The sequence below is a fragment of the Sphaerisporangium sp. NPDC051011 genome (assembly GCF_040653595.1).
Taxonomy (GTDB): domain Bacteria; phylum Actinomycetota; class Actinomycetes; order Streptosporangiales; family Streptosporangiaceae; genus Sphaerisporangium.
Genome location: NZ_JBFAGG010000013.1, coordinates 151,111 through 266,453 on the forward strand (window position 1 = coordinate 151,111; position 115,343 = coordinate 266,453).

Annotated in this window: 97 protein-coding genes and 4 tRNA genes (1 of these 101 running past the window's edge); 72 read left to right on the plus strand and 29 right to left on the minus strand. The window is 71.6% G+C overall.

Annotated elements, in window-relative coordinates; all coding sequences use genetic code 11:
* The first annotated feature begins 174 nt into the window (after positions 1–174).
* Positions 175–810, plus strand: coding sequence for a hypothetical protein (locus tag AB0H21_RS28375; RefSeq protein ID WP_358522369.1), 636 nt, complete (start codon positions 175–177; stop codon positions 808–810).
* 12 nt (positions 811–822) lie between these two features.
* Here AB0H21_RS28375 and AB0H21_RS28380 read toward each other — a convergent pair whose 3' ends face one another.
* Positions 823–1,383: a hypothetical protein gene (locus AB0H21_RS28380; protein ID WP_358522372.1), complete on the minus strand. Its 561-nt coding sequence runs from the start codon at positions 1,381–1,383 to the stop codon at positions 823–825.
* A 163-nt stretch (positions 1,384–1,546) separates the two neighbouring features.
* Between AB0H21_RS28380 and AB0H21_RS28385 the strand changes: the two genes are divergently transcribed.
* The 4 genes from AB0H21_RS28385 to AB0H21_RS28400 all read left to right on the plus strand — a co-directional run bounded on the left by AB0H21_RS28385 (position 1,547) and on the right by AB0H21_RS28400 (position 8,842).
* Positions 1,547–3,205 (plus strand): FAD-dependent oxidoreductase, encoded by a 1,659-nt coding sequence (locus AB0H21_RS28385; protein ID WP_358522373.1) that lies wholly within the window; start codon positions 1,547–1,549, stop codon positions 3,203–3,205.
* Positions 3,202–4,659, plus strand: coding sequence for an ATP-binding protein (locus tag AB0H21_RS28390; RefSeq protein WP_358522375.1), 1,458 nt, complete (start codon positions 3,202–3,204; stop codon positions 4,657–4,659). The genes AB0H21_RS28385 and AB0H21_RS28390 overlap by 4 nt, the downstream gene beginning before the upstream one ends.
* Before the next feature lie 105 nt (positions 4,660–4,764).
* Positions 4,765–6,789, plus strand: coding sequence for a family 20 glycosylhydrolase (locus tag AB0H21_RS28395; protein ID WP_358522377.1), 2,025 nt, complete (start codon positions 4,765–4,767; stop codon positions 6,787–6,789).
* A 304-nt stretch (positions 6,790–7,093) separates the two neighbouring features.
* Positions 7,094–8,842, plus strand: coding sequence for a serine/threonine-protein kinase (locus AB0H21_RS28400; RefSeq protein WP_358522379.1), 1,749 nt, complete (start codon positions 7,094–7,096; stop codon positions 8,840–8,842).
* A 395-nt stretch (positions 8,843–9,237) separates the two neighbouring features.
* Here AB0H21_RS28400 and AB0H21_RS28405 read toward each other — a convergent pair.
* The 3 genes from AB0H21_RS28405 to AB0H21_RS28415 form a co-directional block, all read right to left on the minus strand.
* A tRNA-Val gene (locus tag AB0H21_RS28405) sits at positions 9,238–9,312 on the minus strand.
* Positions 9,313–9,323: 11 nt separating this feature from the next.
* A tRNA-Cys gene (locus AB0H21_RS28410) sits at positions 9,324–9,394 on the minus strand.
* A 30-nt stretch (positions 9,395–9,424) separates the two neighbouring features.
* Positions 9,425–9,497, minus strand: a tRNA-Gly gene (locus AB0H21_RS28415).
* A gap of 180 nt (positions 9,498–9,677) precedes the next feature.
* Here AB0H21_RS28415 and AB0H21_RS28420 point away from each other — a divergent pair.
* The 4 genes from AB0H21_RS28420 (at position 9,678) to AB0H21_RS28435 (ending at position 14,141) form a co-directional block, all read left to right on the plus strand.
* On the plus strand, positions 9,678–10,400 hold the full coding sequence (locus AB0H21_RS28420) for a helix-turn-helix transcriptional regulator (RefSeq protein ID WP_358522382.1): 723 nt from the start codon (positions 9,678–9,680) through the stop codon (positions 10,398–10,400).
* 15 nt (positions 10,401–10,415) lie between these two features.
* Positions 10,416–12,011, plus strand: a complete 1,596-nt coding sequence (gene hutH / locus AB0H21_RS28425; protein ID WP_358522384.1) for a histidine ammonia-lyase — start codon at positions 10,416–10,418, stop codon at positions 12,009–12,011.
* A gap of 162 nt (positions 12,012–12,173) precedes the next feature.
* Positions 12,174–13,160 carry a chorismate-binding protein gene (locus AB0H21_RS28430; RefSeq protein WP_358522387.1) on the plus strand — a complete coding sequence of 329 codons (987 nt, stop codon included), beginning with the start codon at positions 12,174–12,176 and terminating at the stop codon, positions 13,158–13,160.
* A 150-nt stretch (positions 13,161–13,310) separates the two neighbouring features.
* A complete protein-coding gene (locus AB0H21_RS28435; RefSeq protein ID WP_358522390.1) occupies positions 13,311–14,141 on the plus strand; it encodes an aminotransferase class IV in 831 nt (276 codons plus the stop codon).
* A 16-nt stretch (positions 14,142–14,157) separates the two neighbouring features.
* Here AB0H21_RS28435 and AB0H21_RS28440 read toward each other — a convergent pair whose 3' ends face one another.
* Positions 14,158–15,576 carry a hypothetical protein gene (locus AB0H21_RS28440; protein ID WP_358522392.1) on the minus strand — a complete coding sequence of 473 codons (1,419 nt, stop codon included), beginning with the start codon at positions 15,574–15,576 and terminating at the stop codon, positions 14,158–14,160.
* 95 nt (positions 15,577–15,671) lie between these two features.
* Here AB0H21_RS28440 and AB0H21_RS28445 point away from each other — a divergent pair, with 95 nt between their 5' ends.
* Positions 15,672–16,310: a DUF305 domain-containing protein gene (locus AB0H21_RS28445; protein WP_358522395.1), complete on the plus strand. Its 639-nt coding sequence runs from the start codon at positions 15,672–15,674 to the stop codon at positions 16,308–16,310.
* A gap of 41 nt (positions 16,311–16,351) precedes the next feature.
* On the opposite strand, the gene AB0H21_RS28450 is transcribed toward AB0H21_RS28445, so the two are convergent.
* Positions 16,352–16,765, minus strand: coding sequence for an SsgA family sporulation/cell division regulator (locus AB0H21_RS28450; RefSeq protein ID WP_114032276.1), 414 nt, complete (start codon positions 16,763–16,765; stop codon positions 16,352–16,354).
* Positions 16,766–17,213: 448 nt separating this feature from the next.
* On the opposite strand from AB0H21_RS28450, the gene AB0H21_RS28455 reads away from it, so the two are divergent.
* The 11 genes from AB0H21_RS28455 to AB0H21_RS28505 all read left to right on the plus strand — a co-directional run bounded on the left by AB0H21_RS28455 (position 17,214) and on the right by AB0H21_RS28505 (position 28,759).
* Positions 17,214–17,285: transfer RNA gene (locus AB0H21_RS28455), tRNA-Val, on the plus strand.
* A 345-nt stretch (positions 17,286–17,630) separates the two neighbouring features.
* Entirely contained in the window at positions 17,631–18,470 is an 840-nt protein-coding gene (locus tag AB0H21_RS28460; RefSeq protein WP_358522399.1) for a GAF domain-containing protein, read from the plus strand.
* Between the two features lie 296 nt (positions 18,471–18,766).
* Positions 18,767–19,561, plus strand: coding sequence for a nucleotidyltransferase domain-containing protein (locus AB0H21_RS28465; RefSeq protein WP_358522401.1), 795 nt, complete (start codon positions 18,767–18,769; stop codon positions 19,559–19,561).
* A gap of 279 nt (positions 19,562–19,840) precedes the next feature.
* Positions 19,841–20,746: a helix-turn-helix transcriptional regulator gene (locus AB0H21_RS28470; protein ID WP_358522403.1), complete on the plus strand. Its 906-nt coding sequence runs from the start codon at positions 19,841–19,843 to the stop codon at positions 20,744–20,746.
* A 444-nt stretch (positions 20,747–21,190) separates the two neighbouring features.
* Positions 21,191–22,342 (plus strand): family 16 glycoside hydrolase, encoded by a 1,152-nt coding sequence (locus tag AB0H21_RS28475; protein ID WP_358522405.1) that lies wholly within the window; start codon positions 21,191–21,193, stop codon positions 22,340–22,342.
* 114 nt (positions 22,343–22,456) lie between these two features.
* Positions 22,457–25,363 (plus strand): ricin-type beta-trefoil lectin domain protein, encoded by a 2,907-nt coding sequence (locus tag AB0H21_RS28480; protein WP_358522406.1) that lies wholly within the window; start codon positions 22,457–22,459, stop codon positions 25,361–25,363.
* Positions 25,364–25,566: 203 nt separating this feature from the next.
* On the plus strand, positions 25,567–26,076 hold the full coding sequence (locus AB0H21_RS28485; protein ID WP_358522409.1) for an SPW repeat protein: 510 nt from the start codon (positions 25,567–25,569) through the stop codon (positions 26,074–26,076).
* 102 nt (positions 26,077–26,178) lie between these two features.
* Positions 26,179–26,355, plus strand: coding sequence for a hypothetical protein (locus tag AB0H21_RS28490; RefSeq protein WP_358522412.1), 177 nt, complete (start codon positions 26,179–26,181; stop codon positions 26,353–26,355).
* 147 nt (positions 26,356–26,502) lie between these two features.
* Positions 26,503–26,928 (plus strand): phage holin family protein, encoded by a 426-nt coding sequence (locus AB0H21_RS28495; RefSeq protein WP_358522415.1) that lies wholly within the window; start codon positions 26,503–26,505, stop codon positions 26,926–26,928.
* Positions 26,925–27,554, plus strand: a complete 630-nt coding sequence (locus tag AB0H21_RS28500) for a DUF3618 domain-containing protein (RefSeq protein WP_358522417.1) — start codon at positions 26,925–26,927, stop codon at positions 27,552–27,554. Before AB0H21_RS28495 ends, AB0H21_RS28500 begins: the two co-directional genes overlap by 4 nt.
* 230 nt (positions 27,555–27,784) lie before the next feature.
* Positions 27,785–28,759 (plus strand): alpha/beta hydrolase, encoded by a 975-nt coding sequence (locus tag AB0H21_RS28505; protein WP_358522420.1) that lies wholly within the window; start codon positions 27,785–27,787, stop codon positions 28,757–28,759.
* Positions 28,760–28,801: 42 nt separating this feature from the next.
* On the opposite strand, the gene AB0H21_RS28510 is transcribed toward AB0H21_RS28505, so the two are convergent.
* Positions 28,802–29,665, minus strand: a complete 864-nt coding sequence (locus AB0H21_RS28510; RefSeq protein WP_358522422.1) for an NAD(+)/NADH kinase — start codon at positions 29,663–29,665, stop codon at positions 28,802–28,804.
* A gap of 453 nt (positions 29,666–30,118) precedes the next feature.
* Here AB0H21_RS28510 and AB0H21_RS28515 point away from each other — a divergent pair, with 453 nt between their 5' ends.
* From AB0H21_RS28515 to AB0H21_RS28535, 5 genes are all read left to right on the plus strand, one after another.
* Positions 30,119–30,451, plus strand: coding sequence for an Lsr2 family protein (locus AB0H21_RS28515; protein ID WP_358522425.1), 333 nt, complete (start codon positions 30,119–30,121; stop codon positions 30,449–30,451).
* Positions 30,452–31,445: 994 nt separating this feature from the next.
* Positions 31,446–31,916, plus strand: a complete 471-nt coding sequence (locus tag AB0H21_RS28520) for a hypothetical protein (RefSeq protein WP_358522427.1) — start codon at positions 31,446–31,448, stop codon at positions 31,914–31,916.
* The gene (locus tag AB0H21_RS28525) at positions 31,913–33,088 is read left to right on the plus strand and encodes a zinc-dependent alcohol dehydrogenase (RefSeq protein ID WP_358522429.1); all 1,176 of its coding nucleotides are present in this window, start codon (positions 31,913–31,915) and stop codon (positions 33,086–33,088) included. Before AB0H21_RS28520 ends, AB0H21_RS28525 begins: the two co-directional genes overlap by 4 nt.
* Before the next feature lie 178 nt (positions 33,089–33,266).
* Complete coding sequence (locus tag AB0H21_RS28530) at positions 33,267–33,929, plus strand: CBS domain-containing protein (RefSeq protein ID WP_358522612.1); 663 nt, start codon at positions 33,267–33,269, stop codon at positions 33,927–33,929.
* Between the two features lie 28 nt (positions 33,930–33,957).
* Positions 33,958–34,824: a universal stress protein gene (locus tag AB0H21_RS28535; RefSeq protein ID WP_358522431.1), complete on the plus strand. Its 867-nt coding sequence runs from the start codon at positions 33,958–33,960 to the stop codon at positions 34,822–34,824.
* Between the two features lie 65 nt (positions 34,825–34,889).
* Here the strand turns inward: AB0H21_RS28535 and AB0H21_RS28540 are convergent, their stop codons facing one another.
* From AB0H21_RS28540 to AB0H21_RS28560, 5 genes are all read right to left on the minus strand, one after another.
* On the minus strand, positions 34,890–36,599 hold the full coding sequence (locus AB0H21_RS28540) for a GAF domain-containing sensor histidine kinase (protein ID WP_358522434.1): 1,710 nt from the start codon (positions 36,597–36,599) through the stop codon (positions 34,890–34,892).
* A 133-nt stretch (positions 36,600–36,732) separates the two neighbouring features.
* The gene (locus AB0H21_RS28545) at positions 36,733–37,383 is read right to left on the minus strand and encodes a response regulator transcription factor (protein WP_358522436.1); all 651 of its coding nucleotides are present in this window, start codon (positions 37,381–37,383) and stop codon (positions 36,733–36,735) included.
* Between the two features lie 78 nt (positions 37,384–37,461).
* Positions 37,462–37,884, minus strand: coding sequence for an Hsp20/alpha crystallin family protein (locus AB0H21_RS28550; RefSeq protein WP_358522438.1), 423 nt, complete (start codon positions 37,882–37,884; stop codon positions 37,462–37,464).
* 138 nt (positions 37,885–38,022) lie between these two features.
* Entirely contained in the window at positions 38,023–38,289 is a 267-nt protein-coding gene (locus AB0H21_RS28555; protein ID WP_358522441.1) for a DUF1876 domain-containing protein, read from the minus strand.
* A gap of 28 nt (positions 38,290–38,317) precedes the next feature.
* Entirely contained in the window at positions 38,318–39,949 is a 1,632-nt protein-coding gene (locus AB0H21_RS28560) for a bis-aminopropyl spermidine synthase family protein (RefSeq protein WP_358522444.1), read from the minus strand.
* A 139-nt stretch (positions 39,950–40,088) separates the two neighbouring features.
* Between AB0H21_RS28560 and AB0H21_RS28565 the strand changes: the two genes are divergently transcribed.
* The 3 genes from AB0H21_RS28565 to AB0H21_RS28575 all read left to right on the plus strand — a co-directional run bounded on the left by AB0H21_RS28565 (position 40,089) and on the right by AB0H21_RS28575 (position 43,618).
* The gene (locus AB0H21_RS28565; RefSeq protein WP_358522447.1) at positions 40,089–40,712 is read left to right on the plus strand and encodes a glycoside hydrolase family 25 protein; all 624 of its coding nucleotides are present in this window, start codon (positions 40,089–40,091) and stop codon (positions 40,710–40,712) included.
* A gap of 151 nt (positions 40,713–40,863) precedes the next feature.
* Positions 40,864–42,831 carry a threonine--tRNA ligase gene (gene thrS / locus AB0H21_RS28570; RefSeq protein WP_358522450.1) on the plus strand — a complete coding sequence of 656 codons (1,968 nt, stop codon included), beginning with the start codon at positions 40,864–40,866 and terminating at the stop codon, positions 42,829–42,831.
* Positions 42,832–43,060: 229 nt separating this feature from the next.
* Positions 43,061–43,618 carry an HIT domain-containing protein gene (locus tag AB0H21_RS28575; RefSeq protein ID WP_358522453.1) on the plus strand — a complete coding sequence of 186 codons (558 nt, stop codon included), beginning with the start codon at positions 43,061–43,063 and terminating at the stop codon, positions 43,616–43,618.
* Positions 43,619–43,869: 251 nt separating this feature from the next.
* Here the strand turns inward: AB0H21_RS28575 and AB0H21_RS28580 are convergent, their stop codons facing one another.
* The 3 genes from AB0H21_RS28580 to AB0H21_RS28590 all read right to left on the minus strand — a co-directional run bounded on the left by AB0H21_RS28580 (position 43,870) and on the right by AB0H21_RS28590 (position 50,561).
* Positions 43,870–46,020: a hypothetical protein gene (locus AB0H21_RS28580; RefSeq protein WP_358522454.1), complete on the minus strand. Its 2,151-nt coding sequence runs from the start codon at positions 46,018–46,020 to the stop codon at positions 43,870–43,872.
* Between the two features lie 273 nt (positions 46,021–46,293).
* On the minus strand, positions 46,294–47,886 hold the full coding sequence (locus tag AB0H21_RS28585; RefSeq protein ID WP_358522457.1) for a family 10 glycosylhydrolase: 1,593 nt from the start codon (positions 47,884–47,886) through the stop codon (positions 46,294–46,296).
* A 515-nt stretch (positions 47,887–48,401) separates the two neighbouring features.
* On the minus strand, positions 48,402–50,561 hold the full coding sequence (locus AB0H21_RS28590) for an elongation factor G-like protein EF-G2 (protein ID WP_358522460.1): 2,160 nt from the start codon (positions 50,559–50,561) through the stop codon (positions 48,402–48,404).
* Between the two features lie 309 nt (positions 50,562–50,870).
* Here AB0H21_RS28590 and pgsA point away from each other — a divergent pair, with 309 nt between their 5' ends.
* From pgsA to AB0H21_RS28680, 18 genes are all read left to right on the plus strand, one after another.
* Positions 50,871–51,470, plus strand: a complete 600-nt coding sequence (pgsA, locus tag AB0H21_RS28595; RefSeq protein WP_358522615.1) for a phosphatidylinositol phosphate synthase — start codon at positions 50,871–50,873, stop codon at positions 51,468–51,470.
* Positions 51,471–51,530: 60 nt separating this feature from the next.
* Positions 51,531–52,433, plus strand: a complete 903-nt coding sequence (locus tag AB0H21_RS28600; RefSeq protein WP_358522463.1) for a phosphatidylinositol mannoside acyltransferase — start codon at positions 51,531–51,533, stop codon at positions 52,431–52,433.
* Positions 52,434–52,440: 7 nt separating this feature from the next.
* A complete protein-coding gene (locus AB0H21_RS28605; protein WP_358522465.1) occupies positions 52,441–53,586 on the plus strand; it encodes a glycosyltransferase family 4 protein in 1,146 nt (381 codons plus the stop codon).
* A gap of 5 nt (positions 53,587–53,591) precedes the next feature.
* Positions 53,592–54,128, plus strand: a complete 537-nt coding sequence (locus tag AB0H21_RS28610) for a hypothetical protein (RefSeq protein ID WP_358522467.1) — start codon at positions 53,592–53,594, stop codon at positions 54,126–54,128.
* A gap of 180 nt (positions 54,129–54,308) precedes the next feature.
* The gene (locus AB0H21_RS28615; RefSeq protein ID WP_358522470.1) at positions 54,309–55,322 is read left to right on the plus strand and encodes a DUF3048 domain-containing protein; all 1,014 of its coding nucleotides are present in this window, start codon (positions 54,309–54,311) and stop codon (positions 55,320–55,322) included.
* 128 nt (positions 55,323–55,450) lie between these two features.
* Positions 55,451–56,365 (plus strand): pyridoxal 5'-phosphate synthase lyase subunit PdxS, encoded by a 915-nt coding sequence (pdxS, locus tag AB0H21_RS28620; RefSeq protein ID WP_358522473.1) that lies wholly within the window; start codon positions 55,451–55,453, stop codon positions 56,363–56,365.
* Positions 56,366–56,484: 119 nt separating this feature from the next.
* On the plus strand, positions 56,485–57,984 hold the full coding sequence (locus AB0H21_RS28625; protein WP_358522475.1) for an alkaline phosphatase D family protein: 1,500 nt from the start codon (positions 56,485–56,487) through the stop codon (positions 57,982–57,984).
* 234 nt (positions 57,985–58,218) lie between these two features.
* Positions 58,219–58,827 (plus strand): pyridoxal 5'-phosphate synthase glutaminase subunit PdxT, encoded by a 609-nt coding sequence (gene pdxT / locus AB0H21_RS28630; RefSeq protein WP_358522478.1) that lies wholly within the window; start codon positions 58,219–58,221, stop codon positions 58,825–58,827.
* Positions 58,828–58,830: 3 nt separating this feature from the next.
* Positions 58,831–59,580, plus strand: coding sequence for a YebC/PmpR family DNA-binding transcriptional regulator (locus tag AB0H21_RS28635; protein ID WP_358522481.1), 750 nt, complete (start codon positions 58,831–58,833; stop codon positions 59,578–59,580).
* A gap of 509 nt (positions 59,581–60,089) precedes the next feature.
* The gene (locus AB0H21_RS28640; RefSeq protein WP_358522484.1) at positions 60,090–60,422 is read left to right on the plus strand and encodes a sterol carrier protein domain-containing protein; all 333 of its coding nucleotides are present in this window, start codon (positions 60,090–60,092) and stop codon (positions 60,420–60,422) included.
* Between the two features lie 115 nt (positions 60,423–60,537).
* Positions 60,538–61,071 carry a crossover junction endodeoxyribonuclease RuvC gene (gene ruvC, locus AB0H21_RS28645; protein WP_358522617.1) on the plus strand — a complete coding sequence of 178 codons (534 nt, stop codon included), beginning with the start codon at positions 60,538–60,540 and terminating at the stop codon, positions 61,069–61,071.
* Positions 61,068–61,688 carry a Holliday junction branch migration protein RuvA gene (gene ruvA / locus AB0H21_RS28650; RefSeq protein WP_358522486.1) on the plus strand — a complete coding sequence of 207 codons (621 nt, stop codon included), beginning with the start codon at positions 61,068–61,070 and terminating at the stop codon, positions 61,686–61,688. Before ruvC ends, ruvA begins: the two co-directional genes overlap by 4 nt.
* A 9-nt stretch (positions 61,689–61,697) precedes the next feature.
* Entirely contained in the window at positions 61,698–62,747 is a 1,050-nt protein-coding gene (gene ruvB, locus AB0H21_RS28655) for a Holliday junction branch migration DNA helicase RuvB (protein ID WP_358522488.1), read from the plus strand.
* A 385-nt stretch (positions 62,748–63,132) separates the two neighbouring features.
* Positions 63,133–63,501 (plus strand): preprotein translocase subunit YajC, encoded by a 369-nt coding sequence (yajC, locus tag AB0H21_RS28660; RefSeq protein ID WP_358522491.1) that lies wholly within the window; start codon positions 63,133–63,135, stop codon positions 63,499–63,501.
* A gap of 83 nt (positions 63,502–63,584) precedes the next feature.
* Positions 63,585–65,360 carry a protein translocase subunit SecD gene (secD, locus tag AB0H21_RS28665; protein WP_358522494.1) on the plus strand — a complete coding sequence of 592 codons (1,776 nt, stop codon included), beginning with the start codon at positions 63,585–63,587 and terminating at the stop codon, positions 65,358–65,360.
* Complete coding sequence (gene secF / locus AB0H21_RS28670; RefSeq protein WP_358522497.1) at positions 65,360–66,442, plus strand: protein translocase subunit SecF; 1,083 nt, start codon at positions 65,360–65,362, stop codon at positions 66,440–66,442. The genes secD and secF overlap by 1 nt, the downstream gene beginning before the upstream one ends.
* 91 nt (positions 66,443–66,533) lie before the next feature.
* On the plus strand, positions 66,534–67,052 hold the full coding sequence (locus AB0H21_RS28675) for an adenine phosphoribosyltransferase (protein WP_358522499.1): 519 nt from the start codon (positions 66,534–66,536) through the stop codon (positions 67,050–67,052).
* 236 nt (positions 67,053–67,288) lie between these two features.
* Positions 67,289–69,478, plus strand: a complete 2,190-nt coding sequence (locus tag AB0H21_RS28680) for a bifunctional (p)ppGpp synthetase/guanosine-3',5'-bis(diphosphate) 3'-pyrophosphohydrolase (RefSeq protein WP_358522502.1) — start codon at positions 67,289–67,291, stop codon at positions 69,476–69,478.
* 187 nt (positions 69,479–69,665) lie between these two features.
* Here AB0H21_RS28680 and AB0H21_RS28685 read toward each other — a convergent pair whose 3' ends face one another.
* Positions 69,666–70,895 carry a DUF349 domain-containing protein gene (locus AB0H21_RS28685; protein ID WP_358522504.1) on the minus strand — a complete coding sequence of 410 codons (1,230 nt, stop codon included), beginning with the start codon at positions 70,893–70,895 and terminating at the stop codon, positions 69,666–69,668.
* A 58-nt stretch (positions 70,896–70,953) separates the two neighbouring features.
* On the minus strand, positions 70,954–71,817 hold the full coding sequence (locus tag AB0H21_RS28690; protein ID WP_358522507.1) for a peptidylprolyl isomerase: 864 nt from the start codon (positions 71,815–71,817) through the stop codon (positions 70,954–70,956).
* Positions 71,818–72,008: 191 nt separating this feature from the next.
* Here AB0H21_RS28690 and AB0H21_RS28695 point away from each other — a divergent pair, with 191 nt between their 5' ends.
* The 3 genes from AB0H21_RS28695 to aspS are packed head-to-tail and all read left to right on the plus strand — an operon-like array spanning position 72,009 to position 75,706.
* On the plus strand, positions 72,009–72,692 hold the full coding sequence (locus AB0H21_RS28695) for an MBL fold metallo-hydrolase (protein WP_358522510.1): 684 nt from the start codon (positions 72,009–72,011) through the stop codon (positions 72,690–72,692).
* Complete coding sequence (gene hisS, locus AB0H21_RS28700) at positions 72,693–73,952, plus strand: histidine--tRNA ligase (protein WP_358522513.1); 1,260 nt, start codon at positions 72,693–72,695, stop codon at positions 73,950–73,952. It begins immediately after the preceding gene.
* The gene (aspS, locus tag AB0H21_RS28705) at positions 73,949–75,706 is read left to right on the plus strand and encodes an aspartate--tRNA ligase (protein ID WP_358522516.1); all 1,758 of its coding nucleotides are present in this window, start codon (positions 73,949–73,951) and stop codon (positions 75,704–75,706) included. Before hisS ends, aspS begins: the two co-directional genes overlap by 4 nt.
* 122 nt (positions 75,707–75,828) lie before the next feature.
* On the opposite strand, the gene AB0H21_RS28710 is transcribed toward aspS, so the two are convergent.
* Positions 75,829–76,749 carry a peptidylprolyl isomerase gene (locus AB0H21_RS28710; protein WP_358522518.1) on the minus strand — a complete coding sequence of 307 codons (921 nt, stop codon included), beginning with the start codon at positions 76,747–76,749 and terminating at the stop codon, positions 75,829–75,831.
* 307 nt (positions 76,750–77,056) lie between these two features.
* On the opposite strand from AB0H21_RS28710, the gene AB0H21_RS28715 reads away from it, so the two are divergent.
* The 10 genes from AB0H21_RS28715 (at position 77,057) to AB0H21_RS28760 (ending at position 87,078) form a co-directional block, all read left to right on the plus strand.
* Positions 77,057–77,518 carry a DUF2231 domain-containing protein gene (locus AB0H21_RS28715; RefSeq protein WP_358522520.1) on the plus strand — a complete coding sequence of 154 codons (462 nt, stop codon included), beginning with the start codon at positions 77,057–77,059 and terminating at the stop codon, positions 77,516–77,518.
* A gap of 51 nt (positions 77,519–77,569) precedes the next feature.
* A complete protein-coding gene (locus tag AB0H21_RS28720) occupies positions 77,570–78,118 on the plus strand; it encodes a hypothetical protein (protein WP_358522523.1) in 549 nt (182 codons plus the stop codon).
* 9 nt (positions 78,119–78,127) lie between these two features.
* The gene (locus AB0H21_RS28725) at positions 78,128–79,444 is read left to right on the plus strand and encodes a replication-associated recombination protein A (RefSeq protein ID WP_358522525.1); all 1,317 of its coding nucleotides are present in this window, start codon (positions 78,128–78,130) and stop codon (positions 79,442–79,444) included.
* Positions 79,445–79,605: 161 nt separating this feature from the next.
* Positions 79,606–79,995, plus strand: coding sequence for a DUF948 domain-containing protein (locus tag AB0H21_RS28730; protein ID WP_358522527.1), 390 nt, complete (start codon positions 79,606–79,608; stop codon positions 79,993–79,995).
* The gene (locus AB0H21_RS28735) at positions 79,992–80,240 is read left to right on the plus strand and encodes a hypothetical protein (RefSeq protein ID WP_358522528.1); all 249 of its coding nucleotides are present in this window, start codon (positions 79,992–79,994) and stop codon (positions 80,238–80,240) included. Before AB0H21_RS28730 ends, AB0H21_RS28735 begins: the two co-directional genes overlap by 4 nt.
* Before the next feature lies 1 nt (position 80,241).
* The gene (gene alaS / locus AB0H21_RS28740) at positions 80,242–82,914 is read left to right on the plus strand and encodes an alanine--tRNA ligase (RefSeq protein ID WP_358522529.1); all 2,673 of its coding nucleotides are present in this window, start codon (positions 80,242–80,244) and stop codon (positions 82,912–82,914) included.
* Between the two features lie 103 nt (positions 82,915–83,017).
* Positions 83,018–83,515 (plus strand): Holliday junction resolvase RuvX, encoded by a 498-nt coding sequence (gene ruvX / locus AB0H21_RS28745; protein WP_358522531.1) that lies wholly within the window; start codon positions 83,018–83,020, stop codon positions 83,513–83,515.
* Complete coding sequence (gene mltG / locus AB0H21_RS28750; RefSeq protein ID WP_358522532.1) at positions 83,512–84,918, plus strand: endolytic transglycosylase MltG; 1,407 nt, start codon at positions 83,512–83,514, stop codon at positions 84,916–84,918. Before ruvX ends, mltG (AB0H21_RS28750) begins: the two co-directional genes overlap by 4 nt.
* A gap of 157 nt (positions 84,919–85,075) precedes the next feature.
* Positions 85,076–86,242 carry an endolytic transglycosylase MltG gene (gene mltG / locus AB0H21_RS28755; protein WP_358522534.1) on the plus strand — a complete coding sequence of 389 codons (1,167 nt, stop codon included), beginning with the start codon at positions 85,076–85,078 and terminating at the stop codon, positions 86,240–86,242.
* A complete protein-coding gene (locus AB0H21_RS28760) occupies positions 86,242–87,078 on the plus strand; it encodes a shikimate dehydrogenase (protein ID WP_358522536.1) in 837 nt (278 codons plus the stop codon). The genes mltG (AB0H21_RS28755) and AB0H21_RS28760 overlap by 1 nt, the downstream gene beginning before the upstream one ends.
* Here AB0H21_RS28760 and AB0H21_RS28765 read toward each other — a convergent pair.
* Genes AB0H21_RS28765 through AB0H21_RS28775 form a run of 3 tightly spaced genes read right to left on the minus strand, consistent with a single transcriptional unit; the run spans position 87,053 to position 87,721 of the window.
* Positions 87,053–87,199, minus strand: a complete 147-nt coding sequence (locus AB0H21_RS28765; protein ID WP_358522538.1) for a hypothetical protein — start codon at positions 87,197–87,199, stop codon at positions 87,053–87,055. The two genes, AB0H21_RS28760 and AB0H21_RS28765, sit on opposite strands and share 26 nt — an antisense overlap.
* Positions 87,196–87,468 (minus strand): PIN domain-containing protein, encoded by a 273-nt coding sequence (locus AB0H21_RS28770; protein ID WP_358522541.1) that lies wholly within the window; start codon positions 87,466–87,468, stop codon positions 87,196–87,198. Before AB0H21_RS28770 ends, AB0H21_RS28765 begins: the two co-directional genes overlap by 4 nt.
* Positions 87,469–87,472: 4 nt before the next feature.
* Positions 87,473–87,721 (minus strand): type II toxin-antitoxin system Phd/YefM family antitoxin, encoded by a 249-nt coding sequence (locus AB0H21_RS28775; RefSeq protein WP_358522543.1) that lies wholly within the window; start codon positions 87,719–87,721, stop codon positions 87,473–87,475.
* A gap of 375 nt (positions 87,722–88,096) precedes the next feature.
* On the opposite strand from AB0H21_RS28775, the gene infC reads away from it, so the two are divergent.
* From infC to AB0H21_RS28810, 7 genes are all read left to right on the plus strand, one after another.
* Positions 88,097–88,720, plus strand: a complete 624-nt coding sequence (gene infC, locus AB0H21_RS28780; protein WP_358522618.1) for a translation initiation factor IF-3 — start codon at positions 88,097–88,099, stop codon at positions 88,718–88,720.
* Positions 88,721–88,859: 139 nt separating this feature from the next.
* Positions 88,860–89,054, plus strand: coding sequence for a 50S ribosomal protein L35 (gene rpmI, locus AB0H21_RS28785; RefSeq protein ID WP_114032205.1), 195 nt, complete (start codon positions 88,860–88,862; stop codon positions 89,052–89,054).
* 24 nt (positions 89,055–89,078) lie between these two features.
* The gene (gene rplT / locus AB0H21_RS28790) at positions 89,079–89,462 is read left to right on the plus strand and encodes a 50S ribosomal protein L20 (RefSeq protein ID WP_358522546.1); all 384 of its coding nucleotides are present in this window, start codon (positions 89,079–89,081) and stop codon (positions 89,460–89,462) included.
* A 117-nt stretch (positions 89,463–89,579) separates the two neighbouring features.
* Positions 89,580–90,392: an RNA methyltransferase gene (locus tag AB0H21_RS28795; RefSeq protein WP_358522620.1), complete on the plus strand. Its 813-nt coding sequence runs from the start codon at positions 89,580–89,582 to the stop codon at positions 90,390–90,392.
* A gap of 162 nt (positions 90,393–90,554) precedes the next feature.
* Positions 90,555–91,637 (plus strand): ATP-binding protein, encoded by a 1,083-nt coding sequence (locus AB0H21_RS28800; RefSeq protein WP_358522549.1) that lies wholly within the window; start codon positions 90,555–90,557, stop codon positions 91,635–91,637.
* Positions 91,638–91,879: 242 nt separating this feature from the next.
* A complete protein-coding gene (gene pheS / locus AB0H21_RS28805) occupies positions 91,880–92,920 on the plus strand; it encodes a phenylalanine--tRNA ligase subunit alpha (RefSeq protein WP_358522622.1) in 1,041 nt (346 codons plus the stop codon).
* Positions 92,920–95,463, plus strand: coding sequence for a phenylalanine--tRNA ligase subunit beta (locus AB0H21_RS28810; protein WP_358522551.1), 2,544 nt, complete (start codon positions 92,920–92,922; stop codon positions 95,461–95,463). Before pheS ends, AB0H21_RS28810 begins: the two co-directional genes overlap by 1 nt.
* Positions 95,464–95,525: 62 nt before the next feature.
* Here the strand turns inward: AB0H21_RS28810 and AB0H21_RS28815 are convergent, their stop codons facing one another.
* The 5 genes from AB0H21_RS28815 to AB0H21_RS28835 all read right to left on the minus strand — a co-directional run bounded on the left by AB0H21_RS28815 (position 95,526) and on the right by AB0H21_RS28835 (position 105,009).
* Complete coding sequence (locus AB0H21_RS28815) at positions 95,526–98,732, minus strand: penicillin acylase family protein (protein WP_358522553.1); 3,207 nt, start codon at positions 98,730–98,732, stop codon at positions 95,526–95,528.
* A gap of 145 nt (positions 98,733–98,877) precedes the next feature.
* Positions 98,878–100,647 (minus strand): hypothetical protein, encoded by a 1,770-nt coding sequence (locus AB0H21_RS28820; RefSeq protein WP_358522556.1) that lies wholly within the window; start codon positions 100,645–100,647, stop codon positions 98,878–98,880.
* Positions 100,648–100,672: 25 nt separating this feature from the next.
* Positions 100,673–102,538 carry a hypothetical protein gene (locus AB0H21_RS28825; protein ID WP_358522558.1) on the minus strand — a complete coding sequence of 622 codons (1,866 nt, stop codon included), beginning with the start codon at positions 102,536–102,538 and terminating at the stop codon, positions 100,673–100,675.
* Positions 102,535–103,551 carry a hypothetical protein gene (locus tag AB0H21_RS28830; protein ID WP_358522561.1) on the minus strand — a complete coding sequence of 339 codons (1,017 nt, stop codon included), beginning with the start codon at positions 103,549–103,551 and terminating at the stop codon, positions 102,535–102,537. Before AB0H21_RS28830 ends, AB0H21_RS28825 begins: the two co-directional genes overlap by 4 nt.
* Positions 103,552–103,599: 48 nt before the next feature.
* Positions 103,600–105,009, minus strand: a complete 1,410-nt coding sequence (locus AB0H21_RS28835) for a hypothetical protein (protein ID WP_358522564.1) — start codon at positions 105,007–105,009, stop codon at positions 103,600–103,602.
* Between the two features lie 245 nt (positions 105,010–105,254).
* On the opposite strand from AB0H21_RS28835, the gene AB0H21_RS28840 reads away from it, so the two are divergent.
* Positions 105,255–106,640, plus strand: coding sequence for a DUF4407 domain-containing protein (locus AB0H21_RS28840; RefSeq protein WP_358522565.1), 1,386 nt, complete (start codon positions 105,255–105,257; stop codon positions 106,638–106,640).
* 9 nt (positions 106,641–106,649) lie between these two features.
* The gene (locus AB0H21_RS28845) at positions 106,650–108,218 is read left to right on the plus strand and encodes a protein kinase (RefSeq protein WP_358522568.1); all 1,569 of its coding nucleotides are present in this window, start codon (positions 106,650–106,652) and stop codon (positions 108,216–108,218) included.
* Positions 108,219–108,418: 200 nt separating this feature from the next.
* Here the strand turns inward: AB0H21_RS28845 and AB0H21_RS28850 are convergent, their stop codons facing one another.
* The 3 genes from AB0H21_RS28850 to AB0H21_RS28860 form a co-directional block, all read right to left on the minus strand.
* Positions 108,419–109,024 (minus strand): Uma2 family endonuclease, encoded by a 606-nt coding sequence (locus AB0H21_RS28850; RefSeq protein WP_358522571.1) that lies wholly within the window; start codon positions 109,022–109,024, stop codon positions 108,419–108,421.
* Between the two features lie 45 nt (positions 109,025–109,069).
* Positions 109,070–110,380 (minus strand): MFS transporter, encoded by a 1,311-nt coding sequence (locus tag AB0H21_RS28855; protein WP_358522573.1) that lies wholly within the window; start codon positions 110,378–110,380, stop codon positions 109,070–109,072.
* 124 nt (positions 110,381–110,504) lie between these two features.
* A complete protein-coding gene (locus AB0H21_RS28860; RefSeq protein WP_358522576.1) occupies positions 110,505–112,178 on the minus strand; it encodes an AMP-binding protein in 1,674 nt (557 codons plus the stop codon).
* 193 nt (positions 112,179–112,371) lie between these two features.
* On the opposite strand from AB0H21_RS28860, the gene argC reads away from it, so the two are divergent.
* The 3 genes in view from argC to argB are tightly spaced (at most 46 nt apart) and all read left to right on the plus strand, a layout consistent with a single transcriptional unit that may run on beyond the window.
* Positions 112,372–113,394 (plus strand): N-acetyl-gamma-glutamyl-phosphate reductase, encoded by a 1,023-nt coding sequence (argC, locus tag AB0H21_RS28865; RefSeq protein ID WP_358522579.1) that lies wholly within the window; start codon positions 112,372–112,374, stop codon positions 113,392–113,394.
* Positions 113,395–113,440: 46 nt separating this feature from the next.
* Positions 113,441–114,592 (plus strand): bifunctional glutamate N-acetyltransferase/amino-acid acetyltransferase ArgJ, encoded by a 1,152-nt coding sequence (argJ, locus tag AB0H21_RS28870; protein ID WP_358522581.1) that lies wholly within the window; start codon positions 113,441–113,443, stop codon positions 114,590–114,592.
* Positions 114,589–115,343, plus strand: the 5' portion of a protein-coding gene (argB, locus tag AB0H21_RS28875) for an acetylglutamate kinase (RefSeq protein WP_358522583.1). The gene runs 181 nt beyond the window's last position; the window shows 755 of its 936 coding nt (coding positions 1–755); its start codon is at positions 114,589–114,591; its stop codon lies off the right edge, out of view. The genes argJ and argB overlap by 4 nt, the downstream gene beginning before the upstream one ends.

The following is a 115,343-nucleotide window of genomic DNA, read 5'->3' on the forward strand; positions in this document are numbered from 1 at the left end:
GTCCGGGGCGCCCCTTAGGCGATGTTCTTCCGTCGTCACTCGGAAGGGCTCGTTCCTCACCCTTCCTCCCTCCTCCTCCAGAACACCGCCGCGCCCCGAACAGTGCTTTTGGCGTGGCCATAGGTTCAGATGTGGCACTGTGCGTACGTCCGGAAGATCTCTCCAGGGAGTGTCATGGGTGGGGCGCGCGTGCCGGGTGCCGGCGAGGGGGTCGTGGAGGGCACCGGGGTCACCGACCGGGTCGCCCGGTGGGTGACCGAGGTCTTCGCGCCGCAGGTGCTGGTGATCGGGCTGCCGCCGGTGGTGGGCCTGGTCTCCGACGGGTGGGCCGGGTTCCGCTGGGGGCTGGTGGCGTCGCTGCTGTGCGGAGGCGTCCCCGCCCTGGTCATCGCCCTCGGGGTGCGCGCCGGGCGGCTGGACTCGCGGCACATCGTCGACCGTTCCCGAAGGACGGTCCCGCTGATGGTGGCGGTCGTCGCGGTGCTGGCCGCGCTCGTCCTGCTGGCCGGTCTCGGCGCGCCGCGGCTGCTGGTGGCCACGGTGGGCGCGATGCTCGCGGGCCTGGCGGTGACCGTGCCGGTGACGCTGCTGTGGAAGATCTCCTTCCACGCCGCCGTGTCCGCGGGGACGGTGCTGGTGCTGTCGCGCGTCCTGCCCGCGACGCCCACGCTGACCGTCGGGCTGCTGGTCGTCGCGGTGGTGTGCTGGGCGCGCGTCCGGCTGGCGCACCACACCTTCGCGCAGGTCGCGGCGGGGGCCGTGACGGGGGCGGTCTCCTCGTGGGCCGTTCTCGCCCTCAGCGGCGTGTGAGGCGCGGCCGCCTCAGGCCGAAGCCCGCTGCCACAGCGGGTCGCGGTACAGCACCACGGACGGGCCGCGCAGCATCTCGTCGGGGGCCGACAGCATCACCAGCTCCCCGGCGGCCTCCATCTCGCGCAGCACGTCCCGGACGCGCGGGCCCACGGGGAGGCGGCCGCGCGGCAGGGCGAGGCTCTCGCGGACGGCGTCGGCGACCTGCGACAGCCGGAACGGGCCGGCGTGGTCGCCGATCACGCCGCGGACCAGCTCCGTGGTGATCACCTCCCGCGCCTCGCCGTGCGCGACCTCCCAGACGAGCTGGACGTCGCGGCGTCCGGTGGCGGCGCACGCGGCGCAGCGCTGGACGAACCCGGGCACGATCTCCTGGTCGGCCGATCCGAGGCAGACCGAGCACTGGCCGGTCTCCATGGCGTGCAGCTCGGCGGCGACCCGGCCGGGCAGCGGTGTCTCGCAGGCGCACCGGTAGGTGCGGAACGCGCCGTCGTGGACGAGCGCGACATCGTCGGCGTCGTCGGGGATGACGTCCCACTGAACGGTGATCGTGTGCGTCGTCTGTGTAGCCATCGCCGGTGACTCTACTCACTCGGCTCCCGGAAAGCCCCCGAAACCAGGCCAGTTCCGACATCTGTGATATTCGCGGGAGGGTCGGGCACAGGGGTGCGCATGATCGGCGCGAGGCCCTCGGGACCGGGCCATCTTTACTCCACGACATGGTTTCATTGGATCCATGGCGAACCCGGCGATTTTGACCGTCGACGACGATCCGGCCGTCTCGCGGTCGGTGGCCAGGGACATCCGGCGACGATACGGTGATCGTTACCGAGTGGTGCGCGCCGATTCCGGCCAGGCCGCCCTCGATGCCCTGCGCGAGCTCAAGCTGCGCGGCGAGCAGGTCGCCGTCATGCTGGCGGACTACCGAATGCCCCAGATGACCGGCATCCAGTTCCTCGAGTCCGCGATGGACATCTTCCCGCGCGCCCGCCGCGTGCTGCTCACGGCGTACGCCGACACCGAGGCGGCCATCGACGCGATCAACATCGTCGACCTGGACCACTACCTGCTGAAGCCGTGGAACCCGCCGGAGGAGAAGCTCTATCCGGTCGTCGACGCGCTGCTGGACGCATGGGCGGCGGCGCCCGACGAGGCGATCAACGACATCCGCGTCGTCGGCCACCGCTGGTCGGCCCCGTCGTACAAGGTCCGCGACTTCCTAGCCCGCAACCTCGTCCCCTACCGCTGGCTGCTGGCCGACGAGGCCGAGGGCGGGCGCCTGCTCGCCGCGGCGGGCCTAGGCGTGGACGATGTGCCGCTGGTGGTCACCCCGGACGGCTCGTCCCTGGTCAAGCCGACCGAGGCCGGCCTGGCAGCGCACGTCGGGCTGACGACCAAGCCCGCAGAGGACTTCTACGACCTGGTGGTCGTGGGCGCGGGCCCGGCGGGGCTCGGCGCGGCGGTGTACGGCGCGTCCGAGGGACTGCGCACCGTCCTGCTGGAACAGCGCGCCACCGGAGGCCAGGCCGGGCAGAGCAGCCGCATCGAGAACTACCTCGGTTTCCCCGACGGCGTGTCGGGCGCGCAGCTCACCGACCGCGCCCGGCGCCAGGCCCTGCGCTTCGGCGCCGAGATCCTCACCACGCGCGAGGTCGTCGGCCTGGAGTCGGGCGGCAGCACGCGACTGCTGCGCTTCGGCGATGGTGGCGCCATCGCCACCCACACCGTCGTGCTGGCCACCGGCGTCTCCTACCGCATGCTGGAGGCCCCCGGCCTCGCCGAGCTGACCGGCCGGGGCGTCTTCTACGGGTCGGCGGCGACCGAGGCCCCCGCCTGCGCCGGCGAGGAGGTCTACATCGTCGGAGGCGCCAACTCCGCCGGCCAGGCCGCCATGCACTTCTCGCGGTACGCCCGGAAGGTCCACATTCTCATCCGCGCCGGGGACCTGCGGCGCTCGATGTCGCAGTACCTGATCGACCAGATCGAGGGCAGGCCGAACATCGAGGTCCACCCGCACACGACGGTGGTCGGGGGCGAGGGCGACGGCCACCTGCAGCGGCTTTCGCTGTGCGACCCGCGCTCCGGGCACGTCAAGGACGTGAACACCTCCTGGCTGTTCATCTTCATCGGGGCCGAGCCGCGCACGGACTGGCTGGACAAATCCATCCAGCGGGACGATCGTGGCTTCGTGCTCACCGGCTCGGACCTGCTCGCCGACGGCCGCCGGCCGCCGGGCTGGTCGCTGCCGCGCGATCCGTACCACCTGGAATGCAGTATGCCGGGCGTGTTCGCCGCCGGCGACGTGCGCGCCACCTCGGTCAAGCGCGTCGCCTCGGCCGTAGGCGAGGGCGCGATGGCCGTATCGCTGATCCACCGTTATCTGGAGACGCAATGACCGAGCCGGGCGAGACCGCCGGGCGCGGAGACGCGGACGGTGATCGCCTCACCGCCGGCGAGCTGCGCACCCTGTTCCTGTTCGAATCCCTGACCGATTCCCAGCTCGCCGTGTTCGTCGAGCACGGCCGCGTGGAACGCCACAGGGGCGGTGAGATGGTCTGCCAGGAGGGCGAGCCCGCCACCTGCTTCTACGTCCTGCTGAGCGGCACCGTGGCCCTCACGCGGCGCGTCCGGGGCGACGAGGTCGAGATCAACCGCACCGACCAGCGCGGCGTGTACGCCGGGGCGATGCAGACCTACCTCGCCGACCAGGTGAAACAGACCTACACCGCCACGCTGCGCGCGATCAGCGACATCGAGCTGTTCGCGCTACCGGCGAGCGTGCTCGCCCGGGCGATGCGCGAATGGTTCCCGATGGCGACGCACATGCTGGAGGGCATGTTCGTCGGCATGCGCGTCAACCAGACCATCGTCGGCGAGCGCGAGCGGCTGCTGGCTCTGGGCTCGCTGTCGGCGGGGCTGACCCACGAGCTGAACAACCCGGCGGCGGCGGCCGTCCGGGCCACGGCCGTGCTGCGCGAGCGGGTCGCGGGCATGCGCCACAAGCTGGCGCTGATCGCCGACGCCAGGGTGGACGGCTCGCGGCTGCACAACCTGGTCGAGCTGCAGGAGGACGCGGTCAAGCGGGCGGCGAACGCGGTGCCGCTGTCGGCGCTCGCCACCGCCGACGCCGAGGACGCGCTGTGCGACTGGCTGGACGACCACGACATCACAGGCGGCTGGGAGCTGGCCTCGACGCTCGTCTCCGGCGGAATCGATGCGACGTGGCTGGACCGCATCAGCGGCGCGGTCGGCGGCGAGAACCTGGAGCCCGCGATCCGCTGGCTGACCTACACGATCGAGACCGAGCTGCTGATGGGCGAGATCGAGGACGCGGTGAGCCGCGTGTCCTCGCTGGTCCAGGCCGCCAAGCAGTACTCCCAGCTCGACCGCACCCCCTACCAGACCGTCGAGGTGCACGAGCTGCTCGACGCCACGCTGACCATGATGCAGGCGAAGATCCCCTCCGGGGTGCGGACCGTCAAGGAGTACGACCGCACCGTGCCGGCGATCCCCGCGTACGCCGCCGAGCTGAACCAGGTGTGGACGAACCTCATCGACAACGCCTTCGCGGCGATGAACGGCCGCGGCGGCGTGCTCACCGTCCGCACCGGGCACGAGGCCGACCGCGTCTTCGTCGAGATCGCCGACACCGGGCCGGGCATCCCCGCCGAGATCCGGCCGCGCATCTTCGAGCCGTTCTTCACCACGAAGCCGGTGGGCGAGGGCACGGGCCTCGGGCTGGACATCTCCTACCGGATCATCGTGAACAAGCACCACGGCGACATCCGGGTGGACTCGGTGCCGGGCGACACCCGCTTCCGGGTGCTGCTCCCGATCGCGGCGGAATGACCTCGCGCGCACCCGATCCAGGTGGCGTCCTGTGGCTTGACGGACGTTCTCGCTGAAAGTAAGGCTTATTAATAAATAAGCCGCTTTCGCCTGCGAGGGACGCCTATGAGCCTCTCCTTACCGTCCGGCACGCCCCGCACGACCCGCCTACGTCCCCTGGCCCGCCGTGCGCTCGCACGGCTCGCCGCGGTCCTGCTCCTGGCCGGCGGCACCGGGCTGGTGACGGTCACCGCGGCCCCTCCGGCCTCGGCCGCGTCGATCGCCGACGTCATCCCGGCCCCTGCGTCGGCCCAGCCGTCCGCCGGCGTCACCTACATCCTCCCGTCGGGTGCGGGCATCTTCACCCAGACGGGCTCGGCCGCGGCCGCGGACGTCGGCGCCTACCTCGCCGCGCTCCTGCGACGCTCGACCGGGTACGCGCTGCCGCTCGCCCAGGCGTCCTCGCCCTCCCCGGGCATCTCGCTGCTGCTGACCGGCGCCGACCCCGCCGTGGGCGCGCAGGGCTACCAGCTCGACGTGAACGCCACGTCGGTGACCATCCGCGCGCAGACGGCCAACGGGCTGTTCAACGGCGTGCAGACGCTGCGCCAGCTCCTGCCGGCCGACGTCGAGAGCACGACGGTGCGCCCCGGCCCCTGGGTCGTGCCGGGCGGGCGCGTCGTCGACCACCCGCGGTTCGCCTACCGGGGCGCCATGCTCGACGTCGCGCGCCACTTCCACCCGGTCGCGACCGTCAAGCAGTACATCGACAGGATCGCCCTCTACAAGGTCAACCATCTGCACCTGCACCTCTCGGACGACCAGGGCTGGCGCATCGCGATCGACACCTGGCCGCGCCTGGCGACCTACGGGGGCGGCACGCAGGTCGGCGGCGGCGCGGGCGGCTACTACACCAAGGCCCAATACCAGGACATCGTGGCCTACGCCGCGCAGCGGTACGTCACCATCGTCCCGGAGATCGACATGCCGGGCCACACCAACGCCGCGCTCGCGTCGTACGCCGAGTTGAACTGCGACGGCGTCGCCCCGCCGCTCTACACCGGGACCGACGTCGGCTTCAGCTCGCTGTGCACGACCAAGGAGAACACCTACACCTTCGTCGCGAACGTGCTCGCCGAGCTGGCCGCGATCACGCCCGGCCCCTACCTGCACATCGGCGGCGACGAGGCGAGCTCAACCCCGGCCGCGCAGTACGCCGCGTTCATGAACCGCGTGCAGCCCCTGGTGACGGGGACGGGCAAGACGGTCATAGGGTGGCACCAGATAGGGACGTCGGCGGTGAACCACTCGCCGGGGCGCGTCGTGCAGTACTGGGGGACGACCACCTCCGACTCGGCGGTGACCACGGCCGTCTCGCGCGGCGCCAAGGTCGTCATGTCCCCGGCCGACAAGGCCTACCTCGACATGAAGTACAACTCCTCCACTCCGCTCGGGCTGGACTGGGCGGGCTACATCGAGGTGCGGACGGCGTACGAGTGGAACCCGGGCGCCTACCTGAGCGGCGTGCCCGAGTCGGCCGTGCTCGGCGTCGAGGCGCCGCTGTGGACCGAGACGATCGTCACCGAGGACCACATCGAGTACATGGCGTTCCCCCGGCTGCCCGCCATCGCCGAGCTGGGCTGGTCGCCGTGGTCCACGCACGACTGGAACGCCTTCCGCGTCCGCCTGGGCGCGCAGGCGCCGCGCTGGACGGCCATGGGTATCGGCTTCTACCGGTCCGCCCAGGTCCCGTGGAGCAACGGTACGGCGGCAAGGTACGAGGCGGAGAACGCCACGATCTCGCGGGGCGTCGTCGAGTCCAACCACGCGGGCTACTCGGGCGCCGGGTTCGTCAACTACGACAACGCCAGTGGAGCGTACGTCCAGTGGACCGTCACCGCGGCGGCTGCGGGCCCGGTGACGCTGCGCGTGCGGTACGCCAACGGCACCACCGTCAACCGGCCGATGACCGTCACGGTCAACGGCGCCACCGTGGCCGCCGGGATGGCCTTCCCGGGGACGGGCGCGTGGACCACCTGGCAGACCGGGACGCTCACCGCGAACCTCTCCGCCGGGACCAACACCATCCGGGCCACCGCGACCACCGCGAACGGCGGGCCGAACGTCGACTACCTGGAGGTGCAGCCCTAGGCGCCGGCCGGGCCCGAGCTCAAGCGCAAGGCCCGGCCGCCGTGACGATGATCTTGAGGTTGATCGACGCGCCGAGCCCTGGTTGCAGGATCACACCAAATCGCCGCGATGCGGGGATTCCGGATGCTCAGGTCCGGTCCGGCCGCCAGAATGGCGCTGCCGAATCGCACCTGGGAGAGATGTTGACGATCGCCGTCCGGCCGCCGCGGACCACGGCCGTGCCCGAACACCCGACGAACGCGCGCCCCGGCCCGTGCGGCGCCGGTCAGCCGAGCCCGTCCCACGCGCGGACCGGGGCCCGCCGGTGACCCTGCTCGCGGGCCGCTACCGGCTCATCTCGGCGATCGGGCAGGGTGGCATGGGGACGGTCTGGCGCGCCGCCGACGAGCTCCTGCGCCAGGAGGTCGCGATCAAGGAAGTGCTGCTGCCGCCGGAGCTCGACGCGGACGCCCGGGCGGAGCTGCGCGAACGCACCCTGAGGGAGGCCCGGGCCGCCGCCCGGCTGCGGTCGCACCCCTCGATCGTCACCGTGCACGACGTGGTCCTGGAGGGCGGCCAGCCCTGGATCGTCATGGAACTGGTCCGGGGCAGGTCGCTCGACAAGATCGTGCGCGCGGACGGGCCGCTGCCGCCTCACCGGGTGGCCGCCATCGGGCTCGCCGTCCTGGACGCGCTGGGCGCCGCCCACGCGGCCGGCATCCTGCACCGGGACGTCAAGCCGGGCAACGTGCTGCTCACCGACGACGGCAGGGTGCTGCTCACCGACTTCGGCATCGCCACGGTCGCCGGTGACCCGGCCCTCACCCAGACCGGGCTGCTGAACGGCTCACCCGGGTACATGGCCCCCGAACGGCTGCGCGGCGAGGCCGACGGGCCGCCCGCCGACCTGTGGTCCCTCGGCGCCACCCTCTACACCGCAGTCGAGGGCGCGCCCGCGTTCCGGCGCGACAACGCCAACGCGATCATGGCGGCCGTGCTCATGCACGAGCCGAACCCGATGCGCCTGGCCGGGCCGCTCGCTCCCGTCCTCGCCGCGATCCTGGACAAGGACCCCGTCCGGCGCTGCCCGGCGAGCTGGGTGGCGTCACGGCTCCACGCCATCGCCGGCGGCGGCCCGATGCCGGCGGTCCCGGGAACGCCGGTCGAGCCAGGCGGCCGCATGGGCTTCGGGGGAGCGCCCGGCGTCGCCGGCGGGCCCGCCTTCGGCGACGCGGCCGGACACGCCGCCGGACCGGGCGGCGTGTCCGGCTACGGCGTCACAGGTCCGGGTGGCGTGGGCGGCTTCGGCGGTGTGACCGGTCCGGGTGGCGTCGGCGTGACCGGCCCCGGCGGGCCGGCGGATCGGACCGGGCCCGTCAGGCGGGCGGCCGTCACGGGACCCACCGGACCCACCGTGCCCGGCAGGCGGTCCTCCCGCGGCCGGGCGCCGATGGTCATCGGCACAGCGCTGGCGGTGACCGTCCCGGTCGTGGCGGGCGTCCTGATGTGGCGCGCCGGCGTCATCCCTCCGTCCGGATCCACCCCCGGCGTCACCTCGTCCGTGGCGGCGACCGGCACGGGCCGCCCCTCGGTGACGCCTGACCGCACCGGCGGGGCAGCGCCGACGGGCCTGCTCGCCGCCAACCCCGAGGCATGCTCGCTGCTCACCGCGGCGCAGGCGCGCATCCTGCTCGGCGGCCCGGCCGAGGAGCGTTTCATGACCAAGGACGCGTGCATGTGGGACCGGAAGGACGGCACCTTCCTGGAGATCCAGAAGACCCGGTTCCAGAACGCGGACATGGCGTACACCGCGTTCGACATGAGCCGGTCCAACATGAAGGACGAGCCCAGGCGGTATCCGGGAACGAAGGTCCGCGAGGGCCCCGCCGTGGGCGACGCGGCCTACGGCTGGACCCGGCGGATGGACCCCACCAGCCCGAACTACCAGACTCAGGTCCTGTTCCAGACGGCCAACGTGATGGTCCTCGTCTACCACTCCGGCCACAAGCCCGGCTTCGCGACGGCCGACCGCATGGCGAGACTGGTCAACGCCGCCCTGCTCGCCGCCCGCTGACCGAGCCCGCACCGGCCCGCGTCACCCGCCGAAGCGCGCGAACGCGGCCGGCCTAGCCGGGGGCGTCCGGTTTCGGGACGGAAACGTGTATGTGGCGCCGTCGCGGGCCGGGTTCGGGGGGATCGCGGTCGCCCAGGGGCGTGAGCGCTCACGGTCCGGTGGCGGCCTCAGGCTCCGAACAGCCTTCTCGGCTGAACGGTCCGGATCGCCGGACTCCGGAGTAACGCGGGCGGGTCGTGGAGCGTGCCACGTCATACGCTTTTGTCGAGGTGTATCCGCCGCGGGCGGGCCGACCCGGCCGACGTTCCCGCGCACGCCCCGCCGCCCGCAGGCCTCGGGCGCCCCGCGGAGCTGTGACCATGAAAAATCCCCAGGTCGGCGACCTGGGGATTCGGTGGTGGGCGATACTGGGATTGAACCAGTGGCCTCTACCGTGTCAAGGTAGCGCTCTCCCACTGAGCTAATCGCCCCGGTAAAACAGAGGTGGAGACGGGATTTGAACCCGTGTACGCGGCTTTGCAGGCCGCTGCCTCGCCTCTCGGCCACTCCACCGGGCAAGCCCCCTCCGTGGAGACCTCTCCGAGCGGACGACGGGATTCGAACCCGCGACCCTCACCTTGGCAAGGTGATGCTCTACCAGCTGAGCCACGTCCGCGTGATCGGCCGGTGAACGCCCGGCCTCACGCAGAGAACTCTAGCGAATCCCGGCCAACTCCCCAAACCGAGATCGCCCCTCGCGTCTCGGCGCCCGTGAAGACCGGGTGACGCGGGGCGGGGAGTCCGGGCCGGGGACGCTTCGATCTGGGGCGAAGTGTGGGTGGGTTAGCGTCGAGACATGGTGGCACAACGGGTGGCGTGCGACGCCGACATCGCCTCGGTGGCCTCGCTGATCGCCGAGCCGGCGCGGGCCGCCGTGCTGACCGCGCTGCTGGACGGGCGCGCGTTGGCGGCGGGGGAGCTGGCGGACCTGGCCGGGGTGAGCCCGTCCACCGTGAGCGCCCACCTGGCGCGGCTGCTGGACGGCGGGCTGGTCACCGTGGTCAGCCAGGGGCGGCACCGCTACTACCGGCTGGCCGGGCCCGAGGTGGCCGAGGTCCTGGAGGTGCTGGCGCGGGTCAGCCCGCGCCCGGCCGTGCGGTCGCTGCGCCAGTCCAGGCAGGCGCGGCTGCTGGGTGAGGCGCGCACCTGCTACGACCACCTCGCCGGCCGTGCGGGCGTCGAACTGCTGGGCGCGATGCTGGCCGCGGGGCACCTGACCGGCGACGACGCCTTCGAGGTGACCGAGGCGGGGGAGGCCGCGCTGGCCGGGCTGGGGGCCGACCTCGCGGCGGCGCGCCGGTCCCGGCGGCGGTTCGCCCCCGCGTGCCTGGACTGGACCGAACGTCGCCCCCACCTGGCGGGCGCGCTCGGCGCCGAGATCACCCGCGCGCTGCTGGAGCGCGACTGGTACCGGCGCGGGCCCACCAGGCGTGTGCTCCAGCTCACCGACCTGGGCAGGAAGGGCCTGGCGGCGATGTTCCCCTGTAAGGGGCTAACATGCAATACGCCAGTTACCTAGCAAGAGAGTGACACCATGCGCGACAACGAGGTCGTGAACTCCGGGGAGCATCGCGAGGGCGGGGCCCGGGCCACCGCCGTCATCGAGATCGGCCCGAGCCCGCTGGGCTTCGCCGATGTCGTCCGGGTGGCCCGGCACGGCGCCGCCGTCCGCCTCACCGACGAGGCGGTGACGGCCATGGCCAAGGCCCGTGCCCACGTGGACGAGCTGGCCGCGAGCCCCACCCCCGCCTACGGCGTGTCCACCGGCTTCGGCGCGCTCGCCACCCGGCACATCGACCCGGACCTGCGCGCCCAGCTGCAGCGCTCGCTGATCCGCTCGCACGCCGCCGGGTCGGGCCCCGAGGTCGAGGCCGAGGTCGTCCGCGCGATGATGCTCCTTCGCCTGCACACGCTGGCCACCGGCCACACCGGCGTGCGTCCCGAGACCGCCGCGCTGCTAGCGGGCCTGCTGAACGCCGCGATCACGCCGGTCGTCCACGAGTACGGGAGCCTCGGCTGCTCGGGCGACCTCGCGCCGCTGTCCCACGTCGCGCTCGCCCTGATGGGGGAGGGCGACGTACGGGACGGCGAGGGCGTGCTCAGGCCCGCGCGGGAGGCGATGGGGCGGGCGGGCCTGGAGCCGGTCGAACTTGCGGCCAAGGAGGGGCTCGCCCTGATCAACGGCACCGACGGCATGCTCGGCATGCTCGTGCTCGCCCTGGACGACCTCGGCAGGCTGTTCCGGGCCGCGGACGTCGGCGCGGCCATGTCCGTGGAGGCACTGCTCGGGACGGACCGCGTCTTCGCCGCCGACCTGCAGGCCCTGCGTCCCCACCCGGGTCAGGCCGACTCGGCGGCCAACCTCCGGGCGCTGCTCGGCGATTCCGGCATCATGGCCTCCCACCGGGACGAGTCGTGCACCCGCGTGCAGGACGCCTACTCGCTGCGCTGCGCGCCGCAGGTCGCCGGGGCCGCCCGCGACACCGCCGCGCACGCCGCCGTGGTCGCGGGCCGTGAGCTGGCCTCGGCCATCGACAACCCCGTCGTGCTCGGCGACGGCCGGGTGGAGTCGAACGGCAACTTCCACGGCGCGCCGGTCGGCTACGTGCTGGACTTCCTGGCGATCGCCCTGGCCGACCTCGCCTCCATGTCCGAGCGCAGGACCGACCGCATGCTGGACGTCGCCCGCAGCCACGGCCTGCCCGCCTTCCTGGCCGGCGACCCGGGCGTCGACTCCGGGCACATGATCGCCCAGTACACCCAGGCGGCGATCGTCTCGGAGCTCAAGCGCCTGGCGGTCCCGGCCAGCGTGGACTCGATCCCGAGTTCGGCGATGCAGGAGGACCACGTCTCCATGGGCTGGTCGGCCGCGCGCAAGCTGCGCCGCTCGATCGACGGGCTCACGCGCGTGCTGGCCATCGAGATCCTCACCGCCGCGCGGGCCATCGACCTGCGCGCGCCGCTCCGGCCCGCCCCCGCGACGGGCGCGGTGGTCGCCGTGCTGCGCCGGGAGGTCCCTGGCCCCGGACCGGACCGGTTCCTGGCCCCCGAGATCGAGGCCGCGGTCCGCATGGTCGGCGACGGCGCGCTGGTCGCCGCCGCCGAGTCCGTCACGGGCCCGCTCGCCTGACCGAGGCCGCCCCCCGGGGGTGATCGCCGCGACGGCGGTCAACCTCCGGGGGATCGCCGCGACGACCTCTCGATCACCAGGCCGGGGCGGAACAGGCGCGGCACCTCCACCGTGGTGCTGGACGGGGGCGGGCGAGTGGCCGGACCGCGAGACAATGGATATGTGTACTTCGCCCATGTCGGAGGCCGGCTCGCGACCGGGCTCCGGGATGTGACCACCGATCTCGCAGCGCTGGACGCCACCGGCTGGTGGGCCGTCGTGGTGACCTACGAGGGGAAGGTCACCTGCGCCCGCTTCGACGAGGTGCGCCCGGCCCCGCTGCCCCGCCCGGCCGGCCCCTGGCCCGCCACCCTGCGGTGGACCGGCTCGCTCGACCGGCGGGCCTATGAGGACGGCGTCCGGCGGATCCGCGACTACATCGAGCAGGGCGAGGTCTACCAGGCCAACCTGTGCCGCGTCGTGACCGCCGAGCTGCCCCTGGACTCCGACCCGCTCGTGCTGGCCGCCCGGCTCGCGCGCGGCAACCCCGCGCCGTACGCCGCGACCGTCGTGGTGCCTGGGACGACCGTCGTGTCGGCCTCGCCCGAGCTGTACCTCTCGCGGTCGGGGGACGTCGTCGAGTCCCGGCCGATCAAGGGGACGGGTGTGACCGCCGGCGACCTGCTGGAGAAGGATCACGCCGAGAACGTCATGATCGTCGACCTGGTGCGCAACGACCTCGGCCAAGTGGCCGAGGTGGGGTCGGTCACGGTGCCGTCCCTGTGCGCGGTCGAGGAGCATCCCGGCCTGGTCCACCTGGTCTCCACCGTCCGCGCCCGGCTGGCGCCGGGGCAGGGGTGGGCCGAGCTGTTCGCCGCGACGTTCCCGCCCGGTTCGGTGACCGGCGCGCCGAAGTCCTCGGCCGTGCGTATCATCAATGAACTCGAACCAGAGCCCCGGGGGCCGTACTGTGGGGCAGTGGGCTGGGTCGACGCCGACCGGCGCGAGGCCGCGCTGGCCGTCGGCATCCGCACCTTCTGGATCGAGCGTGACCTCATCCGTTTCGGCACCGGAGCCGGCATCACCTGGGGCTCCGATCCGGAGCGCGAGTGGCGCGAGACCGAGCTGAAGGCGTCCCGGCTCATCGCGCTCGCCTCCGGGCAGGCCTGAGGGCCGTCCCCGGCCCGCGCGGATCCGCACGCACGGTATCCCTCGCCGCACGCGCCCGCCGTCCCGCGGCGGGCGACCGCGGAGGAGGCCACCTTGAACCGGGTAGACCTGGCAATACCCGGCAATATTTCGTAAGAACGGAGAACTGGGATGAACGTACCGGTCTGGGTCAACGGCGAACTGCTGGATCCCGCACAGGCCAGCGTTTCCGTCTTCGACCACGGCCTGATGGTCGGCGACGGCGTCTTCGAGACGATCAAGTGCGTGAACGGCGCGTCGTTCGCGCTCACCCGGCACCTGGACCGCCTCGCGCTCTCGGCCGAGCGCCTCGGCCTGCCCGCCCCCGACCTCTCGGCCATCGCCGAGGGCGTGCGCTCCTGCCTCGCCGCGGCGCCCCCGTGGCCGCTCGGGCGCATCCGCATCACCTACACCAGCGGAAACGGCCCCCTCGGCTCCGACCGCGGCAACCAGGGCACGACCGCGATCGTGATCGTCGCGGCACAGCCCCCGTTCCCGGAGACCGCGAGCGTCACCGTCGTCCCCTGGCCCCGCAACGAGCGCGGCGCCCTCGCCGGCGTGAAGAGCACGTCCTACGGCGACAACGCCAAGGCGCTCGCCTACGCCAAGGTGCACGGCGGCGAGGAGGCGATCTTCGCCAACCTCGCGGGCGACCTGTGCGAGGGCACGGGCAGCAACATCTTCATCGTCCGGGACGGCCACCTCCTCACCCCCACGCTCGCCTCGGGCTGCCTGGCGGGCGTGACGCGCGCGCTGGTGCTCGAATGGCACGGCGGCGAGGAGGCCGACGTCCCCGTCTCCGCGCTGTACGAGGCCGAGGAGGCCTTCCTGACCTCCACGACCCGCGACATCCAGCCGATCCGCCTGGTGGACGACACGGTCCTGCCGGTCGCGCCCGGCCCGGTCACCGCCAAGGCGATGCGCGTCTTCGCCGAGCGCTCCGCGGCCGACGTCGATCCCTGATCACTCCGGGCCGTGATCACTCCGGGTACGACACCTGGGTCTGGGCGTTGAGCTCGTTCACCTTGACCGTCTTCGCCGGATCGGTGAGCGGGTCGTCGATCGCGATGACGTCCAGGCCCTTGGTGATGTCGCTGGAGTAGATGTAGCCGTTGTAGTAGTACGCCGACCACGACCCGCCCAGCTTGGGCTCCCCGTCGGCGGAGTCGAGCGGGCCCCGGTCGACGAAGGCGATCTCCTTGGGGTGGTCCGGGTCGGTGAAGTCGACCACCGAGACCCCGCCCTGGTACCACGCCTGCACGAGGATGGTCTTGCCGGGCACGGGCAGCAGCGAGCCGTTGTGCGCGACGCAGTTCTCCGCCGCGGTCTGATGCCGCGGGATCTTGAAGTACCCCCGGCGCTGAAGCGTGTGGTCGGGCCTGATGTCGTACACCGCGTCCGCGCCCCGCAGCGGCCCGGTCTTGGCGTCGCAGGTGGGGGCGACCCCGCCGCCGAGCTCGTCGGAGAAGATCACACGGCTCGCGTCGTTGCTGAACGTCGCCGAGTGCCAGATGGAGAAGTTCTCGGTGTCGGTGACCTGCTGGAGCACCTTCGGGTGGGCGCGGTCGGAGATGTCCATCAGGATGCCGTTGCCGAGGCAGGCCCCCGCGGCCAGGTCCTTCTCCGGGTACACCGTGATGTCGTGGCAGCCGCTCGTGGCGCCGGGCTGGGACTCGTCGTCGCCGTCGTGGAACAGCACCGGCTGGGCCACCACCCGCGCCTGGGCCGGGTCGGCCACCGGCACCTCGACGACCCCGATGGAGTCGTGCGGCGGCTTGCAGTGCGGGGCCGAGGGGTCGGGCCCGAACGAGGAGATGTAGAGGTACACCTTCGAGGCGTCCTTGCCCGGCACGAGGGTGTGCGTGTGCGAGCCGCAGTCGGTCGCCAGCGACTTGACGTAGCGGGGGTGGGACTTGTCGGAGATGTCGAAGATCCGGATGCCCTCCCAGCCCGTGAACGGGTCACCGTGGTCGCTCTCGCAGGTGTTGTCGCTCCTCGGCTCGTCGATGGAGAGGAAGAGCAGGTTCCCGGTCACCGAGATGTCGTTCTGGCCGCCGGGGCACACCACCCGCGTCACGACCTTCGGCTTGGCCGGGTCGCTGATGTCGTGGATCGTGAAGCCCTCGTAGTTTCCGGTGAACACGTAGTTCCCCTGGAAGGCCAGGTCGGTGCCCCACGCGTGCTCGCCGTCGAAGGGCGCCGAGAGCGGGACGTTCGCCACGAGCCGGGCGTTGGCGCTGTGCTGGACGCCGCCACTCGTGAGGGGAGCCGAGGATGTGGGCGAGCCGCTGGACGTGGCCGCAGGGGTGGCGGAGGGCTCCGGGTCGCCGGCGCATCCTCCGAGGATCATGACCGTCCCCAGTGCGGCGGCGGTCGCCCCGATTCGCCACGTGCCCACTATGCCCCCCGTTGTCGGATCGAATGCTGGGAATCTGCACCAGTATGGAAGCTATGTCGAACCGGGCGGGTGTGTGGGGGGTTTTCGTAACGGTTGTGCTGGCATCCGGCGTGGCCGGCTGCACCACCGCGACCGGGACGGCCGAGGGCGGGCGCGCGCCCGTCGTCGCGGGCGGTGGCGCCCCCGTGATCGTCCCGGGCGCCCCCGGGGAGTCCGGGCGGACGGCCACGCCCGGCGAGCGCGTCGGACGGCCGGAGCGGCGCGCGTCCGCCGCCGACGTGCTCTTCGCCGAGCGGATGATCCCGCACCACCGGCAGGCGCTGGAGATGGCCGGTCTGGCTCCCGAGCGCTCCTCGGACGCGCGGGTCAGGAGCCTGTGCGCGCGGATCTCGGCCGGGCAGCGCCCGGAGATCGACGTGATGGCGCGATGGCTGCGCGCGCTCGGCCGCGATGTCCCCGCCGATCACCCCGGCCACGGGGACGGCACGACGCCGGCCGGGCAGGCGGGGTACGGCATGGCGAGCCTGGAGGAGATGAACCGGCTGCGCTCCTCGCGCGGGGAGGCCTTCGACGCGCTGCTGCTACGGCTCATGATCAGGCACCACGAGGGGGCGGTCACGATGGCGGGGGAGGAGCTGGCGGGCGGCACGGATCAGATCATGCGGGCGATGGCCGCGGACATGGCGTCCGGGCAGCGCGTGGAGATCGGCAGGATGCGCGCGCTCCTGAGGTGAGGCCGGGGGAGGAACTCCGCGAGCCGGGGGCGGTCCGGGGGTCAGGAACTCCACAGCATGTTCGACAGCTCTTCGTCCAGGTCCATGAAGTCGGTCTCCCGGCCGGCGGAGACCAGCTCATAGGTGCGGTGCAGGAACTCGGTCAGCGGGTGGAGCGGCACCTCGAACAGAGCCTGCCCGAAGGGCGAGGTGAGACTGATGTTCAGGGTGCGTTCACCGTCGGCTCGCGCGGGCCACACCTGGACGTCACCGTCTCCGACGCGTCTCACGATGCCCACGGTCAGCAGTTCGCGGGCGAAGATCCACTCGACCGGTTCGTCGTTCCCCACGTGGAAGGCCATCCGGATGGCGTACGGGTCATCGGCCGTGTAGCTGAGGCCGGCGAGCAGGGGGACGGTCGTACGGTCGGGGACCACAAGTCGAAGGCCCAGCTCGGCAGAGACGGTGGCATTCATCGTCAGCCAGCCCTTTCGTCGGTGGGTCCCCTGCGCGGGGCTCGGGTTGCGGTGCTCTGAAGGACTTCATCCGGAGCCATGTCTGCGGAACGAAGGCACTGCAGGAGAGATTCCGCTCCTGAGGCCTTCTGTAACGCACATCACAGCGCGACATTTATGCCGCTACCTGGTCAAACATCGCTTAGAGGCGCCTGTTTGCAAGGGTTTTGCGTGTCGTTCCGGCCGTCCTACGGGGCATCTACGGGTGTCTCGGGGTAAAGATCATAAGTGGTGCGATTCGGATGAGTATGGGGCATGACGATGCTATGACAACAGGGCGCCACGCCGCCGGACTCCGGCGAACCTTTCGTGATCGGTTTCGTCCGCCGGTTCGCCAGCGTGCCGCGGAGTGAGGTATGGTTTTCCGCGTCAGGCCGACCAAGTCAGCACGGGAAGCCCGGCGCGGAAGGGGCGATTAGCTCAGCGGGAGAGCGCTTCGTTCACACCGAAGAGGTCACTGGTTCGATCCCAGTATCGCCCACCCAGGCCGCAGGCCGCTTCTGATTCGTCAGAAGCGGCCTTCTTGATCTTCTGAGCGACCAAGCCCCGCCACCGGCCCTCGGGTGAGCCGGGCGGTGGCGTGTTACGCTGGCGCCCGGGTGGCGTCCTGACCGGCGAGCGCCGGCGCGCCAGGCCGCGTGACGCCCAAGACGCCTGGTAAGACGGCGAGACCGTACCGGGCGGGTGCGGGTGATGTGGTGTGTCCCTATCCTGACAGTGGGGTGTACATCGCAGCGCTCACAATGTGAAAGTCGGGGGAGTGAGCCCGATGGCAGATGGCTGGAACGATGGGGGAGGACTCGCGGGCACGCTGATGGAGCGGTTCTTGGACGGCAAGCCCGCGGGGCAGCGCGTACGCGCGTCGGTCCTGGACTCCTGGCGGCGGTGCCAGGCGGTTGGGCTCAGCCCCGACACCGTCCAGCCGCGCCTGCTTGAGGACCTGGACTTCGAATGCGGCCTGGTGCGCGCGGCCCGGCCGGTGTTCCAGCAGTTGCAGACCACCATCGCGGGCACCGCGGCGTGCGTGTTCCTGGGCGATGCCAAGGGCGTGATTTTCCTGCGTACCGTGGGGGACCCGGGCTTGCGCAGGGCGTTGGACGCGGTCGGTGCCGCGCCCGGTTCCAGTTATGCCGAGGCCGATGTGGGCACCACCGCTTTCAGCTCGGCGCTGGTGGAACGGCGTCCCTGCCAGATCGTGGGTGGTGAGCACTTCGCTGAGGCGCTGCGGTGGATCACCGGCATGGCCGCGCCGGTACGTGATCCGCTCAGCGGGCGCGTGTCCGGGGTGGTCGGTATCACCTGCCCGAACGAGCGGGCGAACGCGGAGTTGATGGCCTTTGCCCAGCGCTCGGCCACCGCCGTCGAGCGGCGTCTGCTCGACATGGCCACCGACCGCGAGCGCGCCCTGCTTGAGGCGTTCGTGCGGGAACGGGGAGTCAAGGTGGCACACCCCGTCCCGGGTTCGGAGCTGCGGGATCTGTCTCCGCGCGATCGGCTCGCTCTGCAGGAGGCCGCGCTGAATCTGGTCGCGCAAGGCCGGGCGGCGGTGGTGGAGGTCGGCCTTTCCGACGGCCGTGCCGCCACGCTCGTGGCCCAGCCGGTCACCGGCGGTTCCCCACGAGAGGCTCCCGGCATCGCCGTGCTGGCCTGGTTCTCCAACCTCTAGGAGACTGGCCTTGTGCGCAGCGGCACCGCACGTTCGAGATCACCGCGGTCGGCGCCGCGGCACCGCGCGAACACGCCACCAAGCCAGCGGGCCCTGATCGTAGGCCGCCTCCGATTCGTCGGAAGCGGCCTTTTCGATCTTCACGGGCGGCGGCCGGGAGGCGTCATGGCGCGGTACGGCGACGGCGCGGTTCCGGAAATGAATTGCTCGTGGATCCACCGGTTGGCCAGGATTGATCCCATGTCGAGCCGATCGCGTCCCTCGCGTCGTGCCCGGCCGACCATGGGGGAGAGATCGTGAGCTGGACCAAGCACTCCACGCCCGAGTTCCGCGCCATCGCCGACGAGCTGACGATCCTGCGCTGCCAGGTCGGCTCCGGCGTGCACGGGACCAACATCGCGGGCACCGACGACCGCGACGAGATGGGCATCTGCCTGGAGCCGCCCGAGTACGTCATGGGTCTGAACCGGTTCGACCAGTACGTGTACCGCACCCAGCCCGAGGGGGTGCGCTCGGGCCCCGGCGATCTGGACCTGATCATCTACTCCTTACGCAAGTGGATGCGGCTCGCCGTCACCGGCAACCCGACGGTGCTGCTGCCGCTGTTCGTCCCGCCCGAGGAGATCGTCACCATGACGCGCATCGGCGAGGACCTGCGCGCCAACGCGGACATGGTCCTGTCCCGGCAGGCGGGCCACCGGTTCCTCGGCTACCTGCGTGCGCAGCGCGACCACATGGTCGAGCGCCCGAACGGGACACGCACCAACCGTCCCGAGCTGATCGCCCTGTACGGGTTCGACGTGAAGTACGCCGGGCACATGGTGCGGCTCGGGCTGCAGGGGGTGGAGCTGCTGGAGACCGGCGGCGTCACCCTGCCCATGCCGGAGCCGTGGCGCACGTGGATCGTCGAACTGCGCCAGGGCGGGCACACCAAGGACGAGGCCCTGGCCGTCGCCGCCGAGCTGGAGTCCCGCCTTGAACGCCTGATCACCACCTCGCCGCTCCCGGAGCACCCCGACATGACGCGCGTGAACGCGTGGCTGGTCAAGGCCCACACCGAACGCTGGGCCGGCGAACGTCCGCACCCCTGACCGGGGCCGCGACTGCCGGTGAACGCGGCCCGCTCCCGCGTCTTCCGGGCCGTTTGACAGATATCGTCATGTCCTGTGCCGGTCGTGAGTTGACAGTGCCCGGCGCAGGGAAGACGATCCAACTTCGGGCCGCCGTCCGTTCTTCTCGTGGGCGCGGCGCGGTTTCGTGGGCACGTCACGTCTGCGAAAGATCGGTACTGGGTGTGCCGGCAGCGTGAGACGCTGGTGGTGTGGGGCGCGGTGAGGGTGGTCGGTGGTTTCTGTGACTGAGGGGGAGTTTTGAGCCGTTTCCCGGCTGACGACGACTTGGAGGACGACCAGGGACTCGACCACCGCCAGGCCGGTCCCACGGTCCTGCGCATGCTCGTGGGCGCCGAGCTGCGCCGCTTGCGCGAGGCCGGGGGCTTCAGCCGGGCCGAGGCCGGGTACCGCATCCGCGCATCCGACACCAAGATCAGCCGCCTGGAGCTCGGCCGTACCGGCTTCAAGGCCCGCGACGTCCAGGACCTGCTGACGTTGTACGGAGTGACCGGCGACGCCGAGCGCGAGACCCTGCTCACGATGGCACGGCAGGCCAGCGTCCCCGGCTGGTGGCACGCCTACAACGACCTGACGCCCCCCTCGTTCGAGTCCTACATCGGCCTGGAGCAGGGCGCCGCGCTGATCCGCAGCTGGGATCCGCTGTGCGTTCCCGAGCTCCTGCAGACCGAGGACTACGCCCGCGCGCTGATCGGCGCGCTGCACCCGGGCGTCTCGAAGGACGAGATCGAGCGCCGTGTCCGCCTCAGGATGGAGCGCGCGCGCATCCTGGTGGAGCCGGGCACCGTGAGGCTGTGGACGGTCCTGGACGAGTCGGCGCTGCGGCGCCGGGTCGGCGGCGAGGCCATCATGCGCGCCCAGATGGAATACCTGCTCGAGGCGGGCCGGCGCGCCAACGTCACGATCCAGGTGCTGCCGTTCAGCCGCGGCGAGCACGGCGCGATGGGCGGCCCGATGGCGATCATGCGCACGTCGGCGACCAAGCTCAGCGACGTCGTGTGCCTTCCGCAGCTCGTGGGCGTCATCTTCCCGGACAAGCAGGCCGACATCGACCGCTACTACGCAGTGATGAACGCGCTCGTGGTCGACGCCGAGTCGGCCTCCGCGACGGCCGCGATGATCCGCAGAATGCTGGACGAGTACTGAGGCGGTCTTTCCGGCGGCGGTCATTCCCGGCGGAGGCGCCAGGCCGTCGACCGGGCCCGGTGGCGTGCCGGGCCGCACCTCCGAGGCTTGCGGTCCGTGCGGGGCCGCACCGGGCGGCGGCGCTCCGGTGAGCTCGCCATTCCCGCCTCCTGATACCCGGATTGATCGGATGACCTGTTCGGGCGCGCCGCGAAGACCGGTGATCCGCGGCTCCGGCGCGCGACCGGGGGACGCGACGCCCTCCGGACGTCCGCCGTTTCCTCCCGCCCTGGTAGAGGGCAGGGACCGGGGCCACTCACCGCCTTGACGCTTCAGTTGTCACGTGTCAAAGTTTCGTCCACAGCGGCGAAAGTTAGGTCCCATCAGCTCCGACTTTTAGCGGACAGGTGCGGCGGCGCGCTCCTATCCCCTCGAATCCCTCGATCCCCTCCCAAAGGATCCGTGATGGACGAGCACGCGCGCTTTCCCGACCGCACCCCCGCCTCGCCCCGCACGGCCCTGCGCCGTGCCCGCGCGGCCCTCGCACGCTCCGCCGTCCTGCTGCGGCGCGCCGTGACCGTGGTGGCCGTGGCGGCGACCCTCGCGACACCCCTGACGGCGGCCACGGCGCAGGCCGCGCCCGCCGCCAAGGAAGGCCTGGCGGCCGAGCCCGGGTACACCTCCCTGTTCGACGGCACCCAGGCCGGCCTCAGCCGATGGCGCCAGGCCGGCCCCGGCGGCTTCACCATCGTGGACGGCACGCTGAAGTCCTTCGGTGGCATGGGCCTGCTGTGGTATCCGGTGAGCACGTTCGCGAACTACTCGCTCAAGCTCGACTGGATGATGCCCGGCGATGACAACGGGGGAGTGTTCATCGGCTTCTCCGACCCGCAGGGCGACCCGTGGAAGCCGGTCAACGAGGGCCACGAGATCCAGATCGACGCCACCGACGCCGACCCCAGCCGTACCACCGGCAGCGTCTACAGCTTCAAGGCCCCCGACGCCGCGCTGCGCGCCCAGGCGCTGCGCCCGCCGGGCCAGTGGAACACCTACGAGATCAGGCTGCACGGCCGGCACGTCGAGGTCATCCTCAACGACGTCAAGATCAACGACTACATGAGCACGCGGAACATCGCCAACGGCTACATCGGCGTGCAGAACGACGGCGACGGCATGGACATCAACTACCGCGACATCCGCATCAAGACCGACGCCCCCGCCCTCGTCGACTACGCGCGCGACCGCCCGGTCACCGTATCCAGCGTCGAGCCCGGATCCCAGCACGTCGGCCCGCGTGCCGTCGACGGCGACCTCGCGACCCGGTGGGGCAGCGCGTACTCCGACCCGCAGTGGATCCAGGTGGACCTCGGCCAGACGCGGACCATCAGGCTGGTCCGCCTGAACTGGGAGGTCGCCTACGCGCGGGCGTACCAGATCCAGGTCGCGCCCGGCTGCGGCGCCGCGTGGACCACGGTGTACTCCACCGTGAACGGTGACGGCGGCATCGACGACATTCCGCTCGGCGACGTGAGCGGCCGCTGCGTGCGGGTCTACGGCACCCAGCGCGCCACCCAGTGGGGGTACTCCCTCTGGGACCTGAACATCCTCGGTCTCTGACCCGGGCCCCCACACCACATCGGCCCGCGCCCGCACCCGGCGGCGCGGGCCGCTCTCCCCGGTACGGAGTCCCCGTGCCGAGCTCTCCCGTCCTCCCACCCCCCAGGAGATTTCGTGTCAGTTTTCGCGCGCTTACGCACGGTCGTCGGCGCAGTGATCCTCGCCCTCGCCGCGACGGCCCTGCAAGGGGCCACGGCCGCCTCCGCCTCCCCGTCCGCCGTGACCCCCCTCGCCGCAGCAGCGGTCACCGTCAGGCAGGCCGCGCTCGCGCCCCCGCCGACCAGCGGGTTCGAGAAGGTCAAGCTGGACGGCGGGCTGTCCATGGGCGAGCCGATCGAGCTGTCGGTCCTGCCCGACGGCAAGGTGCTCTACATCAACCGGGGCACCAGCTCCGGCGGCGGCCAGGTCCGCCTGTACAACCCCGCCACCAAGGCCACGACCGTCGCGCTGACCCTCCAGCTCGACGCGCGGTTCGAGGACGGGCTCATCGGCATCACCCTGCACCCGCGGTTCGCCTCCAACCACTGGGTGTACCTCTTCTACTCACCCAAGGTGACGCCGCTGGTGAACCGCATCTCCCGGTTCACCTTCAACACCTCCACCAATGTGCTCGACCCCGCCAGCGAGGACATGATCATCGAGTGGCCGACCGAGCGTGACATGTGCTGCCACTCTGCGGGCTCGATGACCTGGGATTCCAGCGAGAACCTGTACTTCGCGGTGGGCGACAACACCAACTCCGGCGGCGACTCTGCCGGCATGGCGCCGATCGACGAGCGCACGAGCCGCAACCCGCAGTACGACGCCCAGCGCACCTCCGGCAACACCAACGACCTCCGCGGGAAGATCAACCGGATTCACCCCGAGGACAACGGCACCTACACGATCCCCACCGGCAACCTGTTCCCGCAGGGCACCGCCCAGACCCGGCCCGAGATCTACATCATGGGCACGCGCAACCCGTACCGCGTGTGGGTGGACAAGAAGGCGAACAACACCCTGTACTGGGGCGAGGTCGGCCCGGACGCCGGGGCCACGATCCCGAACCGCGGCCCGGCGGCCTACGACGAGTTCAACCGCGCCACCGGCCCCGGCAACTACGGCTGGCCCTACTGCGGTGGGCCGAACGTCGCCTACAACGACTGGGACTTCGCCGCCAACGCCCCCCGCGGCTGGTTCCCCTGCGGCGGCACCACCGGCCCGGTCAACAACTCCCCGCGCAACACCGGACTCCAGCAGCTCCCGCCGACCAAGCCCGCGCTGGTGTGGGAGCAGCACGGCGGCAGCAGGGAATGGCCCGCGCTGGACAGCCCCGGCGGCTGCGGCTCGCCCAACCACACCGAGGTCTACCACTACGACCCGGCGCTGAACTCCGACGTCAAGTGGCCGCAGTACTACGACGACAAGTGGCTCATCTCCGAGTACTGCCGTAACTGGATCAAGGAGGTCCAGTTCGACAACGGCAACCCCTCCACGGGCACGCCGACCGTCATCGAGCCGGTCCTGTCGGGCATGAGCTTCGTCCACCCGATCGACATGGAGTTCGGGCCGGACGGATCGCTGTACCTGCTGGAGTACGGCAGCGGCTACTTCTCGGGCGCCGCGGACGCCGGCCTCTACAAGATCAACTACGTCCAGGGTGGGCGCTCGCCGATCGCCGTCGCGACCGCCGACAAGGACAACGGCCTCGCCCCGCTGACCGTCGCGTTCTCCAGCGCCGGCAGCTCCGACCCCGACGGCAACCCGCTGACCTACGCCTGGGACTTCGACGACAACGGCACCACCGACTCGACCGCGGCCAACGCGAGCTACACGTACACGACCAACGGCGACAAGCGGGCCCGCCTCACCGTCAACGACGGGACCGGCCGGTCCGGAACGGTGCTCGTCCCGATCGTCGTGGGCAACAACCGGCCGACGGTGACGCTCAACGGCCTGCCCAACGGCGGCATGTTCGGCTGGGGCGACGACCTGATCGCGACGGCCGGCGCCACCGACCCGCAGGACGGCACCGTCCCCTGTGCCAGTGTGATCGTCCGGGCGGCCCTCGGCCACCAGGAGCACGCGCATGAGATGGGACAGGGGACCGGCTGCGGCTCCACCTTCAACACCGGCCCCATCCACGCGGGGCTGGACGCGGTGCAGTTCTTCGTCCTGCGGTCCTCCTACACCGACAAGGGGGCGGCCGGCACGGTCCCGCTCACCGGGGAGAAGGAGATCACGCTCTGGCCCAAGCAGTGGCAGGCCGAGCACTTCGTTCAGCTCAACGGCCCCAAGTTGGTCGACCAGGCCGCGGCCGAGGGCGGAAAGCGCCTCGGCGACATCCAGAACGGCGAGTGGGTCAGGCACCACGGGGTCAGCCTGAAGGGCATCACCGGGGTGAAGGCGCGCGTCAGCTCCGCCGGCGCCGGCGGCACGCTGTCCTTCCGCTTCGACTCGCCCACCGGCCCGGAGGTCGCGCGCGTCGCCGTGGCCGGGACGGGCGGCTGGGACAACTACACCGAGGTCACCGCACCGGTCAACAAGCCGGACGACAACACCCACGACCTCTACCTGGTGTTCAGCGGCAGCGGCACCGGCGCGCTGTACGACGTCGACAGTTACACCTTCACCGGTGCCGGCGCGGGTACGCCTCCCGCGGCCCGCACCGGCGAGATCCGCGGTCTCGGCAAGTGCGTCGACATCAACGCCAGTTCGACCGCCGACGGCACCAAGGTGCAGATCTACGACTGCAACGGCTCGGCCGCGCAGCGCTGGACCATCGGCACCGACGGCACGATCCGCGGCCTCGGCAAGTGCATGGACGTCAAGGCCAGCGGGACGGCCAACGGCACGCTCGTGCAGCTGTACACCTGCAACGGATCGGGCGCCCAGCAGTGGTCGGCGCAGGGCAACGGGGCGCTGCGCAACCCGCAGTCCGGGCGCTGCCTGGACATCCCGGCGTCCAACACCACCAACGGGCGGCAACTGCAGATCTACGACTGCAACGGAACAGGCGCGCAGACCTGGACCCTGCCGTGATCTGAACGCTTGAGGGACGGGGCCCGGGCACGCGTCGAGCGCGCCCCGGGCCCCGGTCATTTCTTCTGGTTTTCGTCCGGTCAAACCAGATGATCGGCCATCATCAGCCGAAATATTTGCTCAGCCCTCCGTGACCTGCGATTTCCACAGGGGTATGGCCACATTGATCCGTTCCGCGAAGGAAGTCGGAAGGCGGTGAGGTCATGACTAGACCGACCGGCCTGGAGGCGCATCCCGATATCGTCGCGATGCGAGCCAAGTACGAAAGGGCGGGGTCGAGCGCGGTCGCGCAGGTGATCGAAGGGCTGACCCTGCTCGCGGGGCTCTATCTCGCGATATCGCCATGGGTGGTGGGCTTCAACACGAGCCTGCCCCGGCTCTCGGTGAACAACCTGATCACCGGGCTGGTGGTGGCCGCCCTCGCCCTGGGGTTCGCGTCCGCGTACGGTCGTACGTACGGGCTGACCTGGATGCTGCCCATCCTGGGCATCTGGACGATCATCACCCCGTGGGTCATGCGGTCGGCGACGACCGGATCCATCTGGAACAACGTCGTCACCGGAGCCGTCATCCTGCTCCTGGGACTCGGCGCCATGGCCGTGGGGAACCGCAAGATGCCCGGCACCGGTGCGCACATGCCCGGCGGCATGACCGGGGGAATGCCCGGCGGAAGGACCGGGGGAATGCCCGGCGGCAGGACCCACCAGGTGTGAGCCGGCGCGATCCGGGTGTGGCGGCGCGTCCGCCACACCCGTGGCACGGGGCCCGCGCGTGAGCGGCCCGTTTGCCGCCCGGCTCACGGGTATGGGGTCCTCGTGACCGCCGAACCGCGCGAGAGCGGCCCCGCCGAGCCGGGGATCCGGCGCAGGCGCCGGGGCCGCGGCTTCAGCCATGAGCGGCCCGGCGGGCGCCCGGTGCTCGACCGCCGGGCCGTCCGTATCAGGGCGCCGGTGATCCCGCCCGCCCTGACGGACGCGCCGGCCCCCGCGTGATCAGCGCCGGGGCCGCACGATCGAGAGGCGCTCACCGAGCTCGGCGCCGACGCCGGCTACGGACGGCCGGCCACCCGCGGCGGCGTGGAGCGGGCGCTCATCGCGCTATCGCGCCGTACCCCGCCGAGCACAGAAAGGGAAAACGCCATGACCGACCTGAAGGAAGCCCGGCCCGTCACCAACCCGTACGCCTCACTGTCGACCGCCGAGCTGATCAAGCACCTGTCCGAGGACGTGTCCCGGCTCGTGCGCGACGAGATCAGGCTGGCGTCGCTGGAGCTGAGCCGTAAGGGCAGGCGCGCCGGCCTCGGCGCCGGGCTGTTCGGCGGCGCCGGGGTGATGGCGCTGTACGGCGGCGGCGCGCTGGTCGCCACGGCGATCCTGGCGCTCGCGCTCGTGCTCCCCGGATGGCTCGCCGCCCTCATCGTCGGGGTCGCGCTGCTGATCGTGACCGGCGTGATGGCGCTGGTCGGCAAGCAGCAGATGAGCAGGGCCACGCCGCCCCTCCCCGAGGAGGCCATCAGAAGCCTGAAGGCCGACGTCGACGTCCTGAAGGAGAGTACGCACCGATGACAGAGAGAGACCCGATCGGGACCCCGTTCCGTCCCACGGCCGGAGAGGTCGGCCTGCACCGGCAGGAACCCGGCACGGCCAACATCGCCTCCATGGGGCAGTCGCTGAACGTCCCGCAGGTGCACGTGCCGCCGAAGCCGTACGTCAAGCCCGTGGTCAGCCACGGCCGGGGCGACCCCCTCGCCGGGCTGTCGCAGTCGTCGCTCGGGCCCCGCCGGGAGGCGCCGCCCGAGTACGTCGAGCACGAGCCCGTCCACCATCCGCAGGTCTACTGGTCGGAGGAGGACCGGCTGCGGGACGAGATCTACCGCACCCGGGAGGAACTCGGCCTCACCGTCGAGGCCCTCGCGCAGAAGGTGGACGTCAGGGCGCGGGCGCGGCGGACGATGGCCGTGACGAAGGAGAAGGCGTCCGGTATGGCGGGACGGGTCCGCGGCGCCACCGCGGACCGGGCCGGCACGGTCATGTCCGGACCGGTGCGGAGCGCGGCCTGCCGCGTCTCCGACGAGGCAAGGCGTCGTCCCGCCGTGCTGATCGCCCTCGGCGCGGCCACCATGATCGGCGCGGCCTGGGCGAACTGGACGGCGCGGCGCCCGCGCGCCCGTATGAGACGCCGCCATCGGTGAGCTCGGCGGCGGCGCCGGGGGTGCGGAACCCCCGGCGCCGCGTCATGGAACCGCCCGGGAAGCTGAAGAAGAGGGAAACGGCAGGTCATCGACGGCATGTCGCCGTTGGCGGCGCTCCCTGACGGGCAAGGTCCGGATGTACCGCACGTCACGGTGACGGCGTCCCGGGGCCGCGCCGCCGTTCCACCCTGTTCCCACGCTTGTTCCCACGTTTCTATGAGGTGAATGACATGCCGCTTCACCCCAACATCGACCCCGAACTCGCCGAGGGCCTGGAACGCGCGTTCCTGCCGCCGGTCGACCTCGCCCGGATGTCGCCGGCGGACCTGCCGGGCGTGCGCGGCCGGATGCGCGAGGCCTTCACCGCCATGCCGCCCGCCGCCGTGCCGGGCGTCGAGACCGAGGACCGCATGATCCCGGGACCGGACGGCGACCCCGACCTGCGGGTGCGCGTCCACCGCCCCGCCGGGCGCGGTGGGCCGCTGCCCGTCCTGTACTGGATGCACGGCGGCGGCATGGTGCTCGGCCTGGTCGAGATGGACGACGCCATCCTGGCGCGCTACGTCCGCGACGTCGGCTGCGTGGTGGTGTCGGTCGAGTACCGGCTGGCCCCCGAGCACCCGCATCCGGCGCCCGTCGAGGACTGCTACGCCGGCCTGGTGTGGACGGCGAAGAACGCGGGCGAGCTCGGCGTCGACCCCGACCGCGTCGCCGTCGGAGGTTCCAGCGCCGGGGGCGGCCTGGCGGCGGGCACCGTGCTGCTCGCCCGCGACCGGGGAGGGCCGGCGGTGTCCTTCCAGTTCCTGCTCTCGCCCATGCTCGACGACCGCAACGACACCCCCTCCAGCCGGGAGTTCGAGGAGGCCGTCATGTGGAGCCGCGGGGAGAACATCTTCGGGTGGACGGCGCTGCTGGGCGAGGCCGTCGGGACCGCCGCCGTGCCGGCGTACGCCGCGCCCGCCCGCGCCGCCGACCTGTCGGGGCTGCCGCCGAGCTACATCGACGTCGGCGAGCTGGAGGTCTTCCGCGACGAGTGCGCCGACTACGCGCAGAGGCTGCTGCGGGCGGGCGTCTCGACCGAGTTCCACATCTTCCCCGGCGCCTTCCACGGCTTCGACGCCATACTGCCCGACGCCGGGGTCAGCGTGCGCGCGGTCGAGGGACGGGTGGCCGCGCTGCGCCGGGCGCTGGCCGGTCTGGTCTGAGGCGGTCTGGTCTGAGGCGGCGGGGTCTGAGCCGGCCGCCGCTCACTCGACCTCGGCGCTGCCGCTGACCCGCAGCTTGCGCCGCGCGCGCTCGTAGAACGTGGTCGTGCCGAGCCGCACGACGTGACCGGCGGCGCGCACGGCGCCGACGGTCACGCGGTCGCCCGCCGTGAGGCGCCCCTGCACGGCGCCGTCGACCTCGACCGCGAGCTCACCGCTCGTCGGCAGCAGGTCCAGCACGACGTGCTCGTCGGCAGAGAGCACGAGCGCCCGGTTGAACGTGGAGTGGGCCGCCGACGGCACGACCAGGAAGCCCTCGACCAGCGGGGACACGATCGGCCCCCCGGCCGAGAAGTTGTAGGCGGTCGACCCGGTGGACGTCGCCACGATCACCGCGTCGGAGGCGTAGCGGACGAACGGGTGGCCCTCGACCGAGATGGACACGGCCGCCAGGCGGTCGCCGGGGATGCGCACCAGGGCGATGTCGTTGAACGCCGTGACCGCAATGCCGCCGGGCAGGGTCGCACGTACGGCCATGCGCGGCTCGACGGTGAACTCGTGGTTGTCGATCGCCGACAACGCCGGGGGCAGGTCCTCGACGTCGATCTCGGCGAGAAAGCCCAGCCTGCCGAGGTTGACGCCGAGCACGGGGGTGGAGTGCCCGGTCAGCAGGCGCATGGTGCGCAGCATCGTGCCGTCGCCACCCAGGCTCACCAGCAGGTCGGCGCGGTCGACGAGCGTGTGGGCGTCGACGGCCCGCGCGCTGCAGTCGATGCGGCCGACCTCGTCCGGCAGGCCGAGCACCGTGACGTCCCTGGCGCGCGCCCACTCGACGATGGTGTCGATGGCCTCTTTGGAGTCGCGCTGAGGGTGGAGCACCAGCCCGACGGTCTTGACCATGCCCATGAGGCCACTGTACGGGGACCGGTGCGTGGCAGGGGCCGCTGACGGAGGGGTCGCTCGCTTACGATGGAGGGCGCGCATGGGCTTTCGCGAGCAGACACCACAGATGGGCGGTCCGGGCCCGGGCGCTGTCCGGAAGCGGTCACTTTCTGAGGGGCGAACACCCTTTGCGGCCCATGGCTCTTAACGCCAGAACGCTCATGTGGGCCCAATCCGTGTAGTCGGGGATGCCCCGGCGCGCCCGCGGGCGTCGTCCGGGCACGAATTTTCGGGGGCCGGAGGCGGCCGGCGGCCCGGTCATGCGCTGGTAGGCGCTCTGATAATGGGGCCGGGGTCTGAAACGGCTAAGTTACGTCAAGGGTCGGCCAATGCATCGTCCTGTTCTCTGAGTGGGATGCGGGGGAAACCGGGTATATTCTTGAGGTGTCAAACTAAGCCCTGTGAAAGGAGTGGGAGATGGCCACACAGATCCAGACGCTACTCATCGACGACCTGGAAGGCGGCGAAGCAAAAGAGACCGTGTCCTTCGCGATTGACGGCACCAGCTACGAGATCGACCTGAACGACAAAAACGCCAGGAATCTCCGCGAGGCCCTTACGCCTTTCGTCTCCAGCGCCCGCCGGGCCGAGGGCGCGCCCGCCCGGGGCCGCAAGCGCGGCGCCGCCCAGCGCCCCTCTCGCGACAAAAGCTCCGAGATCCGGGCTTGGGCCAAGGCGCATGGGCTGAACGTCAGCGAGCGGGGCCGGATCGCCTCGCACATCGTGGCCCAGTACGAAGCGGCACAGTGAATGATTAACCCCGCACACCGTCATTAGCCATCCGGCGAGCATGTGATCCTCCACCGGGTACATGTCTCGCGGACCGTCTTTGCGCGGCAGTGCTCACACCGGGCGATGGCCGCCGAGGCAACGAGGCGGCCGAGCGCGGCTCTCGCTCTCCGCCGGCCCGACCACCCCTCTGGCCTGCGGAGTCGCGATGCTCCGGGGGCGGGCGCCCCGGGCCGATCTTCCGCCATGTAGTGCTGACTTCACCGAATTGTCGTGATGAGCACTTTTCCTTACCAGGCCGGTGTGTTACCACGCCGGCCGCCGATCTCCGTGTAGTTCCCGGAAAACATGAGCGGGCGTCGCGCATCGCCGCGGCTCGCCGTTTCCCTCGCATAACGCCCGCCGCGCCGGCGATCACATGTTCACGAGAGTTCCGTGCACCGGGCGCGGCGTATGCGGGGAGCTCCGCCCAGAAATCATGGAGACGTAGCGGTACTTGACGGGCGGGCGGAAGTACGCCAGTATCGGGCGCCCGCCTCGTGCGTACTCGCCATGGCCGGTGCGGCGGTGGCCGAGTTCGGCCGAAGGGTCTCCCGGCCGCCGGATCCGCAATCTAATGGCCGTCCGAGGCGCCGATTGTCCGGTTCATTTCGCTGGACCGTAACAATCATGCCCTCAGGGGCCGGCTCGCGTGACCGGCGCCGGTCATTCGCCGGGGCGGGGTGTCCGCGCCAATCCTGGACGTTAGGTGTGAGAACGATAAGACAATGCCCTGAGGGAGCGTTTTGGGCTGTTCCGGCTCTCCTCCACCGCGAATCCCGCGCGACCCGTTTGTGACCTTGTGCACGCGGTGTATGGCGGTATGTCGTACCTTTCTCACTCCTATAAGCGATAGGAGATGGCCGCTCCCGGTCAAGCGGTCGTCAACTCCTCCTCAAGTGCCTCTGGGGTGACGTAGCGACGGATCGGGGTGGGTAGCGATCCGAGCAGTTGTCCCATCAAGGGGGGGAGGGGCATGAATCGTGCTGTTTTGGGGGCGATGGCCGTCGGCGGTATCGGAGTGGGCGTCACCCGATGGCTCACCTCGCGCCGCACCAAGGCCCGGGCCGTCCGCGAGGCGGGCCGGTGGATGATGGTGACGATCAATCGTGGCCCGGACGAGGTCGTGCAGGACGGCATCCTGCCCGAGCCCTTGGCGCGGCTCGGCGACACCATCGAGGTGCAGGTGCGCGAGGCGCCGGGCGGCCGCGGGACCGAACTCGGTGCCAGACCGCTGAGGCCGGTGCCCGCCGGGGTCGGCGAGGTCCTGGCCCGCCTGGAGGGCGAGGACCCGCGCCAGGCCGTGCGCCGAGCCCTGCGCCAGGCGAAGTGCCTGATCGAGACGGGGGAGGTGCTGCGCCCTGACGAGTGGCCCGAGCGCCTCACGCCCACCGGCCGGATCGTGGATCTCGCCGCGCAGCGCGCCGGTGGGGAGGGGCGGCTGTGAAGGCGCTGTGCTGGCAGGGCGTGAACGAGCTCTCCGTCGAGCGCGTCCCCGACCCGCGCATCCTCAACGCCCAGGACGCGATCGTCAAAGTCCTGCTGACCACCACCTGCGGATCCGACCTGCACCTACTGGGCGGCTACATCCCGTCCATGCGCGCCGGCGACGTGATCGGCCACGAGTTCATCGGCCAGATCGTCGAGGTCGGCTCGGATGTCCGCCGCCACAAGGTGGGCGACCGCGTGGTCGTGTGCTCGGTCATCGGCTGCGGACGGTGCTGGCACTGCGAGCACGACATGTGGTCGCTGTGCGAGAACAGCAACGTCGAGCCCGCCCTCACCGAGATGATGTGGGGCAGCGACCCCGCCGGCGTCTTCGGCTACTCCCACGCCCTCGGCGGGTACCGGGGCAGCCACGCCGAGTACGTCCGCGTCCCGTTCGTGGACTACGGCGCGTTCTCGGTGCCAGACGGCGTGGACGACATGAACGCCCTGTTCGCCTCGGACGCCGCCCCCACCGGGTGGATGGGCGCCGATCTCGGCGGGGTGCGTCCCGGCGACGTGGTGGCGGTGTGGGGGTGCGGCGGGGTCGGCCAGATGGCGGCGCGGGCCGCGATCCTGCTCGGTGCGGACCGCGTGATCGCCATCGACCGGTACCCCGAGCGCCTGGCGATGGCCGAACGCCACGTCGGGGCCGAGACCATCGACTACACCCGCACCGACGTCATCGCCGAACTCAAGGAACGCACCGGCGGGCGCGGCCCGGACGTCTGCATCGAGGCCGTCGGCCTGGAGGCCGAGACCGGGGGGCCGCGGACGATGTACGACATGGCCAGGCAGCGGCTCGGCCTGGAGCTCGACCGTCCGTTCGCGGTGCGGGAGGCCGTCTACGCCTGCCGCAAGGGCGGGTCGGTGTTCATCCTCGGCGTCTTCGCCGGGCTCGTCGACAGGTTCCCGCTCGGCGCGATCATGAACAAGGGGCTCACCGTCCGAGGCGCGCAGCAGCACGGGCAGCGCTACATCCCGAGGCTGCTCGACCTGATCGACAAGGGGGAGCTGCGCACGGCCCACCTCGCCACGCACACGATGACGCTGGACGAGGCGCCGAAGGGCTACGACCTGTTCAGGAACAAGAAGGACGGCTGCGTGCGGGCGGTCTTCCGTCCCTGGGCGTAGAGGGCGGCCGCCGGGCGCGTGTCGTGTCCGGCGGGGCCCGGCCGAGCCGTCCTGCGCTGAGCACGCCTCCTGCGGCCGAGCCGAAGGTCCCCGCGGCCAGGGACCTTCGGCGCTGACGGCGCCCACGTCCCCGGCGAGATGCTCGAAACAGGGGCGAGCCGGGGAGGCGGTGACGGTCATGCGCGTCGAGGACGTCATGGGCAGGGTGGCGATCGCCGTCCGGCCGGAGACGTCGTTCGCCGATCTCGTCGCGACCATGCGCCGCTTCAAGGTGGGCGCCGTCGCGGTGATCGACGCGGACCGCCGGCCGGTGGGGATGGTCTCGGCCCACGACCTGCTGCTCAAGGAGATCGAGGAGCCCGGCCACCGCCGGGTGTTCGAGGGCCGCGCGCGCCGCGCGGAGCGGGCCAAGGCCGCCGGCGGCACGGCGGGCCAGCTCATGACCACGCCTCCGATCACCGTCACCGCGCGGACGACGGTCAGGGAGGCCGCCCGGATCATGCACGACCACCACGTCCGGCAGCTCCCCGTGGTCGGCGAGGACGACGGGAAGATCGTCGGCACGGTGCACCAGTCCGACCTGCTCAAGATCTTCGCCCGCCCGCCCGAGGAGGTGCGCGCCGACGTCGAGGACGCGCTGGCCCGGGCGGGAGTCGACGCGCGCGCGGTGTCGATCCGGGTCGAGCCCGGACTGGTGTCGCTGCGCGGAGCCGTCCCGAGGCGCTCGCAGATCGCGGCGGCGGTCGACGGCGTGCGGGCGGTCGACGGCGTGATCGAGGTCGACGACCGGCTGTCCTACGAGACCGACGACCTCGTCACCGTGCCTCCTCTGTTCATGTGACCGGCTCGCGACGCGCCGGAGGTGTGCCATGTCCGGAACGATCGTCGTCGGCATAGACGGCTCGCCGTCGGCGGCGGCGGCCCTGGACTGGGCGGCCGACGAGGCCCGGCGCGTGGGGGCCCGGCTGAGGATCGTCCACGTGCGCGAGCCCTGGTCCTACCAGTTGCCGCCCCGGGCGGGCGCCCGCGACCCGGACTCCCTCACGGATTTCTGGCAGGGCGCGCTCGCCGCCGCCGTCGACCGGGTGCACGGCCACACCCCCGGGATCGACGTGAGCGCCGCGCTGGTCTTCGGCGCGGCCGCCGAGAGGCTCGCCACCGAGTCCGAGGGCGCCGACGAGCTGATCCTGGGCAGCAAGGGGCTCGGCGGCCTGCCCGGGATGGTGCTGGGCTCGACGGGACGGTCGGTGGCGGGGCGCGCCGAGGGGCCGGTGATCGTCGTGCGCCGCTCCGGGCCCGCCCGGCACGGCGCGGTCGTCGCCGGCTTCGACGGGACGGAGGAGTCCGAGGCCGCCCTGGACTTCGCCCTCGCACAGGCGCGGGCGCGCGGGGCGCACGCGCACGTCGTGTATGCCTGGTACACCCCGCCGTTCACGCCGTACGCGACCCTCTTCGCGGGCGGGGTGCACGAGGCGCTCGCCGAGGAGTCCGCGCGGGTCCGCCGGCGCCTGGCACCGTGGCAGGAGCGCTACCCCGACGTGCGGATGACCGGCACGGCCGTCCGCGGGCATCCCGTCCCGGCGCTCGTGGACGCCTCCCGGGACGCCGACCTGGTCGTCGTCGGGTCCCCGCCCGCGGGTCCGCCCGGCTCGGCGTTCGCGGGGTCGGTCGGCCAGGGCGTCCTGCGCCACGCCCGCTGCCCGGTCGCGATCGTCCGCCCGCGCCGTCACGCCTGAGGACACCCCCTGAGGACACCGCCTGAGGACGTACGCCTGAGGACGCCGGCACGCCCGAGGTGCCGTCACGGCTGAGGATCGAGGGGGATCCGCCAGGTCACGCGGGTGCCGGACGCTCCGGTGCGGACGGCTTCGAAGGTGCCGCCGAGCCGGGCGGCGCGGTCGGCGAGGTTGCGCAGGCCGCTGCGGCGGCCCTCCGGCGGCAGGCCGACCCCGTCGTCCTCGACGAGGAGCGTGAGCCGCCCGCCCCCGACCTCCAGAGTCACCCCGGCGCGGGAGGCGCCGGCGTGCCTGACCACGTTGGACAGCGCCTCGCGCAGCACCGCCAGCAGGTGCTCGGCCTGTTCCGCGGAGACCGCGGTGTCGATCAGGCCCTCCATGCGCAGGCCGGGCGTGAAGCCGAGGTGGCCGCGCGCCCCCTCCACCAGCTCCACGACGCGGGCGCGCAGCGTCGTGGCGGGCTCCTCGGGAGGGGTCTGCAGCGCGAAGATCGTCGAGCGGATCTGGCGGATCGTGCCGTCCAGCTCGTCGATGGCGTGCTGGATCCGCGAGGCCGCCTCGGGCCGTTCCACCAGCCGCACCGCGCTCATCAGTGTCATGGCGACGGCGAACAGGCGCTGGATGACGACGTCGTGCAGGTCCTTGGCGATGCGGTCGCGGTCCTCCAGCAGGCCGAGCCGCTCGGCGTCCTGGCGGGCCTCGGCGAGCTCCAGCGCGATGGACGCCTGCCCGGCGAAGGAGTGCAGCATGCGCACGTCCGAGCGGCTGAACGGGATGCGGCCCGACCGTTTGCCCAGGGAGAGCACGCCGCGGACGGCTCCGGCGGCGCCGAGCGGCACGGCCACGGCCGGGCCGACGCGCAGCTCGCCGGAGATCACCGCGGGGATCTCCCAATCGGCCAGGTCGGTCACCACCACCGGCTCCCCGCCGGTGAAGGCGCGGCCGGACAGCGAGTCGGCGACGACCACCTCGACGGCGGCCACGTCCTCGACGGCCACCCCGTCGGCGATCGTGACGCGCAGCTTCTCGCCCCCGGCGGCCGGGAGCAGCACGACCGCGACGTCGGCGCCGGCCATCTCGCGCGCCCGGCGGGCCACCAGCGTGAGCACGTCGCGCGAGTCGGCCCCCGACAGCAGGCTGGTGGTGACCTCGGAGGACGCCTGCAGCCAGGCCTCGCGCCCGCGGGTCTCCTCGTACATGCGGGCGTTTTCGATCGCGACCCCGGCCGCGGTGGCCAGGGCGATCACGATCGCCTCGTCCTCCTCCTCGAACGCGCCCCCGCCGCGCTTCTCGGTGAGGTAGAGGATGCCGAAGACCTCGCCGCGGACGCGGATCGGCACGCCGAGGAACGAGCCCATCGGCGGGTGACCGGGCGGGAACCCGTAGGACTCGGGGTGGTCGGCGATGTGGTGCAGCCGCAGCGGGTGGGGCTCCTTGATGAGGAGTCCGAGCAGGCCGAGGCCGTGCGGCCAGTGCTCGATGCCGGCGATCTCGTCCTCGGACAGGCCCACGGGGACGAACTGGATCAGCGTGTCGCCCTCGCCGATGAGGCCGAGGGCGCCGTAGGTCGCGTCGACGAGAGTGGTGGCGGTCTCCACGATGCGGCGCAGCACCGTCTCGAGATCCAGGTTGCTGCCGACCGCGACGACCGCGTCGAGCAGGGCGTGCACCCGGTCGCGGGTCGCGAGCACCGCGTCGAGCCGGACCTGGAGCTCCGACAGCAGTTCGTCGAGCCGCATGTGCGGCATCAACGAACGCGGCTGGACGTCCGCCATACAAGGAGTGTCCCACGACACGCCTCACTCGAATCCGGATGAAAGCCTCATATGGGACATTTGCGCAAAGATCAGGGCGCGCTTGACCGCCGCCGTGCTTCCCCGGCGGTTCTGGCGGCCCCGGCCTCCGGGTTCATCCGGGCTCGTCGCGGCGGCCGGACCTGAGGCGGGCGGCCAGGGCCGCCGCCTGCGTGCGGCGCTGCATGTCCAGCTTGGCCAGCAGGTTCGACACGTAGTTCTTGACCGTCTTCTCCGCCAGGAACAGCCGCTCGCCGATCTGCCGGTTGGTCAGGCCCTCGCCGATCAGCTCCAGGATGTGCCGCTCCTGCCCGGTCAGCGCGGCCAGCGGGTCGCGCGCGGCGGCCTGGTCGCGCAGGTGGCGGAGCATGGACGCGGTGCTCTGCGGGTCCAGCAGCGACTGGCCCGCAGCCACCGTCCGCACCGCGCCGACCAGGTCGGACCCGTGGATCTGCTTGAGCACGTACCCCGCCGCGCCCGCCATGATCGCGTCGAACAGCGCCTCCTCGTCGGCGAACGAGGTCAGCATCAGGCACGCGAGCCCCGGCGTCCGCGAGCGGACCTCCCGGCAGACCTCGACCCCGCTGCCGTCGGGCAGTCTCACGTCCAGCACGGCGACGTCCGGCCTGAGCGCGGGGATGCGGGCCACGGCCTGCTCGGCCGTCCCCGCCTCACCGGCGATCTCGATGTCATCCTCGGCCGTCAGCAGGGCCGCCACGCCGCGCCGGACGACCTCGTGGTCGTCGACCAGGAACACGCGGATCATAGATGGACGCTAACCGCGCGCGACCCGTCCCGGCCAGGGCCGAAGGTCCCGGCCGCGGGCGTGTCGCACGGCGCCTCGCTACGACTGCTTCTCGACCGGCACCCGCTGGGCCTTCGGCTGCTCCTCCGTGAGGGGGATGTCCACCTCCAGGATGCCGTCGTGGTACACGGCCTTGACGTTGTGCTCGTCGGCGTTCGGCGGCAGCGAGATGGACCGGCTGAACTCGCCGTACACGAACTCGGTGCGGTGCGGCTCCGACCGCTCCTCCTTGCGCTCGCCGTGCACGGTGAGCACGCCGTTTTCCACGGTCACCTCGACGTCGCTCTCCGGGTCGATCCCCGGCAGCTCGGCGCGGACGATGTAGTGGCCGTCCTTCATGGTGTCCTCGAACCGGACCATCCGCCCGCCGGTGTACGACCTGCCGCCGGAGAACGGCGCCTCCAGCCAGTCCAGCAGGTCGGGTACCAGCCCTCGCGGCTCGCGGCGCGTCGGCACAGACATTGTCGAACCTCCCTGGATCGTCGGGTCGCTCACCTCCATCTGACGCCGGGCGGGGGCTCCCGGTGGAGGGGCCGGAGGTCCCGAACGCCCGGGCCCTTCGGCCCCACCGGCGCCCCGCCCGTAGGCGAGCCCGCCCGCTCAGCCCTGCCTGCTCTGCCCGGCCAGCTGGGCGACGTCCTCGGCCGCGTCGCCGGTCAGCTTGTCGGCGAGGTCGGCCAGCGCGCGGCCGGCGGCCAGCTCGTCGCCGATCTCCGGCACGGGCCGGTCGGCCGGGTTGCGCCGCGCGTACCCGACGCTCTCGTGCCGCGTGCCCGTGCGGGTGATGAGGACGGCCCGGGCCCTGGTGAGGTCGTCGTTGTCGTCCTCGAGGATGTGTATCTCCACCGTCCACTGCTTGTGGCGCATGACGCCACCTCCCTGCGGTCTTCCTCCCTCAACCATCTCTCAGGGGTCGCGCGGCCTCGACGCCGCCCCGGGTGTCGTCGTCCGCGGGGGTCGCGGCGGCCAGGCGCAGCGACCGGGCGACGGCTTCCGGAAGCGCACGCAGGCGGTGTCCGGGCAGCTCGAGGACGGTGACGTCACCGGCCCAGGGCGCGACCTCGTCGACGATCGCGCGCGCCCCCTTCTTGGTGAGGTGGCCGTGGGCGCGGATCAGCCCCTCCCGCCAGACGTTGGCGAGGCGGCCGTGCGCGTTGTCCAGCAGGGCGCGCAGCAGCCGGTCCTCCGGGCCGGCCGGGGGCGGCAGCCGTACCGCGTCGACGACCCCGCCCTCGGCGGTGATCGCGTACAGGACGGACAGCGCGTCGAGGCCGGGCGTCGGGCCCTCGGCCAGGGCGCGGACGTGGCGGGCGCGCGTGGCGAGCAGCAGGCGGGGGAGCGCGGCGCCGAGGCCCGGGGGCACGGCGATGGCCACCCGCGCCGGGGACGAGGCGTACGGCTTGGCGAGCCAGGTGGACAGGCGGGCCCTCGGCGCGCGGGGCGCCACGTCCTTGGGCCAGTCGCCCACCAGCACCTCGAACTCCTCGCCCGAGAGGCCAAGGGACGGCCCCGAGGACGGCAGGGACGCGGGATCCGGGGCCGCGGACGGGTGCGCCTCGACCGCCTGCGGGCCCTGGGTATAGATGGCGGTGCCGTAGCGCTCCACCCGGGCGGCGACGGCCGGGCGGGTCTTGGTGGTGGGCCGCAGGACGTACAGGTCGGCGGCGGAGCCGATGGCCTCCGCGCCGTCGTACCTATTGAAGTCCGGATATATCGCCTCAAGGGCGAGGTTGAGATCGAAGAGGGACCGCTGCACCTTCAGCGCGAGCATGGGCGTCCGCTCGCTCGCCCCGTACGCCAGCAGCACCCGCCCGTGCTCCGGATCGCGCAGCCCCTCGACGGCCCGCGCCACGAACAGCCCGACGCCCTCGGGCGTGTACGGAGGGTCGGTGATCGCCAGATCGGCCCGCTCACGGGCCGACGGCGGCAGGCCCAGGCGCAGGTCGGCCCAGCGGGTCCGCACGTCCAGCCCGAGGGCCGCCGCGCGGTCGTCGATGTAGGCGAGGATGCGGTCGTCCACGTCCACCACCGTCACCTGCACGCCCGGGTGGATCATCGCCACCGCCAGCGACGTCAGGTCGTGATCGCCCACGCACAGCAGCCGTGAGCCCGGCAGCCAGAATCGCGCGCCCAGCAGCAGCGCCCTGCGCACGACCGTCTCCGGCGTCGCCGACACGTGGTCCAGGACGTGGCGGCCGCGCGGACCGCCCGCGACCAGCTCCGCCATGCGCTCCACCACGCCGGCGTGCCGGGGGAGCAGATGGGCCACGGGGTCGGCGGGGGCGTCGCCTGGCGGCTCGCCGTACGCGCGCGCCTGCCCTGGCGTCAGCCGGAACCGGTCACCGGATCGCTGCGCCCCGGCCTCCCGCAGCAGGGCCTCGATCGCCCGCCGGGAGGTCGCCGTCTCACGGATCAGATCGGCCGGCGTCCACCACGTGCCGTCGGACAGCAGGGCCAGCGCCGCGCGCAGCCGGCGCGCGTCCACCCCCGCCTCGGCCAGCAGCCTGCTCACTCCGTCCGGCTCCATGCGCCAACCCTATCGGCGGCCACCGGCGGCCCCGTTCGCGTCGCGGACGCTCCCGGACGGCGGGCGTGTCCCACCCGGGGCCGGGGCGATCCTGTGGCTAAAATCCCCCGGGGCGACCGACGGGGGGAGTGTGGCCCTGATGCTGCAGATGCTGCACGGCATAGACGTGTCCAACTGGCAGGGGTCCGTCGACTGGGCGGACCACGCGATCGACGGCGTCGACTTCGGCTTCGCCAAGGCCACCGAGGGCACCGGCTTCACCGACAAGTGGTTCGCCCGCAACTGGGCGGCGATGCGCGAGAACTGGATGGTCTGCGGGGCCTACCACTTCGGGCACCCGAAGGGCGACCCGGACGACCAGGTCCGCCATTTCCTGGACGTGATCGACGCGGCGGGCGGCCTGCGCCGGGGCGACCTGATCGCCCTGGACCTGGAACGCTCCGGGCACCTGCCGCCGCAGGAGGTCGCCGCGTTCGCCCGGCGCTGGTGCCGCGTGATGACCTTGGTCACCGGCGTGCGGCCGATCATCTACACCTTCCTGTCCTTCGCCAGGAAGGGCTACTGCCACGGGCTGGAGGACTACCCGCTGTGGATCGCGGCGCCCAGCCACCCCAAGGGACGCCCGGCCGTGCCGCCGCCCTGGAACCGGTGGACCATCCACCAGTACTCCCACGGCCGCATCGACCGCAACGTCTTCCGGGGCGACCGCGCCCAGCTCACCGCCCTCGGCTTCCAGCCCGACGACGTCCGCCGCAAGGCCTAGCCGGCGCCGTGGCGAGGAGTGGACCGCGCTGTGGCGGAGGCGTGGGCCGCGGGGCCGTGAGGCGCGGGCGGCGGCGAAAATCGACGGCCGTTCCCGGTAGCATCGGCACGACAACGCAGAATCCACACCTTGCGAATTCCTTGGAGTCATCGTGTCTGCCGCCCCAGAAATACGCGTCACCCTCGCCGGAGCCGAGCGTGTGGTCGCGGGCGGCACGACGGCGGGCGAGGTGCTGGAGGCCGACGGCCGCACCGTCATCGCCGCCAAGATCAATGGGCAGCCCCGCGACCTGGCCGCCGAGGTCGCCGACGGCGACGTCGTCGAGCCCGTCACGATCGAGAGCGATGAGGGCCGCGCCATCCTGCGCCACTCCACCGCCCACGTCATGGCGCAGGCCGTACAGGAGATCTTCCCCGACGCCCGGCTCGGCATCGGCCCGCCCGTCGAGAACGGCTTCTACTACGACTTCGACGTCGAGCACCCCTTCACGCCCGACGATCTGAAGCGCATCGAGAAGCGCATGCGCGAGATCGTCAAGCAGGGGCAGACCTTCGCCCGGCGCGCCGTCTCCGACGAGGCCGCCCGCGAGGAGCTCGCCGCCGAGCCGTACAAGCTCGAGCTGATCGGCCTCAAGGGCGGCGCGGCCGACGAAGAGAGCGTCGAGGTCGGCGGCGACCAGCTCACGATCTACGACAACCTCGACCCCAAGTCCGGCGAGCTCTGCTGGAAGGACCTGTGCCGGGGGCCGCACCTCCCGTCCACCCGCGTCATCCCCGCGTTCAAGCTGATGCGCTCCGGCGGCGCCTACTGGCGGGGCAGCGAGAAGAACCCCCAGCTCCAGCGCATCTACGGCACCGCCTGGGAGTCGCGCGAGAAGCAGGACGACTACCTCCACCTGCTGGAGGAAGCCGAGAAGCGCGACCACCGCAAGCTGGGCGCCGAGCTCGACCTGTTCTCCTTCCCGACCGAGCTGGGCTCGGGGCTCGCGGTCTTCCACCCCAAGGGCGGCGTGGTCCGCCGCATCATGGAGGACTACTCCCGGCGCAGGCACGAGGAAGCCGGGTACTCCTTCGTGAACACGCCGCACATCACCAAGGAGAACCTGTACCAGGTATCCGGCCACCTCGACTGGTACGCCGACGGCATGTTCCCGCCCATGGAGCTCGAGGGTGCGCGCTACTACCTCAAGCCCATGAACTGCCCGATGCACAACCTGATCTTCCGCTCGCGCGGGCGGTCCTACCGCGAGCTGCCGCTGCGGCTGTTCGAGTTCGGCAGTGTCTACCGCTACGAGAAGTCCGGCGTGGTGCACGGCCTCACCCGCGTGCGCGGCATGACGCAGGACGACGCGCACATCTACTGCACCCGCGAGCAGATGCAGGACGAGCTGAAGAGCCTCCTGCGGTTCGTCCTCGGGCTCCTGCGCGACTACGGCCTCGACGACTTCTACCTGGAGCTGTCCACCCGCGACCCCGAGAAGTCCATCGGCAGCGACGCGGTCTGGGAGGAAGCCACCGAGGCGCTGCGCATGGCGGCCCAGGCCGAGAACCTTGAGCTGGTCCTCGACCCCGAGGGCGCGGCCTTCTACGGCCCCAAGATCTCCGTGCAGGCCAAGGACGCCATCGGCCGCACCTGGCAGATGTCCACCATCCAGGTGGACCTCAACCTGCCCGAGCGCTTCGAGCTGGAGTTCCAGGGCGCCGACGGGTCGCGGCAGCGGCCCGTCATGATCCACCGCGCCCTGTTCGGGTCGATCGAGCGGTTCTTCGGCGTCCTCGTCGAGCACTACGCCGGCGCGTTCCCTCCCTGGCTCGCGCCCGTGCAGGCGATCGGCATCCCGATCTCCGACGCCCACGTCCCCTACCTCAACGACGTCGCCAAGCGGCTGCGCGAGCGGGGCATCCGCGTGGAGGTCGACTCCTCGGCCGACCGCATGCAGAAGAAGATCCGCAACGCCCAGAAGGCCAAGGTGCCGTACATGCTCCTCGCCGGTGACGACGACGTCGCCGCCGGCGCCGTCTCCTTCCGCTACCGCAACGGCGACCAGAAGAACGGCGTCCCCCTGGAAGAGGCCATCACCGAGATCACGGCCGCCGTGGAGAACCGCCTCCAGGTCTGACTCCGAACCGCCGTGCCGGAGGCGCGGCCATAGGCACTGTTCGGGGTGCGGCGGTGTTCTGGAGGAGGGAGGAAGGGGCGAGGAACGAGCCCCTTCCGAGTGACGACGGAAGAACACCGCCTCAGCAGCGCCCCGAACCGCCCGGTCGAAGGCTCGGCCATAGGCACGGACGGGGTTCTGGGTGGGCCTGCGCACGATCCCGGCGGGCGGGACCGCGGGGGGTCGTCCTATGCTGCAAGGCATGCAGGAGCCCATTGAGCAGTCCGGTGCCGGAGAGCCCGACAACTTCCAGCGTCTCTGGACCCCGCACCGGATGGCCTACATCAAAGGGGAGAACAAGCCGACCGGCACGGGCCCGGGCGACGGCTGCCCGTTCTGCGAGATCCCGAAGATGAGCGATCAGGAGGGGCTGGTCGTGGCCCGTGGCTCCAGCGTGTTCGCCGTGCTCAATCTTTACCCGTACAACTCCGGCCACATGATGGTCTGCCCGTACCGCCACGTCGCCGACTACGTGGACCTTGACGACGCCGAGACCGCCGAGCTGGCCGACTTCACCAAGCGCGCGATGCTCGCGCTGCGCAAGGCGAGCGGTGCCCAGGGCTTCAACGTCGGCATGAACCTCGGACACGTCGCCGGGGCCGGCATCGCGGGCCACCTGCACCAGCACGTCGTCCCCCGCTGGGGCGGCGACACGAACTTCATGCCGGTGGTGGGCCACACCAAGGTCCTCCCGCAGCTCCTCCAGGGCACCCGGGAACTGCTCGCCGACGCCTGGCCCGCTGCCTGACCCCTTCCTCCAAGCACCTCACGAACGGCTCACGGCCCGGGCACCCGGCCTGGGCACGACCTGGAAACCGCCTGGGCGCATGGTTTGGCGCGCGCTTTGGGGCAGGCGGGCCCACTGGGCGGTTTGGGACCTGCGGGCCGGGTGTGCGCTCGCCGGGAACCGGCACGCGGTGGCCCACCCGCCGGCGCGTGGTCGAGGACGCCGGACCTGCCGGTCAGCTCTGGTGGCCGGCGTACGCCGGTGAGTGCCGGTCAGGTGGGGAGGGGGCGGAGGACGGGGGTGGTTTTGGCCGGGGGAGCAGGGGCGAGGGCGGCGATGCCCGCGGACAGGACCAGCGGGACGGCCAGGGCCAGGGCCATGGAGAGGACGGCGGCGCCGGAGTCGTTGACCAGCGTGCCGACCACGCCGCTGACCAGGGTGCCGATCAGGCCCGCGCGCAGCATAGGAGCGCGTTCGAACGCCACGGGCAGCACCCCGGCACTGGCGGCCCCCGGGCGCAGCAGCGCGAAGACCAGGAAGGCGAACGCCGCGAGGACGATCGGCATCAGGTTCGGCGAGAGCAGCGTGCTCAGCATGGCCGACAGCTTCCTCATGATCACCGGAAGGAAGGTGCCGTCGATCACCTGACCGGCGAACCGCCCGAGGTGGGTCTGCGACCCGGGCGGCCGCAGGTGGTCCAGGTAGGCGATGGCCATCACCAGCACCCCGCCCGCCACGCAGAAGGCCCCCAGTTTGACGATCGAGACCCGCTTGCCGGCCACCAGCAGCGCGGTCACCGCGATGCCCGGCACGAACGCGATGACCCCGCCGAAGTCGCTGCCGATCCCCGGCCAGCCGTCGAGGATCATGGCGAAGCCGCCGAGCGCCGCCACGAGCGCGACGGCCACCGGGCGACGGCCCGCCCGGACGAGTCTGTCGGCGACCGCCGTGGCCAGAAGGAGCACCGAGGTGGCGAGCAGGGCGAAGGGGATGTTGCCGAGCCCGGAGTAGCGGGCGCCGACGACGCCGGTGTACCCCATGACGCTGTCGAACTGCAGCGTCGTGCCCGTCAGCAGGTCGCCGAGGAGCACCGCGGCCGTGACGGCCGCCACCACCGAGGACGGGCCGAGCACGCTGGCGCCTCGCGGCCGGCCCCGCAGGCGCGACCACAGGGCCGGGAAGGCGAGCGACAGCACGGTGAGTGTGCCCGCGCAGGCCAGGACGCCGGCGACCAGCGCCAGCGCGGGAACGGCGGCGGCGTCCCATGGTGTGAGGTTGATCAGATAGGTCGAGACGGGGACCGAGGCGAGCGCCAGGGCGGCGACGCGCACCGACTCCAGCCCGCGGCGCCGGCGCAGCAGCAGGAAGGCCACGGCGTAGAACGTCACCTGCAGCACGGCGAGCGTGGTGAAGAACAGGCCGCCGACCGAGCGGATCGTCTGGCCCGCGACGTCGGCCCGCCGCAGCGTCGCCGTGCCGTCCTCGAGGGAGACCGCGCGGCTCGGCGCCCAGGGGACGCCGATGACGGCAGGGGGGACGGGCACGCCGGCGGTGGTGAGCAGCGTCGCCGTGACGTCCGGGAGGATGACCATGTCGTCGCGGTGGGTGGAGGCGGCCCCGAGGAGACGGCCCTGCGCGCCCGGCGCCCGCCACATCGTGACGCGCAGATGCGGCTCGGACCCGTGGTCGGCCAGGCCCGCGACGGCCACGGAGGTGTCCGGCGGGAGTAGGGCGAGCACCGCGCCCGCCTTGGCGTCCGCCGCCTTCAGCGCGGCCTTGCGCTGGGCGGGCGAGAGCTTCTCGGGGACGTCGGCGAGCCGGTCGGCCGCGATGTAGGGACGGATCAGATCGTCGACGTCCACGGCGAGCACGCGGCAGGCCGACCAGTCGGTGACCTTGTCGGGCGTGGGCGCGTAGCGGTCGACCCGGCCGGAGCGGTCGGCCAGCGCCAGCACCGCTCCGGGGCCGACCGCCGAGGTGCACTGCCCCGCCGCGTGGACGGCCTCGCCCAGCGTGCCGGCGGTCTCGACGTCGCGGACGGTCCAGAGCCAGTTGAAGTCGGGGATGACCGCGCCCGCGTCTCGCTGCTCGAGGGGGGGCGGGAACCCGCACCGCGAGCCGACCGCCGAGCGTACCCCGGCCGAGACGGTCAGCCAGCCGTCGTACGGGCAGGTGATCCGGCCGACGGTGCGGACCGACAGCGACCCGAGCGCGCTGCCGCCCGCCAGTCGCCAGAGGTTCGGGGTGTCGGTGGCGTTCACGTCGTGCCAGTGAAGGCCTGGCACGCCGATCAGGGCCACCCGCGCCGGAGAGCCCGCCCGCGCAAGGGGGCCCGCCCGTGACGGGGAGTCCGCTCGCGCGGCGGCGGGGGCCATGAGCAGCCCCAATATGATCACGGCCAACGCGCCGAACGCCCGCCTCACCGATGACCTCCCATGATCGTCTTCCGGCGAACCTTTGGAACCGTACGGGAAAGCCGGCCGCCCGGTCCAGGAAACGGCCGGATGCCCAGGTGGCGGGCGGGGCAGCCAGGCCGCCGGGACCCGCCGAGGGCGTCCGCGGGTCCCACAGTAGACCGCCCGGCGACCCGCGACGTCCACGCGGATCAGATCTGTGGAAAACCCGGCCGCCCCGCCGGGACCTGTGGAAAACGAGGTCCGGGCCAGGGCGGCCGGTGACGTGTGGGAGCCCGAGGATCAGGGGAGCACGGCCGTGGCGGGGGCGCTCTCGTTGGTCAGGCGGTCCAGGGCGGTGACGAGGTAGGTGCCGCCGGTCTTGACGGGGAACGACTGCTCGGGCGCCTCCGTGGCGGGGACCACCGCGAGAAGGTTGCGCGCGTCTGCGGTCGCGCATGCGTCCGGCTCGGCGCCCGCCACGCGGTAGACGGCGTACGCGCGCGCCCCGGCCGAGGGCTTCCAGACCAGAATGCCGCCCGACCGGCGCAGCCCTGTGGGCGCGGCCGGGGCGGCGCCCCCGCGCGCCTCCACCAGGGGCAGGAGTGCGGGCCGCGGGTAGTGGTCCTTCGCGATCTTGTCCAGCACGCCGAGCGGGTTCTTGCCGAGGTGCGCGGCGCTGAAGTAGACGTCCCCCATGACCTCGGGGTACCTGCGGTTGAGCGCCAGGTGGGCGGGCAGTTCGCCGGACTTGGTCCAGGCCGGCGCGTCCTTGGTGCCCACCCGGTACAGCGCCTGCCCGATGTACAGGTGAACGCCGGTTCCCTTGACCGCGTCCGCCCACCAGGGCACGAGCCTGGCGTAGTCCGCGGCGGCGAAACCGCGCGGCCAGTAGAGCTGGGGCATGACGTAGTCGACCGACCGGGCCTTGATCCAGGCGCGGGCGTCGGCGTAGATGGCGTCGAAGGCCGACAGGCCCTTGGTGTCGGAGCCGGTGGGGTCGTCGGACTTGTTGCGCCAGATGCCGAACGGGCTGATCCCGAACTTGACGTGCGGCTTGGCGGCGTGGACGGCCCGGCCGACCTCGGCGACGAGCTTGTTCACGTTGCCGCGCCGCCAGGCCGCCAGCGACTTGCCGTTGCCGTACTTCGTAAAGGCGGCGGCGTCGGCGAACTTCGTTCCCTTGCCGGGATACGGGTAGAAGTAGTCGTCGAAGTGCACGCCGTCGATGTCGTACCGCCGCACGACGTCCGTGACGATCTGCGTCGTGTAGGCGCGGACCTCCGGCAGGCCGGGGTTGAAGTACAGCTTGCCCTCGTGCCTGATCACCCACTCGGGATGCACCCGCGCGGGGTGGGTGGCCGGCAGCTTGCTCATGTCGTCCTTGTCGGACGCGCGGTAGGGGTTGAACCAGGCGTGGAACTCCAGCCCGCGCCGGTGCGCCTCGGCGATAAGGAAGGGCAGCGGCTCCCACCCGGGGTCCTTGCCCGCCGTGCCGGTGAGCCACTGCGACCAGGGCTCGAAGGGGGACTTGTAGATCGCGTCCGCGGCCGGGCGGACCTGCACGAACACCGCGTTGAAGTTGCGCCTGACGGCCTCGTCCAGGATGCGGGTGTACTCGGCCTGCTGCCGCTCGGGGGTGAGGCCGGTCTTCGATGGCCAGTCGACGTTGTGGACGGTCGCGATCCACACGCCCCGGAGCTGCCGCTTGGGGAACTTGGCGCTCACCTCGCACGCCTTCGCGGACGCCTCGCTCGCCGCCCGGCTTCCCGACGCGGGCGCGCGCCGGCTCTCGCTGTCGGCGGGGGTGGCGCCGGGGCCGAAGGAGTACGCGAGGCCGGTGGTGACCACCGCGATGGCGGCCGCGGCCGCCAGAGGCCGATGTCCGTTTCGCATGAGACAGCAGTCTGGCATCGGCAAAGAGATGGTAAGGCCCGATAAAAGAAATCGTCTTGTGATGTGATCGTGATCACAGGGGTCGGCGTGGCGGATGTTGCTCCTGATATCGCGGGCCGCCGCCGGTCGCAGGGACAGCACGAGGGTCGTCCATCCGGCGTCCACCTGCGGACGGGCCGTCTCCCGTGATCCGGCGTTCCCGGGCCGGGCGATCTGTGGGCGAAGGGCCACGCCGCGCGGGTGACATATGGCTTACCGTAGCCCCGGCGGCCGGTGGAACAGCCGGTATCAACGCCGCCCTTGAACAGCACGGACCCGGCGCCCTCCGCCGTGGAGGGCGCCCGATCCGACCGGGTCGTGTGGCTCACTGGGACGCCTCCCGAGGCGGACGACGCCGGGAAGGTCCGGGCGCGTCCGCCCGGACCCCGGGTCGCCGCCGGTCCTCCGATTCGCTCGCCGGCGAGACGGTCACGGGCGATCCGGACGTGCCCCCCGATCGCCCCCGTCCCTCCCGGCTATTCGGCCGCCGACCGCAGCTTGTCGGCCAGATGCGACGGCAGCGGCTCGTACCGCAGGAACGACCGGTGGAAGGTCCCGGTGCCGTGCGACATGGATCGCAGGTCGATGGCGTAGCGGGTGATCTCCAGTTCGGGCACCTCGGCCTTGACCAGCGTGCGCCCGACGCCCACCGGCTCGGTGCCGAGCACGCGTCCCCGGCGGGACGACAGATCGGACATGACCGCGCCGACGTGGTCGTCCTCGACGAGCACCGAGACCTCGTCCACGGGTTCGAGCAGCAGCGCCGGGACCTTGGCCGCCGCCTCCTTGAGCGCGAGCTGTCCCGCAATCTGGAACGCCATGTCAGAGGAGTCCACCGAATGCGCCTTACCGTCGTACAGCGTCACCCGGATGTCCACGACGGGGTAGCCCGCGAGCACGCCCCGCTCCATCTGCGCGCGCACGCCCTTCTCCACCGAGGGGATGAACTGCCTCGGCACGACACCACCGACGATCTTGTCGACGAACTCGAACCCTCCGCCCGAGGGCAGCGGCTGGATCTCGACGTGGCAGATGGCGTACTGGCCGTGCCCTCCGGTCTGCTTGACGTTGCGTCCCATGCCCTGGGCCTTGCCGCCGAAGGTCTCGCGCAGCGGCACCCGCAGGTCCACGCGTTCGACCTCGACGCCGTGGCGCTTGGACAGGTGGTCGAGCAGGACGTCGGCGTGGGCCTCGCCCATGCACCACAGCACGAGCTGCCGGGTCTCGGCGTTGTTCTCCAGGCGGAGCGTCGGGTCCTCGGCGACCAGGCGCGCCAGGGCCTGCGACAGCTTGTCCTCGTCGGCCTTGGACCGGGCGCGGACGGCGACCGGCAGCAGTGGCTCGGGCATCGCCCAGGACCGCATGAGCAGCGGCGAGTCCTTGTCCGAGAGGGTGTCCCCGGTCTCCGCGCGGCCGAGTTTGGCCACCGCGCAGATGTCCCCGGCGACGCACCTGGTGGTCGTGCGCTGCGTCTTGCCGAGCGGCGAGGACAGCGCACCGATGCGCTCATCGACGTCGTGGTCCTCGTGGCCGCGGTCGGCCATGCCGTGCCCGGAGACGTGCACGACCATGTCGGGGCGCAGCGTGCCCGAGAACACCCGGACGAGGCTGAAGCGCCCGACGTACGGGTCACTGGTGGTCTTGACGACCTCGGCGACCAGCGGCCCCTCGGGGTCGCACGTCAGCGCGGGCGCCGGCCGTCCGTCGATGGTGGTGATCTCCGGCAGCGGGTGTTCCATGGGCGAGGGGAACCCCTGGGTGATGACCTCCAGCAGCTCGCGCATGCCGACGATGACGCCGGCGGACGGGCTGGCGCAGGTGGCGAGGACGGGGTAGAAGCCGCCGCGCGCCACGGCCTTCTCCAGGTCGTCGATCAGCACCTTGGTGTCGATCTCCTCGCCGGAGAGGTACCGGTCCATGAGCGACTCGTCTTCGCTCTCCTGGATGATGCCCTCGATCAGCGTGCCCCGGTAGGTCTCGATCTGCTCCTGGTAGGCCGCGCCCGGCTCGGTCTCGGCGCAGGCGCCCGAGGCGTAGTCGTAGAACTTCTGCGTCAGCAGCCCGATCAGGCCCTTGACATGCCCGTCTTCGACCACGGGCAGGTAGAGCGGGGCGACGCCGTCACCGAACGCGTCCTGGCAGGTGGCGACCACCTCGTCGAAGTCTGCGCGGTGGTGGTCGATCTTGGTGATGACGACCGCGCGCGGCATGGACACCGCGGCGCACTCCTCCCACAGCATGCGGGTGAGCCCGTCGATGCCGTCTGCCGCCGACACCACGAACAGCGCGGCGTCGGCCGCGCGCAGGCCCGCCCGCAGGTCACCGACGAAGTCGGCGTACCCGGGAGTGTCGAGAAGGTTGATCTTGATGCCGCTGTACGTCACGGGGGCGAGGGCGAGGTTGATCGAGCGCTGCTGGCGCATCTCGACCTCGTCGAAGTCGCTCACCGTGGTGCCGTCCTCCACCCGGCCCGTGCGCTGGATGGTCCCCGTCGCGGCCAGCAGCGCCTCGACGAGCGTCGTCTTGCCTGATCCGGAATGGCCGACCAGCGCGACATTGCGCACCGCATCCGGCCGGTCGGCCGAGGGTGCCCTGCCCGCGGCTCCTGCTGGTCCGCCCGTGGTCTTCTCCGGCACGTCGCCTCCCGCGTTTCGCCGTGAGATGCGGCCGCGCGCGGCCACATCGTCCGCCGCCGCGCCCGCCGCCCGAGAGAGCGCGGTGCCCTACACCCTTTACCTCTGTGGCGCGGATCACAAGAGGGCTCGGGCAATTGTGCTTGCGAATCGACGCCTGAACGTGTCCCGTTGTTCGCCGGACGGTCGCCCTCCCGTCTCCTTCCCTTACCCCTCCGGCACGGGTCAACGCACCCGATTTCGCACGTCAGGGGCCGCCTCATCAGGTCTCGTTCGAATCTCGTGCCCCAGGTGTCCTACGATCGGACCGCGATGTTGAAGCTCCTGCGCCCCGCCGTCACCCGCGCGCTGACCCCGTTGGGCCAGGCGCTGGCCCGCCGGGGGATCAGTCCTAACGTCATCACTGTCATCGGCACGCTCGGCGTGGCGGCGGGAGCTCTGGGCTTCTACCCCCGCGGGCAGCTGTTCCTGGGCACGGTCGTCATCACCGTGTTCGTCCTCGCCGACCTGCTGGACGGTGTGCTCGCGCGGATGCTCGGCACCACCAGCACCTGGGGGGCGTTCCTCGACTCCACCCTGGACCGCGTCGGCGACGCGGCGATCTTCTCCGGGCTGATCCTGTGGTTCATGTCCACGGGCGACACGGTCCTCGCGTGCGTCGCGCTGTTCTGCCTGGTCGCCGGCGCCGTCGTCTCGTACGCCAAGGCGCGCGCCGAGGGGCTCGGCCTGACCTGCGACGTCGGCCTGGCCGAGCGGTCCGAGCGGCTGCTCGTCGTGCTGGTCGCCGCCGGGCTGTCGGGCCTCGGCGTGCCGTACATCCTGGCGGCGGGGCTGTGGCTGCTCGCCGCGGCCAGCGCGTTCACCGCCGGGCAGCGGATCCTCCACGTTTACCGCCAGACGGTGCCAACATGAACGTACGGCGTTCTTCACGCGACGTAGGACGTCTCACGACTTCTGGGGGTGAGCCTCGCATTGGCTGATCGGCTCGTGGTCTGGGCCTTCCACCTCGGCTGGGTCCTGGTGCCCAGGGTGCCCGAGCCGGTGGCCAGGTGGGCGTTCCAACTCATCGCCGACCTGATGTGGCGGCGTCAGGGCAAGTCCGTCCGGCGCCTGGAGTCCAATCTCGCGCGCGTGACGGGCAAGGACGCCGCCGACCCGTCCGTGCGCGACCTCAGCAAGGCCGGCCTGCGCTCCTACTTCCGCTACTGGATGGAGGCGCTGCGCCTGCCCGTGATCGGCAAGGAGCGCATCCTCGCCGGCATGCGGGTCGAAGGCGGGGACAAGATCTTCTCGACGATCGCCTCCGGCAGGGGCATCGTGCTGGCCCTGCCGCACATGGGCAACTGGGACCTCGCCGGCGCCTGGCTGATCCACAGCGGCCACCCGTTCACCACGGTCATGGAGCGGCTCAAGCCCGAGTCGCTGTACGAGCGGTTCGTCGCGTTCCGCGAGAGCCTCGGCATGGAGGTGCTGCCGCTCACGGCCAAGGGAGGCGGCACCGCGCACGCCTTCGGCACGCTCGCCCGGCGGCTGCGCGAGGGACGCGCGATCTGCCTGCCCGCCGAGCGCGACCTGACCGAGAAGGGCGTCGAGGTCGACTTCTTCGACGGCAGGACGCGCATGGTCGCGGGCCCCGCCCTCCTGGCCCTGCAGACGGGCGCGCCGCTGCACCCGGCCACGCTGTGGTTCGACGGCGACGGCTGGGGGTTGCACATCCACGACGAGGTCCCCGTCCCCGCCGAGGGCTCCCGGCAGGAGAAGATCGCGGCCATGACCCAGGCCATGGCGCGCGCCTTCCAGGAAGGCATCACCGAGCACCCCGAGGACTGGCACATGCTGCAGCGCATCTGGCTGGACGACCTGGAGCCCCGGTGACCGCCCCATGAGGGTCGGCATGGTGTGCCCCTACACCTGGGACGTGCCCGGCGGCGTGATGGCGCACGTCCGCGACCTCGCCGAGGCGCTCATCGCCGACGGTCACCACGTCTCGGTCATTGCCCCCGCCTCCGACGACGCGCCGCTGCCGTTCTACGTCACCTCCGCCGGCCGCGCCGTCCCTGTGCCCTACAACGGCTCGGTGGCGCGCCTGGCGTTCGGCTTCCTGTCGGCGGGCCGCGTGCGCAAATGGCTGCGCGAGGGACGTTTCGACGTCCTGCACGTGCACGAGCCCGCCGTCCCGTCGGTGGGCCTGCTGGCCTGCTGGGCGGCCCGCGGCCCCATCGTGGCCACCTTCCACGCCTCATACCAGCGCTCGCGCGCGGTGTCGGTCACGGCGCCGGTGCTGCACACCGCGCTGGAGAAGATCACCGGCAGGATCGCCGTGTCCGACGCCGCACGCAAGACCCTGGTGGAGCACATGGGCGGCGACGCGGTGCTGATCCCCAACGGCGTCACGGTGAGCCGGTACGCGCAGGCCGAGCCGCTGCCGGGCTGGGGTCCCGACGGCGGCGTGATCGGGTTCCTCGGCCGCATGGACGAGCCCCGCAAGGGCCTGCCGGTGCTGCTGGAGGCCTTCACGCTGCTGGCGCCGGAGCGTCCGGGGCTGCGGCTGCTGGTCGCCGGGCCGGGCGACGCCGACGAGGTGCTGTCCAAGGTGCCCGCGGCGCTGCGCGACCGGGTCGGCGTCCTCGGCATGGTCAGCGAGGAGGACAAGGCCCGCGCCTACCACTCCGTGGACGTCTTCTGCGCGCCGAACACCGGCGGCGAGAGCTTCGGCATCGTCCTCGCCGAGGCGATGGCGGCGGGGGCGACCGTGCTGGCCAGCGACATCCCCGCCTTCCGCAAGGTGCTCGGCGAGGGCCAGGCGGGCGCGCTGTTCGCCACCGGCGACGCCGGGTCGCTGGCCCGCGAGGCGGCCGCCCTGCTGGACGCCCCCGAGCGGCGCGCCAAGCTCTCGGACGAGGCCCGCGTGGCCGTCCGCAGGTACGACTGGTCGACCGTGGCCCGCGACGTCGTCCGCGTCTACGAGACCGTGGCGGCGACGGGCTCCGGCGGCGTGGAAGAGGAGCAACGCGGGGCCGTCCTGTGAACACGATGACCATCGTCTTGCTGGTCGGCGCGATCATCGCGCTGGCCGCCGTCTACATCTCCTGGAGGGCCGGGCGGCTGGACCGCATGCACATCCGCCTGGAGACCGCCCGGGCGGCGCTGGACGCCGCGCTGATCAGCCGCGCCGCCGTCTGCATGGAACTGGCCGCGTCACGGGTGCTCGACCCCGCGACCAGCCTGGTTCTGGCCGCGGCGACGCACGAGGCCCGCACCGCGGGGCCGGACGAACGCGAGCACGCCGAGAGCGACCTGTCGCGCACCGTCAGGGCGGTGATGGACCAGGAGCGCTTCCGGGAGCGCCTGGCCGAGGCCCCCGGGGGAGCGGCGCTGGTGGCCGAGCTGGACACCGCCGTCACCAAGGTGATCTACTCGCGCCGGTTCTACAACAACGCGGTGGACGTGACCCGGCGCGCCCAGCGCCGCTGGCTCGCGCGCACCCTGCGCCTGGCCGGCCACACCGACCCGCCGTCCTACTTCGAGATCGACGACGCCGAGCCCGCCTCCTTCGCCCAGCAGACCTGAACGAGCGCCCGGCCGCGGCGCCGCGCGCGCCCGGGAGACGGTGGAGCGTTCCGCCGCGTACGGGGCCAGAGGAGCGCCAGAGACGCGAGTGACGCGACTCGTCTGATCTCGTGTATCAGCGGTGTCCGCCGTAGGTAAGCTTCGTGGCATTTCCAGGAGAAATCGGGAGGAGCCGCAGCTATGCCAGCAAAACGGGTGATCGGCGTCGCCCTGGCAGGGGCGGCCCTTCTGGCGCCCGCCGTGGCCTGCTCGTCCTCCGGTGGGGCCACGCCGGCGTCCCAGCAGACGGCGCCCGCCGACCTGGCGTCCTCGTCGCCCGCCCCGCCGCCGGAGCACCCGTTCACCGGGCAGCCGGTGGCGAGCCGTAGGCCGGTGCTGGCCGTGAAGATCGAGAACACGGCGTCCGGCAAGCCGCAGCTCGGCCTGCGCAGCGCCGACCTGGTGTTCGTCGAGCAGGTGGAGGGCGGCCTGACCCGCCTCATGGCGATCTTCTCCTCCAAGATGCCGGCGAAGGTCGGGCCCGTCCGCAGCGCCCGCATCTCCGACCTGCACCTGCTCCCGATGTTCGGCAAGCCCGCGCTGGCCTACTCCGGCGTGCAGACCAAGATGATCCCGCTGGTCAGGGAGGCGTCGCTGTTCGACGTCTCCGACAGCGCGGACCCGGGCGCGTACTTCCGGCAGCCGGGACGCGTGGCGCCCTACAACCTGTTCGCCGACACCAAGAAGCTGCTGGCGGGCGCGCCCAAGGCGACCAAGGCCCGCGACATCGGCTTCGAGTTCGGCGACGCCCCGGCGGGCGGGGTACCCAAGAAGAGCTTTACCGTAAAATATCCGGCGGCCCGGTTCACCTTCACCTGGTCCGCGGCGCAGAAGCGCTGGCTGGTGGCCCAGGACGGCAAGCCGGACATGGCTGCCGAAGGCGGTCAGCTCGGCGCGCCGACCATCGTGGTCCAGTACGCCAAGACCACCCGCTCGCAGTTCCACGACTTCACCGGCAGCTACACGCCGCTGATCCAGACCACAGGCACCGGCAAGGCCGTCGTCCTGCGCGACGGAAAGGCCTACACGGCCAAGTGGTCGCGCGGCTCGGAGAAGACGGGCACCAAGTTCACCACCCCGGACGGCGAGCCGATGACGTTCGGCCGGGGCCAGGTGTGGGTCGTCCTCGCCGCTCCCAAGCCCGTCCAGCCCTGAGCCCGCCCGCGGGTCGTACGGCTTGTCCAAAAATCGGCGTCACTTGTGACGATCGGTAGCGTCCAGGCGGACGCTGATCAGCGCCTACCATGGACCTGAACCCATTGTCGCCCTCGTGAGGTAAGACCGTGTCCAGCAGCACCCCCGAAGTGACCGACCCCGCTGTCACCGGCACCGCCCGTGTGAAGCGTGGCATGGCCGAGATGCTCAAGGGTGGCGTCATCATGGACGTCGTCACGCCCGACCAGGCCAAGATCGCCGAAGACGCCGGCGCGGTGGCCGTCATGGCCCTTGAGCGTGTGCCGGCCGACATCCGCGCCGAGGGCGGCGTGTCGCGCATGAGCGACCCCGACATGATCGACGGCATCATCCAGGCCGTCTCCATCCCCGTGATGGCCAAGGCCCGCATCGGCCACTTCGCCGAGGCGCAGGTCCTGCAGGCCATCGGCGTCGACTACGTCGACGAGTCCGAGGTGCTCACCCCCGCCGACGAGGCCAACCACATCGACAAGTGGGCCTTCACCGTCCCCTTCGTCTGCGGCGCCACCAACCTCGGCGAGGCCCTGCGCCGCATCTCCGAGGGCGCGGCGATGATCCGCTCCAAGGGCGAGGCCGGCACCGGCAACGTCGTCGAGGCCACCCGCCACATGCGGCAGATCCGCGGCGACATCAAGCGCCTCGCGTCCCTGGACGAGGCCGAGCTGTACGCAGCCGCCAAGGAACTGCGCGCCCCGTACGAGCTGGTCGCCGAGATCGCCAAGTCCGGCAAGCTGCCCGTCGTGCTGTTCACCGCGGGCGGCATCGCCACCCCGGCCGACGCCGCGATGATGATGCAGCTCGGCGCCGAGGGCGTGTTCGTCGGCTCCGGCATCTTCAAGTCGGGCGACCCGGCCAAGCGCGCCGCCGCGATCGTCAAGGCCACCACCTTCTACGACGACCCCGACGTGATCGCCAAGGTCTCCCGCGGCCTTGGCGAGGCGATGGTCGGCATCAACGTCTCCACCCTTCCCGAGGCCGACCGCCTGGCCACGCGCGGCTGGTAGGGGCTCCCGTGGCGCGGCCTCCGTATGGGGCCGCGCCAAAGAGGCATCGCCAGAAATATCCCCTCTGACCTGGGATTCCCTATGCCTGGCGTTTGCTGTGAATAGTCGATGATCGTCATGTGATCGACAGGCGATCGTTCCTCGTGCTGGGGCTGGCGTCCGGAATGCCACCCCTGCGGGTCTCCTATGGGGACCCGTTCACGCTGGGCGTCGCCTGCGGCGATCCCGCGCCCGACGGTTTCGTCATCTGGACGCGGCTCGCGCCCACGCCGCTGGCCGAGGACGGTCTCGGCGGGATGCCGTCCGCGCCGGTGACGGTCTACTGGGAGGTGGCCACCGATCCGGCCTGCGCGCGGGTCGTCCGGCGCGGCACCGAGGAGGCCGTGCGCGAGTGGGCGCACAGCGTGCACGCCGAGGTCGCCGGTCTGGAGCCGGGCCGCGAGTACTGGTACCGCTTCAAGGCGGGCCAGTACGTCTCGCCGATCGGCCGCGCGCTGACGGCCCCGGCTCCGGCGTCGCTGCCCGGCGCGCTGCGCATGGCCGTGACCTCCTGCGCCAACTACCAGCACGGCCACTTCACCGCCTACGGCAGGGTGGCCCAGGAGCGTCCCGACCTGGTGCTGCACCTCGGCGACTACATCTACGAGTACGGCAAGGGCGAGATGCCGTGCCCGGGCGGCAACCCGCGCGAGCACGAGGGGCCCGAGGCACGCACGCTCACCGAGTACCGCCGCAGGCACGCCCTGTACAAGACCGACGCCGACCTGCGGGCGGCGCACGCGGTCGCGCCGTGGCTGCCGATCATGGACGACCACGAGGTGCGCAACAACTGGATGAGCCTGCTGCCGGCCGAGCGGCGCGAGGCCGCGTTCCAGGCGTACTACGAGCACATGCCGCTGCGCCGCACCGCCGTGCCGAAGGGCCCGGCCATCAAGCTGTTCCGGCGCGTGCGCTGGGGGACCCTCGCCACGATCCACCTGCTGGACACCCGCCAGTACCGCGACCCGCTGATCTGCGGGGCCTCTTTCCAGGAGTGCCCGGAGTCGCGCGTGGAGAACCGCACGATCACGGGGGCCGAGCAGGAGCGGTGGCTGCTGGCGGGCTTCCGCGAGTCCAAGGCGCTGTGGGACATCATCGGCCAGCAGGTCTTCTTCGGACAGCGCGACAAGCACACGAGCGGCGAGAAGAAGGTGCGCCAGGACTCCTGGGACGGCTACTCCGCCTCCCGCACCCGGGTCACCCGCGGCTGGGTCGACGCCGGGGTGCGCAACGCCATCGTGCTGACCGGCGACGTCCACTCGCACTGGGCGGGGGACCTGGCCCTCGACTACGACGACGAGTCCTCGCGCCTGGTCGGCACCGAGCTCGCCGTCACCTCGATCAGCAGCGGCGGCGACGGCCACGACCACGACCGGGCCAGGGACGCCCTGCTGGACAAGAACCCCCATCTGAAGTTCCACCTGAGGCGCCGCGGATACCTCATGGTGAAGGTGACGCCCACCGCGGTCGTCGCCGACTTCAAGATCCTGCGGTACGTCAGCACGCCCGGCGCCCCCGCCCTCACGGCCGCGACCTTCGAGGTGCCCGACCAGGTCCCCGGACTCCTGCGCCAGCCCTGAGTCCGCCTGGCGTCCCGGGCCTCCGGCGGGGGAAGCCCTGGGCGGTTTGGGACGTTGTTCCGCATGGCCCTACGCTTTTGACGCGCGCCGCATCCGCCGCGTCCGGGGCCTTCGAGGACGACCGCCGGCAGGTGACGGCCGCGAGGGGCCGTGTCCGCCGTGTCCACCATGTCCGCCGCGTCCCCGGAAACGACCAGCGGGCGACGACCCGTGCAGTGAGGGGAAGGAACCACGGTGACCTCTGCGCCGACCACGACGACCACGCCGACGATCGGCGTGCTCGCCCTTCAGGGCGACGTGCGTGAACACGCCCGCTCTCTGGAGGCCGCCGGAGCCAGGGCCGTCGCCGTGCGCCGCCCGGCCGAGCTCGACGCCGTGGACGCGCTGATCATCCCGGGCGGTGAGTCCACCACCATGTGGAAGCTCGCCGAGGCCTTCGAGCTGCTCGAACCGCTGCGCGTGCGCATCAAGTCCGGCATGCCGACCTACGGCTCGTGCGCGGGAATGATCATGCTGGCCGACCGCATCGAGGGCGGCATCGAGGGCCAGCAGACGATCGGCGGCATCGACATGGTGGTGCGCCGCAACGCCTTCGGCCGCCAGATCGACTCTTTTGAGGCATCCTTGGATTTCGCGGGCCGCGGTTCGCTGCGAGCCGTCTTCATCCGCGCCCCATGGGTCGAATCCGTGGGCGAGGACGTCGAGGTGCTGGGGTTGGCCGAGCCTGGGGATAGGATCGTCGCGGTCCGGCAGGGACCTCTGCTCGCGACGTCCTTCCACCCCGAGCTGACCGGGGACACGCGGGTTCATTCGTATTTTGTCGAGATGGTGAGGGAGCTCTAGCCGATGTCCGGCCACTCCAAATGGGCGACGACGAAGCACAAGAAGGCCGCGCTCGACGCGAAGCGGGGCAAGCTTTTCGCCAAGCTCATCAAGAACATCGAGGTGGCGGCCCGGACCGGTGGTCCGGACCCGGAAGGCAACCCGACCCTTTACGACGCCATCCAGAAGGCGCGTAAGAACTCCGTGCCGATCGAGAACATCGAGCGCGCGCGCAAGCGCGGCGGCGGCCTGGAGGCGGGCGGCGCCGACTGGCAGACCATCATGTACGAGGGGTACGCCCCCGGCGGCGTGGCGGTGCTGGTCGAGTGCCTCACCGACAACCGCAACCGCGCCGCCTCCGAGGTCCGCGTGGCCATGACGCGCAACGGCGGTTCCATGGCCGACCCCGGCTCGGTGTCCTACATGTTCAACCGCAAGGGCGTCGTGATCGTCCCCAAGGGTGAGCTGGCCGAGGACGACGTGCTGGCCGCGGTCCTGGACGCCGGAGCCGAAGAGGTCAACGACCTCGGCGAGTCCTTCGAGGTCGTCTCCGAGGCCGGTGACCTGGTCCCGGTCCGCAAGTCGCTCCAGGACGCCGGCATCGACTACGACTCGGCCGAGAGCAGCTTCCTGCCCACGCTCAGCGTCCCCCTGGACGAGGACGGCGCGCGCAAGGTGTTCCGCCTGATCGACGCCCTCGAGGACAGCGACGACGTGCAGAACGTCTACGCCAACTTCGACGTCAGCGACGACGTCCTCGCCAAGCTCGACTGACCCTGTTCGGGGCGCGGCGGTGTTCTGGAGGAGGGAGGAAGGGTGAGGAGCGAGCCCTTCCGAGTGACGACGGAAGAACACCGCCTGAAGTGCGCCCCGGACACGCGGCCATAGGTACCGCCTGACCACGCCGGCGGGCCGCCTGAAAAGGGTTCGACCCGTTCCGGTGGTCCGCCGTAGGTTTGTCGGTCGTGGAGATCCGTGACCTGACGGCCGACGACCTCTCGGTGCCGTGCTGGACAACCGCAAGCGGGTGTTCGGTCCCTCCCGGGCTGGTAGCGTAGCGCCGCGGCTGGCTCCGGTGTAGCCGTCCCTGTCCAAAGGCCGCTACCTCGGGTCTGCGGTGACGACCGCCTGGTAGACGCGCAGGATCAACGACTACGAGCAGTGGGGGCATGGCCATTGCCTGTCGATGGACGGCATCGTGAGCGTCACCATCGTGCCCCGAGATCGCAGGGATGACGACGACTTCGCTGACCTCCTAGAAACGGCTACCGGATTCGCCTGCAATGCTTTGGCTTCATCTTCAGGCACTGGGGAACGGCTACCCGGCCGGGGTGTCCGCCGACACCCTTGTCGAGGTGGCCGACCCGCAGCGCCCCGCCAACTCCGGGGCCTGGCGTCTCACCATCGCCTCGGGCCGCGGCCAGGCCGTGCGGGCCACCGCGTCCGAGGGCGGCGACGTCCCGCGCCTCACGATCGGCGGCTTCTCGGCCCTGTTCGCCGGGGTCCAGGCCGGCAGCGTGCGCCGCGCCGGGCTGCTGTCGGGAGGCACGGCCGGCTCGGACGATCTCCTCGGCGCCGCCTTCGCCGCCAAGCCCTACATGATCGACTACTTCTGAGCCCGGCCGCGTGTCCCTGGGTGCGCCGCCGCGCCCGCCGGGGTAGAGTTCGGGGCCGAACATGTGTTCGGCGATCTGGGGAGGCGTGCCGGTGCGGCTACCGGAGCTCAGGGTGATGGGGGTCGACCCCGGGCTCACCCGCTGCGGCCTCGGCGCCGTCGAGGGCCGCGCGGGCGCACCGCTGTCGCTGGTCAAGGTCGGCGTCGCCCGCACCCCCGCCGGGGACGACATCGGCGCCCGCCTCGTCGCGATCGAGGCCGAGATCGAGCGCTGGCTCGACGAGCTCAGGCCCGACGCCGTCGCGGTCGAGCGGGTCTTCAGCCAGAGCAACCTGCGCACGGTGATGGGCACGGCCCAGGCGTCGGCCGTGGCCATCGTCTGCGCCGCCCGCCGCGGGCTCCCCGTCGCCCTGCACACCCCCTCCGAGGTCAAGGCCTCCATCACCGGCTACGGCAACGCCGACAAGGCCCAGGTCGGCGCCATGGTCACCCGCCTGCTCCGCCTCGACGCCATGCCCAGGCCCGCGGACGCCGCCGACGCCCTCGCGCTCGCCATCTGCCACATCTGGCGGGGCGGCACGCAGAACCGCCTGGCCGCGGCCGTCGCCAAGGCGAAGGCGGCCGCGACGTCCGCGAAGGGAACCCCGTGATCGCCTCGGTCTCCGGCCGCGTCGCCGCCCTCGCCCCCGACTCTGCGGTCGTCGAGGTCGGCGGCGTCGGCGTCCTGGTCCACTGCACGCCCGCCACGCTCGCCACGCTGCGCCCGGGGGAGCAGGCCCGGCTCGCCACCTCCCTGGTCGTCCGCGAGGACTCCCTGACGCTCTACGGCTTCGCCACCGACGACGAGCGCGTGGTCTTCGAGATGCTCCAGACCGCCTCCGGCGTCGGCCCGAGGCTGGCGCTGGCCATGCTCGCCGTCCACGCGCCGAACTCCTTGCGGGTCGCCGTCGCGAGCGCCGACGTCAAGGCCCTGACCATGGTGCCGGGCATCGGCCAGAAGGGCGCCCAGCGCATCATCCTGGAGCTCAAGGACAAGCTCGGCACGCCGGACCAGGCCGTGGACGCCGCGCTCAACGGGCGAGCCCGGCGGCAGATGTGGCGCGAGCAGGTGCACGCGGGCCTGGTGGGCCTCGGCTACTCCTCCAGGGACGCCGACGAGGCGATCGCCGCCGTCTCGCCCCAGGCCGATGCCGAGGAGGCCGCCGGCCGCGTGCCGGAGGTCGCCACCCTGCTGAAGGCGGCCCTGCGGGCCCTGAGCGTGCGATAGGGGCCCGCGATGAGCCTGGACAGAGATCTGGTGTCGCCGGACGCCGAGGGCGACGAGCGGGCGATCGAGTCGGCGCTGCGGCCCAAGCGGCTGAGCGAGTTCATCGGCCAGAGCCGGGTGCGTGAGCAGCTCTCCCTGGTGCTGCAGAGCGCGCTGCGCCGCGAGCGCCCGCCGGACCACGTGCTGATGAGCGGCTCGCCCGGCCTCGGTAAGACCACCCTCGCCATGATCATCGCGGCCGAGCTCGGCATGCCCCTGCGCCTCACCTCCGGGCCCGCCCTGGAGCGCGCGGGCGACCTCGCGGCCATCCTCTCCACGCTGTCGGAGGGCGAGGTCCTGTTCATCGACGAGATCCACCGCATGGCCCGCCCCGCGGAAGAGATGCTCTACCTGGCGATGGAGGACTTCCGCGTCGACATCGTGGTCGGCAAGGGCCCCGGCGCCACCGCCATCCCGCTGGAGATCGCGCCCTTCACGCTGGTCGGCGCCACGACTCGCGCCGGGCTGCTGCCCGCGCCGCTGCGCGACCGCTTTGGCTTCGTCGCCCACATGGACTTCTACGACGTCGAGGAGCTCGAGCAGGTGCTGCGCCGGTCGGCGAGCCTGCTCGGGCTGCGGCTCCCCGACGAGGCCGCCCACGAGATCGCCCGCCGGTCGCGGGGCACGCCCCGCATCGCCAACCGCCTGCTCAGGCGGGTCCGCGACTTCGCCGAGGTCCGCACCGACGGTGTCATCAGCCGCGACATCGCCTCGGCCGCGCTCAACCTGTACGAGGTGGACGCCGAGGGGCTCGACCGGCTCGACCGGGCCGTCCTCGGCGCGCTGCTGCGCAAGTTCGGCGGCGGCCCCGTGGGTCTGTCCACCCTGGCGGTGGCCGTCGGCGAGGAGCCCGAGACCGTCGAGGTCGTCGCCGAGCCGTTCCTCGTCCGCCAGGGGCTGCTCGCCCGCACCCCCCGGGGGAGGGTCGCCACCGCCGCCGCCTGGGCCCACCTCGGGCTCACCCCTCCGCCGGACGTGTTCGGGGCCCCGGGCCTGCCGGCACTTTTCGAAGATCCCTGATACGGGGGGTTTCTGACAGGCGTCTTTACAGCGACTCCGAGGCCCCCGGCCGCGCGCGTGCGGCCTCCCGCCCCTGGTGAAGCCCGTCCCGGCGGGTGAACGCCCTGCTCCGGACGCCGTCCCCGTCCCCGGGCGGAGGCGGTCCCGAAAGTTTCAAAATCGTCGTATCGGCTGGTCACAGATCGGCTACAACGGGAACTTTCCTGCTCGCTAGAGCGTGGGTTCGTTGCCGGGCTTTGACAAGCTCGCCTAAACTCCGTGGCTTGGCTGGCCGTGTACGCTGACATGATCAGTGTGCTGCCGTGCCCATCGCCTCCAGACCTCCGGCGCCAGGCCGGTCAGTCCTTAACCGGAAGGAAGCCCCGTGCAGGGCCTTGGATCGTTCGTGCCACTGATCTTGCTGGTCGTGGTGTTCTACTTCCTGCTCATCCGCCCGCAGCGCAAGCGGCAGCAGGAGCAAGTGCAGATGCAGAGCAACCTGACGCCCGGCACCCGGGTGATGACCACGACCGGCCTGTTCGCCACCGTCTCCGCCGTCGAGGACGACGACCTGATCCTGGAGATCGCGCCCGGCGTCCAGACCCGCTGGATCAAGGCCTCCATCGGCCGCGTGGTCACTCCGGTCGAGGAGACGGTGGAAAATGAAGACGGTGAAGACGGGACCCCGGGCGTTCGGGACTCCGTAACCGATGAGACGGTGAACAACGCCCCGGAACGCCGGGGAGACGAGGGCTCGACTAACACGAAGTCCTGAGTAGGCTCACGGCAAACCCCTCTTGACGAAAGAACTGACCACCAGTGGCCCCATCGACCAGTAGCCAGAGTAAGCCGGGGCGCGTGCTCCTGGCGCTCCTGGCGCTCATCCTCGCCATGGGCGGGGTGATGCTCCTGCAGAAGGCACTCGTGCCGAAGTTCGGCCTCGACCTCGCCGGCGGCACCACGGTGACGCTGTCCCCGGTCACGCAGAGCGGTGCGACGCCTTCCCAGGAGAGCCTCGACCTGGCCGTCAACATCATCCGTGACCGGGTGAACGGCAGCGGCATCTCCGACGCAGAGGTCGCCAAGGCAGGCGACAACATCGTCATCTCCGTTCCCGGCGCCGGCCAGGAGGAGGTCGTCAAGCTGGTCGGCACCACGGCCGAGCTGCGCTTCCGTCAAGTCCTCGCGGTCGCGGCGGCCAACGCCACGCCGGGCAAGCTGCCGACCGCCCCGGCCACCCCGGCCCCGTCCGGCGGCGCGACCCCCGCCCCCTCGGGGTCGGCCGAGCCGAGCACGACCGCCAAGCCCACCGCCACGGCCAAGCCGGTCCCGAGCGGCACCCCGGCCGGCCGGGCGCTGTCCTCCGCGCTGACCAACCCGACCCCTGCGCCCTCCGTGTCCGCTACGGGCGACGCCAAGGGCGACGCCAAGAGCAAGGCCACCCCGGCGCCGAGCGGCTCGGCCGCGCCCAGCGGCTCCGCGGCGCCCACCGCCCCCGCGTCGGCGCCCCCCGCCCAGGAGGACCCGCTCGCCGGTGTCGACCTGAGCGGCGTCGACCCTGCGGTGGCCGAGCAGTTCAAGACCCTCGACTGCACCAAGAAGGACCGCGGTCAGGGCGTCCAGGACAACCCGGACAAGCAGCTCGCGGCCTGCAGCGACGACGGCGTCGCCAAGTACATCCTGGACAAGGCCGCCGTGAAGGGCACCGAGGTCGCGGGCGCGAACTCGGGTGTCGACCCCACCACGGGCGAGTGGATCGTCCAGGTCAACTTCAGGAGCAAGGGCGCCAGCGAGTTCGCGAAGATCACCGGTCAGATCACCAGCGCCCCGCAGCCGCGCAACCAGCTCGCCATGGTGCTCGACGGCGTGGTCATCTCCGCCCCCGTCATCGAGGAGCCGATCCCGGGCGGCCAGGCCCGCATCTCCGGCAGCTTCACCCAGAAGACCGCCACCGACCTGGCCAACCAGCTCAAGTACGGCGCCCTGCCGCTGAAGTTCGTGCAGAGCTCGATCGAGGAGGTCTCCTCCACGCTCGGCGCCGACCAGCTCCGGGGCGGCCTGCTCGCGGGCGCCATCGGCCTGGTGCTGGTCGTGATCTACTCCCTGCTGTACTACCGGGGCCTCGGCCTGGTGGCGGTGGCGAGCCTCGCGGTGGCGACGACCCTCACCTACGAGGCGGTGGTCATCCTCGGCCACAACGCCAACTTCCGGCTGTCGCTGCCGCACATCATCGGTCTGATCGTCTCCATCGGTATCACCGCCGACTCCTTCATCGTCTACTTCGAACGCATGCGTGACGAGATGAAGGAGGGCCGCCGCTCGCTGCGGGTGGCCGTCGAGGTCGCCTGGGTCCGCGCCCGGCGCACGATCCTGATCGCCGACGCGGTCATGTTCATCGCCGCCGTGGTCCTGTATTTCCTGGCGGTCGGCGGCGTCGCGGGCTTCGCCTTCGCGATGGGCCTCACCACGCTGATCGACATCGTCGTGGTGTTCCTGTTCACCAAGCCGTTCGTCGCGCTGCTGGCCAGGCTGTCGTTCTTCTCCAAGGGCCACAAGCTGTCCGGCCTCGACGCCGAGCGCATGGGCCGCGAGGCGCCCGCGGCCGCCCGCACGACCGTTTCGCAGGAGGGCTGATGTCGCGCATCGGTTCGATCGGCCGCCGCCTGTACCGCGGCGAGGTCGACATCGACTTCGTCGGGCGTTACAAGCTGTGGTCGCTGCTGTCCGGCCTGCTGCTGGTGATCTCCATCGCCGGTCTGGTCATCCAGGGCCTCAACCTGGGCATCGAGTTCAAGGGCGGCTCGGTCTTCAGCTTCGACAAGCCGGCCTCGTCCACGATCGAGACGGTCCGCTCCACGGTCGAGGGCGCCGGCGCCCACCAGGTCACCGTTCAGGAGGCCGGTGGCCGGTGGCGGGTGACCACCCAGAGCCTGAAGGCAGCCGAGGTCACCACGGTCCAGAACGCGGTCGCCAAGGAGTTCGGCATCGCGGGCAACCAGATCAGCAAGCAGATCATCGGCCCGACGTGGGGCGGCGAGGTGCTCAGGAAGGCCGTCATCGGCCTGATCGTCTTCATGATCGCGATCATCCTGTACCTCACGATGGCCTTCGAGTGGAAGATGGCGCTGGCCGCGGTGGTCGCGCTGCTCCACGACCTGGTCATCACCGCCGGCATCTACGCCTGGTCGGGGTTCGAGGTCACCCCGGCCACGATGCTGGGCTTCCTGACGATCCTCGGTTACTCGCTCTACGACGCCGTCGTGGTGTTCGACATGATCAAGGAGGTCACGGCCAAGCTCGGCACGACCTCCAAGATGACCTACACCCAGGCGGCGAACAACGCGCTCAACCACACGCTGATCCGCTCGCTGAACACCACGCTGGTCGCGATCCTGCCGGTGGCGGCCATCCTGTTCATCGGCACCACGCTGTTCGGCGCGGGCACCCTGAAGGACCTGTCGCTGGCGCTTTTCGTCGGCATGATCGTCGGCACGTACTCCTCGCTGTGCGTGGCGACGCCGCTGCTGGTCAACCTCAAGGAGCGCGAGCCGAAGTACATGGCCATCGCCAAGCGGCTCGCCTCCAACAAGGGCGGGTCCGCGCAGGACGCCCCGTCCGGCGCCAAGGGCAAGGAACCCGCCACGGCGGCCACGTCCACCGGCCCGGCGGCCTCGGCCAACGGCGCGGCGGCCGCGCCCAAGCGCAAGAAACGCTAGCCGCGCGTCACGTCCCGCGGCGCCCCCGTGATCCCTTCGCCGGTGTCACGGGGGCGCTTCGCTGCAGTCAGGAAGGAAGTCCCAAATCCCCATGAGCGACCTCACCGCGACGATCCTCGGCCACATTCGCGACGTGCCGGACTACCCCAGCCCCGGCATCGTGTTCAAGGACATCACGCCGCTGCTCGGCGACCGCACCGCGTTCGCCGCCGTGGTGGACGCCCTGGCCGATGAGTTGGACGTCGACAAGGTGGTGGGCATCGAGGCCCGCGGTTTCATCCTGGCCGCGCCCGTCGCCTACAAGGCGGGGGCGGGGTTCGTGCCCATCCGTAAAAAGGGAAAACTCCCTGCCGCGGTGCTCGAAGAGCCCTACGATCTGGAGTACGGCTCCGCCGTCATCGCGGTGCACAGCGACGCATTCGCCCCGGGCGACCGCGTCCTGATCGTCGATGACGTGCTCGCCACGGGCGGCACGGCCCGTGCGGCGGTGGAGCTGGTCGGCCGGGCAGGTGCCGAGGTCGTGGCCGTCTCGGTGCTGATGGAGCTCGCCTTCCTCAAGGGCCGTGACCGCCTGACCGGCGTCGACGTGCGCTCCTTGGTGGCCGTCTGATCTCAGGCGGGAAGGCGGGCGTCTCCGGCGCGGATACACTGGAGAATCTGGACTCGACGTGAGGAGTCTGAGTGCCCCGTGATGTGGCCCTGCCCGAGGTGACGGACACCTCGGCGCCCGTATCCGCGCCCGTGGACGAAACGGGTCCAGCCACGCCCGCGGGCACGGACGACAAGCCGGCGGCACCTGTCGTAAGGCGCAGGCTGTCCCGGTTCGGGGGGCAATGGGGTGGAGCGATGAATCCGGTTCTGGAACCGCTGTTCAAGACGGTCCGGGCCACCCATCCCAAGGCCGAGCTCCGCCTCATCGAGCGCGCCTACGACGTGGCCGCCTACCACCACCGCGACCAGAAGCGCAAAAGCGGCGATCCGTACATCACCCACCCGCTGGCCGTCGCCACCATCCTCGCCGAGCTCGGCACCGACGACGAGACGCTGTGCGCGGCCCTGCTCCACGACACCGTCGAGGACACCGCCTACGGCCTGGAGGAGCTGAGGGCCGACTTCGGCGAGAACATCGCGCTGCTGGTCGACGGCGTGACCAAGCTGGACAAGGTGAAGTTCGGCGACGCCGCGCAGGCCGAGACCGTCCGCAAGATGGTCGTGGCGATGTCCCGCGACATCCGGGTGCTGGTGATCAAGCTCGCCGACCGCCTGCACAACATGCGCACCCTGCGTTACCTGCCGAGGCACAAGCAGGAGCAGAAGGCCCGCGAGACGCTGGAGATCTTCGCGCCGCTGGCCCACCGCCTCGGCATGAACACGATCAAGTGGGAGCTGGAGGACCTCGCGTTCGGGATGCTCTATCCCAAGCGCTACGACGAGATCGCCCGCATGGTCTCCGAGCGGGCCCCGCGCCGCGACGTGTTCCTCCAGGAGGTCATCGAGAACGTCTCGGGCGACCTGCGCGAGGCCAAGATCAGGGCGACGGTCAAGGGCCGGCCCAAGCACTACTACTCGATCTACCAGAAGATGATCGCCCGCGAGGTCGCGTTCGACGACATCTACGACCTGGTGGGCATCCGCGTCCTCGTCGACACGGTCCGCGATTGTTACGCCGCGCTAGGAACGATCCACGCTCGGTGGAACCCGGTGCCCGGCCGGTTCAAGGACTACATCGCGATGCCCAAGTTCAACATGTACCAGTCGTTGCACACGACGGTCATCGGGCCCGAGGGCAAGCCCGTGGAGCTGCAGATCCGCACCCGCGCGATGCACCACCGCGCCGAGTACGGCGTCGCGGCCCACTGGAAGTACAAGGAGGAGATGGGCGCCGCGGGCCCGGCCGGTGCCCGGGTGAAGGCCGCGGGCGACATGGCCTGGCTGCGCCAGCTCCTCGACTGGCAGAAGGAGACCGCCGACCCGGGGGAGTTCCTGGAGTCGCTGCGGTTCGACCTGTCGGTGTCGGAGGTCTTCGTCTTCACCCCGCGCGGCCAGGTGATCGCGCTGCCCGAGGGCGCCACCCCGGTCGACTTCGCCTACGCCGTCCACACCGAGGTCGGTCACCGCTGCATCGGGGCGCGGGTGAACGGCCGCCTGGTGCCGCTGGAGTCACGGCTCAGCAACGGCGACACCGTCGAGATCTTCACCTCCAAGTCGCCCGACGCCGGGCCGTCCCGCGACTGGCTGAAGTTCGTCAAGAGCGGCCGGGCGCGCAACAAGATCCGCCAGTGGTTCTCCAAGGAGCGCCGCGAGACCGCGATCGAGGCGGGCAAGGAGGCGATCGGCAGGGCCATGCGCAAGCAGGGCCTGCCGCTGCAGCGCCTGATGTCCGGAGAAAGCCTCCTGGCGCTCGCGAGGGACCTTCGGTACTCAGATGTCTCGGCGCTGTACGCGGCCGTCGGAGAGGGCCACACGGCCGCGCAGGCGGTCGTCCAGAAGCTCGTGCAGGCCCTCGGTGGTGTGGAGGGCGCCGAGGAGGACATCGCCGAGGCCGCCGTCCCCACCAAGCTGCGCGGCCGGCCGCCCCGCAGCGGCACCAACGCGGGCGTCATCGTGGCGGGCGACTCCGACGTGTGGGTGCGCCTGTCGCGCTGCTGCACCCCGGTGCCCGGCGACGACATCGTCGGGTTCGTGACCCGCGGCCACGGCGTCTCGGTCCACCGCACCAACTGCCCGAACGTCGAGCAGTTGCGGGCCGAGCCCGACCGCCTGGTCGAGGTGAGCTGGTCGCCCGGGGACGACTCGGTGTTTCTGGTGGCCATCCAGGTCGAGGCGCTGGACCGGCCCCGCCTGCTGTCGGACGTCACGCGCACGTTGTCCGACCAGCATGTCAACATCCTGTCGGCGTCGGTGACGACCTCGCGCGACCGCACGGCCGTCAGCAAGTTCACCTTCGAGATGGGCGACCCCAAGCACCTGGGCCACGTGCTGAAGGCGGTCCGCAACGTCCAGGGCGTCTACGACGTCTACCGCGTCACCAACTGAGGCCCGAGGCCGGCGCGTCCGCCATGACGGTGTGATCGCGTACCCGGTGAGGCGTGCCGGACCGCGCGCCGCACCTCACCGTCGAGCCTTGAACGCCCGCGTACAGAGGTCGGATGTGCACGCGCCCCGGCCGGTCAGGTCGGCCGGGACGCCCGCTCATGCTCGGCGGACGGTCACAGGGGGCGGCTCAGGAGAACTCGGCGAGCGTGCGCTCGGCCTCCTCCAGCCACGAGCGGCGGGCGGCGATGGCCTCCTCCGCCTCCTTGACGTCCTTGTCCTTGCCCGCGGTCCTGGCCTTGCCCAGCCGGCTCTCAAGCTGCTCGATCGAGCGACGGAGCTGGTCGACCGTGTTCTGCGCGCGGGCCCTGGCCTCGGGGTTGGACCGCTTCCACTCGGCCTCCTCCGCCTTGCGGACGGCCTCGTCGATGCGGCGCAGCCCGCCCTCCAGCTTGTCCCGGGACTCGCGTGGCACCGGGCCGACGGCCTCCCACCGCTCCAGCACGCCCCGCAGGGCGCCCCGGGCGGCGCGGGCGTCGGTCACCGGCAGGATGCGCTCGGCCTCGGCCAGGATCTGCTCCTTGGCCTCGGCGTTCTCCCGCAGGGAGGCATCCCGCTCGGCGAACACCGCCGAACGGGCCTGGAAGAACTGGTCCTGGGCCGCCTTGAACCGCGTCCACAGGTCGTCCTCCGCCTCCCGCGAGGCGCGTCCGGCGGCCTTCCAGCGGCGCATCAGGTCCCGGTAGGCCGAGGCCGTATCGCCCCAGTCGGTCGAGGTCGCCAGTTCCTCGGCCTCGGAGACGATGCGCTCCTTGGTGCTGCGCACCGACTCGCGCTGCTCGTCCAGCCCGGCGAAGTAGGACTTGCGCCGTTTGGCGAAGGCCGTCCTGGCCGCCGAGAGCCGCTTCCACAGCGCCGCCTCGGTGACCCGGTCGATGCGCTCGGCCGTCTTCCACTCCTCGACGAGCTGGCGCAGCCGCTCGCCCCCCGACTTCCAGTGAGTGGTGTCCTCGGCGATGCGCTCGGCCTCGGCGACGATACGCTCCTTGACCTCCCGGGACTGCGCGCGCGCCTGGTCCCTGGCGGCCTTGACCTCCTCGCGGCGCTTGCCGACCAGGTCGGTGAGCGCCGCGAGACGGGCCTCCAGGGCCGCCAGGTCGCCGACGGCGTGGGCCCCGGAGATCGACTCGCGCAGCTTGACGATCGTCGCCTCGGCCTGCGCGGGCGGCAGGTCGGTGCCCCGCACCCGCTGCTCCAGCAGTTCAACCTGGGTGGCCAGTTCGTCGTACTTCCGATGGAAGTAGGCCAAGGCCTCTTCCGCCTCACCGGCCTGCCAGGACCCGACGGCCCGTTCTCCCTCAGCCGTACGAACGTAGACGGTGCCGTCGTCGTCTACCCGGCCCCACGGGTCGGTGCTCACCGTGTCCTCCCGCACTCGAATCAGCCTCCAGGAGGCTAAGCGTCCTTGGTGTATTACGTCAGCTCTTGCCAGAGATTGTCACGTGTTTGATTTCGACCGGGTCCTTGGGAGCACCCGTGCCGTCGCCCGTCCCCCCGGTCAGGACGCCCTTCTTACTCACATCGTCCAGGATTTTGAGCCCCTTTGTGACGGTACCGAACGGCGTGTAGTCCGGGGGAAGCTGGAGGTCCCCGAAGATGATGAAGAACTGGCTGCCGTTGGTCCCGCGACCGCTGTTGGCCATCGCCACCACGCCGCGCTTGTACTGGGCGCCCGTCAGGTTCTCGTCGGCGAACCGGTAGCCCGGCCCGCCCTGGCCGTCGGTGGGGTTCTTTCCGTCGGCCTTGGCCAGCGGGTCACCACACTGGATCATCGGGAAGGTCGCCTCGCCCATGCGGTGGCACTTGGACCCGTCGAAGTACTTCTGCTTCGCCAGGAACGCGAACGAGTTCGCCGTGCACGGCGCCTTGTCGGTGGCCAGGTCGATGACGATGTCGCCGTGGTTGGTCTGCAGCGTCATCGTCTTCACCTTGGTGTCGGCCTTCGCCGGCGGCATGCCGACGTTCTTGGCCGGGCCCCCGGTGGTGTCGGCGACGTAGTCGCACGTGCCGGTAGCCGCGTCGTAGGGCTTCGGAGCCGGGGGCGCCGAGGCGGACGCGGACGCCGCCGACGACGGTGTGGCCGTCGCGGCCTCGGTCTTGGAGTCGCCGCCACCGACCAGCGCGACGGCCGCGAAGATGCCGCCGACGACGACTAGCACGCCTAGCGTCGTGCCGATGATCGCCACGCGCTTCTGCCGCTGCTGCCGCTCGACGCGCCGCTGCATCTGCCGTTCGTGATGCTCTCGTGCCAGCTGCTTTTGACGGTCCTTGCCGGTCGCCACCGCTGTGCCCTCCCGACTGTCCGAGTTGATCCGTTTGGTCGCCTCACTGGACGACCGCCACCTTTATGGAGTGGGCGAATCGTATCGGCCCGCGGGCGATGGTTCGCAGCCCGGCGACCCGCACCGGTACCCTTCGGTTACATTCCCATCCGCTTTCCTTGACGAGATCGATCACATCGAGGTCCGTTCCCGTGCTCATCGACGGCTTTGCCGCAGGCTCCTTCCAGACGAACTGCTACGTCGCCGCTCCCGCCCCGGGAGACGAGTGCGTGATCGTCGACCCAGGTCAGGACGCCATGGCGGGGGTGGACGCCCTGCTGCGCGAGCACCGGCTCAAGCCGGTCGCGGTGCTGCTGACCCACGGGCACATCGACCACATGTGGTCGGTCGCGCCGGTCTGCGGGGCGCGCGACGTCCCGGCGTGGATCCACCCCGAGGACCGCCACCTCCTCGCCGATCCCGCCAAGGGCTTCCCTCTGGGGGCCGGGCAGGATCTGCTCGGCGGGCTGAAGTTCACCGAGCCCGACGACGTTCGCGAACTGGCCGACGGTTCGGTCCTGGAGATCGCGGGCATGGCCATCACCGTCGACCACGCGCCGGGCCATACCAGGGGGTCGGTGACGTTCAGGTTTCCGGAGGAGCGTGTCATGTTCTCGGGGGACCTGCTGTTCGCCGGCTCCATCGGCCGCAGCGATCTACCGGGCGGTGACTACCCGACCATCCTGCGCAGCCTGGGCCGTGTGTGCCTGACGCTGCCGGACGACACCGCGGTGCTGCCCGGTCACGGACCACAGACGACGATCGGCCGCGAACGCGCCGCCAACCCGTACCTCGCCGAGGCTGCGCCGTTCGCGGGTCCAACCAGGGGACTGTAAATGAGCTTTCAGGCGCCCAAGGGCGTACCAGAATACTTCCCGCCGCGCTCGGCGACCTTCCTCGCGGTGCGCGCGGCCTTCGCCGCCGCGGCCCAGAACGCCGGCTACTCCTACATCGAGGTGCCGGTCTTCGAGGACACCGAGCTGTTCGCCCGCGGTGTCGGCGAGTCGACCGATGTCGTTACCAAAGAGATGTACACCTTCGCCGACCGCGGCGGCCGGTCGGTCACGCTGCGGCCGGAGTTCACCGCGGGCGTGATGCGCTCGACGCTGGAGCACGGCCTGCACCACGGCCAGCTCCCCGTCAAGCTGTGGACCACCGGCCCGGCCTTCCGCTACGAGCGCCCGCAGGCCGGCCGCTACCGCCAGCTCCAGCAGTTCAACGTCGAGGCCATCGGCACCGAGGACCCGGCCGTGGACGCCGAGACCATCGCGGTGGCCTGGTCGGGCTACCAGGCCCTCGGGCTGACCCAGGTGCGGCTGCTGCTGAACACGCTCGGCTGCAAGCAGTGCCGCCCGGCCTACCGCGCAGCCCTGCAGGACTTCCTGCGCGGCCTGGACCTGGACGAGGCCACCCGCGCGCGCATCGAGATCAACCCGCTGCGGGTGCTGGACGACAAGCGCCCCGAGGTCAGGGCCCAGGTCGAGAACGCGCCCCTCATCACCGACCACCTGTGCGCCTCCTGCAAGGCCCACCACGACCGCGTCCGCGCGCTGCTGGAGGACCTCGGCGTGCCCTGGGAGGACGCCCCGCGGCTGGTGCGCGGCCTCGACTACTACACGCGCACGACCTACGAGTTCGACCACCCGCTGCTCGGCGCCCAGTCCGGCATCGGCGGCGGCGGCCGCTACGACGGCCTGTCCGAGGACATCGGCGGCCCTCCGCTGCCCGGCATCGGCTTCGCCGTCGGCGTCGACCGCATCATCCTCGCCGTGGAGGCCGAGAACCTCTCCCAGGAGGCCCCGGCCCGCGTCGCGGTGTACGGGGTGCCCCTCGGCGAGGAGGCCGCCAGGCGCATGTTCAGGCTCGTGAACGAGCTGCGCGCGGCGGGCGTGCCCGCCGACATGGCCTTCGACGGCAAGGGCCTCAAGGGGGCCATGAAGGGCGCCGACCGCTCGGGGGCCGCCTACGCCGTGATCCTCGGCGAGCGCGACATCGCCGCCGGGTCGGCCCAGGTCAAGAACCTGGCGAGCGGCGAACAGGACGCCGTACCACTCGCTGAGATCGTCACCACTCTTAAGGAGAGACTGACCCCATGATCCGCACCCACACCGCCGGGTCGCTGCGCAAGGAGCACGCCGGTCGGCAGGTGACGCTGGCCGGATGGGTGGCACGCCGCCGCGACCACGGTGGCGTGGTCTTCATCGATCTGCGCGACGCCTCGGGCACCGCCCAGGTGGTGTTCCGCGAGGAGGATCACGCGCACGACCTGCGCTCGGAGTACTGCGTCCGGATCACCGGCGAGGTGCGCACCCGTCCCGAGGGCAACGAGAACCCCGACCTGCCGACCGGCGACATCGAGGTCGTCGCCTCGGAGGTCGAGGTGCTGAGCGAGTCCGCGCCGCTGCCGTTCCCGATCGAGGGCGGCGCCGGCGTCTCGGAGGAAGCGCGGCTGAAGTACCGCTACCTCGACATCCGCCGCCAGCAGGTCGCCCACGCGCTCCGCGTCCGCTCGACGGCGACCTACCTCGCCCACGAGGTCATGCGCGAGCACGACTTCGTGTACGTCGAGACGCCCGACCTCACCCGATCGACCCCCGAGGGCGCCCGCGACTTCCTGGTGCCGGTCCGCCTCCAGCCGGGCGCCTGGTACGCCCTGCCGCAGTCGCCGCAGCTCTTCAAGCAGCTGCTCATGGTGGGCGGCCTGGAGCGCTACTACCAGCTCGCGCGCTGCTTCCGCGACGAGGACCTGCGCGCCGACCGCCAGCCGGAGTTCACCCAGATCGACGTCGAGATGTCGTTCGTCGACGAGGACGACGTGATCGCCCTCGGCGAGGCACTCACCAGCCGCATCTGGAAGGAGACGGTCGGCTACGACCTTCCCCTGCCGCTTCCCCGGCTGACCTACCGCGAGGCCATGGCGCGCTTCGGCTCCGACAAGCCGGACCTGCGGTTCGGCTGCGAGCTGGTCGAGATGACCGGCTACTTCGCCGAGACGCCCTTCCGGGTCTTCCAGGCGCCCTACGTCGGCGCGGTGGTCATGCCCGGCGGCGCCTCCCAGACCCGCAAGGAGCTCGACGCCTGGCAGGACTGGGCCAAGTCGCGCGGCGCCAGGGGCCTGGCGTACGTCCTGGTGGGCGAGGACGGCGAGCTCGGCGGCCCGGTCGCCAAGAACCTCACCGAGGCCGAGCGCGCGGGCCTGGCCGAGGCCGCGGGCGCCTCGCCGGGCGACGCGGTGTTCTTCGCCGCCGGGGTCCCCGCGGCCTCCCGTGACCTGCTGGGCGCCGCGCGGCTGGAGATCGGGCGGCGCTGTGGGCTCATCGACGAGTCGCTGTGGAGCTTCCTGTGGGTGGTCGACGCCCCGATGTTCGAGCCGGTGCTCGACGAGGTCGGCCGGCAGACCGGCTGGACGGCCGTGCACCACCCCTTCACGGGCCCCAAGCCCGAGTGGGCGGACAACTTCCAGGACAACCCGGGCGAGGCCCTGGCGTACGCCTACGACATGGTGTGCAACGGCATGGAGATCGGCGGCGGGTCGATCCGTATCCACCGCGCCGAGATGCAGCAGCGGGTCTTCGACGTGCTCGGCATCTCCAAGCAGGAGGCCGAGAGCAAGTTCGGCTTCCTGCTGGAGGCGTTCAACTACGGCCCCCCGCCGCACGGCGGCATCGCCTACGGCTGGGACCGCATCTGCATGCTGCTGGCGGGCGGCGAGTCGATCCGCGACGTCATCGCCTTCCCCAAGACGGCCTCCGGGTTCGACCCGCTGACCGGCGCCCCCACGCCGATCACGGCCGAGCAGCGCAAGGAGGCCGGGGTCGACGCCAAGCGTGCCCCGGCGCCGGGCGCCTGAGGGCCGCTCACGACGCCGTGAGAGCCGAGAAGGGGTGAGCCCCGGCGCCTGCCGCGCCGGGGCTCACCCCTTTCGCTCTGGTTTCGCTCTGTCCCGCCCGTCCCGTCGCCGGCGGTCGCGGTCTAGTGGGAGACCGTCAGGTTCTTGATGATCACCGGGAGCTTGGGGGCGTTGGAGCCCTCGCCGCGCACGTCCGCCATGACGTCGCCGTTGAAGGGGATGATGCCACCCTTGGCGATCTTGTCGACGACGTCCATGCCCTTGACGACCACGCCGAACGGCGTGAAGGCCGCGCCCTGGTCGCTGAGCTGGGTGTTCTCGTCCGAGAAGCTGATCCAGAACTGACTGCCGTTGGAGTTGGCGTCCTCGCTGGCCTGCGCCATCGCGACCGTGCCCCGGCCGAGCGACAGGCCGCCGAGGTTCTCGTCGCCGAAGAGGTAGCCCGGGCCGCCGGCGCCGTCGTCCTTGCTCTTGCCGTCGGCCTTGGCCAGCGGGTCGCCGCACTGCAGCATGCCGAGCCCGACGGTCTCGGGCGTTGCCAGGCGGTGGCACCGGGTGTTGTCGAAGAAGTTCTTCTTCGCCAGGAACTCGAAGGAGTTCACGGTGCACGGCGCCGCGTCGGTGGCCAGCTGGATGACGATCGTCCCCTGGTTGGTGTCGATCGTCATGGTCTTGGCCTTCATGTCGGGCTTCGAGGGCGGCGTGCCGACATTCTTGGCGGGCGCGTCCGTGTCGTCCTTGCGGTAGGAGCACGTGACGGCCGCCGGCGCCGTGGTCGGGAGCACGGCCGGAGCCGACACGGACGCGGAGGGGTCGGCTGAGGACGACGCCGACGCCGAGGAGGACGCGGAGGGGGCCGCGCCGGGCTTCTTGTCGTCGCCCCCCATGAGCGTGGTGGCCGCGACGACGCCGCCCGCGACGACCACGACGCCCACGACGGCGCCGATGATCGTGTTCCGCTTCGACGTGCCGTTCTTGGCCCGCTCTTCCTGTCGCTCGCGGTGCTCCCGTGCCAGCTGGGTCTGGCGATCCACGTCGGTCACGGTATGCCTTCCATTTGCCGATAGATGACTTGATGTGTTCGGGAATCGTACCGGCCTTTACGTTGGGGCCGGATAAAAAGTGCAGTTGGCACGGCTTCGAAGATCATTCTTGACCGACGGCCTCGACCAGTGTTGGTTGCGCCGGGGAATGTCGCCGTGACGACTTCTTACGAGATCTTGACGTCCCGTGGGGCATGATTGGACCCGCGTGGCGAGGGTTCCCGCGTGGGCCGGGAGCCGCCCGGAGAACCAAGGGAGCTCCCGGCGCGTATAAGGGACGACACGTCACCTCACATGGAGCCCAGACATGTTCGACGAGGTTCTCGGCCTGCCGGCCCACCCACTGATCATCCACACCGCCGTGATCTTCATCCCGCTGCTCGCGGTCGGCTCCGTGGTCTACGGTGTGGTCCCGCGCTGGCGCCCCGTACTCGGCTGGGTGGTGGTCGTGCTGGCCGTGGCCGCCCCCGTGACGGCCTTCGCCGCCCGTGAGAGCGGCGAGGCGTTCCAGGCGCGGCTCTTCTCCGGAGGGGCGCCCCAGGGGCCGCTCGCGCAGCGCCTCGAGGAACACGAGAGCTTCGCCCTGCCGCTGCTCCTGAGCTCCATCGGGCTCGGCGTCGTCTCGTTGCTGCTGGTGTACTCAGCCGCCAGGTTCGGCAAGACCACGACCACCGTTCTCGCGGTCGTCACCGTCCCGCTCGCCCTGGTCGCGGGCTTCTACGTCCTGCGCGCCGGCCACACGGGCGCCACGGCGGCCTGGGGCAGCTGACCGCCGGAACCTCGCCGCCCGCGGGGCGGTAGTAGGGGCATGAGATATGCGGTGACGCTTCTGGTGTGCGCGGCGGCCGCCGCCGCGTGCGCCTCCTCCTCGCTCTCGCCGGCCTCTCCGGGCGCCTCCCCGCATCCGGGCTCCGTGTCCGCGAGCACGTCCGCGAGCACGTCCCCCTCCGCCCCGGCCGCCGCGCCCGCCGGCTCGGCGACCCGGGAGGGATGCGGGGACACGCCGGTCCGGCAGGGGTCCCCGCCCGCCTGGGCCACCCTCAACGCGCCCGGCTCGCCGTTCGTGCTCGGCCGTGAGGGCAACGCGCTCGGCTACCTGTTCACCGAGCCGCTGCGGGCCGGGGAACCCCAGAACCCCGCAAACAAGATCCTCTGGTACGTCCGGGAGGGGCGCGGGTCGTACAGTATGCGCGTCCTGGCCCACCCGCGTGGCGAGACGCGTCCCGTCGTCGAGCTGAGCTTCCCCTCTGGCGCCGGGCCTGGGGAGATCTATCCCAGCATCACCGAAATGCCCGAGCCCGGCTGCTGGACCCTCGACCTGACGTGGGGCGCGAACCACGACACCGTGGACCTGCTCTATCGGCGGTAGTGTCAACGCGTGGAGAGTTTGTTCGACGCGGCGGCCGAGGAGGCGCACAAGGCCCAGGAGCCCCTGGCCGTGCGCATGCGGCCGAAGACGCTGGACGAGGTCATCGGCCAGCGCCACCTCCTCGGGTCGGGGACGCCCCTGCGCAGGCTCGTCGAGAGCGAGGCGCCCATGTCCCTGTTCCTCTGGGGCCCTCCCGGCACCGGCAAGACGACGCTCGCCTACGTCGTCGCCGGGGTCACCGCCCGCCGTTTCGTCGAGGTCTCGGCCGTCTCCGCCGGCGTCAAGGAGGTCCGCGCGGCCATCGACCAGGCCAGGACCGAGGTCGGCATGACCGGCCGCCAGACCGTCCTGTTCGTCGACGAGGTCCACCGCTTCAACAAGGCACAGCAGGACGCGCTGCTGCCCGCCGTCGAGAACCGCTGGGTGACGTTCATCGGCGCCACCACCGAGAACCCGTTCTTCTCGGTGATCTCCCCGCTGCTCTCGCGCTCCCTTCTGCTGACGCTGGAGTCGCTGTCGGAGGCCGACGTCCGCGCCGTCCTCGAACGCGCCGTGGCGGACGCGCGCGGGCTCGCCGGCCGGGTGCGCCTGGCTCCCGAGGCGATGGAGCATCTGGTCCGCCTGGCCGGGGGAGACGCGCGCCGCTCGCTCACCTACCTGGAGGCGGCGGCCCTGCTCGTGCCCGAGGGCGAGATCACCGTCGAGACCGTCGAGAAGGCCGTCGACAAGGCCGCCGTCCGCTACGACCGGCAGGGCGACCAGCACTACGACGTCGTCAGCGCGTTCATCAAGAGCATGCGCGGCTCCGACGCCGACGCCGCGCTGCACTACCTCGCCCGCATGATCGAGGCGGGGGAGGACCCGCGGTTCATCGCCCGCCGTGTCGTGATCTTCGCCTCCGAGGACGTCGGCATGGCCGACCCCACCTGCCTGCAGGTCGCCGTGGCGGCGGCACAGGCGGTGCAGATGATCGGCCTGCCCGAGGGGCGCATCAACCTCGCCCAGGCGGTGATCCACTGCGCGCTGGCGCCCAAGTCCAACGCCGTGGTCAAGGCCATCGGCGCCGCGTCCGAGGACGTCCGGCGCGGGCTGATCGGGCAGGTGCCCGGCCACCTGCGCGACGCGCACTATCCCGGGGCCGCCAAGCTCGGCCACGGCAAGGGCTACAAGTACCCCCACGACTTCGAGCACGGCCTGGTGCGGCAGGAGTACGCGCCGGAGGAGGTCCGCGAGCGCCGCTACTACGAGCCCACCCGGCACGGCGGAGAGCAGCACTTCGCCGACCGCTGGACCAAGATCAGAGAGTTCCTGCGCGGCGCCTCGTGACCCCGGGGTCAGGTTTTCCACAGGCGGAGCCGTCGTCCGCTCCGCCGTCCACAGGCGGGCGCGCTGGGCACGGGCGGGGCCCCCGGGCGCGATAGGGTCTCCCCATTCCATCGCCTAGCCGGGCCGCGCATCCGCAAGGCGCTACGAGGGGACGCACCGAGATGCTTACCGCGGGAGAGGTCGCCGGCCTCATCGTCGCCATGTTCTGGGCGATACTGGTCTGCTTTCTGGCAGTGGTGCTGGTCAGGCTGGCCCGGCTGCTCACCCAGACCACCAAGCTGATGGCCGATCTGAACGACCGGGTCGTCCCGCTGCTCGACGAGGTCAGCCTCACGGTCGCCGAGACCAACCGCCAGCTCGTCGCCGTCGAGGCCATCGCGGGCGACATGAAGCAGGTCAGCGGCAACATGGTCAAGGTCACCGGCGTCGCCTCCACGCTCTTCGCCAGGCCGGTCATCAAGATCTCGGCGCTGGCGCACGGCCTGCGCCGCGCGGTCGCCGCGCGCCGGGCCGGCTCCTCCCGCGCCTCGCTCGAAGGACGGCGCCGATGATCAGGCGGCTGTTCTGGCTGGCCCTCGGCGCGTACATCGGCATCTGGGCCATGCGTAAGCTGCAAGCATTGAAGCCCGACCACGTGGCGCGCCGCGCCGCCGACGGCGCCCTGGGCCTGCTGGCCGAGGCGCGCCTGTTCGCGCGGGACGTCCAGGGTCTCGCCGCGGACCGTGAGGCCGAGCTGCGGGCGCGCTTCGAACTCGACACCGTAAGAGAAACCAGACACGAAAAGGACGGCCGCTGAGATGGAGTCGGCAGAGATCGCCCGCCGCTTCCTGCGCTTCTTCGAGGAGCGCGGTCACACCGTCGTGCCCTCGGCCAGCCTTGTCGCGGAAGATCCCACGCTGCTGCTGGTCAACGCGGGCATGGTGCCCTTCAAGCCCTACTTCCTCGGGCAGAAGAAGCCCCCCTACCCCCGCGCGGCCAGCGCCCAGAAGGTCATGCGCACCCTCGACATCGACGAGGTCGGCAGGACCACCCGCCACGCCAGCTTCTTCCAGATGCTCGGCAACTTCTCCTTCGGTGACTACTTCAAGGAGCAGGCCCTCCCGTACGCGTGGGAGCTGCTGACCAAGCCCGAGTCCGAGGGCGGGTTCGGCTTCCCCGCCGACCGCCTGTGGGTCACGGTCTACCTCGACGACGACGAGGCGCAGTCGATCTGGCACGACGAGATCGGCGTTCCCGCCGAGCGCATCCAGCGCCGGGGCATGGCCGACAACTTCTGGTCCATGGGCGTTCCCGGGCCCTGCGGTCCCTGCTCGGAGATCTACTACGACCGCGGCCCCGAGTACGGGCGCGACGGCGGCCCCATCGCCGACGAGAACCGCTACCTCGAGGTGTGGAACAACGTCTTCATGCAGTTCGAGCGCGGCGCGGGCGGCGGCAAGGAGGGCTTCCCGATCCTCGGCGACCTGCCCGCCAAGAGCGTCGACACCGGCATGGGCCTGGAGCGCATGGCGGCGATCCTGCAGGGCGTCGACAACATCTACGAGATCGACACCACCTACAAGATCCTCGACCGGGCGGCCGAGCTCACCAAGTCCCGCTACGGCCGCAACGCCCGGGCCGACGTCTCGCTGCGCGTCGTCGCCGACCACCTGCGCGCCGGCGTCATGCTCGTGGGCGACGGCGTCCTGCCCTCCAACGAGGGCCGCGGGTACGTCCTGCGCCGCATGCTGCGCCGCGCGATCCGCAACCTGCGTCTGCTCGGCGCGGGCGAGGAACGCTACATGCACGAGCTCACCGCCACCACCATCGAGGTGATGGGCCAGCAGTACCCCGAGCTCAAGACCGACGCCGCGAACATCCACACGGTGATCGACGCCGAGGAGGGCTCCTTCCTCGGCACTCTGCGCACCGGCACCGCGATCTTCGACGCCGCCGTCGAGGAGACCAAGCGCAAGGGCGGCGCCATCCTCGCCGGCCCCCAGGCCTTCCAGCTACACGACACCTACGGCTTCCCCATCGACCTGACGCTGGAGATGGCCGCCGAGCAGGGGCTGAAGGTCGACGAAGAGGGCTTCCGCCGGCTCATGCAGGAACAGCGCGACCGCGCCAAGGCCGACTCCGCCGCCAAGAAGACCGGCAACGCCGACGTCTCGGTGCTCGGCGAGATGCTCGACCGGGCCGGCCGGGTCGACTTCCTCGGCTACGACCACATCACCGCCGAGGCCACCGTCGTCGGCATCCTGGTCGACGGCGCCTCCGTCCCGGCGGCGGGCGCGGGTGCCACCGTCGAGGTCGTCCTCGACCGCACCCCCTTCTACGCCGAGGGCGGCGGCCAGCTCGCCGACCAGGGTGTCATCCGCACCGCGGGCGCCTCGGTCGAGGTCGTCGACGTGCAGTCGCCGTTCGCGGGCCTGGTCGTCCACCGCGGCAAGGTGCGCGACGGCGAGATCCGGGCCGGAGACCACGCCCACGCCGAGATCGACATCGAGCGCCGCCGCGCGATCTCCCGCAGCCACACCGCGACCCACCTGGTCCACCGCGGCTTCCGCAACGCCCTCGGCGAGACCGCGGCCCAGGCCGGCTCCGAGAACTCGCCCGGCCGCTTCCGCTTCGACTTCACCGCCGCCGGCGCCGTCCCGCCCAGCGTGCTGCGCGACGTCGAGGACGAGGTCAACGCCGTCCTCATCAACGACCTGAAGGTCCACGCCTACCACACCTCGCTCACCGAGGCCCGGTCGATGGGCGCGCTGGCCCTGTTCGGCGAGAAGTACGGCGACGAGGTCCGCATCGTCGAGGTCGGCGAGTACTCCCGCGAGCTGTGCGGCGGCACCCACGTCGCCAGCTCCGGCCAGCTCGGCCTGATCAAGGTGCTCGGCGAGGCGTCGATCGGCGCGGGCGTGCGCCGGGTCGAGGCCCTGGTCGGCATCGACGCGTTCCGCTTCCTCGCCCGCGAGAGCGTCCTGGTGGCCCAGCTCAGCGAGCAGCTCAAGGCGCGCCGCGAAGAACTGCCCGAGCGCATCGAGGGCATCGTCACCCGCCTGCGCACCGCCGAGCGCGAGCTGGAGAAGGTCCGCTCGGCCCAGGTCCTCGCCGCCGCCGGCGAGCTCGCCGCCTCCGCCCGCGACATCAACGGGGTCGCCGTCGTGACGCACCGCGCGCCTGACGGAACCTCGCCCGATGACCTGCGTAAACTCGCTCTGGAAGTGCGCGGGCGTTTCCCCGGTGACCGCGCTGCGATGATCGTGGTCGCCGGTGTGCCCGCAGACCGGCCGGTCGTGGTCGCCGCTGTGAATGATGCGGGACGCACCCGGGGCCTTGCGGCCGGGCGACTGGTCGGCGTCGCCGCCAAGGCACTTGGGGGTGGCGGTGGCGGTAAAGATGACGTCGCGCAGGGCGGCGGAGCCCGTCCGGAGGCGATCGGCGAGGCACTCGACGCCGTCGAGCGCGCGATCCGGGAGACCCTGTCCTGACCCGGCTCCGTCCCCGCACCCGGCCCGGCCCGCATGCCCGGGTCCTCGCCACCGTCCGGGCCTCCGCGCGTCCACAGGTCTGTTCGCCGCCGGGCGGGGCGTCGTGAGGCGGGGGGTCCGGCTCGGCATCGACGTCGGGTCCGTCCGCGTGGGCGTCGCTCGCAGCGACCCCTCGGGGCTGCTCGCGACGCCGGTGGAGACGGTCCGGCGCGGCAGGGGCGATCTCGACCGGCTCGCGGCCCTCGCCGCCGAGCACGAGGCGATCGAGGTCGTCGTCGGCCTGCCGACCTCGCTGTCCGGCCGCGAGAGCCACGCCGCCGAGGCCGCGCGCGCGTTCGCCGTGCGCCTGGCAGCGCGGCTGGCCCCGACACCCGTGCGCCTGTACGACGAGCGGCTGACCACCGTCACCGCCCAGCAGGGGCTGCGCGCCAGCGGGGTCAAGGCCAAGAACCAGCGCGGCGTCGTCGACCAGGCGGCAGCCGTCGTGCTGCTGCAGGCCGCCCTGGACGCCGAGCGTGCGAGCGGCGCGCCGCCGGGCAGACCTGTCGAGCCACCGGGGCGGCGTCCCGGAGGAGAATCGAGCGCCGGGCCGGTCCAGTGACCCGCCCGCCCGGCCCGCCCGGCGAGCCCGAGCACCACGACCGTCCGTCCACGCCCTCCGGCGGGGAGCGGGAGGCCCGCGAGCGGCAGGGCCGGGTGGGGCCGGACAGCCCGGACGAGCCGCAAGGCCCCGACACCCACGAGGACGCCCGTCCGCGCGACCCGCACGAGGGTCCCGACGACCCCGCCGCGCCCGTGGACCGTTCCAGCGCTGCGGACGCGGGCCCCGGCGCCGGCGAAGAGGCGGCCGCCGAGAGCCCGGGAGATACGCTTCCGCCCGCCGCCGAGGAGACCGCCGACTCCGAGGGGCTCATCCGGTTCAGCGAGGATCGTGAGCCGGAGAGGGAGGACGAGCGGCGGCGTCGCGGGCGGCGGGCGCTGCTGGCCCTGGTCGGGGGCGGCAGCGCGGTGCTGGTCGCCGCCGGACTGGCCGGCGCGTTCGCCCTGTTCAGGCCGCTGATCTCCCCGGACGACTTCGACGGCCCCGGGACCGACCCCGTCGTCGTGGAGATCGCCCCCGGCGCGAGCGCCGGCGAGATCGCCGAGACGCTGGTCCGCGCGGAGGTCGTCGCGAGCGCCAGGGCGTTCGTGGGCGCGGTCGAGCGGCGCGGCGCGACGAACAACCTCAGGCCGGGCCGTTACCGGATGCGCAAGCGCATGGCGTCCGCCCTGGCCCTGGACACGCTGCTGTCGCCGAAGGCGAGGATCCACAGGCGCGTGACCGTCCCCGAGGGGCTGCGCGCGAACGAGACCGTCGCCCGCCTCGCCAAGGGGTCGGGCCTGCCCGTCGCCGAACTCGCCACGATCGTGGCCGCGCCCGCCCGGCTCGGCCTCCCGCCGTACGCCAACGGGGCGGCCGAGGGCTTCCTGTTCCCCGCCACCTACGAGATCGAGCCGACGACCCGGCCGCAGGACCTGCTGAGGGCCTCGGTGCGCAGGTTCAAGCGCGCCGCGACCCACCTCGACCTGGAGGCGGGGGCGGCGCGGCAGCGTCTCACGCCGCGCGACGTGGTGGTGATCGCCAGCATCGTGCAGGCCGAGGGCGGTCATGTGGCCGACTATCCGAAGATCGCGAGAGTCATCTACAATCGGCTGGCCTCCCGAGCCAAGCTGGAGATGGACAGCACCGTGATGTACGGCCTGGGCAAGCACGGCATCGTGGCCTCACATGCCGAGATCAAGCGTGACACCCCGTACAACACCTACATGCATCCAGGGCTGCCTCCGGGGCCGATCTGCAACCCGGGCGAGGCGGCGCTACGTGCGGCGCTGAGCCCGGCGCAGGGTGATTGGTACTGGTTTGTCACGGTTGACCCAGCACGTAGAATCACGAGATTCACTAGCAAAGAGAGTGAGTTCGTGAAATTCCGAGAAGAGCTGCACAAACGTCTCGGGCAGCACTGATGCCCCGCGGGATGGCCCCCACCTCCCGTACGCGTCCGGTGGTCTTCACCGTCGCGTCCCCGGGCGATGGAACGATGACTTGTCTTGTATGTCGTATCGATATGGGGCACACGCTTGACGGCGGGCAGGTCGTCCAGGGAGATTGGCGTGCGCACCTATGAGCGATCTCAACCTCGATAGTCTGCTGGGTGCCGGGGACGACGAGGGTCCCCGGCGCAGGTCTCGTGGTGGCTCCAGAGCCTCCCGCGCGCGCAGCAGGAGGCGCCAGCGCCGCCAACGCCGCAAGGGTTTCGCGGCGTTCTTCGTCGCGATGATCATCATCGTTGGCGTGCTCGGCGTCGGCGGGTACTACGGCTACACCTGGGTCCGTGACGTCGCCGTCGCTGACGACTTCACCGGACCCGGCAGCGGCGAGGTCGTGGTGGAGATCAAGGAGGGCCAGAGCGCCGGCGACGTGGCCCAGACCCTCGTCGACCGGGGCGTCGTCGCCAGCGAGCGGGCGTTCGTCAACGCCATCGACGCCGCGGGCAAGACCGCCTCCCTCCAGCCGGGCCAGTACAAGCTGCGCAAGGGCATGGCCGCCGCGAGCGCCGTCCCGCTTCTGGACCCCAAGCTCCGGATGCAGACCACCCTGACCATCAGGGAGGGCCTGCGCCTCTCGCAGATCCTGGAACAGCTCTCCACGGCCACGGGCAAGCCGGTGTCGGTCTTCCAGAAGGCCGCCAAGGACGCCCAGGCGCTCGAACTGCCGTCCTACGCCAAGGGCAGGCTCGAAGGCTTCGCCTTCCCCGCGACCTACGAGATCGCGCCCAAGGCCACCCCCGACGAGATCCTCGCGAGCATGGTGAGCCGCTTCAACGACGCCGCCAAGGACGCCGACCTGGTCGACTCCGCCAAGCGGGTGGGCCGCACGCCCCTGGAGATCATCACGATCGCCAGCATCGTGCAGGCCGAGTCCGGCAGCGTGCGCGACATGTCCAAGGTCGCGCGGGTCATCTACAACCGGCTGAACCGCGACCCGCAGATGAGGCTGCAGATGGACAGCACGGTCATGTACGGCCTCAACAAGTTCGGCATCGCCGCGACGCACGAGGAACTGAAGAGCAAGTCGCCGTACAACACCTACGCGCGCCTCGGCCTGCCCCCGGGCCCGATCGGCAACCCCGGCGACCACGCCATCCAGGCGGCGCTGAAGCCGGCCCCGGGCAACTGGCTGTTCTTCGTGACCACCGATCCCAAGCGGGGCATCACCAAGTTCACCGACTCGGAGTCGGAGTTCTTCAAGCTCGTCGAGGAGTTCAACAAGAACCACGGGGCGGGCTGATGGAACGCCGGGCCGCCGTCCTCGGCTCTCCCATCGCGCACTCCCTCTCGCCCGCCCTCCACCTCGGTGCGTACGCGGCGCTCGGCCTGAGCGGGTGGCGCTACGACGCGATCGAATGCGACGAGGCGGGCCTGCCGGGGCTGATGTCCGGCCTCGGCCCGGAATGGGCGGGCCTGTCGCTGACCATGCCGCTCAAGCGGGCGGTGCTGCCGCTGCTGGACACCGTGGCCGATCTCGCCGTCGAGGTCGGCGGGGTCAACACCGTGCTGTTCCGCGACGGCGCCCGGCACGGCGAGAACACCGACGTTCACGGCATCGTTCAGGCGCTCGCGGAATCGGGGGTGCGGGCGCCCAAGAGCGCGGCGATCCTCGGCGGCGGCGCCACGGCCGCAGCGGCGCTGGCGGCGCTGCGTGAGCTGCGCGTGTCCGAGGCTGCGCTCGTGGTGCGCGACCGCTCGCGGGCGCGCGAGACGCTGGAGGTCGCCGAGCGGCTGGGCACGAGCCTGGCCGTTCACACCTTCGGCGAGCTGGAAACGGTGCTGGACGCCGAACTCGTGATCTCGACGCTGCCGCCCGGCGCGGCCGACGCCCACGCCGAGGCCCTCGCGTCCGTCCCCGCCGTGTTCGACGTGGTCTACGCCCCCTGGCCGACGCCGCTGGCCCGCGCCGTGGACAAGGCCGGGGGCACGGTCGTCAGCGGGTTCTCGATGCTCCTGCACCAGGCCGTCCGCCAGGTCGAGCTCTACACGGGGCTGGGTCGAGGGGCGGTGCCCGTGGAGCCGGTACGCGCGGCCGGCCAGGCCGAGATCCTCAGACGAGCGGCTCGAACGGGTTGAGCACCCGCACCCCGGTGCGCTCGAAATCCTTGACGTTGCGCGTCACCATCGTCCATCCGTTGGACCGTGCGGTGGCGGCCGGCAGGCCGTCCACAAGCGGCAGGGGATCGGGGTGGTTCATGGCCCCCAGCCCTCGGCGATGTTGGGGGTAACAGGGACGATGCGGTCGACGAACTCATGTCGCAGCCGGGCGAGCCATGTCTCGTAGATGGCCGCCTGGACGGGATCACGCTCGCGTAGGCGCTCAACGCCCTGGCGGATTTCGCCCAGGACCATGACGCTGATGTAGAGGGTAGGTCCAGGGACCAGATCGAGCCACTCCCCGACGTGGGAGTTGGGGCGTCGCTTGGTGACCTCGCAGGCCACGTTCGTGTCGAGTAGGAATGCCATCGGCTCAGACCAGCTCTACCGGGACGATGGGCTCCTTCTCGCGGTGTATCTCCAGCAGGCTTAGATCCGGCGCGGATCTCAGGAACTCCTTGAAGTCGGGGGCGCCGTACTTCAGGCGCCGGTATTCGGCGATGTCGATGATGACGGCGACCTCCTCACCGTGCCGGGTGAGCACCTGCGGTCCCTCGTCGTGAACTCGCCGGAGTACCTCGCCGAGCTTCTGCTTCACTTCCTGCAACTGCCATTGGCCCATATGCGACCTCCATTGGTGCGTCCAGATCGACGTGATCGATGCTACCGGCCGGTCGCGCACCGTGTTCGTGAAATCGCTTCACGTGATGGCGTTAGGGGATGATTCTGCGGACGCTGGGTGTTGTGGTAATGTAGCTGCTTGATCGGTCCGGCGTGACTGCTGGACGCGCAAGCGGAGGTCTTCCTCCCACCTGATCGACCGCGAGGCCGATGGGTCCAAGGATCACACCGGAGACTTCCGGGGAGCTCGCGGCCGAGTGGCCGATGGGTTCTGGTGGCCCCGCATGCGCGACGTGCGGGGCTTTTCGCATTCCGGAGAGGCTCCCCGGCACGGTCGAGCAATCAGCGGACAAATGCCAGGTACCTAGGAGGTCCCATCAGCACTGAGCCCCGCATCAACGAGCGTATTCGTGTGCCCGAGGTCCGTCTCGTGGGGCCGAACGGCGAGCAGGTCGGCATCGTCTCGATCGGCGACGCCCTGAAGCTGGCCCAGGAGGCCGATCTCGACCTCGTCGAGGTCGCGGCCACGGCTCGCCCGCCCGTGTGCAAGCTCATGGACTACGGCAAGTTCAAGTACGAGTCCGCCATGAAGGCACGCGAGGCGCGCCGCAACCAGGCGCACACGATCATCAAGGAGATCAAGCTCCGGCCGAAGATCGATCCGCACGACTACGAGACCAAGAAGGGTCACGTCGTCCGGTTCCTCAAAGCGGGGGACAAGGTCAAGGTCACCATCATGTTCCGCGGACGCGAGCAGTCGCGCCCCGAACTGGGCTTCCGGCTCCTGCAGAGGCTGGCGGAGGACGTCACCGAGCTCGGTTTCGTCGAGTCGCAGCCCAAGCAGGACGGCCGAAACATGATCATGGTGATCGGGCCGCACAAGAAGAAGGCCGAAGCCAAGGCGGAGCGGGCCGCGGCCCGATCCAAGGGCGACGAGTCCGGCGACGCGGGCGAGAGCCTCGAGCAGGACATGGCGCAGGTGTCCGAGCCGCGCCAGTGACGCGACCCGCCTGACGATTCGGCGGGCGTGGGAAGACACCGAGACCGGGTCAGGTCCTCTCGGGAGGCGACTCCTCCCGGCTGAGGTAGCTTGACCCGGGATATCGGCACGGACGAACGACGAGGGAGATACGGCTGTCATGCCGAAGATGAAGACGCACAGCGGTGCGAAGAAGCGGTTCCGTCTCAGCGGGACAGGCAAGGTCATTCGCCGCCGTGCGAACCGTGCCCACTACAACGAGCACAAGCCGTCCACGCGGACGCGCCGTCTCGCGCCTGAGGTCGTCATGTCCGATGCCGACACCAAGAAGATCAAGAAGCTGCTCGGCAAGTAACCGAACCCCCGGGGAGATAGAACAATGGCACGCGTAAAGCGGGCGCTCAACGCCAAGAAGAAGCGCCGCGTCGTCCTCGAGCGGGCGAGTGGTTACCGGGGTCAGCGGTCGCGGCTGTACCGCAAGGCGAAGGAGCAGATGCTCCACTCGCTGACCTATGCCTACCGCGACCGCAAGGACAAGAAGGGCACCTTCCGGCGCCTGTGGATCCAGCGCATCAACGCGGCCGCGCGCGCGAACGGCATCACCTACAACCGGTTCATCCAGGGCCTGAAGGCTGCCGGCATCGAGGTGGACCGCAAGATCCTCGCCGACCTTGCCGTGAACGACGCCCAGGCCTTCGCGGCGCTGGCCGAGGCCGCCAGGAAGGCGCTGCCCGCGGACGTGAACGCGCCGGTCGCCGGCTGATCCTCCGCACGTACGAACGCACGTGAACGACTCGTTCTCTCCGGGAGCGGGTCGTTCGCCTTTCCCGGGGCCGCCGGCGTGACCGCGCCGCGCGCCCCCGCCGTCCAGGAGGGCACATTGGCGGGGTCCGAGCTGACCAACATCAAGTCGCCGCGGGTCAAGGCCGCCAAGCGCCTGACCAAGCGGGCCTTCCGGGACCGCGACCGCGCGTTCCTGGCCGAGGGCCCGCAGGCCGTCAGGGAGGCGCTGGCGCTGCCCGGCGTCACTGTCGAGCTGTTCACCACCGCGGAGGCCGGGGCCAGGCACGCCGACATCGTCGCCGCCGCCCGCGTGGCGGGCGTACCGGTGCACGGCGCCAGCGGCGAGGTCATGGCCGACCTCGCCCAGACGGTCACGCCGCAGGGCCTGCTGGCCGTGTGCCGGTTCGTCCACGTGCCCCTGGCCGAGGCGGTCACCGGCGGCGCGTCCCTGGTGGCGGTGCTGGCGCACGTGCGCGACCCCGGCAACGCCGGCACCGTTCTGCGGACGGCGGACGCGGCCGGCGCGGACGCCGTCGTCTTCACCGACGCCTCGGTGGACCCCTACAACGGCAAGTGCGTCCGCGCCAGCGCCGGCAGCCTGTTCCACCTGCCCGTGGTCACCTCCGCGCCCGCGGCCGGGACGGTGAGCCACCTGAAGGAGGCGGGCCTGCGGGTCCTGGCCGCCGACGGCGCCGGCGACCGGACGCTGGACGATGTCGACCTCACCGGGCCCACCGCGTGGATCTTCGGCAACGAGGCGTGGGGCCTGCCCGAGGAGATCCTCGCCCTCGCCGACGAGGTCGTCCGCGTGCCCATCTACGGCCGCGCCGAGAGCCTCAACCTGGCGACGGCGGCCGCCGTCTGCCTGTACGCCTCGGCGCGCGCCCAGCGCTCCGCCCGGACGCCGTGACGCGCGCGGCCCGGGCGCGTCCGGACGCGCCCGGGAGCCGGCCCCGGGGAGGTGTACGGCCAGTCCGATCGGGCATGGAGGCGTGGCTGATGCCCGGCGTAGGGCTGCCGTCGGGCACGGGAAACCCGCTATTGTCGGCCCTGTAGGGTCGAGGAGGCGATTGTGCGCGGCGGACCAACCCACCGGCGGACTGCCGATGCCGCATGCCTGATCGAGGTCGACGACCTCCCCGACGGCGTCGTCGTGGCCGACGAGCGCGGCCGGGTGATCGCCTTCAATCAGGCCGCCTGCCGGCTCACCGGCGCCGACCGCGAGGTCGTGGTCGGCGGCCACCTTCCCGACGTCCTGCCCTTTCGCGACAACGACGGCCGCGACTGGTGGAAGTGGCTCGACGCCTACGGTGGCCTGCGCATCCGCAGCCGACAGCCCGAGTGTTCGCTCTACCTGCCCGGCGGTCACGAGCTGCTGGTGTCGGCGCGGTTCGTGCGCAACCCCGCGCGCGGCGGCGACGTCGTCCGCGTCGTGATCACACTGCGCGGCGCCGCGGCCCGGGCGCGCCTGGAGCGCAGCCGGGCCGACCTGGTCTCCACCGTCGCCCACGAGCTGCGCTCCCCGCTGACGAGCGTGAAGGGCTTCACCGCGACGCTGCTGGCCAAGTGGGGCCGTTTCACCGACGACCAGAAGCGCGTGATGCTGGAGACGGTCAACGCCGACGCCGACCGCGTCACGCGGCTGATCACCGAGCTGCTCGACGTCTCGCGCATCGAGTCGGGCCGCCTGCAGGTCCACCGCCAGGTCGTCGACGTCCCGGCCCGCGCCCGTAAGATCATCGAGGGCCGTGTGGCCGCGGGCGAGCCCGAGGACCGCTTCCGGCTGGACGTGCTCGGCGATCTGCCCGAGATGTGGCTCGACCAGGACAAGATCGACCAGATCCTCGGCAACTTGCTGGAAAACGCGGTGCGTCACGGACGCGGTACGGTGACGATAGTGGTGGAGCCTGTCGAATGGGGAGTGGCCGTGTCCGTGCGTGACCAGGGTGAGGGTGTCGCACCCGAGCTGGCCTCGCGCGTCTTCCGCCAGTTCTGGCGGGGCAACGCCCGCCGTCGCGGCGGCACCGGCCTCGGCCTCTTCATCGTCAAGGGCCTCGTCGAGGCCCACGGCGGCACGATCACCGTGCAGCGGGCGCCCGGCGGCGGCGCGGAGTTCCGATTTACCATGCCCGCCGGCACTCCCGACTTCGCCTGAGGCGTCGCGGGGAGCGGCCGGTGGGCCTGACCACGCCGTGATTCACCGGCCGGCCACCGCCGCGCCCGGATGCCTACGAGGAGCGCGGGCGGGTTGTCCACAGCCGCCCGCCGCCCGGCAGGTCCGCCGCCCCGGACGGACTAGACTCGTGCCCGCTCAAGCCCTGGATACGGAGCTCACTCTTGTCGAACACCTATGACCCGGTCGAGGTGACGCCGTTGCACGCCGACGAGGTGGCGCGCATGGAGGCCGAAGCCATCGCCGCGATCGAAGCGGCGGCCGACCTCGACGAACTCAAGCAGGTGCGCCTCGCGCACTCCGGCGACCGGTCACCGATCGCCCTGGCCAACCGCGAGATCGGCGCGCTGCCGCCCCAGGCCCGGTCCGAGGCGGGCAAGCGCGTCGGCGGAGCCCGCAAGGCCATCGGCGAGGCCCTGGCCGCCCGGCAGGCGGTGCTGACGGCCGAGCGCGACGAACGCGTCCTGGTCGAGGAGACCGTCGACGTCACGCTGCCGTGGGACCGCGCGCCGAGGGGGGCCAGGCACCCGCTCACCACGCTCCAGGAGCGCATCGCCGACGCGTTCGTCGCGATGGGCTACGAGGTCGCCGAGGGGCCGGAGCTCGAGGGCGAGTGGTTCAACTTCGACGCCCTCAACATCGCGCCCGACCACCCGGCCCGCTCCGAGCACGACACGTTCTTCGTCGGCTCGGTCGACTCCGGCATGGTCCTGCGCACCCAGACCTCGCCGGTGCAGATCCGCGCGCTGCTGTCGCGCGAGCTGCCGGTCTACGTCGTCTCGCCGGGCAAGGTCTTCCGCACCGACGAGCTCGACGCCACGCACACGCCGGTGTTCCACCAGGTCGAGGGCCTGGCCGTCGACGAGGGCCTGACGATGGCCCACCTGAAGGGCACGCTCGACCGGTTCGCCGAGGTCATGTTCGGCAAGGGCATCGACACGCGGTTCCGGCCGAACTACTTCCCGTTCACCGAGCCGTCGGCCGAGATGGACCTGCGCTGCTTCGTCTGCCGCGGCGCCTCGGCCGTCCCGGGCAACCCGGCGTGCCGCACCTGCAAGTCCGAGGGCTGGATCGAATGGGGCGGCTGCGGCATGGTCAACCCGCGCGTGCTGGTCGCCTGCGGCGTCGACCCCGAGCGCTACAGCGGTTTCGCCTTCGGAATGGGCGTCGAGCGGACGTTGATGTTCCGGAACAACGCCGAGGACATGCGAGACATGGTCGAGGGAGACGTGCGCTTCACGCTCCCCTTCGGTATGGAGGCCTGATGAGGTTCCCGCTTTCCTGGCTGCGGGAGTACGTCGACCTGCCCGCCGTCACCGCCCACGAGGTCGCCGACAAGCTCACCGCCGCAGGCCTGAAGCTGGAGTCGATCGAGTCGGTCGGCTACGACATCAAGAACGTCGTGGTGGGCGAGGTCCTGTCCATCGAGGAGCTCACCGGCTTCAAGAAGCCGATCCGCTACTGCTCGGTGGAGGTCGGCGAGGCCGCGCCGCGCTGGGTGATCTGCGGCGCCACCAACTTCGCGGTCGGTGACCGGGTCGCGGTGGCGCTGCCCGGCGCCGTGCTGCCGGGCGGGTTCGAGGTCGGGTCCCGCAAGACCTACGGCCATGTGTCCGACGGCATGATCTGCTCGGCCCGCGAGCTGGGCGTCGGCGACGACCACGACGGCATCCTGATCCTGCCCGCGGGCACCCACCTCGGCGCCGACGTCGTCGAGTTGCTCGGCCTGCGCGACGACGTCATCGAGCTGGAGGTCACCCCCGACCGCGGGTACGCCCTGTCGATCCGGGGCGTGGCCCGCGAGGCCGCCGCCGCGTTCGGCGTGCCCTGGCGCGACCCGGCCGACGTCGAGCCGCCCGCCTTCACCGAGGAGGCCCACCCGGCCTCGATCGCCGACCCCTCGGCGTGCGACCGTTTCGTGCTGCGCGCGGTCTCCGGGTTCGACCCCTCCGCCGAGACGCCGATGTGGATGCAGGTGCGCCTGGTACGCGCGGGCATGCGTCCCGTCTCGCTGGCCGTCGACGTCACCAACTACGTCATGCTGGAGCTCGGCCAGCCGCTGCACGCCTTCGACCGCTCCCGCCTGACCGGCCCGATCGTCGTGCGCAGGGCCGAGCCGGGCGAGAGGCTGGAGACGCTCGACCACGTCGTGCGCGAGCTCCACCCCGAGGACATCCTGATCACCGACGAGTCCGGGGCGATCTCGATGGCCGGCACGATGGGCGGCCTGGAGACCGAGATCTCCGGCGAGTCGAGCGACCTGGTGATCGAGGCGGCCCACTTCTCGGCCAGCGGCATCGCGCGCATGTCCCGGCGCCACAACCTGATCAGCGAGGCGTCGCGCCGCTTCGAGCGCGGCGTCGACCGCGAGCTGCCGCTGTACGCCTCGTGGCGCGCGGTGCAGTTGCTGGTCGCGTTCGGCGGGGGCACGGCCGGCGCCGGGGTCACCGACGTCTCGATCGACGTCGAGCCCCCGACGATCACCATCCCGGCCGACCACCCGGACCGCGTCGCGGGCGTGACCTACGGCCGCGAGACCGTGGTGCGCCGCCTGGAGCAGGTCGGCTGCACGGTCACCGGCACACCCGACGCCGGCGGGCAGGAGGGCACGGGGGGCGCCTCGTACCCCGCCGACGTGCTGGACGGGCCGAGCGCGGCCGCCGGGCTGCTCACGGTGACACCGCCGTCGTGGCGCCCGGACCTGACCGACCCCAACGACCTCGCCGAGGAGGTCATCCGGCTGGAGGGGTACGAGAAGCTGCCCTCGGTGCTGCCCGCCGCGCCCGCCGGGGCCGGGCTGACCGAGGCGCAGCGCCTGCGCCGCCGCGTGGGCCGCGCGCTCGCCGCGGCGGGGTACGTCGAGACGCTCGCCTACCCGTTCGTGGGCGCGCGCGACCTGGACGACCTGCAGCTTCCGGCCGACGACGCGCGGCGCCGGGCGATCCGCCTGGCCAACCCGCTCAGCGAGGACGAGCCGCTGATGCGCACCACGCTGCTGCCGGGGCTGCTCAAGACCCTGGTCCGCAACGTTGGCCGCGGCTTCGGCGACGTCGCGCTGTTCGAGACCGGCCTGGTGTACCGCCCCGAGCCCGGCGCTCCCGGCAAGGCGCCGGTGCTGGGCGTCGACCGCAGGCCCACGGAGGAGGAGCTGGCCACGATCACCGCGGCCCTTCCCCGGCAGCCGCTGCGGCTCGCCGTCGTGCTGGCCGGCGAGCGCGACCGGTCCGGCTGGTGGGGGCAGGGCCGCCCGGCCACCTGGGCCGACGCCATCGAGGCGGCCCGCACGGTGGCCCGCGAGGCCGGCGTCGAGCTGTCGATCAGCGCCGACCGCCACGCGCCCTGGCACCCCGGCCGGTGCGCCGCCCTCCACCTCGGCGAGACGCTGGTCGGCCACGCCGGCGAGTTGCACCCGCGCGTGGCCGAGGCCTTCGGCCTGCCGCCGCGTACCTGCGCCATGGAGCTGGAGCTCAGCGTCCTGGAGGACGCGCTGCCCGGCCCCGCGCAGGCCAGGCCGGTGTCGGCCTACCCGGTCGCCACGCAGGACGTCGCGCTCGTCGTCCCGGCGGACGTCCGGGTCGCCGACGTCGAGGCGGCGCTGAAGCAGGGGGCGGGCGAGCTGCTGGAGTCGATCCGGCTGTTCGACGTCTACACCGGCGCGCAGGCCGGCGAGGGCAACAAGTCCCTCGCCTACACCCTGCGCTTCCGCGCCCCCGACCGCACTCTCACCGTCGAGGAGACCACCGCGGCCCGCGACGCCGCCGTGGCCCTGGCCGCCGAGCGCACCGGGGCCCAGCTCCGCGGCGCCTGACGGCCCGCCGCCGAGAGGTGGCGCGGGGAGCGATCGTGTTCCCGCGCCACCCCTCGGTCGTCTCAGCGTGAGTAGACCTCCAGCTCGTACAGCGAGTACCCGTACGTCGTGCCGCGCGTGACGCCCTTCATGCGGACGTAGCGGGCCGTGGCCGGGGCGAAGGTGACGTTGTCCACGCCGCCGTCGCCGGTGGTCGTGGAGGCGACGGTGGTCCAGGTCGAGCCGTCCGCCGAGGTCTGGATCGCGTACGCCGCCGCGTAGGCCGCCTCCCACCGCAGCACGACCCGGGACACCGTCTTGGCGGACCCGAGGTCGACCTGCAGGTACTGGTCGTCGCTGGAGGCGCTCGCCCAGCGGGTCGTCGGATCGCCGTCCACGGCGTTGCCGGCCGGGTAGTAGGGGATGATCTGCGTGCTGGACGCCTTGGCGCTGACCCCGGCCGCCAGGTTGGCGATCGGGTCGCCCCGATGGGCGGGGAACGAGACGACCTGCTGGTAGGTCGGCCGGTTCTGCCAGGAGATCAGCGACTGCTTGATCCCGCCGAGCGGTGAGTGCCGGACGGCGTCCGCGCACCACTGGTCGCCCGCCGCGCACGCGTCGTCGGCCGGGTAGGTCGTGGTGGCGGGTTCGGCGAGCGCCGCCGACAGGCTGTTCACCAGGACGGTGCGGCAGCCCGCGACCGTCCCGCCGCCGCAGTACTTCTGGGGCAGCGGACCGGCCACCGGGTCGCCGAGCACTGACCTGACGTCCTTGCTGACGTAGCCCCACCAGCCGTACTGGAACGCCGACCCCTTGTGTGCCTGCGCCTCGTTCGCCGAGGTCGGGAAGCTTGAGACGTCGCCCTGCTGGTGGCCGGACGGCGACTCGTTGATCTGCAGCGCGTTGACCAGCGACTGGTACAGCCCGTCGCCGAGGCCGGGCTTGAACTCGGCCTGGACGAGCCTGGGCCACCATGCGTCGAAGGCGCGGATGGCGTCGGCGTGCGCGTAGATCTTGCTCCCGGGGTTGCCGGGCGTGGTCTCCAGCCGCCTGGCCCCGGCCGAGGCCCACGCCGACAGCTTGGACACCGCGGAGGACAGCGCCGGGTCGGTGACGGGGGAGCTGTTGAGGACGCGCAGCAGGTGGGGGAGGACCTCCTTGCCGCGCAGGTCGGTCACGGCGGCGTCTGCCATGATCTTCACGGTGCCGGCCCGGTCGAGCTTGCCGGCCCCGGCGAGCGCGGCCTTGACCGGGACGTCCAGCAGGTCCACCCGGTGGACGGTGCCGAAGCTGAAGTTGCCGTCGGCCGCGCCGTAGTCCTTGGCCTGCTTGTTGTTCCAGCTCACCAGGTAGTCCTGGTTCGCCGTCTGCGGATGCGTGCCGGGTGCGTCGTAGGTCGCGGTGTTGGTGGCCGGGTCGTACCCCGCCCACTCGTGCGCGGCGTCCGCGGCCATCGGCAGGTTCGGGTCGGAGACCGCCGAGCGGACCGGGGTGTTGCCGGACATGTAGTACGCCGCGTCGGAGGAGTTGACGAAGAACCAGTTGAACGCGAAGCCGATCTTCGACGCCGAGTTGGTGAATGCCGCGGCGTCGCCCATCTGGGCGGGCTCGTTGAACATCTGGAACCCGACCGCCGAGTCGGCCTCGTGCTGGTACGTCGAGCGCAGCGCGGCGAAGGCGGTGGGCCTGCCGCCGACGGTGCCGCGCCAGGTCACCAGGCCGTACTTGGTCCGCTTGATCACCAGGTCGTAGGAGCCCGCGGCGGTGGAGTCGGCGGTGTTGGGCTTCCAGGCATTGGTCTTCTTCAGCGTCTCCATGGCCGTGCAGGCGCCGCGGTACATGTAGTGGTCGGACGACGTGGTCGCCGGGCCGCCGCCGGGCTCGCAGAGCTCCAGGGCGTAGGTGTCGGTGATGTCCTGGCCGCTGGAGGTCGCACTCCAGGCGTAGTCGGTGCCGCGGCCGAGCAGCACGTACAGGTTGAGCCCGGCGAACGCGGCACCGCGCGCCTTGATGCCGGGCCCGGTCAGCTCTTCGAGCATGAGGAGCTGCGGGGCGAAGTAGCCGGTCTGCGGGCCGAACACCGCGATCGGATGCCCGGTGGCGGACTCGGCGGCCGACACGACCACGGCGTTGGACATGCCGGGGTGGGAGTTGTCGACGGTCAGCCCGTCCAGAACGCCCTTGGCGCGGGCGGCGGCCGGGACCGGCGCCGTGGCGGAGCCCGACTCGTTCTCGGTGATGTCGACGGGCGCGGTGGTGGCGGCGTCCGGCAGCACGACGCCGGTGGCGCCGGACGGCGCGTCGCCCGAGGGGAAGCTCTGGCCGTCGTGCAGGGTCAGCGTCGCCTCGGGGTCGTTCTGCGAGCGGAAGGCCGCCCACGCCTGGTCGCCGGCCGCGGTCCCGTACCGGGCGCGCGCGGCGACGCGGGCCAGCGCGGACTGCATCTCCGCCCCGCCGCCCCCGCCGAACAGTCCGCCGATCACCCCGGAGACCGCGACGAGGTCGGTGATGGTGAAGTCTTTGGGGCCGCCCGCGTTGGTGATCGCGTCCAGGTGGCCGGTCAGCACGTACTCGCCGGGGCAGTTGCGGTCGGCCATGCAGCGGTCGATGTAGGCGTTGATCCCGGCGATGTAGCTCTGGACGTCGGCGTAGAGCTGGGCGCCGCGCGGGCCGGAGTCCCTGAGCCGGGTGATCTGCCCCTGGAGGTCGGCCTCGGTGTAGGGCGAGTTGCGCCAGACGCTCTGTTCCAGCGCGCGGTTGCCCGGCGCGCCGCCCGCGAAGGGGGTCAGCTCGCCCCGGCCGACGTGCCGCATCAGGTCCATGAGCCACAGCCGGTCCTGCGCGCCCGCGTACCCGGCGCCGAACATCGTCCCCTCGCGGGTGGTGCCGGTGATGTGCGGGACGCCGGTCGCCTTGTCCCGGACGATGGTCACGTCGGAGCGCGGGCTGACCGTGCTCTCCACCTGCCCGGCGGGCACGCCGAAGGAGGAGTCGTTGAAGAACCTGGCGATCTGGTCGTCGGTCAGCCCGGTGTACCCGCCGATCAGGCCGGCGTACTTGCCGAGCTGGTCGCCGCTGTGGCGCGGCATGGTGCCGAACGCCTGGTTGGCGAGGATCTCGACCAGCGTCGCGTTGCCGTTCTCACCGGGTGGCAGGACGTCCGCGCATTGGCCGAGGCAGTAGTCGTCGGCGGTGTAGACGGCCGCCGACGCGGGCACGACGGGGGATGCCAGCGCGATGATCGCCAGCGCCGAGACCGCCGTGATCGTCCGCCGGAGACGAGCGTGCATGTGAGGACCCCCAAAACATGAGGTGTGCTCGAATTTAGGGAACTTGGGAGGAACATACGCTCGCCCCCACATCGGATCAATGGCCGATGTGATACCGACCCGGACAAAATGGCTCAGTTCGGCTCGTCCGGCGGCGGACGCCGGGTCACGCCTGGGAGCGGCGGCGATCGAACAGGCCGAAACGGCGGCCGTTTCCTGCCCGGGCGGCGGACGCCTCTTCGCCTCCCCCCGGCGTGCCCGAGAGGGCACGGCCGACGGTCTCCTCGCTGATGTCGGCCCGCCGCAGCATGCCGGCGAAGACGGTCTCGGTGAGCTCCCTGCGGGCGTCCGGCGAGCACAGCGCCGCCAGCGCGGCCAGCAGCGGCAGGTACGCCGGGTCGGGCTGTGCGGGGAAGTCCTCGGCCACCACGCGGGCCTCCACCACCGGGCCGTGAGCGGCGGCGAGCAGGGCGTGGAACCGGCGGATCTGCCCCTCGGGGTCGCCGGGATGCAGCCAGTGGACCGCCGCGACGGCGTACCCGTGCCGGCGCAGCGCCGCGTGGACGGCCGGCCGACCGGCCGGATCGTCCCCCCGCACGCTCAGCTCGGCGCACATGACGTCCAGCGCCTGCCGGTCCAGCGGCTCCCGCACCGCGGCCGCGACCAGGTCGCCGGTCGGCAGAGGGGCGAGGACCTTCACGAGTTCGCCGGGCGGCAGGTACGCGGCCAGCCGCAGCGTGACCGCCGGATCCGTCACGGCCATCCGGGACAGGGCCATGGCGAGCTGCGGAGACAGCCAGTGATCGGCGTTCCGGCGCAGGTCTTCGAAGTCGTCCACGGTCGGGTCGGGGCCGTAGGCCAGGTCCAGCACCACCGGGTACAGGCGTGCCTCCAGCGCCGGGTCCAGGGACCGGGCCGCCACCAGGATCCGGCGGTCGCGGACGATCCGGCGCAGGGCGTCGCGCTCGGCGGCGTCCCCGGTGCGCGGCAGGGACCCGAGCCGGGACAGGCACCGGGCCACGCGCCGGGTGTCCCCCTCGTCGACGCCGTCGGCGCAGGCGAGCAGCAGCCCGCCCAAGGTCTGCGGCGGAGCGGATCCGGACCCGCCGCCCGGGGACGGATCGTCGAGCTCGGCGATGTCCGGTGATCTCAGCGACCGCGGTGTGGTGTCGCGGGCGAACCGCGCGACCAGGTCACCGAGGCGGGGGTGGTCGGCCAGCAGGTCGTGGTAGCGCCGGACGGTCTCCGGCGCTTCGGCGACCCGTACCGGCTCCCCCCACCCGATCACGTGCGCGCCCTCGGGGGCGTGCCGGGCGAACGACAGCTTGATGCGGTGGCGTGAGGCGCTGTCGGTCCACGTCGAGAGCGTCAGCCTGCTCCTGAGGCCGTAGGGGAGCAGAGCCGCCACGCTGTCGAGGAAACGCAGCCGGGCCGGCATCGGGACTCCCTCGGCGCCCACCACGCACACCGGATCCCCGGTGAGCAGCAGCGCCGCCGCGCCCATGGCGGTCTGGTCGGCGCGGCCGGTCGTCTCCTCCACGTCCAGCGCCGCAACGTCCGCGGTCAGCAGGCCCGCGGCGGGCAGTGTGCGGGGGGCGAGTGCCCGGTAGAGCGTCTCGTAATCGACCGGACCCCGGGCGAGCTCGGCGTAGGGCAGGCAGAAGTACCGCGTGAGGGCGATGTCGCGGCCCATGCCGTCACGCTCGGCGGACCACTCCTGGACCGCCATGCCGACGTGGGGGGTATCGCCGTGCCCGTTGACCCAGCTGATCGTCACGCGGGGCAGGTTGGCGGGGGCGCCGGGGGTGTACCGGGCGATGATCTCGCCGAAGTCGTCCCGGTCGAATCGCCCGTCGCTGCACGCCAGGACGTCGTCGCCGTCCGCGGTTCCCGGACGTTTGCCCCATAGCGCCCACTCGGCGGTGATTCGTACCATCGGCCGTCCTCATCGGTCGCGGGGGCTAGCGGTTCAGGAAGTCCACGAGCAGGGACACACCGATGGCGCAGACAATGATCACCAGCGTGAACCAGATGAACAAGATCCCGTTGGACAGTGAGACGCGGCGCCACCACGGGTCGCGGGCCTCATCCTTCTCGTATCTCCGCGTGGACGGGCCGCCGGACAGCGCCTCCAGCATCGCGCCGGGGGGTGATCCGGGGGAGTTCTGCCAGGTCCGCGCGTCCGGCGCGGCCTGCTCCCGGGCCGGCGCGGCGTGTCCGTACAGCGAGGTGGCCGCCGAGACCACCGGCCGCCACTCCGGGGGCAGCACGCTGCCGAGGACCTCCTGCACCTGGGCGTGGTCGAGGGACGGCCCGTAGGCGGCCACCAGCAGCCCCCGCAGCGCGGCGCTCTGGGCCGTGTGGTCGTCGCGGTACAGCCTCGCGATCGCGGGAGCGAGGTAGGCGTGCGCGCTCAGTGCGGGCGCGATCTCGGAGTCGTCGCCGCCCTCGCCGCCGCGGCCGACCAGCTCGGCGTGGATGAACCGGACGACCGGCGGGTCGCACTCCTCGGACGCGGCGAACCTGACCAGATCGGGCGTCTGTATCGCCGCGAGGAGACGCGACCTGTCGGGATCCTGGACGCGCATGGCCAGCAGCAGCGCGGCCTGCGGCTCCATCGTCTTCATGCGCGCCATGGCCGTGTACACCGGGGGTCCCCCTCCGGTGATCGACAGGACCCGCTCCATGATGTTGATCGTCAGAAGCCGGCCGTACCCGAGAGGAAGCGCCAGGTCGTAGACCGCGTCCCTGAGGCCGGCCCGGGGGATGGCGTCCACCCGGGGCAGCAGCCGCGACTCGACGATGTCACGGTAGTGCTCGCGTTCGTGCGCGCTCGGCGCCTGGGAGCGCAGCAACCGCGCCAGCTCCGCCACCTGGTCGTCGAGATCGGCGTACTCCCCCTGTTCCAGAAGCTCGCCGCAGCGGTTCAGGCCTCTGTAGAACACGGGCAGCGGCGAGGAGCCGTGGACGGGCCGGTGCCCGGAGTCGCCGAGCGCGGCCAGTGCCTGCCTCGGCGCCTCCTTGAACGTCAGCGGGTCGGTCGCCACGGCGAAGGCCTCGGCTATCTCGCCGGGGGCCCGGCGGGTCAGCACGTCGTAGAAATAGCGGGAGACGTCGGACCAGGTGCTGAATCCTTCCGCTCCTCCGCCCAAGGTCAGGGTGGAGGCCCCTTCACGCGGGCGCTTGGCGAAGGAGAGCTTGATCTGGTGCGTCGCCGAGCTGTCGGTCCACGTGGAGGCGGTCAGCCGGGTCCGGAGGCCGTAGGGGAGCAGCGCGGCCACCGTGTCCAGGTACCGCAGGCGCTCGGTCATGGGCAGGTGGCCGCCACCGGTCACGCAGACCTGCGCGTCGGCGAGCAGCAGCGCGGCCGCCGCCATGGCCGTGTCGTCGGCGTCGTCGGCGGTGTCCGCGAGTCGGTGCGGCTCCGACGCAGGGACGCTCACGATGAGCGGTCCGTCCACCGGCAGGCTGTGGGCGGCGAGGACCTCGTACAGCGCCTGGTAGGAGACCGGCCCGGCGGCCAGCTGAGCATAGGGTACGCAGAAGTAGCTGGTGACGGCGATCGGCCGCCCGAAGCCGTCGCGCTGGCCCGACCACGCCTGGACGGCCAGGCCGACGTACGGCACGTCGCCGCGCCCGTAAACCCAGCTGATCGTCACCTGGGGCAGGTTCGGCAGGGTGCCGGGCGACCACTTCGTGAGGATCTCGTGGAAGTCCTCGCGGGTGAACGGGCCCCGGCTGCAGTCCAGGACGCTGTAGTCGTCGTCGGTGCCGGGACGCTTTCCCCACAGCGCCCACTCGGCGGCGACCTTCACTTCGCGGCTCACCCTCTCGTCTCCCCTGCCGGGCGCTCGGCGGAGATCCGCCGGCCGAGCCAGACCATCGGCTCCATCACATTGATCGGATGGACCGGGCCGCGGATCTGGAAGCCGCTTCCGGGCGAGGTCGCGGTGCCGGCCTCGCCGGCGGCCGACCACGCGGTCGGCACCAGGTTCTGCGGGTCGTCCGGATCGAACGCGCCCTTCTCGTTGTCCAGGTAGAACCCGATCGACGAGGTCACGAAGAACTTGATGCGGTCATGCCGGAAATGCTGCTTGAGAGCGGGCACCACCATCTTCGCGTTGCCGTAGCGCGATATGCCGCAGAGCTGTTCGAACAACTCTTCGGCGTAGTCGTCGTCAATCCGCGGGAATCCGAAAGGGTCATCGGGGTCGGGGGCCAGCAATCCGAGCTTTTCCGCCGTCTGCAGAACCTTCAGCTCGTCGAATTTGGTGACGCACACCGCCAGATGGTGGGGCAGGACATCGCCGGCGTACCGGTTCCCGGTGAGCATCCGCCCGGCCAGTTCCGTGAGCACCCCGTGCAGATAGCTGAAGGCGTCGCCCACTTTGTGCTCGCGGATGGGATCGAACAGATAGACGATTCCGCGGCTGCCCTGGAGGTTGTTCAGCAGTTCCTCGCGGCTGGTGGGCGCGCTGGCCCGCTTGGCGCTGTAGAACCCGCCCGGCGCGTCCAGCACGTCCAGCCCGATCCGCTCGCTCTGGACGCTCTTGCGGCCGAGCGGCCAGCGCCGCTTCTCGATCTGCCGGGTGAGGAACCACTTGTACTGGCCGAGGGCCAGCGTCGCGTCGGGGAAGCGCTGCTGCTCCGACAGCGCGCTGGTCATCTCGATGAGGAAGTCGCGGGACGGGCCGTCGGCGCCGACCACCTTCCACGGACCCTTCTTGAGGATCAGGGCGATGTTGAGCGCGGCCAGGAACGTGGTCTTCCCGCTGCCGGGTGCGCCCCAAACGGCGATGTTGGGTGTGGGACGTGCCGATGGTTGCTGTTCGGGGGGCATGGTGTCCTCATCTGGATCTGACGCCGGATCTGACGCATCGCGTCCTCGTCAGGACGCCGCTGAGAAGGGGAAGGGAACGCGCTGGACCTGGGACGCCACGAGGCCGAGGGACGCGCCGAACTCGTCGACGTCCATCGCGTCGAGGTGGGCGAGCGCGGTGGCGCCGAGGCGGGACCAGACCGGGTGGGCGCGTTCGGGGGGCTGGTCGCAGATCGCCCCGAGTGCGAGCCTGTTCTCCAGACCGTCCAGGAGCGCCTCCCAGCCGAGCCGCCGGGGACAGGGCAGGATCTCCGAGGCGTTCGCCCGGGGCGGGTGCGGCGGCCGGTCGCCCACGGTGAGCAGCGCCGTCCGCTCCCGGCCGTCGTCGCCCAGCCTGTGCGTCACCTCGGCCAGCATGTCCTCGACCTGCGCCGCGTAGGCGTAGTCGTGCGTCCCGGCCTCCGGCGGGCGCACGTGCCGCTCCTCCAGCCGGAGCAGGACCTCCTGCGCCCGGCGCGGGGATGAGCGCCAGCAGGGGACGGCGACCGGCTGGTCGGGCACGCCGCGCTGGAAGACGTGCGAGGCATAGGCGATCAGCGAGACCACCGTGCGGCCCGCCTCTGCGTCGGCCAGCGTCGAGAGGAGCTGGCCGACGCGGTCGAGCCGCGCCCGGACGCGCTCCTCCGGCCCGCTGACCTGGACGGCGCAGATCAGGTGGGCCGGGTCGGCGGGACGGTCCAGCCGCTGTGGCACGGCGGCCACCAGTTCGTCCCAGGTGCTGTCGCACCGGGCGAGCCCCGGCAGGCCCGTGAAGCGCACGCGGCCCGGGCGGTCCAGCTCCGCCACGATCGTGTGCGCGCCGGGCGGGAGTTTGGCGGCGTGCACGGACAGCAGGGCCGGACGCAGCGCCTGCCACGCGGTGATCGCGAACACGGTCCCGTTCTCGTCGCTCGGCTCGCACCGGACGGCGAACTTGACGCGATCGCCGCGGCGGGCCTCCAGCCCGAACAAGGGGAGGGAGGCGAGCCGTAGCTGCCCGGTCGCCGGGTGCCGCTTGAGCACCACCAGTTCGTAGGACTGCGTCAGCGGCTCGTCCATGATGGCCTGGCGCAGCAGGTCGGCGACGGACTCGCCGGCCTCGGTGAAGGCGAGCGCCCGCGGGTGGGCCGCCTGGAGCGACGCCATGGCCCGGCGGGCCCGCCCGTCCTCGGGGGCGGTGCACACGATGACGACGGCGGGGTCGCCGGGACCGCCCTCGGCGACGGCGAGCGCCCGTTCCGCCGTGGCGACGGGGTCGCCGGCCCAGGGCACGGGGTGGCCCACCCGGCCGCGCGGAGTGCCCGTCTGGTCCCGGCGAACGTGCAGGACGGCGATGCCCTCGGCGCCCGCCTCGAACACGAGGAGAAACCTGGGGGCGGCGAGTTCCGCGATCGCCGCGACGAGGGCCTTACCGAGGAGGTTCTCACCCGATTCGGTCAAAGAACGCTCCCATGACGCGGCACAACAAACCGGCCATCACTCCCCATAATGTGATAAATGCTCGCGCTTCTCGTTGCACACGCATGCACATATGGCCGAGCCTCTCGGCGCCGCCCCCGCGGCGTGGTGTCAATCCCTATAGCAAGGTACATGTATAGCCTAATCGCGCTACAACCTCGTGGTCCTGGCATGGACGATTTAGGATGTTCTCCGCTCCACCTAGGCCGCCATTGCGGGGAGAATAGATGAGAAAGTTACTAATTGTCCTATCCGGCGCTAGGCCGGACATCCTCGAACGGTGGCCGACGGACCGGGGTAAATTCGAGGGCATCGGCGGAGCCGTCCTCACCACCAGCGTCCTGGCCACCATCTCCATGACGTTCGCCCTGTCCAGTGCCCTGGGCCTCAGCATCTTCGTCGCCGTCCCCGCCGGAATCGTCTGGGGCCTGGCGATCCTGAGCCTGGACCGATGGCTCGTCAGCTCCATCCAGCCCGACGGACCGCGCCGGTGGCGGATGGCCGTTCCCCGCATCCTGATGGCCGTGCTCCTCGGCGTCGTGACCTCCACACCGCTGGTGCTGCAGATCTTCAAGTCCGAGATCGACGCGCAGATCGTCGAGATCAAGCAGGACCGGGCCAACTCGTTCACGGGCGAGCAGAACAGCGGCACCGTCGGGCAGCAGATCGCGCGGCTGCGCAAGGCCGTGGCCGATCAGGAGGCGATCGTCACCTCCGGCGGCGAGGGCACACAGGCCCCGGACGTGGATCCGAAGATCAAGTCTTTGACCGCCGAGCGTGCCAAGGCGATCGACGAGCGCGAAAGGCAGTATGACGAGTGGCAGTGCCAGCTCTACGGCGGCCCTGACTGCCCGCGCAAGGGCGACGGGGTGCTGGCCAAGGCCAGCGAGAAGGCCTACAAGAAGGCCAAGAACAGGGTCGACGCGCTCAACGCGCAGATCGAGGGCCGTAAGCGGGAACTGGCCGCCAACGACGCGAACGCCAAGAGCGAACGGCTCGCCTCGGCCAAGGCCGCGCTGCCCGCCCTCCGCTCCCAGCTCGACGCCGCGCTGCGCCAGCAGGCCGGCCTGCAGGCGTCGTTCGACGCGGAGAACCAGAGCCTCAACGGGCTGCTGATCCGGCTGCGCGCGCTCAACGAGGTGTCCGGCAAGGACATGACGCTGAACGGAGCGCGCCTCCTGCTGTTCCTGATGTTCCTGCTCATCGAGTGCCTGCCGGTCGCGGTCAAGCTCATGCAGAAGCCCGGCAACTACGAGAAGGTCCTCGCGCTGGTGGCGCGCAACGAGCTGCTGGACGCCCGCGACAGCCTGAACGCCGGGCCGAGGCTCGGATCCGGGGGGACCTCCGCGACGGTGCGCGAGATCTGGAACCGGCCGTCCGCCACCGAACCCGACGCCCCGGCCGCCGGTCCGCCGCGCGGTCCCGAGCCCTTCGTCCCGCCGCGCGCCCGCGACGCGGAGGCGGAGCCGTCCGAGCAGGTCAGCACGAGTCACGATTTCGGCGACCTGGAGGACGAGGCGCTGCGCGGGATGCCCGACACGCGCACCGCCGCGCTGCCGGGCGGGCGCTCCGAGCGCACCCGCGGGTACGAGCTGTTCCCCGACGAGGACTGATCCGTCCCGATGGATCGAGGACCGGTACACCTGCTCAAGAACCGTTACGCGCTCGTGGAGCTTCTCGGCGGGGGAGGGATGGGCGACGTCTGGCTCGCGGACGACCGCGTGCTCGGCCGCCAGGTCGCGATCAAGGAGCTGGTGGTCTCCGACGACGGGGAGCCGCTGCCCGTGCGCCGCAAGCGCGCCCTGCGCGAGGCCAGAGCGGCGGCGGCCATCGAACACCCCAGCGTGGTCGACATCTACGACGTGTTCGAGGAGCACGGCCGCCCCTGGATCGTCATGCCCTATATCAGGGGCCGCTCCCTGCGCGACCTGATCGAGGACGGCCCGCTCGCCGAGCGCGAGGTCGCCCGGATCGGCGTGCGCGTCCTCGGCGCCCTGGAAGCGGCCCATCGCGCCCGCGTCCTGCACCGCGACGTGAAGCCCGCCAACATCCTCGTCGGCGACGACGGCCGGGTGTACCTCGCGGACTTCGGGATCGCGCACGTGGCCGGCCAGAGCACGCTCACCGGCCGTCACGCGTTCGTCGGCACGCTGGAGTTCATGGCCCCCGAGCGCATCGAGGGACGGCCCCTCGGCCCGGCGTCGGACCTGTGGTCGCTCGGGGTCACGTTCTTCTGCGCGCTGGAGGGTTACTCGCCCTTCCGGCACGACGACGTCCCCGCCATGATGCGGGCCATCCTGGACGTGCCCGTGCCCAAGCCTGCTCGCCCGGGGCCGCTGGCCGGCGCGGTGGAACGCCTGCTGGACAAGGACCCGCGTAGGCGGATGACCGTGCCCGAGTTGCGTGCGGTCCTGCGCTCGGTCATCGACGGCCCGCGGGTCCCGCCTTCCTTCGAGCCGACCCTCGTGGAACCGGGCCGCTCGACGGCCCCCACCCTGAAACTGCCGCGTGACGATCGGGAGGAACGGCCACCGGTCGTCGGCCCGCCCGAGGCCACCGAGGGGCTCGGCGGCCTGGGACCGGCCGAGGCCGCCAGGCGGATCGCCGGCATGGACGCGGACACGGCCGCCCGGCTGTGCGCCTCGATGCCCCCAAAGGCCGTCGGCCAGGCGCTCGCAGAGTTGGAGCCGCAGATGGCCGGGCGGGTGCTGGCCGCGCTTCCCGGCACCACCGCCGCCGCGGTGCTGGCCGCGGTCGCGCACAAGACCGCGGGCCGCCTGCTGGAGACGATGACGGCCAGCCCGGGCCGCGCCGCCTCGGTGCTGCGGACGCTGAACGCGAGCCGCGCCGGGCGCACGATCGACCACATGGACCTGGACCAGGCGTCGGTGCTGCTGGCGCGGATCCGGCCCGGTGAGGCCGCCCGGATCCTCACCCACGCCCACGCCCGCACCGCCGCCTACGTCGTCCAGGCCGTCGGCGCGGCGCCCGCCGTCCCGATGGTGGAGGCGCTGTCGGCGGTGTCGGTACGCCAGGCCTGCGGGGTGCTCGCCTACGTGTCGCCGAAGACCGTCGCCACGGTTCTGCGGGCGCTGCCGCGCGACCGGGCGGGCAGGATCCTCGAAGGACTGCCCCCCTCCGCCCGCGACCAGGTGCGCCGTCATCTGCGAGGACTGGGGAGCGAGGGCTAGGCCGAGGGGGCGTACGGCCCTCCACCCCTAGACGGCGGCGGAGGGCAAGTCCTCACACGCCCGGCGAAGGCACCCGGCCCCTCGTGCCCCGAGCGGTGGGCGTCGGTGCGGTGGTGTCGTTCGCGACCGTGGTGGCGGGCGGCAAAGCGGCAATCCGCCCAGTGGGTGAGCGTCGCTCACCTGAAGGCACGGAGGGGACGTCAGAGCCTGTCGATCTCCGTCAAGTCGATGTCGATGTCGAACGGCATCGTGAGTCGCACACGTTCTTGGTGGCTCCCGGAAAGGACGTAGCTGTGCGTCGTCCGGTCCAGCTCGTAGACGTTCACCGCGGGACGTCCTTCGGAGCTCTCGACGAGCCAGAAGTGAGGGATGCCCGCCTCGGCGTACAACAACGGCTTCCGCTTGCGGTCGCGCTCTTCTGACTCGGGGGAGACCACCTCGACCGCGAGCACCAGATCTTCGGCTTGGTAGGCCGTGGCGTCAGGGCCTCGGAGAGCTCGGGCGTGAAAGACGATGACGTCCGGCTCTGGTCGCTGTCGCGGGCCCAGAACCACGCTCATCTCGCGACGCACGCGCAGATCGGCCGGAACCGTGCGGCGCAAGCCGTTCTCCAGCAGATACAGCATCAGAGTGTGGAAGTCTTTCTGCGGGCTCACGAGCACCAAGCTTCCATCAATCAACTCTGTGTGCGGAGGCAAATCCGGAAGGTGATCGAGGTCTTCGGCGTGGAACCCCTCAGGAGGAGGGATCAGCCAGTCGGGTAGCTCCGAATTTGTCATTGTTTCGCTCCGGACCTGGACCTTCATGCATCCCACCGTAGCAAGTGGTTCGCCTTGTGCCTGGTGCTTCGGTCACGTGGTGGCCGGCTGCTCGCGGCGGGCGCGTTCGGCGAGGGCGTGTTCGTCGGTGCGGGCGTCGTAGCGGCGGAACTTCGGCAGGGCGGCGGCCATGACGGCGACCGCCGCCACGCACAGCAGCCCGCCGGCGCCCAGGGAGAACCGGCTGCCGCCCACGTTGGCCATCAGGCCGGCCCGGGCGTCGCCGAGCATCGGCCCGGTGGAGTACGACAGCAGCTCGATGCCGGCCAGCCTGCCGCGGTACTCGTCCGGGATCGTCTGGTTCCAGAGGGTGCCGCGGAACACCCCGCTGATCGTGTCCGCGCCGCCCGCCACCGCGAGGAACACCGCCATCAGCCAGATGTTGGGCATAACGGACGCCAGTGCGACCCCCGCCCCCCAGGCCGCCGCCGCGACGATGACCGCGCGGCCGTGGCGGTGGACGTGGCCCGTCCAGCCCGAGGTGACCGAGGCGATCACCGAGCCGACCCCGCCCGCCGCGTACAGCAGGCCGAGCGCGGCGGTGGCGTGCAGCTCGTCGGCGAGGAAGGGGTAGAGCGCGTTGGAGAAGGCGAAGATCATCGCGGCGATGTCGACCAGGTAGGTGCCCATCAGGTCGGGCCGCCGGACGGCGTACCGCACGCCTTCGGCCAGCGACCGCAGCGAGGCCGGGGCCGCGTCACCGGTCAGGGGGACCGGGCCGACGCGGACGAGCAGCACCAGCGACAGCACGAAGGTGACGACGTCGATGCCGTAGGACGTGGCCGGGCCCAGGGTGGCCACGACGACGCCGCCGATCGCCGGGCCCACGATCATCCCGGCGTTGCCGGCCAGGGACTGGATCGCGAAGGCGGCGCCCATCTGGTCCAGCTTCAGCACGCGGTTGATGATCGCCTGCTCGCTCGGCCTGCGCAGGCTCGTCAGCCCGGCGGAGATCGCGGCCACCACGTACAGGACCGGGATCTGCGTGGCGCGGGGGAGCAGCACGGCGTTGGCCATCAGCAGCACCGAGGTCAGGCACAGGCCCACCTCGGACAGGATGACGATCCTGCGCCGGTCGAGCGCGTCGGCGATCGCGCCGCCCCACAGGCCGAACACGACCATCGGCACGAACTCGGCCAGGCTCACCAGGCCGACCGCGATGTAGGAACCGGTGAGCTGCTTCATCTGGTACGGCACGGCCACCATGGTGAGCACGCTGCCGAATATCGAGATCGTGCTCGACCCGAGGAGCAGCCGGAAGTCGCGGGACTCGCGGATCGGGCTCACGTCGAGCCGCAGGCGCAGCAGCAGCGCCTTCAGCGCTCGCGCGGGGGTGGTTGGCACAGGCGGCAGTGTGAAGGCCGCGCCGTGCGGCGGACAACCGGTTTTCCCCCGCGGCGTGAGCCCCGAGTGCGGCCCGGGGCTCACGCACCGCGGTGATCGTGGCCGCCGTCACCGGCCGAGTGGGTCAGAGACCCAGCGTCTCCCTCCTGAGGTGGGTCTTGAGGATCTTGCCTCCGGGGTTGCGCGGCAGCTCGGCCTCCCGGAACCAGAAGCGCACCGGGATCTTGAAGGGCGCCAGCGTCCCGCGCAGGAACTCCTGGAGCTCCTCCGCGGTCGCGTCCGCCTCCGGCTTGAGCCGGACGACCGCGCCCACCTGCTCGCCGAACTCCTCGTCCGGGATGCCAATGACGGCGGCGTCGTCGATGGCCGGGTGCTCGAACAGGGCCGCCTCGACCTCGGCGCAGTACACGTTCTCGCCGCCCCGGATGACCATGTCCTTGGCCCGGTCGACGATGTAGACGAAGCCCTCCTCGTCGACCTTGGCGAGGTCGCCCGTGTGCAGCCAGCCGTCGACGAACGTCTCGGCGGTGGCGTCGGGCCGGTTCCAGTACCCCGTGATCACGTTCGGCCCGCGCATGCACAGCTCGCCGACCTGGCCCGGGGGCAGCTCGTCGCCGAGGGGGCCGAGGACGCGCACGTCGCAGACCGCGAGCGGCAGGCCGATGCTGTCGGGCTTGGCCAGATAGGCGGGCCCGCTGTTGTAGATGGCCAGGGCCGTCGTCTCGGTCATGCCGTACCCGTTGGACGCCTGCCGCTTCGGCAACTGGTGGCCGATGCGTTCCAGCAGCTTCGGCGGGGCCGGCGCGCCTCCGTAGCTCACCCCGCCGAGGCTGGAGATGTCGTACGTGCCGAGGTCGGGGTGGGAGAGCAGCTGCCAGGTGTTGGTCGGCACGCCGGTCACGATCGTGACCTTCTCCCGCTCGATGAGGGCGAGCGCCTGCCCGGGGTCCCACTTGTACATCAGCACCAGCCCGCCGCCGGCGAACATGGTCGCCGTCAGCACCGCGAAGCAGCCGGTGGCGTGGAACAGCGGCACCGCGAGCAGGGTGATCCGCCGCTGGCCCGCCGCCGTGGCGGGGTCCTTGCCGGCCAGGGCGACGCTGTGCAGCACCGCGTACGCCACGCTCATCGGCGACTGGGCGAGGTTGCGGTGGCTGCCGAGGGCGCCCTTGGGCAGGCCCGTGGTGCCGGAGGTGTAGAAGATCGTGGCGGGATCCTCCGGGCCGAGGTCCACGGCCGGGAGCGTGACGTCGGCGCGCACCTCGCCGAGGACCTCGCCGAACTCCCGCGCGCCGGGCGGCAGGTCGCCGCCCGCGCGGGTGACGATCATGGGGACGGCGCTGCCGCGCAGCCGCTCGGCGCGCTCGCCGTCGACGATGACGAGCCGGGCGCCCGAGTCCGACAGCCCGTACTCCAGCTCGGGCGTCGTCCACCAGGCGTTCAGCGGCACGGCGATGGCCCCGGCGGCCAGCACGGCGGAGAAGGCGACGACCCACTCGGGATAGTTGCGCATGGCGATGGCGACGCGGTCGCCCTTGACGACGCCGTAGTCCTCGACGAGCCGGCCGGCCAGCGTGGCGGCCCGCCGGTAGTGCTCCTCGTAGGTGAGCCGTTCGTCCTCGTAGACCAGGAAGACCTGCTCGCCGTGGAAGCGGCTGTTGCCGAGCATCGCCCGGAAGGTCAGGGGGGCGTGCTTCCACGTGCGGATCCTCGCCCCGCGGACCTCGATCTCCTCCATCTCGAAGAGCTGTCCGGGGCCGGTGAGCTGTGCCCGCACCTGCTCGTGAGTGACAGTCATGCGCGGTGACTCCCGAGAGTGAGTAGTGCCCTTTGGCACGTGACGATACCGACCGGTAGGTACGGAGGCCAGGGCGCAGAAACCCGCGGCCATGTCGTCAAGTCTCGCTTGCATGAAGATGCTTCACGATGCATACTCACTCTCGTTAGGGAGGTCATGAGTCGCAGTGCATGACCATGCAGAAAGGGGTCCGATGAAGGCGGCGATCGCCGGAGCCAGCGGATACGCCGGGGGAGAGCTTCTGCGCCTGCTCCTCGGCCACCCCACCATCGAGATCGGCGCCCTCACCGCCGGTTCCAGCGCCGGCGGCACGCTCGGCGCCCACCAGCCCCACCTTCCCACCCTGGCCGGAAGGGTGCTGCTCGACACGACGCCCGAGACCCTGGCCGGCCACGACGTCGTCTACCTCGCCCTGCCTCACGGGCAGTCCGCCGCCATCGCCGAGCGGCTGGGCGACGAGGTCCTCGTCGTCGACTGCGGCGCCGACTTCCGGCTCGAGGACCCCGCCGAGTGGACCCGCTTCTACGGCGGCACGCACGCCGGCACCTGGCCGTACGGGCTGCCGGAGCTGCCCGGCCAGCGCGAGGTCCTCAAGGGCGCCCGCCGCATAGCCGTCCCCGGCTGCTACCCGACCGCGGCCACCCTCGCCCTGTACCCCGCCTTCGCCGCGGGGCTCGCCGAGCCCGACGTCGTCGTGGTCGCCGCCAGCGGCACCTCCGGCGCCGGAAGGTCGCCCAAGCCCAACCTGCTGGGCAGCGAGGTCATGGGCTCCGCGAGCGCCTACAGCGTCGGCGGCGCCCACCGCCACACCCCCGAGATGGAGCAGAACCTCTCGCGGGTCGCCGGCACCCCGGTCACGGTCTCCTTCACGCCCGTCCTGGCCCCCATGAGCCGTGGCATCCTCGCCACCTGCACCGCCCCCGCCGCCCCCGGCCTCACCGCCGCCGCCCTGCGCGAGGCGTACGCGACGGCCGTCCAGGACGAGCCGTTCCTGCGGCTGCTGCCCGAGGGTGCCTGGCCCGCCACCTCCATGACCCTCGGCGCCAACACCGCCGCGCTGCAGGTGACCCTCGACGAGCGGTCCGGCCGCGTCGTCGCCGTCATCGCCATCGACAACCTGACCAAGGGCACCGCGGGCGGGGCGATCCAGAGCACCAACGTCGCCCTCGGCCTTGCAGAAGAACTCGGCCTTCCCTTCAACGGAGTCGCACCATGAGCGAGCGCAGCGAGAACACGCCCGGCACGAACCACCGGGGGTGCGCGTGAGCGTCACCGCCCCCCTCGGCTTCCGCGCGGCCGGCGTCGCCGCCGGGCTCAAGTCGCACGGCGCCCGCGACATCGCCCTCGTCGTCAACGAGGGCCCCTCCCGCGCGGCCGCCGGCGTCTTCACCCGCAACCGCGTGAAGGCCGCGCCCGTGCTGTGGACCCAGCAGGTGCTCACCGGCGGCCGGGTGAAGGCCGTCGTCCTCAACTCCGGCGGCGCCAACGCCTGCACCGGCCCCGCCGGCTTCCAGGACACCCACGCCACCGCCGAGAAGGTCGCCGACCTCCTCGGCGACTCCGCGGGCGAGATCGCCGTCTGCTCCACCGGGCTTATCGGCGAGCGCCTCCCCATGGACTCCCTGCTGCCCGGGGTCGAGGCCGCGGCCGGCCAGCTCTCCCGGGACGGCGGCCTGGCCGCCGCCGACGCGATCCGCACCACCGACACCGTCACCAAGATCTCCTTCCGCAGGGGCGACGGCTACATGGTGGGCGGAATGGCCAAGGGCGCGGGCATGCTCGCCCCGGCCCTCGCCACCATGCTGTGCGTCGTCACCACCGACGCCGACGTCCCCGCCGGCGAGCTCGACCGCGTCCTGCGCAAGGCCGTCGCCGTGACCTTCGACCGGCTCGACACCGACGGCTGCATGTCCACCAACGACACCGTCCTGCTGCTGGCCAGCGGAGCCTCCGGCGTCACCCCCGACCCCGCCGAGTTCGAGAAGAAGATCACCGACGTCTGCGCCGACCTGGCGCGCCAGCTCCTGGTCGACGCCGAGGGCGCCACCAAGGCCATCGCCATCGAGGTCGTGGGCGCTGCCACCGAGGACGACGCCGTCGAGGTCGGCCGCGCCGTGGCCAGGTCCAACCTCCTCAAGTGCGCCATCCACGGTGAGGACCCGAACTGGGGCCGCGTCCTGTCCGCCGTCGGCACCACCGCCGCCGCCTTCGAGCCCGACCGCGTCAACGTCGCGATCAACGGCATCTGGATCTGCCGCGCCGGCGCCGCGGGCGACGACCGCGACAAGGTCGACCTGCGCCCCCGCGACGTGACGATCACCATCGACCTGTCCGCCGGGCCGCACAGCGCGACCGTCCACACCACCGACCTCACCGCGGACTACGTCCACGAGAACTCGGCGTACTCCACATGAGCGGCGAGACGATCGGCGAGCTCAGGGCCGGGACCGGCCGCGACCAGGCGCACGCCAAGGCCGCAGTCCTCATCGAGGCCCTGCCCTGGCTCGAGAGCTTCCGCGGCCGCACGGTCGTCGTCAAGTACGGCGGCAACGCGATGACCGACGAGACCCTGCGCCAGGGCTTCGCCGACGACATGGTCTTCCTGCTGCACGCGGGCCTCAAGCCCGTCGTCGTGCACGGAGGCGGCCCGCAGATCAACGCCCACCTGGACCGGCTCGGCATCGAGAGCAGCTTCACCGCCGGGCTGCGGGTCACCACCCCCGAGGCGATGCAGGTCGTCCGCATGGTGCTCGTCGGCCAGGTCAACCGCGACGTCGTCGGCCTGATCAACCGGCACGGGCCCTTCGCCATCGGCATGTCCGGCGAGGACGCCCACCTGTTCACCGCCGAGCGCAAGCACGCCGATGTCGACGGGCGCAAGGTCGATATCGGCCAGGTCGGCGAGATCGTCAAGGTCGAGGCCGGAGCCGTGCGCGCCCTGCTGGACGACGGCCGTATCCCGGTCGTGTCGTCCGTCGCGCGCGGCGAGGACGGCGAGGTCTACAACGTCAACGCCGACACCGCCGCCGCCGCGCTCGCGGTGGCCCTGGACGCGGGCAAGCTCATCGTGCTCACCGACGTCGAGGGCCTGTACGCCGACTGGCCCGTCGCGGCGGACGGCACACCCTCCCAGGTCATCAGCCGGATCTCGGCGCCGGAGCTCAA

Excerpts from the sequence above, each read along its gene's own strand:
- AB0H21_RS28375 (WP_358522369.1), top strand. The coding sequence starts at position 175 with ATGGGTGGGGCGCGCGTGCCGGGTGCCGGCGAGGGGGTCGTGGAGGGC.
- AB0H21_RS28380 (WP_358522372.1), bottom strand. The coding sequence starts at position 1,383 with ATGGCTACACAGACGACGCACACGATCACCGTTCAGTGGGACGTCATC.
- AB0H21_RS28385 (WP_358522373.1), top strand. The coding sequence starts at position 1,547 with ATGGCGAACCCGGCGATTTTGACCGTCGACGACGATCCGGCCGTCTCG.
- AB0H21_RS28390 (WP_358522375.1), top strand. The coding sequence starts at position 3,202 with ATGACCGAGCCGGGCGAGACCGCCGGGCGCGGAGACGCGGACGGTGAT.
- AB0H21_RS28395 (WP_358522377.1), top strand. The coding sequence starts at position 4,765 with ATGAGCCTCTCCTTACCGTCCGGCACGCCCCGCACGACCCGCCTACGT.
- AB0H21_RS28420 (WP_358522382.1), top strand. The coding sequence starts at position 9,678 with ATGGTGGCACAACGGGTGGCGTGCGACGCCGACATCGCCTCGGTGGCC.
- hutH (WP_358522384.1), top strand. The coding sequence starts at position 10,416 with ATGCGCGACAACGAGGTCGTGAACTCCGGGGAGCATCGCGAGGGCGGG.
- AB0H21_RS28435 (WP_358522390.1), top strand. The coding sequence starts at position 13,311 with ATGAACGTACCGGTCTGGGTCAACGGCGAACTGCTGGATCCCGCACAG.
- AB0H21_RS28450 (WP_114032276.1), bottom strand. The coding sequence starts at position 16,765 with ATGAATGCCACCGTCTCTGCCGAGCTGGGCCTTCGACTTGTGGTCCCC.
- AB0H21_RS28475 (WP_358522405.1), top strand. The coding sequence starts at position 21,191 with ATGGACGAGCACGCGCGCTTTCCCGACCGCACCCCCGCCTCGCCCCGC.
- AB0H21_RS28485 (WP_358522409.1), top strand. The coding sequence starts at position 25,567 with ATGACTAGACCGACCGGCCTGGAGGCGCATCCCGATATCGTCGCGATG.
- AB0H21_RS28495 (WP_358522415.1), top strand. The coding sequence starts at position 26,503 with ATGACCGACCTGAAGGAAGCCCGGCCCGTCACCAACCCGTACGCCTCA.
- AB0H21_RS28500 (WP_358522417.1), top strand. The coding sequence starts at position 26,925 with ATGACAGAGAGAGACCCGATCGGGACCCCGTTCCGTCCCACGGCCGGA.
- AB0H21_RS28505 (WP_358522420.1), top strand. The coding sequence starts at position 27,785 with ATGCCGCTTCACCCCAACATCGACCCCGAACTCGCCGAGGGCCTGGAA.
- AB0H21_RS28510 (WP_358522422.1), bottom strand. The coding sequence starts at position 29,665 with ATGGGCATGGTCAAGACCGTCGGGCTGGTGCTCCACCCTCAGCGCGAC.
- AB0H21_RS28515 (WP_358522425.1), top strand. The coding sequence starts at position 30,119 with ATGGCCACACAGATCCAGACGCTACTCATCGACGACCTGGAAGGCGGC.
- AB0H21_RS28520 (WP_358522427.1), top strand. The coding sequence starts at position 31,446 with ATGAATCGTGCTGTTTTGGGGGCGATGGCCGTCGGCGGTATCGGAGTG.
- AB0H21_RS28530 (WP_358522612.1), top strand. The coding sequence starts at position 33,267 with ATGCGCGTCGAGGACGTCATGGGCAGGGTGGCGATCGCCGTCCGGCCG.
- AB0H21_RS28535 (WP_358522431.1), top strand. The coding sequence starts at position 33,958 with ATGTCCGGAACGATCGTCGTCGGCATAGACGGCTCGCCGTCGGCGGCG.
- AB0H21_RS28540 (WP_358522434.1), bottom strand. The coding sequence starts at position 36,599 with ATGGCGGACGTCCAGCCGCGTTCGTTGATGCCGCACATGCGGCTCGAC.
- AB0H21_RS28545 (WP_358522436.1), bottom strand. The coding sequence starts at position 37,383 with ATGATCCGCGTGTTCCTGGTCGACGACCACGAGGTCGTCCGGCGCGGC.
- AB0H21_RS28550 (WP_358522438.1), bottom strand. The coding sequence starts at position 37,884 with ATGTCTGTGCCGACGCGCCGCGAGCCGCGAGGGCTGGTACCCGACCTG.
- AB0H21_RS28555 (WP_358522441.1), bottom strand. The coding sequence starts at position 38,289 with ATGCGCCACAAGCAGTGGACGGTGGAGATACACATCCTCGAGGACGAC.
- AB0H21_RS28560 (WP_358522444.1), bottom strand. The coding sequence starts at position 39,949 with ATGGAGCCGGACGGAGTGAGCAGGCTGCTGGCCGAGGCGGGGGTGGAC.
- AB0H21_RS28565 (WP_358522447.1), top strand. The coding sequence starts at position 40,089 with ATGCTGCAGATGCTGCACGGCATAGACGTGTCCAACTGGCAGGGGTCC.
- AB0H21_RS28575 (WP_358522453.1), top strand. The coding sequence starts at position 43,061 with ATGCTGCAAGGCATGCAGGAGCCCATTGAGCAGTCCGGTGCCGGAGAG.
- AB0H21_RS28585 (WP_358522457.1), bottom strand. The coding sequence starts at position 47,886 with ATGCGAAACGGACATCGGCCTCTGGCGGCCGCGGCCGCCATCGCGGTG.
- pgsA (WP_358522615.1), top strand. The coding sequence starts at position 50,871 with ATGTTGAAGCTCCTGCGCCCCGCCGTCACCCGCGCGCTGACCCCGTTG.
- AB0H21_RS28605 (WP_358522465.1), top strand. The coding sequence starts at position 52,441 with ATGAGGGTCGGCATGGTGTGCCCCTACACCTGGGACGTGCCCGGCGGC.
- AB0H21_RS28610 (WP_358522467.1), top strand. The coding sequence starts at position 53,592 with ATGACCATCGTCTTGCTGGTCGGCGCGATCATCGCGCTGGCCGCCGTC.
- AB0H21_RS28615 (WP_358522470.1), top strand. The coding sequence starts at position 54,309 with ATGCCAGCAAAACGGGTGATCGGCGTCGCCCTGGCAGGGGCGGCCCTT.
- AB0H21_RS28635 (WP_358522481.1), top strand. The coding sequence starts at position 58,831 with ATGTCCGGCCACTCCAAATGGGCGACGACGAAGCACAAGAAGGCCGCG.
- AB0H21_RS28640 (WP_358522484.1), top strand. The coding sequence starts at position 60,090 with ATGCTTTGGCTTCATCTTCAGGCACTGGGGAACGGCTACCCGGCCGGG.
- ruvC (WP_358522617.1), top strand. The coding sequence starts at position 60,538 with ATGGGGGTCGACCCCGGGCTCACCCGCTGCGGCCTCGGCGCCGTCGAG.
- ruvB (WP_358522488.1), top strand. The coding sequence starts at position 61,698 with ATGAGCCTGGACAGAGATCTGGTGTCGCCGGACGCCGAGGGCGACGAG.
- secF (WP_358522497.1), top strand. The coding sequence starts at position 65,360 with ATGTCGCGCATCGGTTCGATCGGCCGCCGCCTGTACCGCGGCGAGGTC.
- AB0H21_RS28675 (WP_358522499.1), top strand. The coding sequence starts at position 66,534 with ATGAGCGACCTCACCGCGACGATCCTCGGCCACATTCGCGACGTGCCG.
- AB0H21_RS28680 (WP_358522502.1), top strand. The coding sequence starts at position 67,289 with ATGAATCCGGTTCTGGAACCGCTGTTCAAGACGGTCCGGGCCACCCAT.
- hisS (WP_358522513.1), top strand. The coding sequence starts at position 72,693 with ATGAGCTTTCAGGCGCCCAAGGGCGTACCAGAATACTTCCCGCCGCGC.
- aspS (WP_358522516.1), top strand. The coding sequence starts at position 73,949 with ATGATCCGCACCCACACCGCCGGGTCGCTGCGCAAGGAGCACGCCGGT.
- AB0H21_RS28715 (WP_358522520.1), top strand. The coding sequence starts at position 77,057 with ATGTTCGACGAGGTTCTCGGCCTGCCGGCCCACCCACTGATCATCCAC.
- AB0H21_RS28730 (WP_358522527.1), top strand. The coding sequence starts at position 79,606 with ATGCTTACCGCGGGAGAGGTCGCCGGCCTCATCGTCGCCATGTTCTGG.
- AB0H21_RS28735 (WP_358522528.1), top strand. The coding sequence starts at position 79,992 with ATGATCAGGCGGCTGTTCTGGCTGGCCCTCGGCGCGTACATCGGCATC.
- alaS (WP_358522529.1), top strand. The coding sequence starts at position 80,242 with ATGGAGTCGGCAGAGATCGCCCGCCGCTTCCTGCGCTTCTTCGAGGAG.
- mltG (WP_358522534.1), top strand. The coding sequence starts at position 85,076 with ATGAGCGATCTCAACCTCGATAGTCTGCTGGGTGCCGGGGACGACGAG.
- AB0H21_RS28760 (WP_358522536.1), top strand. The coding sequence starts at position 86,242 with ATGGAACGCCGGGCCGCCGTCCTCGGCTCTCCCATCGCGCACTCCCTC.
- AB0H21_RS28765 (WP_358522538.1), bottom strand. The coding sequence starts at position 87,199 with ATGAACCACCCCGATCCCCTGCCGCTTGTGGACGGCCTGCCGGCCGCC.
- AB0H21_RS28770 (WP_358522541.1), bottom strand. The coding sequence starts at position 87,468 with ATGGCATTCCTACTCGACACGAACGTGGCCTGCGAGGTCACCAAGCGA.
- AB0H21_RS28775 (WP_358522543.1), bottom strand. The coding sequence starts at position 87,721 with ATGGGCCAATGGCAGTTGCAGGAAGTGAAGCAGAAGCTCGGCGAGGTA.
- rpmI (WP_114032205.1), top strand. The coding sequence starts at position 88,860 with ATGCCGAAGATGAAGACGCACAGCGGTGCGAAGAAGCGGTTCCGTCTC.
- rplT (WP_358522546.1), top strand. The coding sequence starts at position 89,079 with ATGGCACGCGTAAAGCGGGCGCTCAACGCCAAGAAGAAGCGCCGCGTC.
- pheS (WP_358522622.1), top strand. The coding sequence starts at position 91,880 with ATGGAGGCCGAAGCCATCGCCGCGATCGAAGCGGCGGCCGACCTCGAC.
- AB0H21_RS28810 (WP_358522551.1), top strand. The coding sequence starts at position 92,920 with ATGAGGTTCCCGCTTTCCTGGCTGCGGGAGTACGTCGACCTGCCCGCC.
- AB0H21_RS28815 (WP_358522553.1), bottom strand. The coding sequence starts at position 98,732 with ATGCACGCTCGTCTCCGGCGGACGATCACGGCGGTCTCGGCGCTGGCG.
- AB0H21_RS28820 (WP_358522556.1), bottom strand. The coding sequence starts at position 100,647 with ATGGTACGAATCACCGCCGAGTGGGCGCTATGGGGCAAACGTCCGGGA.
- AB0H21_RS28830 (WP_358522561.1), bottom strand. The coding sequence starts at position 103,551 with ATGCCCCCCGAACAGCAACCATCGGCACGTCCCACACCCAACATCGCC.
- AB0H21_RS28840 (WP_358522565.1), top strand. The coding sequence starts at position 105,255 with ATGAGAAAGTTACTAATTGTCCTATCCGGCGCTAGGCCGGACATCCTC.
- AB0H21_RS28845 (WP_358522568.1), top strand. The coding sequence starts at position 106,650 with ATGGATCGAGGACCGGTACACCTGCTCAAGAACCGTTACGCGCTCGTG.
- AB0H21_RS28850 (WP_358522571.1), bottom strand. The coding sequence starts at position 109,024 with ATGAAGGTCCAGGTCCGGAGCGAAACAATGACAAATTCGGAGCTACCC.
- AB0H21_RS28860 (WP_358522576.1), bottom strand. The coding sequence starts at position 112,178 with ATGACTGTCACTCACGAGCAGGTGCGGGCACAGCTCACCGGCCCCGGA.
- argC (WP_358522579.1), top strand. The coding sequence starts at position 112,372 with ATGAAGGCGGCGATCGCCGGAGCCAGCGGATACGCCGGGGGAGAGCTT.